The following is a 110,487-nucleotide window of genomic DNA, read 5'->3' as shown; positions in this document are numbered from 1 at the left end:
TGACATCGGCCATCGCCTGGCGCAGCCCTTCGGGGGGCGGATCGACGGGGGCGGCTTGGCTCACATTGATCAGCGGTCGGTCAGCGGTGAATGTCACGCCATCCAGCCAGCGCCGCGCCTCCATCACCGGAGGGAAGAATGTGGTGGCGGTGCGCGGAAGCGACATGGGTGTATCCGGTTAGATAAGGGGCAGGGAAGGTGGCCTAGGCTCCCTCAGTCCTTGCCGCGGTAGGGTTCGACGTATTGCAGGGCCATGTCCCATGGGAAGAAAATCCATGTGTCTTGGCTGACGCCGGTGATGAAAGTATCAACCTGCGGCTCGCCTTCGGGCTTGGCATAGACGGTGGCGAAATGGGCGTTGGGGTAAAGCTCGCGCACCAGTTCGATGGTTTTGCCGCTGTCGACCAGATCATCAACGATCAAGATGCCGGTGCCATCGCCCATCATCTCTTTGTCCGGTGATTTGAGCACCTTCGCCTCGCGGCGCTGGTCAGCAGCGCCGCCGCCCGAATGGTAGGACATGACCGAGATCGTATCGACCGTACGGATGTCCAACTCGCGCGCGACGATCATCGCGGGGGCCATGCCGCCACGGGTGATCGCCACAACGGCGCGCCATGCGCCTTTGTCCGGGCCAAGCCCATCGAGCCGCCACGCCAGCGCGCGGCTGTCGCGGTGGATTTGATCCCAAGAAATGTGAAATCCCTTTTCGTGGGGCAGGCGCGAGGCGTCCTTTTCGGTGCTCATGATGTTCCTTTGCAGCAGCTGGCGCGGGAACCCGCGCGGAATGTGGTTTGGGGCGCGTTATTCCTTGGACATGTCAGGCGCGTCAACCGCCTTCATGCCGACAACGTGATAGCCCGCGTCAACATGCAGGTTTTCACCCGTCGTACCGCTGCCCAGATCCGACAGCAAGAAGAGGGCGGCCTTGCCAACATCTTCGGTAGTGACATTGCGGCGCAGGGGCGAGTTGTACTCGTTCCACTTCATGATGTAGCGGAAATCGCCGATGCCGGAGGCGGCCAGCGTTTTGATCGGCCCGGCAGAGATCGCGTTGACACGGATGCCGTCTTTGCCAAGGTCTTCGGCCAAGTATTTCACGGAAGCCTCAAGCGCGGCCTTGGCCACACCCATCACATTATAATGCGGCATGACTTTTTCGGCGCCGTAGTAGGTCAGCGTCAAGGCGCTGGCACCGGGCGACATCATCTTTTCCGCGCGCTGCATCACAGCGGTGAAGGAATAGACCGAAATGTCCATCGACATGGTGAAGTTACCACGGCTGGTGTCGACATAGCGGCCCCGCAGCTCACCCTTGTCGGAAAATCCAATGGCGTGGACGATGAAATCAAGCCCGTTCCAGCGTTCTTTCAGCCCATCAAACAACGCATCGATCGAGGCTTCGTCGCCCACGTCGCAGGGCAGAACGATGTCGCTGCCCAATTGCTCGGCCAGCGGGCCCACGCGCTTTTTCAGCGCATCACCTTGGTAGGAAAAGGCCAGCTCGGCCCCCGCATCGGCCAGCGCTTTGGCCACGCCCCATGCGATGGATTTGTCATTCGCAAGACCCATGATGAGCCCGCGCTTGCCCCGCATCAATTCGTTTCCCATTCCGCCGCCTTGTCTATGTTCCGTTTTGGTTGTCTTGGTCTAGGCGATTGCAGCGCCACCATCAAGACTGCACGCGCGCATCTGCGCCCATGGTTTGCCGCAAGGTCGGCACCTAACTGTCGGAAATTGGGTGAGGTTGTCCTTTCAGTTGCCGATCGTTAACAAATGTCATAGCGAATAACTCGGAAACTGGCGAAGACCAGTTCAAGGCTCAAACACTCTAAAAGGGGATGCCGAATGGAGACGCGGACTGGTATCTTTGCAGGGGATGATCCCTTTGCAATTGCACAGCACTGGTTGACTGAGGCGGAGGCGAGCGAGCCGAATGATCCCAATGCCATCGCGCTGAGCACGGTAGATTCGCAAGGTCTGCCCAACGCCCGGATGGTGCTGCTGAAAGAGATCGAAGCGGATGCCTTTGTTTTTTACACCAATTATGAGAGCCAAAAGGCCGAAGAGTTGGATAGCGCGGGCAAGGCGGCCTTTGTCATGCATTGGAAATCTCTGCGCCGTCAGGTGCGGGTACGAGGGCTGATTGCCCGCGAAGACGGGCCGCAGGCTGATGCCTATTACGCGTCGCGCTCGCTTAAGAGCCGCCTGGGCGCTTGGGCCTCGCGTCAGTCGCAACCTCTATCGGGGCGGGGCGCGTTGATGGCCGAAGTGGCGAAAGTCACCGCACAGCATGGGGTGAACCCCAAGCGCCCGCCGTTTTGGGGGGGGTATCGCATCGCCCCATTAGAAATTGAATTTTGGGCCGATGGCGAGTTCCGTTTGCACGACCGCTTTCAATGGCGCCGGGCCGATGTTGCGGCACCTTGGTCGGTCACCCGGCTAAATCCATGACGGTATGGCTTGTGAAGCGATGAAAGACATGTCTGAAAACGAAGCGAAACCAGCAGAGACCCAAGGTCTCCTCGATGGCGTGGTGAAATGGTTCGATCCGGTTAAAGGGTTCGGCTTTGTCGTGGCTGATGCGGGCGGGTCAGACGTCTTGCTTCATGTTAATGTCTTGCGCAATTTCGGCCAAAGCTCGATCGCAGATGGGGCGCGCATAACGATCCGCGTGCAGCAAACAGACCGCGGCGCCCAAGCCGTTGAAGTTTTGTTTATCGAGCCTCCCGACGAATTGCCTACCGCCGTGGTCGATTTCGAAGGATTTGATCCCGAGGAGCTTGCCGCTGCCGAGTTCGAGCCGGCACGCGTGAAATGGTTCGACAAGGCCAAAGGATTCGGATTTGCAAATGTCTTTGGCCGCGCAGAGGATGTGTTTCTACATATAGATGTGCTGCGCCAATCCGGACTTTGTGATTTGCAACCGGGCGAAGCGCTTGCCATGCGTGTTATAGTTGGTGATCGGGGTCATTTGGCGGCGGAGGTAAGTTCATGGGATACGGTGATAGACGGCTGAGGGCGTTGGGACATGTGGCGGGGGCGGCGCTTGCTGGCCTGCTGCTTGCCGGTTCGGCGGTGGCAGAGGTCTGCCGCCCGGATACGGTGACGCTGCGCGGCGATTGGGGCAAGGCGCGATTCTCTGTCGAGATCGCAGATGACCCAGCCGAACGTGCACAGGGGCTGATGAATCGCCGTTCTTTGCCGCTGAGTGCGGGAATGCTCTTTCTTTATGATACGCCACAGCCGCTCAGCTTTTGGATGCGCAATACGCTGATTCCGCTGGATCTGCTGTTCATTGACGAGCGTGGTGTTGTGCAGACGATCCACCATTCCGCAAAGCCTTTGGACGAAACACCGATTCTCGGCGGCGATGATCTTTTGTCGGTGTTGGAGATTAACGGCGGTTTGGCGAAACGTATGGGCATCTTAGAGGGCAGTGAGATCCGTCATCCGGCCTTTGCAGAGAACGCTCCCGCTTGGCCCTGCTAAAGACTTCACAGATTTCGCAATTTTATCACCAATCGGGGCTTTTCAATCGTCCCGCTTATAGCTAAAGAAGCGTCAGTCGGAGCGTGGCGCAGCCTGGTAGCGCACCTGTTTTGGGTACAGGGGGTCGGAGGTTCGAATCCTCTCGCTCCGACCACTTTCTTTCAGTGTCGGGATTGAAGCGCATAAGCGCTCTCAAAGCCGCCATTGTTGGGAACTTTCCTTTCCGCACAAGATATAGTGTTCCCTGCCTGATTTCTGGCAGGTGTCGGGAATCATTGCCCATAGCGTGATGATTCTGCCTCGGTCGCGCAGAACAAGGCGCGAGGCTCGTCGCTCACGTCACTTTTTTCAGACTACGGCTGGCCACTGATGGCTAAGCGACCTTTGCGGCTTGCCGCGCTGTGGAAAAATTCATCCGATATATAAATCCCACCTGCTAACCCTGCCGCCGCAAAAGATTATTTGAAAGTCAGCTCCGGCGCGGGCCTGCGGGTATCTCTGGGGATATCCTGGGGCTGAATCGCCAAAGGTTTACTGCGCGCAAACAGACAGGCTTCGGTCAACCGACAGTGTGAGAATAATTCGTAAAAAAACCGTTGACCGATTAGTCCCATCTACGCCAGTTTGTGTAAGTCAATAAAAGCGCCACAAGATGTTGTGGTAAGCGCAGGCAGGCGCTTTGGCAGTGGGACAGGGTATAAGAACCAACCTTCCGGGAAATTTGGGGCCGCTTGCTATTTTGCATGCGGCAGACGGAGGACCTGTTCCTGCTGCCCGGAAAAAGGGGATGAGGCGGTTTGCCGGGGGGCGGATCGGCTTGCGATTTCAAATGCTGGATATGAGGCCTCGACAATGAAAATTGAACGTAATTTCACTAAAGCCGGGCAGGACGCCTACGCGGATTTGGACTTTGTCACCACGGTGTCGGAGATCCGCAATCCTGACGGTTCGGTGGTGTTCAAGCTCGACAATGTCGAAGTGCCCAAATCCTGGAGCCAAGTCGCAAGCGACGTGATCGCGCAAAAATACTTCCGCAAGGCCGGCGTCCCGAGCGAGACCCGCCGCGTGAAAGAAAAGGGGGTGCCGGAATTCCTGTGGCGCTCGGTTCCAACCGAAGACGCAACCCTGGGCGGAGAGTTCTCTTCCAAGCAAGTGTTCGACCGTTTGGCGGGCGCGTGGGCCTATTGGGGCTGGAAGGGCGGCTATTTTACCACCGAGGAAGACGCCAAAGCCTATTACGACGAAATGCGCCATATGCTGGCCAGTCAGCGTGCCGCACCCAATAGCCCACAGTGGTTCAACACTGGCCTGCACTGGGCCTACGGCATCGATGGTCCGGCGCAGGGGCACTACTATGTCGACTACAAAACCGGGAAACTGACGCGCTCCAAGTCCTCCTATGAGCATCCGCAGCCACATGCTTGCTTTATCCAGTCCGTCGCGGATGATCTGGTGGGCGACGGTGGCATCATGGACCTCTGGGTGCGCGAAGCGCGACTGTTCAAATACGGCTCAGGCACAGGCACTAACTTTTCATCGCTCCGCGGAGAGGGCGAGAAGCTGTCGGGCGGCGGCAAGTCGTCGGGTTTGATGGGGTTCCTCAAGATTGGGGACCGCGCCGCAGGCGCCATCAAATCCGGCGGCACCACCCGCCGCGCCGCCAAAATGGTGATCGTCGATGCCGACCACCCCGATATTCAGGACTTCATCAACTGGAAGGTGCTCGAGGAGCAAAAGGTCGCATCAATCGTGGCAGGCTCCAAGATGCACGAGCAGAAACTGAACCTGCTGTTTGACGCGATCAAAGCATGGGACGGCAAGGCAGAAGATGCCTATGACCCGGCCAAGAACGATCAGTTGAAGCAGGCGATACGCGAAGCCAAAAAGGTCACGATCCCTGAGACTTACGTCAAGCGCGTGTTGGACTATGCCAAGCAGGGCCACACCTCTATCGAATTCCCGACCTATGACACCGACTGGGATTCGGAAGCTTATAACTCGGTCTCCGGCCAAAACTCGAACAACTCAATCCGGGTGACCAACGCTTTCCTCACCGCCGTCGAAAAAGACGCCGATTGGGAACTGATCAGCCGCACCGAAAACCGGGTTACCAAGACGATCCGGGCCCGCGACCTCTGGGATCAGGTCGGCCACGCCGCCTGGGCCTGTGCCGATCCAGGGATCCAGTACCACGACACCGTCAACGACTGGCACACATGCCCCGAAGATGGCGCGATCCGCGGCTCGAACCCATGCTCAGAATACATGTTCCTCGACGATACGGCCTGTAACTTGGCGTCTATGAACTTGTTGACCTTCCTCAAGGACGGCGAGTTTCAGGTCGAAGACTACATGCACGCTTCGCGCCTTTGGACCGTGACCCTAGAGATCAGCGTGATGATGGCGCAGTTTCCTTCGAAGGAAATCGCGCAGCGGTCATATGACTTCCGCACGCTGGGCCTTGGCTATGCGAACATCGGCGGTCTGCTGATGAACATGGGCTATTCCTATGACAGCGACGAGGGGCGCGCCCTTGGCGGCGCGCTCACCGCGATCATGACCGGGGTGGCCTATGCAACCTCTGCCGAGATGGCGGGTGAGTTGGGGGCCTTCCCGGGCTACTCTAAAAACGCCGCGCATATGCTGCGTGTCATCCGCAATCACCGTCAAGCGGCCTATGGCGAAGCGGAGGGGTACGAGCAGCTTTCGGTCAAGCCGGTGCCGCTGGATCACGCCAATTGCCCACAGGACGGGTTGGTAGACGTGGCCAAATCCTGCTGGGACGAGGCACTGAAATTGGGCGAGACGCATGGGTATCGCAATGCGCAGACCTCGGTTATCGCGCCCACCGGCACCATCGGTCTGGTGATGGATTGCGACACCACAGGGATCGAGCCGGACTTCGCCTTGGTGAAATTCAAAAAGCTCGCGGGCGGTGGCTATTTTAAGATCATCAACCAATCGGTGCCTGCCGCGCTTGAAAAACTCGGCTACGGCTCTGCCCAGATCGAAGAGATCGTCGGCTATGCGGTGGGCCACGGCACCATCGGCAACGCGCCGAGCATTAACCATACAACATTGGCAGGCCACGGCTTTGGCGCAAACGAGTTGGCGAAGGTTGATGCCGCACTAAAGCAGGCCTTCGACATCCGTTTCGTCTTTAATCAGTGGACCTTGGGCGAAGCCTTCTGCACGCAAGTTCTGGGCATTCCAACAGAAAAGCTGAACGATCCCACCTTCGATCTGCTCCGTTCTTTGGGATTCTCTAAGGCAGACATTGAAGCCGCCAACGACCACGTTTGCGGTACTATGACGCTGGAAGGTGCGCCGCATCTGAAAGAAGAGCACTACGGTATCTTCGATTGCGCCAATCCCTGTGGCAAAAAGGGCAAGCGCTACCTGTCGGTCAATAGCCACATCTACATGATGGCGGCGGCGCAAAGCTTTATTTCGGGGGCGATCTCTAAGACGATCAACATGCCGAATGACGCGACCATCGAAGACTGCCAGAAGGCATATGAGCTTAGCTGGTCCTTAGGCATCAAAGCCAACGCGCTTTACCGTGACGGCTCAAAACTGAGCCAGCCGCTGGCCGCTGCTCTTGTCGAAGACGACGAAGACGCCGCCGAGACGCTGGAAAGCGGAACGCCCCACGAAAAGGCTGCCGTACTGGCCGAGAAGATCGTTGAAAAGGTGATCATCAAAGAGATCATCAAGTCGCACCGCGAGAAGATGCCGCAGCGCCGCAAGGGCTATACCCAAAAGGCGAATGTGGGCGGGCACAAAGTCTATCTGCGCACTGGCGAATACGAAGACGGCAAGCTGGGCGAGATCTTCATCGACATGCACAAGGAAGGTGCGGGTTTCCGCGCAATGATGAACAACTTCGCCATCGCAGTCTCCGTGGGTCTCCAATACGGCGTGCCGCTTGAAGAGTTTGTCGACGCTTTCACCTTCACCAAGTTCGAGCCCGCAGGCATGGTGCAGGGCAACGACAGCATCAAACAGGCGACCTCGATCCTTGATTATGTGTTCCGCGAGTTGGCCGTGTCCTACCTCGACCGAACCGATCTGGCGCATGTAAAGCCCGAGGGGGCCACCTTCGACGACTTGGGTCGTGGCGAGGAAGAGAACTTGGCCAACGTGAGCGAGCTAAGCGAAGGTGCGGCAAATAAATCTTTGGAGGTGCTGAAACAGATCAGTTCCTCCGGCTATTTGCGCAACCGTCTGCCGCAGGAATTGGTGGTTTTACAAGGGGGGCAAAACATCAATGCAAGCCATGGTATGCGACCCTTAGCGGAGACCGGCAGCGCCAGTGCATTAGCCGTGGCGGTGAAAGACCCGGCCTCAGACGCGCCCCGCGCAGTTGGCTTCGACGCGCGGACCAAGGCCAAAATGCAAGGCTATGAAGGCGAGGCCTGCGGCGAATGCGGCAACTACACACTGGTGCGCAACGGCACTTGCATGAAATGCAACACCTGCGGTTCCACGAACGGGTGTTCTTGATATGTCAATCTGTCTGGCAGGCGTGAAAGCGAGTTCCGGCATTCCGATCCTACGTTATTCGGCAACACATTTTTGAACTTTGTACCGTTTTGAAATGCCGGTTCGCAGGAGCGGCGTCAAACGGACCCACAGTCGGTAACAGCAGCTCAGCCGCTACCGGCCAACTGTAGCTCGGAGGGAACACGCGAAACACTTATCTGTGTAACGTTTCTGCGGAGAACGAACCGCCTTTCTGCGCAGAACGAACCGACTTCGACCCCAAAATGAGTTCGCTTAGGTTTCAGTCCAGCCCATCGCTGGAACCAAGGGTAAGTGCCGCGCGTTGATCTCCTTTGCATTACGAGGCGTCAAGTTTTTCAGGAGGTGAAGCATATGGCTAACAGAAACTCTCAGCCGGGGACTATTTCTAGGAGGGGATTGCTATCGGCCGTTTCCGCAGTCTCATTGCTTTCCCTCACGCAGATACCGACCCGAGCCTTTGCAGAAAATTTGGACGTAGAAGGGTTTTTAGCGCTGTCTCAAAAGACACTTCGCAAGGAAGACCTCTTCGAAGACGTTGCTGCGAAGATGCTTAAAGCCTTCGCTGACATTGACCGCAAAGATGATCTCACGGCTCTTGCAGAGGGTGCGGAGGATCAGGCGCTTTCGAATGAGATTGCAGCTGCGTGGTATTCTGGCGTGTCGCCGGACCCGGACGATCTGGAGGTCCTGACATATACCGACGCACTTATGTGGCAGGCGATGGATTACACCAAACCCATGGCCTATTGCGGCGGCCCGATGGGGTATTGGGCGGACCCACCAGAAAGCTAATAACCCTTTCCGTCTTATTCTGAAATTACCGACCAAAGGATTTTCCCTATGGCATCCGACATCACCGCAGACATTCTCATCATCGGTACGGGAGTCGCCGGCGCGATTGCCGGGGCTAAACTGGCGCAAAAGGGGCTGAAAGTCGCTTTTCTAGAAACTGGCAAGCGGATTGATCGTTTTGAAGCGGTCGAGACCTTCTGGAAGGCCAAAATTAAAGTGCCTGAATCGGCCTATCCCAATGATGAGACGGCGCCGCATCCTGTGTCCCATCGAATTAACGACTACTACCAGCAGATGGGTCCGGAGACGTTCAAATCGACCTATATAAAGTTGGTTGGGGGGACGACGTGGCATTGGCTCGGCACCACGCTTCGGAACGTGCCTGCTGATTTCAAACTGAAGTCGCTTTATGGCCACGCGGTAGACTGGCCGATTGACTATGATACGCTTGAGCCATTCTACCTTGCGGCAGAACAAGAGATTGGCGTGGCGGGGGACAGTTCCGAAGACCTTGGTTCGCCCCGTTCTGGTGATTTCCCAATGCCGATGATCCCGATGACCTATCTGGACAAGCAATTTGTCAAATCCCTTGAGGGTTCAAAATATAAGGTCAGCGCAACACCGCAGGGCCGTAACTCGATGTTCCACGCGGACCGCCCTGAATGCTGCGGTAACGCCTCCTGTATTCCTATTTGCCCGATCCAAGCAAAATATGATGCGACAGTTCACGTGCGTCAGGCTGAAGAAGCGGGTGCCGTGGTGCATGATCAAACCACGGCGACACGGTTGAACCTTGGCGAAGACGGAAAGATCGCCTCTGTCGATTTTCGCCGTGCGGACGGCAGCACCGGCACGGCCAGCGGGAAGGTGATCGTCGTCGCGGCGCACGCGATTGAATCTCCCCGTCTGCTGCTGAACTCGGCGCAGGAGGGCGCGAAAAACGGGATTGCAAATGGCTCTGATCAAGTTGGGCGTAACTTGATGGATCACCCCACCAAACTCAGCTGGGCGATGGCGCCAGAGCCGGTCTGGCCTTATCGGGGCCCGCTCTCGACCTCCGGCATCGAAAACCTGCGCGACGGAGAGTTCCGCAAAGATCGCGCCGCCTTTCGCATTGAGATCGGCAACGACGGCCACGGATGGCCGACCGGCGCGCCGATCTCAACAGCGGCCCGGCATGCTCAGGACGGCCTGCGTGGTGAGGAATTGGACGCGGCAATCAAGGATGAGACCTCGCGGCATATTCGTTTGGCCTCGTTGGTCGAGCAATCACCCAATGCCGAGAACCGGGTAACCTTAGACCCCGACAAAACAGACGCCAACGGAATGCCCTTGCCACGCATTCATTTCGACTATGACGACTACACCCGCGCGGGTCTGGACGCGGCGCAGGAAGCCCATGATGAAGTGTTTGCCGCCCTTGGTGCTACACAGATTAACCATTCGCCTGACATCCAAGGGGCAGGGCATGTGATCGGCACACTGCGCATGGGGATGGACGCGAAAACATCGGTCGTGGACCCTGACCTGCGCAGTTTTGAGCATAGCAATCTGTTTTTGCTGGGTTCAGGCGCGTTTCCAACCTCGGCCACCGCCAACCCCAGCTTGACGATTGCTGCGCTGTCATTGCGTGCGGTGGACGTTATCGCAGAGACTGCGAAAGAGGGGTGAGAAAGCGAAAACGGGAATTCGGGATGCCTCGGTTGCAAAGCCAATTAGCGTCTTAACTCGGAAGATTCTTGGTTCTGTTTTAGTCGCAAGAGCTGGCTCGCGCCAATCCGGATGGGCCAGCCCTAATCGCGGTGAACCCCGGCTCTCTGCTGGCCTCGAAAATGGTCAAGGAAGGCTTTGGCATCGCAGGCAACGATCTCTCCATCGGCGCCGACATCCTGCGCCGCGCAGCACTGTCCGATGACTTTGCCGCCGCCTCGGGGCGCTATTACGACAATGACGCAGGTCAGTTCGCGCCGCCGCATCAAGAGGCAGCGAACGCGGCCAAAGTTGCGGAGATCGTCACGGCGATAGAGGACATCATCTCAGTAAGGTTAAAGGAGAACGGTCATGACTGATCTGGAAATCATGAAACGCGACGTGATTGCCTTCTACGAGATGATGTTTAATGAAAGCCGCCCGCGTGAGGCAATTGAGCGATACGCGGGCGAGGAATACATCCAGCACAATCCGCATGTGGCCAACGGACGTCAGGGGTTCATTGAATATTTCGAGCGTATGGCCGCCGAATATCCGGACAAGCGGGTCGAAGTGAAACGCGCTTTTGCCGAGGGTCGTCACGTCATTTTGCATTGTCATCAAATCTGGCCAGATGGATTGGAATATGCGGGGATCGACATCTTCCGGCTGGATGACGCGGGCAAAATCGTGGAGCATTGGGACGTGCTTCAAGAGCTTCCAAAGACCAGTGCCCATGACAATGGCATGTTCTAAGCGGCAAATTCGGCTTCTTTTTGGTGAGGCCGTAGGGCTATGCTTTGGCAAATTTTGGTGGAGGAGAGAAATATGCCGGAAGTTGTGAGAACGGCCCGCGATATGATTGCAGGTATGACGCCCAAGCTTACACAGGGCGCTTTTGGGTTCATCACGGCTGCTGATCCCGCACTCATTGAGGAACTCTCGCCCCAAGCTATTTCGACGTTCAGGGAAGAAGAAGGGATCTCGCTGATCGTTCCTGTCGAAGTGGCCGAAGCAGCCGGCCTGGATGCCGCCCACTCGATGCGGTGCATAACCCTGAACGTGTATTCGTCACTGGAAGGCGTCGGGCTTACGGCCGCGGTGTCAACCGCGCTTGGAGAGGCGGGCATTCCTTGCAACATGGTCGCCGCTTATCACCATGATCACGTATTTGTTCCGACGGACAAGGCTGCGAAGGCAATGGACGTTTTGGCTCGACTTCAATCTCGGGCCAATTGACGCCACTGCATCGCTTGTTGCCGTTACCCTGCGATGGTTACTCCGATTTTACCCATGTGCGACTTTTCCAGAAATGCCTCTTGCGCCGCGCGCAGATCGCGTAATCCATAGGTTTCAGCGACCACCGGGTGGATTTCGCCCGCTTCAATGTAGCTGACCAAGTCCGTGAAGACGCGCGGATCCTGCCGGGTGCTGCCGATCAGAGTCAGGTCTTTGAGATAGAGTGTTCGCAAATCAAGTTCGACAATCGGCCCGGCAATAGCGCCCGATGTCACATAGCGCCCCCGAGGGACCAACGCATCAAGCAGTTCGGGCCAGCGCGGCCCACCTACGAGGTCGAGCACGACGTCGAAGGCGTCCTTCGCATAGGCATCGCTGCGGTCCATCACCGCATCCGCGCCGAGCGTTTTCAGCGCATCCATCTTCGCCGGGCTGGTGGACGCCGTGACATGCGCACCGCGCCGCTTTGCGAGTTGCACGGCGGCTGAACCAACGCCGCCCGACGCTCCCGTGATCAACACGCGCTCCGCGCCCAGTCCGGCCCGCTGGATCATGCCTTCAGCGGTGGAGAACGCACAAGGAAATGACGCGAGTTCGATGTCGGTGAGCGGACTGTCGATCCGCACTGCATGTTCGTCGTCCACTGTCGTGTATTCGGCAAAACCGCCGTCGCGCTCCGACCCGAAGGTCACAAGCCCATCTGGCTCCGCGCCGGTAGGGCGGTGCATAGGCCGCACCAGCACGCGCTGGCCAATCCGAGCAGTGTCGATCCCATCGCCGACCGCACCGATCTTCCCGCAGCAATCCGCGCCCTGAATGCGCGGAAAGCTGAGCGCACCGGACCAAGCGCCATCGGCATCAGAAGCACCTGCATATCCCTCCGTGGCGGCCGACCCGGTATCGCCGCGCACGGCTTTAGAATACCAGCCCGTTCGAGTGTTAACGTCGGTGTTGTTCACCGCCGACGCGCCCACACGGATCAATACCTCTCCAGCGTCCGGACGCGGAACCGGCATATCCTCCCGCCATTCGAGTTTGTCCAACCCTCCATGGCCAGTGAGGACTACAGCTTTCATGGTTTCGGGAAGTGGCATTTAGTATTGCTCCGGTGTAGAATGATTGCTCTACTTGCGTAGGTAGAGAGATCATTCTACATCGTCAAGTATGAGTGATATGATGAGCAAGATATCCGAGGGGCTTGAACGTGCGTTTGCCAGTCGTGGCTTCGCTGAACCCAGCGTCGAGGACCTGCGTGATGCCGCCGGGGTCAGCCTGCGCACGCTTTATAAATATACGCCGTCTCGGGCAGAAATGGTGCTGGCTGCGCTGGAAAACCGACACCAACGCTATCTCACCCGTGTCTTCGACGCCCTACCCAGAGGGCCTGAACAGGCGCTCGACACGATCCTGTCGCGTATCGGTATGTGGATGGAAACCGAGACATCACACGGCTGCCTCTTTCATGCAGCTGTGGCCGCTGATCCCGGCAGTCAGCCGCTCCGCGCACTTCTTGAACGCCATAAGGCCGAAGTCGCTTCTCGGGCCGCAGCAGCAACCGGGCTGGGTGGTTCTGACACCGCGCTTTTGTTGATCATCGAGGGCCTCACGCAGACATGGCCTTTGCGCGGCGAGGCCGCGGTCGAAGCGGCCAAGCAGCTGAGTCAACCGCTGCGGTCACAGAGAAAGTGATGGACGCGATGACAGATCTTATGGGTTACCGCCCTTGATAATCATGGAGGCACGGTCTTTGCCTTACATTCAACAGGGGCGAGGAAAACCGAACGGCCGTTCAATCGCACGTCAGTTATCAAATCTGCGAAGCAGCTCTGCGCTGCATCCACACTCGGTTGCAAGGTACACCCAAGGGACTTTTCATGAAGCTGCCAAGGCGATTTCCAACACCTGCAAAAACAAGATAAACCCACGCCTTATCCCAGCCCTCAGTCGGACCGGGCAGTCCCGGAGTGTTTTGGAAGCGCGGCTCGTCCCGCATGCCTGTTGGTATTAGTACAAATCAGACAGCACCAAGGCGATGGCTGGGCCTGTGGCGCGCTCCTCAGACAGCAGTCCAGGGTTTGCCATGCTCCAGTTCCGCAATTAGATAGTCGATAAACTGACGCAATTTTTGTGGCATGGGTGATACCGGCGGCCAGACTGCCACAATGGGCAGGTTGCGCGTTTGGGCGTTGGGCAAAATACGTTCCAGCTTACCCTTCCTTATTGGGGCCATTGCTAAGAAGGCAGGCAAAATGGCGACCCCCAGGCCTTCAATCGCCATGTCCCGCATCGCTTCGCCATTGTTCAAGGTAAGGCGGCTGTGAAGGGCAGGCGGCGTGGAGTTGTCGAAAGTCCAGAGCTGCGCGTTAGACATATGCTGATAGCCGATGACCTGATGATCGCCCAGGTGATCGAGTGTTTCAGGTCGGCCATATCGGTCTAGATAGGCGGGACTGGCACACGGAATGGTTTCATCCTCGCAAAGCTTACGCTGCATCAGAGCAGTGTCACGCAAGTTACCGATACGAACGGCCAGATCAAATCCATCCCGGAACAAATCCCGCGCCCGGTCATCGTAGTCGATACGCATTTCCAGCTTGGGATGTTGCGCGGCGAAGCGCGCGATGATGGGCGATAGATGCAGCGTTCCGAAACTCATCGGGGCCGCTATTGAAAGCGTTCCGCGCAAAACATCATCCCCTGCACCGCCCCAGGCGGCACTTTCTGCTGCGGCGGTAAGTTCAGCCAAGGCCGGGCGAAGCCGATCATCAAGTCTTTGTGCTGCTTCGGTTGGTGAGATGCGTCCGGCATTCCGGCGAAACAGCGCGGCACCAAGCGTGGTTTCTAGATCGGAAATGCGCTTGCTGATGACGGATTTGGAGAGGTTCAGCCGCGCGGCAACCGCTGTAATCGTTCCCAACTCCATCACGGCCAGAAAGGTCTCGATCTCATCCAACGTGTATTTCATGCCCTGACATTAACAGCCTCACTAGTGTTCTCAATAGGGGTCTTCGCCCGGTGCGGTCGTGAACAGATCGGCCCATTCCGGGTGGCGGGCATATTGTTTGCGCACATACGGACAGATCGGAATGATGCGGAAAGCGCTTTCGCGGGCATCGGCGAGCATGAAATCGAGCAATGCCCTCGCCACCCCGTGACCGGCCATGTCATCGGGAACGCCGGTATGATCGGCGCTGATGGTTTTCGGCCCGCGATGGGTGAATGTGATCTCGCCTTCGGCGTCGATGCCTTGGATGCGGGCGACGTAGCGTCCATGGCGGCCCACACGGTCTTCCTTTTCAATGGTCAAATCGGTCATGCAGGACTCCTGTCTCAATCGGCGTATCCAGCAAGGATAGCCAACTGGCAGGTGGGTCATAGCCGATGGTTGGCGAATGCCGTGTCAGTCAGAAGCGAACGCAGGGGTATTTCTCAACCAACCCTGTGCTATTTCAACGTCTTCGGATGTTAGCTCATGCCCAGCAGCGAGAGTTCGACTTTCCAATCTTGCGCCGTTTGCGCGCAGCGCCTGTTCCAGGGCGGGGGCCATTTGTCCGAACGGGTCATCAGCGCCGTTAAGCATCAGCACCCGCGTGTCGGTAGCATCGCCTTCTTCCGGTTCCTCCAGAGCCTGAACCGACCGCAGCAGCACCGCCTGACGAACCACGCCGAAATGCAATTGCATGACCGCGCCCAAAAGGTTCGCGCCGTTGGAATAGCCAAGGAAGCTCAAGCGATCGACATCTAGTCCGTAGCCCGATACCGCGCCGTCGATGAACGCGACGAAAGCCTTGGCCTCCGCGCGAATGTCACCCTGATCATAGGTCACTGCATCGAACCTGCGAAACCAGCGGTTGATGCCTTCTTCGGTCGAACGTCCGCGCACGCCCAGCAGGGTGGAACGCGGATTGATGCGGTGCGCCAGCGGCATCAGGTCGGATTCGTCGCCGCCTGTGCCATGAAGCAAGATGATGGTGCTGCCGTCTGGGTCTTCGGGTCGATGAAAGCGGTGGATAAAGGGTAGATCACGCACGGGAAACTTTTCCTCGCCCGGCAGAGCGAACTGTGGAAGCATCACTTTCAGGTCGTGCGCCCGGTCCGCATCCCGCTCAGGCACGAACAATGTCTGCCCCAGTTGAACCAGCGGTTCGTCAACTGTAACGCCGGGTGCGTCGGTGGCGTATTCGATCAACGTCCCAGCAGGCTCGCGCACATAAAGCGACAGGAAATACTTGCGATCATGGACGTTGGTGATGCCGTCGATCTCTTTCAGGTTCAGCCGCATCTGGCGCAGCACGTCCGCATCAGGCGCGCGAAACGCGACGTGATCGAGGATACCCGCACCGGGGACGCTGGGCACGAACCCCGCAGCATCGCGCACGTCGATCACATCATTGTCCGAGATCATCCGCTGGACCGCGCCTTCGGCAGGCCCGTCCTGATACCCGAAGCGGGTTAGAAATTCTGCAGTCTCGATTGGCTTTTCAGATAGGACCGCCACGCTATGAAGCCGCGTCGGCGCAATCGGATCGTGCAGCGGAGCGACAGCCGGACGGTCGGAGCCGACCAGCTTGATCGTCAGATTGTCGGGGTCTTTCAGGCGAAGCACCGTTTCACCAAACTCGCGCTTTGGTCCTTCGACCTGCACACGCGCATCCATCGCGCGGGTGATCCAGTCACCAATACTGGCGGTGGGCACGGCAAAGCCGATCTCGGCAACCTGACCATGACCGACACGTCCCCGCCCGCCATTTTCCCAAACCAAAAAACTGACAAGCGAACCGGGTGACCCAGCGGCGTCGCCGTAGAACAGGTGCAATTGCTCAGCATCTTCGTAGCCGCCTGTGCGTTTCACCAATCGCAAGCCAAGAAAGCCCGCGTAGAAATCTACGTTCGCCTGAACATTGGCCGTGATGCCTGTCACGTGGTGAATTCCGGTGGTCATTGCAAAGCCCTCGATTGATAGGAGGCCGATATCCAAAGTTGGCCGACCGTAAGACATAGATAGGGTGAACGCGCATAAGACCGTAGGCCACCGCCATGAACACCGCGTTCTGCCATGCAGAACGCATGGTGGGTTATAAGCGACATGGTAGTATCCCATATTTGATCCCAACAGACAGGAGAATACAATGAGCTGGAACCCCGCACTGACCCCCGGTTGCCCTGATGAAATCGGGGTAGACGCGATTGAAACGCTAATTATTCCCCGCGCACGCGATCTGGGTGGTTTCGAGGTCAAGCGTGCACTACCTGCACCCAAACGCCAAATGGTCGGTCCGTTCATCTTTTTCGATCAGGCGGGACCAGCCGAGTTCCTTACCGGGCAGGGGATTGATGTGCGCCCCCATCCCCATATCGGATTGGGCACCGTCACATACCTGTATCAGGGTGATTTTCACCACCGCGACAGCATCGGCACCGATCAGATCATCCGCCCCGGCGCGCTCAACTGGATGGTGGCCGGCAAGGGCGTGACCCATTCCGAGCGCACGTCGGACGAGGGCCGCAGCGGGCCGCATTCTCTTTACGGGATCCAAACCTGGATGGCCCTGCCGGAAGAAAATGAGGATATGGATCCGATCTTTGAACACCACGGCAAGGAGGCGATCCCCGAAATCGAAGCCGAGGGCATCAACGCCAAGCTAATCCTTGGAACGGCCTACGGCGAAAGCGCACCCGCGACGATGTTCTCCGAAACGTTTTATCTGGACGTCACGCTAGAGGCAGGCGCGCGTTTCCCGCTGCCCGATGACCACGAGGATCGTGGCCTTTATCTCACCCAAGGATCCGTCAGCATCGCCGGGCAGGAATTCGAGGCCGGGCAAATGATGGTGTTCCGTCCGGGCGACAAAATCACTGTCTCGGCGGGGGCGCAGGGTGCCAGATTGATGGCGCTTGGCGGGGCCACGTTAAACGGGCCGCGTCATATGTGGTGGAATTTTGTGGCCTCCAGCAAGGAGAAGATCGAGGCCGCGAAAGAAGAGTGGCGTGCGAACCGCTGGGGCGAGGGTTTGTTCGACCTGCCTGCCGATGACCGGGATGAATTCATTCCGCTTCCCGACTGATATCCGTCTACCGCGGCCAACAAACTGGCTGAAACTGACTTTGAACACCGTGCGACTGCGCGCTTGTGACCGCTATCGCGTCACCGGTCCTGAAAGGAGGACGCCATGAAAGATACAATGCAGTTGGGACATCCGACACGGCTTGGCTATATGACCGAGAAGACGCAGCGTGACTACATTGCGTCGGCCATAACCAAGGGCGTGTTGCCGAAGAACGCGTATCGCATTCCCGACATCGTGTCGTTGACTGCGCCTGAAGGCCGCTCAAAGCCGATTCAGTTCTGGCAGCTCTTTTCCGTTCTTGGCGTGGACCCTATCGTCAGTATCGTGGAAAACTTCTATGAGCGCGTTTTCAGGGATGAGAACTGGTTCACATCGGTTTTCGAGCGGGTTGGACCGCTTGGTCATCACGTCAACACACAGGCGGCCATGTGGATCGACGTTATGGGCGGGGGCCCGTATTACCACGGTGCCGAATACCGTCTGAGCTTTCACCACACCCACAACGCGATGCAATTGATGAACGACAAGGGAGCGGGGCGTTGGTCAGAACTGATGCTGGACACACTTGAAGACAGTACGGACGAGCTGACTGACGATCCGCGCGTCAGGGTCAGCGTTAACACGTTCCTCGGCCACTTCATGTCGAAGTATGCAGACGACTTCGGATTCGAGAACCGCAGCTTCTTCGGTGACACAAACCCGCCGTTCAAGCATAGGATCGATTTCATGAAGATGTCGGAAAAGGCCATCGCTTCCCTTACCGAGGGCGAAATTCGTCTTGCGTTGAAAGAACGTGGCATTGAAGCGTCAGATTATGCCGACAAGCAGTCGCTGGTGGCAAAGGCTCTTATGATCTGATCATGGACCTGAACCCTGAAAACGGCGGCCTGCGCGACATTGACAGCCGTCTGGTCATTCAAGCGGGCGGTCTGCCGATCGAGATTGGCGGTGCATTGGTTGGCGGCATCGGTGTCGGCGGCGCACCATCTGACGCCATCGCTGCCGAATAGAGCAAACATGACCCGCCTTTTGATGAGGCAGGTCACTGCAACAAAAGGGGACCCCTATGCTTCGTTCTTTGATCATCGCGGCCGCACTGTCACTGAGTGCCGCAGCTTTTGCACAAACCGCTCCGTCCGCCTCCGACATTGCGTCGTACCGCGGCTTGCATCTCGCGGCCCACGAAGGGCGGGTGGCAGAAATCGAAAGCTTGATCGCAGCAGGAGAGGATCCGAACATGCGGGATCGCTCTGGGCGTACGCCAGCGCATATCGCTGCTTTTGCCTCGCATGACGACGCTCTTACGGCGCTTGCGACAGGCGGCGCAGACATGAATGCCCTCGAAAACCGCGCCTACGATGTATTGACGATCGCGGCAGTGGCGAATGACCCCGAGCTGGTGTCTCTTGCCATGGAATTGGGCAACAAGCCGGATCTCGTCACCAGCGTTTACGACGGCACCGCTTTGATCGCTGCGGCGCATCTTGGCCACCACGAGGTCGTTGCCCGCCTCGTCGCTGGGGGCGCGCCGCTCGATCACGTCAATAACCTTGAATGGACAGCCCTGATTGAGGCGGTGGTTCTGGGGGATGGCGGGCATGATCACATCAAGACAGTGGAAATTCTCGTCAAGGCAGGGGCCGATAAGTCCATCCCCGATCGCGACGGGGTCACCCCGCTTCAACATGCACAGGCGCGTGGTTACGAAGAGATGGTTATGCTTCTTAAATAACCCTTGGGTCAAAACGAGCCGCTTTAACCCCGCCCAAAGCAGCTCGTTAAATCACGAACGACCTTTCAGTCCCTTAACCACCTCGCCTGATTGCAGGCGCATGACCACGCAGAGGATAACTCGTCGGAAAAATCTCTTTTACCGGCGGGTGAAACAACGTCCTATCAGGATATTGCGCAACCATCCGATCGAATTGCGCCTGAGCCTGCCGGCGAAATGCACCCTCATCCACACCCGGAATCGCGCCATCGCGCATAACGAAACGCCCGGCGATCATCACGTCCGACACATCCCGGCCTGAGCCGTTGAGCAATAAGGTTTGTATCGGGTCAATGCGCTGGCCAATGTCCGGGGAATCTAGTCGGATCACGTTTAAGTCTGCCGCAGAGCCCGGTGCGAGCCGACCCAGATCAGGCCGGTTCAGCGCCGCCGCGCCTCCCAAGGTCGCCGCGTCGTAGAAATCGGCGGCGCTGACGCAGGTCGGATTGCCCTCTGCAATCCGCGCGGTCATCACGCCAAGGGCCATGTTCTGGATCATATCAGCAGGGTGCGTGTCAGTCCCCATGCCGATGGTCACCCCAAGATCGCGGAAGCGCGCGAAAGAGTGCAGGACTTTGCCCCCGCGTGCCATCACCAATGGGCAATGGGCCAGTGCGGCGCCGGAGCTTATCAAAATTTCATGGTCAGGCGCCTCATGGGTGATCCCATTGATGCCTGACAGAAACAGCCCGTGCGGCAGGATCGTGGCGGGCGCAAAGAACGCGGTATCGCGGAGCAATTCCAACGGGCTTTTGCCATGCTGTTGCAGTACCAAGTCATATTCCAGCCGCGATTGGCAGCAATGCAGACGGATCGGCACATCGTGATCGCGGGCGGCTGCACCGCTGCGGCGCAGGAGGTCGGGCGTGCAGGTCTCAATCCGGTCGGGGGCCAGCATGGTGCGGATCAACCCGCCGTGGGTGTTCTCGTGCCGGGCGATAAAGGCTTCGGCCTCTGACAATCCCGCAATCCCGCGCGGCGCGTCATAGTGAAAGCCGATCTGCCGTTTCTGATCGACAACCAGATTGCCGCTGCGATAGGCGGGGCCGAGGTAGACCCGCAGACCGAGGTCCGCCGCCGCCTCTGCCGCGGCGTCAAACTCCTCCGCCGTCTCCCCCCAAGCGCGGTAGAAAAGCGAGGAAATGGGCAGGGCGGTGGTGATGCCGTTGCGGACCAACCGGGTGAAGGCATAGCGTTTTTGAAAGGCCAGTTCGTCGGGTGTATACATCTCGCGCGGCCCGGCTTGCATGTAGCTTTGCGGCCAGACCCGGCCCTTCAGCTCGGGCGGATGGTTATCATAGCCCAACACCGTGGTGTCGAGGTCGGCCAGCGCGTCAAGGTCGATAAATCCCGGCCCGATCAGCGCCTCGCCGAAGTCTATGGTTTCTGCCACCTCGCCGTCGAAGTCATGGCCGACGTGCAGTACTTTTTCGCCTTCAACGACGACTGTACCGTTGTGGTAAAGGCAGTGCTGGCCATCTGCATGGCCGACCACCCAAGCGGCGGTCAGGGCGGTGCGCTTCATGCTGTTTGCCATGCGCTTGCCGTCTCCCCATTCCGGGCCACGATCTGCCCGCCGGAAATGACCAATCGGCGCGGGGGGCGCAGGGTGATCGCCTCAGACAGCGCTTCGACATCCACCAGCACAAGATCGGCACGGCTGCCTTCGGTGAGACCATAGTCCTTAAGCCCCATCACTCGCGCTCCGTCGGTGGTGCAGGTGTCGAGCGCCCAAGCGACCTCAACATCGGCGCGGAAATTGTTGCGCAGGCCGACAAGCATCGCGCGTTCCAGCATGCAGGCGTTGCCGTAAGGTGTCCAAGTGTCGCGGATGCCGTCATTGCCCGCGCAGATCGCGATGCCGCGCGCGCGGCAGTCGGCGACCGAAGGCACCGGGCGCGACGCGGGCGCCGTGGTGGCCAGCGACACGTCCAACGCGGCGATCCGGTCCAGCAGTGAGGCGACCCGCGCCTGATCGTTCATGCCAAGGCAGAATGCATGGCTCACGGTCACTTTGCCCTGCATCGCCAGCGCCTCGGTCCGGTCGAGGATCATTTCAAGGCTGAATGCGCCCATTTCACCCGGTTCGTGCAGGTGAATGTCGATCTGCTTGCCGTGTTTCTCGGCCAGCCCAAAGACCGCATCAAGCTGCCCTTTGGGGTCACGGTCAATGCCGCAGGGGTCCAACCCTCCGACGATTTCGGCCCCGTCGCGCAGGGCTTGGTCCATCAGTTCTACCGTGCCGGGACGGATCATCATGCCCGATTGCGGGAAGGCGACGATCTCGATCTGCATCACCTCGGCATAGCGCGCTCGTGTTGCCGCGACCCCCTTAAACAGGCTCAACCCGTGGTCAGTGTCGATATCGACATGACTGCGGATCGCCGTCGTACCTTTGGACAGCGCCAGTGCCACCTGCCGCGACGATTGGCGCTCCGCGTCCATGTCCAACACGTGGCGCAGATGACGCTCGGTGTCGATCATCTGCTGTAGGCTTTTGCCCTGCTGGTGCGGATGCCATGGCATGCCCCAGAGCGTCTTGTCGAGGTGCGCGTGGGCATCGACCAGCCCGGGAAGCGCAAGTGCCTCGCCGCAGTCTTCGACGGTGACATCGCCGGTTGGCGTGAGTTCAGGGGCGATCCGGGCGATGCGCCCATCATCAATCAATACGTCTGTTTTCGCGGCACCCATCAGGCGCAGGTTTTTCAGCAGCAGTGGCTTGGTCATGGCTTGTCCAGTCTATCGTGTCAGGGGGGCGACGCGCGGCTGCGCTTCGGCGGCTTGCTTCACGCGGGGTAGGGCGTAGGCACCTGCCTTGCTGGTCAACAGCCCCGTGGCGGCCAAGCCTGCGGCCATGCGGATGGCAAAGCCCACGCCATCGATTACCGGCACCCCGGCGTCGCGGCCCAATTGCTCCAGATGTGCGCTCATGCCCGCGCAGCCCAGCACCACGGCCTCGGCGCGGTCTTCTTCGACCGACTGGCGGATCTTGCGGGCAATTAGGGGCAGTGTTTGCACGGGGGCGAACTCAAGGTCCAGCACCGGGATATCGGCGGCATGCACCGCGCAGAGCGCCCGGCCACAGCCATAGCGATCCCCAAGGTCTTCGATGATCGGCACGGCGCGGGGCAGGGTTGTGACAACCGAAAAGCGCTTGGCGATCCGGCCCGCCGCGATCAGCGCGGCTTCACACAGGCCGATCACCGGCCCCATCGCCACAGCGCGCGCGGCGTCAAGGCCAGGATCGTCGAAACAGGCGATCACATGGGCCACGGCACCCTGTGCTTCTGCGGCGATAATGGCGTCGAGCATGGCGGGCACGGCGCGGGCCTCGTCGGCGTAGCCTTCGATGCTGGGCGGGGTGCCGCGCGCTGTGACTGCCATGATCTCGATCCCCGGCCCGGCATGCGCGCGGGCGGTGCGGGCGATGGCGTCGGTCATCCCCACAGTCGAGTTTGGATTGATAAGGTGGATTTTCATGAAGCGGCTTTCCGTGTCACGCCAGCGGGAGGCTGGGCGGGGGCCTTCAGCTCAAACTGTCGGTCAGAGGTGATGTAATTGTCGGCATGCAGCCGCGCGATGGGCTGGTAGTTCTCGGGGCGCACATAGCGGCCCGCGTCATCAAGGCAGTTGTCGCGGATATGCATTTGCACGACCCGGCCCAGAATAATCTCGCGCCGCTCGTATCGGATGGTCTCGGCCACCACGCATTCCATCGCGCAGGGGCTTTCGGCGATCCACCCGCCTTCGATCTGGCTGGCAGGCGTCATGGTCAGCCCGGCGGTGGCGATCTCGTCGACGTCGGGCGCGTAGCTGATGCCGCAGGTGATCATCGCTTGCGCCAGCGCCATGTCGACCATGTTCACGCAAAAGCTCTGCCGCGCGTTGATGTTGTTCACCGTGTCCTTGACCGTGCCATCTGGCCGGGTCTGGATACCAAGGATCACGATGGGCGGCTCTTGCGAGAAGACGTTGAAAAAGCTCATGGGGGCCGCATTGGCCACCCCGTCAGGACAGAGCGTCGTGACCAGCGCAATAGGGCGTGGGGCGACGAAGCTCGACAGCAGACGGTAGCGGTCGCGCTCGGGCAGGGTGGTGAAATCAAACTCCATCTCGTTACTCCGCCGCCAGCCGCAGCCATGGCGGCAACCGGCCTTCGTCCGCTGCGTGACAGGCCGATTTCTGACCGCCCGCGCGCAGGTTTAACTCCGGTGCCACGCTGCGGCAGGTGTCATTCGCCAGCGGGCAGCGTGGGTGGAACGAACAGCCGGGCGGGGGCGAGATCGGGTTCGGCACTTCGCCCGATACCGGGGTTCGTTCGGTGCCGCCGACGGTGAGTTTAGGCACGGTTTCCATCAGCAGACGCGTGTAGGGGTGCTGCGGGTTCTCGAAGATTTGCTCCTTGGGGCCGACCTCGACGATCTTGCCCAGATACATCACCGCCAGCACATCGGCCATGTACCAGACCACCGCCAGATCGTGGCTGATGAAGATGTAGCTCATGTTGAACTCATCCTGCAGGTCTTTCATCAGGTTGAGGATCTGGCTCTGCACGCTCACATCCAGCGCCGAGGTGGGCTCATCACAGATCAGCAGTTCAGGCCGCGTCGTGAGGGCACGGGCAATCGACAGACGCTGGCGTTGGCCGCCCGAAAACTCATGGGGAAACTTCTTGGCGTCGGCGGGGTTCAGGCCCACTTGGCTCAGCAGTTTTTCCACCTCGCGGGTCACCTCAGCGCGGGTCTTGCAAATGCCGAAATTCTTCAGCGGCTCGCCAATGATGTCACGCACCCGCCAGCGCGGGTTAAGCGAGGCATAGGGGTCTTGAAAGATCATCTGCATCCGGCGGCGCAGTTCGGGGGGATTGCCGGGGGGCATGTGGGTGATGTCTGTCCCCTCAAAGCGGATTGCGCCCGCGCTTGGGGTGTGCAGCCCCATCAGCAGCCGCGCCACGGTAGATTTTCCGCAGCCGGACTCGCCCACCACGGCAAAGGTCTTGCCCCGCGGCACATCAAAGCTGATGTCGTTCACCGCCGTCAGAATGCGGCGTGGGCGGCGTTCGATCAGACGGTTCAAGAAAGGCTCGGACACGTCGAAGCGTTTGGAGATATTCTGGACGCTGAGGATGTCTTCTGGCACGATTTGCGGTGTCATTTCGTCTCTCCATAAAGGTGGCAGGCGACTTGGCCGGTGCCGGCATTTTGTGGAACGGGGCGGATGCTGTGGCAGTGGTCCATCGCACGCGGGCAGCGGGGGGCAAAGGCACAACCGGGCGCGGGATTACGCAGGCCGGGCATCGCGCCTTCGATCTGCGTGAGCCGCCGGTCGCGGTTGCCAATCTGCGGGATCGAGGCCATGAGACCGCGCGTATAGGGGTGCAGAGGGTCTTCGATCACCTGCTTCACATCGCCGATCTCAACCAGGCGGCCGGCATACATCACCGCCACACGATCGGCGGTTTCTGCGATGACGCCCATGTCGTGTGTTACCAAAACCACCGCCGTTCCATTCTCGCGGCAAAGCCGTTTGAGCAGGGCAAGGATCTGCGCCTGCACGCTCACATCAAGCGCCGTTGTCGGCTCATCCGCGATGATCAGCTTCGGCTCGGCACAAAGCGCCAGCGCGATGACAACCCGTTGGCGCATCCCGCCAGAAAACTGGTGCGGGTGCTGGTCCAGCCGGGTTTCGGGGGCGGGGATGCCCACCTCGGCCAGCCATTCAATGGCGCGTTTACGGGCGGCTTTCTGGTCAAGGCCCAGATGCACGCGCATCGTGTCGATCAGCTGATCCCCCACGGTATAGACCGGGTTAAGGCTGGTCAGCGGGTCTTGGAAAATCGCGCCGATTTCCTTGCCCCGGATGCGGCGCATTTTTTCGGGGGGCAGATTGTCAATACGCTCACCGCGTAGGCGCACCTCGCCCGAGCGGATCAGGCCGGGGGGCTCAATCAGCCCAGTGATGGCCGCGCCGGTGATCGACTTGCCTGCACCGGATTCACCGACCAGCCCAAGGATTTCACCCTCATTGAGGTCGAGGCTCAGCCCTTTGACCGCTTCCAGCGGGCCACGGCGGGTGGGGAATTCGACAACGATATTGTCCAGTTCAAGAAGTGACATTGGGGTACCTCACCGCAATTTGGGGTTAAGCGCATCGCGCAGCCAGTCGCCCAGCAGGTTCACCGCCAACACGAGGATAGCCAGTGCTGCGGCAGGAAAAACGACGACCCACCAGATGCCGGAGAACAGAAATTCATTGCCGATCTGGATCAGCGTACCGAGCGATGGTTGGGTGGGCGGCATGCCGACACCCAGAAAGCTCAGCGTCGCTTCGGTCAGCACGGCCATGCCAAGGTTGATCGTGGCGATAACAAGCACCGGGCCGAGGACATTGGGCAAGATATGCTTCATCATGATCGCCACTTTGCCGGTCCCGAGCGTACGGGCCGCTTCGATATATTCCTTGCGCCGTTCGACCATTGTCGAGCCGCGCACGGTGCGGGCGTATTGCACCCAGTTGGTCAGGCCGATGGATAGGATCAGTACGATCAATGCCGATTCGGCCTGCGCCGAACTGGGCAGGGCACCGCGTAGCACGCCGTTGATTAGCAGCGCTACGAGGATCGGCGGAAAGCTCAGCAGGACATCGGCGATCCGCATCAGGACCGCATCGACGATCCCGCCCAAGAAGCCGCCAAGCAGACCGAGGGTCACCCCCATTACTGCGGCGAGGATCACACTGGCGAAACCTACCAGCAGCGAAATCCGCATCCCGTGCATGATTGAAGAGAGCACATCGCGGGCCTGTGTGTCGGTCCCGAGCAGATAGGCGGTGCTGCCGCCTTCTACCCAAGCAGGGGGCAATTCGCTGTCGAAAAGGTCCAGCTCTGCGATGTCGAACGGGTTCTGCGGTGCGAGGCTCGGGGCGAAGATCGCTGTAAGGAACATCGCCAGCAGCACCAGCGCCGAGATGACAGCCACCCGCGATTTGCGGAAACTGTAGGTGATATCGCTGTCCCAGAAGGCGTATAGCATGGGCATGAAATTTGACATGGAAAAGCTCCTCAGACGCCGCGCGCGGGCGTTCTTTCGGCCCGCAGGCGCGGGTCGGCGACATTGTACAAAAGGTCGACCAGCGTGTTGATGACGACGAAGATGAAGGACACCAGCACGAGGTAGGCAGCCATCACCGGCACGTCGGTGAAGTTCACGGCTTGGATGAACAAAAAGCCCATGCCCGGCCATTGGAAAACCGTTTCGGTGATAATGGCAAAGGCGATCAGCCCGCCCAGTTGCAGGCCAAAGATCGTCATGACCGGGATCAGCGTGTTCTTCAGCGCATATTTGAAATGCAACATCCGGTTGGGAATGCCCCGCGCCTTAGCGAACTTGATGTAGTCGGCGCGCAGGACCTCCAGCATCTCGGCGCGCACCAGCCGCATGATCAGCGTCATCTGGAACAGCGCCAACATGATCGCGGGCAGGATGAGCGCCTTAAGGCCAGAGACGGTGAGGAAACCAGTCGTCCACCAGCCCAGATCAACCACCGTGCCCCGGCCAAAGCTGGGCAGCCAGCCCAGCGAGACGGAGAAGACGAGGATCAGCAAAATGCCGGTCACAAAGGTCGGCACTGAAATGCCCAGAAGCGAGATCACCTGCAAGCCTTGGCTCAGCCAGCCGCGCGGGTTGAGCGCGGTATAGATGCCCAAGGGGATACCAAGCGCCAGCGCAAGGCTCGCCGCGACAAGCACCAATTCAGCGGTGGCAGGGAAGCGCTCGGCCAGAAGGTCCGAGACGGGGCGGTTGTTGCGGTAGGACTGGCCGAAGTCGCCCTGTGCAGCATCGACGATGAAACGACCGTACTGAACCAAAACAGGGTCGTTCAGCCCCATTTTCTCGCGCATCTCAGTGCGGTCTTGGACGGTGGCGTCTTCGGGCAGAAGATTGGAAATCGGGTCGCCCAGAAAGCGGAACATCAAGAAGGCGATCGAGGCGACGACGAGCATCACCAACGCGGCCTGAATGATGCGGCGGATAAGAAAGGCAAACATGCTGGCCTCCGGCTGGCAAGGGAAGGGTGGCGGGCGTGGGGAGGTCGCCCGCCGGGGGAGGTTACTCGATCCGGGCGAGCCAGAGGCGCGGTTTGTCGTCCGCGGTCTGGGGGATCTTCACGGCGTCCCGTGCAGCCCAAGACAGGGGCTGCGCGTGCAATGGCAACCATGCGACTTCGTCATCGGCGATGCGGAAGGCTTCGACCATCATCTCATGGCGTTTCTCGGCGTCGAGTTCCGTGGCCACAGCTTGGGTCAGACGGTCGACTTCGGGATTGGAATAGCCGCCGGGGTTCCATGTGCCCATCTGCCCGCCGGGCGTGTGCAGCATGGCCGAGAGCACCGAGTAGCCATCGAGCATTGGCAGGGTCGCCCAGCCCAGCATGAACATATCCGTCTCATTGGCGCGGGCGCGCTCGAAGTGGATCGCCTTGGTCTCTGCCGTCAGGTCTGCCTTCACACCAACACGCGCGAACATCGCCGCCAGAGCCTGGCAGATCGCCGCGTCGTTGACGTAGCGGTCATTCGGGCAGTTCATGTTCAGGCTGAAGCCTTCGGGGTAGCCCGCATCGGCCAGCATTTTCTTGGCCAGTTCGGGATCATAGGCGGGGATCGCATCGACACTTTCGTCAAAGCCCGGCACCTGCGGGGCGACCAGCCCGCCAAGGTTGCGAGACTTACCGCGCATGATCTTGTCGCGCAGCAGGTCATAGCTGATCGCATGAACCAGCGCTTGACGCACTTCGACCTTTTGCAGCGGATTCCCTTCCTGGTTGGGATTGTTCGATTTGTCGGACATGTTGATGCCCATCATGATCGCCCGCAGTCCCGGCGCTTCGAGCACATGCATACCGTCGGTGGACTCAATCCGCTTGGCGTCCTGCAGCGGCGAGGGAAAGATCATGTCGAGTTCGCCCGAGAGCATCGCCGCCACACGGGTCGCGTCGGAGTTGATTGGGTTCAGTTCAATCCGGGTCAGGTTGTGCTGCGGCTCGTCCCACCAGTCGTTGTTGACTGTCAGCACGGTCTGCGCGTCGGGGGTGCGGGATTCAAAGCGGAAGGGGCCAGTGCCATTGGCATTCGACGTGGTGTAGCCTTCTTCGCCCTTTTGCGCATCAATCGGGTCCAGCGCATCATGCTCCTCCAGCCAGCCGCTGTCAAAGATCAGGACGTTGGTCAGGAAGTTGTTGAGCAGCGGGTTCGGCCCGTCCAGCATCAGATCGACAGTCATCTCATCGACCATCTTGGCATCGACCAGCCCGGCGATATTGCCACGAATAGGCGAATCTTCATGCGCCGCGCGCTTCACCGATGCCACCACATCCTCGGCCGAGAAGTCCTGACCGTCGTGGAACTTGATCCCTTCGCGCAACGTGTAGCGCACAGTGGTCTCGTCGATCTGTTCCCAGCTTGTCGCCAAGGCCGGCTCAATCTTGAGGTCCGCGTCATAGCGCACCAACGCCTCATAGACGTGATTGAGGAACGAGACAGTAAAGCTGTCCGTCATGGAATGCGGGTCCAATCCGTAAAGGTCGCCATTGGTGCCCAGCCGGAACGTTTCGGCCTGAGCGCCGCCGGCACAGGCCAGCGCCAGTGCGGAGGTTGCAGTGAATAAGAGGTTGCGCGGTGTCATTGTTGTCTCCCTGTTTCTGTCGCTAAGCGGGCTTGAGGGGCCTTCATGTGAGCAACTGGGGAAAAGCTGGCACAATTCGATTTTTCTGTCTACAATTATTGTTAACAATTTTTGCAAACATTAACTGCTTGCACTTTTGGCGTCGTTTCGGCGACTGTTGCACAAGGTATGAGCAGAAAAATTACGGGTGAGGAAAAGCAGTTGCCAGAAACCAAACTCACGGAAAAGCAGATCTATGAACGGATCTGGAAATCGATCGCAGAACGCCGTTTGCCGCCCGGCACCCGCCTGAAAGAAGAGCGGCTGTGTGAAATCTTTGGCGCGAGTCGTCCAAGAATCCGCCGGGCGCTGGACCAGCTGACCCATGATGGGTTGGTGAGCCACATCCCGAATCGGGGGGCCTTTGTGACCACGCCTTCGGTGGATGAGGCGCGCGATGTCTTCTTCACCCGCCGAGTAGTTGAACGGGGCGTTATCGACGCGCTTAAGAAACATGGCGCGCAAGATAAGTTGGCGGCGCTTGAGACCCATATCGCCGAGGAACGCGAAGCATTGGCCGAGGGCGATACCGCCCGCATCATCCGCCTTTCCGGTGCCTTTCACATGCTGCTGGCCGAACTCGCGGCCTCGCCCTTGCTTGCAGATATTCTGCGCGACCTTGTCTCAAAAAGCACCTTGGTCACGGCGGTTTTCCAACCGAAATGCGACACGCAATGTGGCCCGGATGAACATGCCGCCATCGTCGCCGCACTGGCTGCGGGGGACTTTGATACTGCTAAAACTGCGATGGATGAACATCTGCAGGAAGCGGAAAGAACATTGAAATTGGAAGCGTCAAGTGAAGGCAACGGCTTGCAGGACGATGTCCTCGGCACGGCCTTGAGCGAGGGATAAGAATGACTGTCCATGCGATTACCAACACCACCGCAATTACAATGGACTCCGATCGGAGGGTGATTGAAAACGCGACGATCCTTTTCGAAAAGGATCGCATCACTGCCGTTGGTTTGGCCGATGAGGTGGCCGTGCCCGCGGGGGCAGAACGGATCGAGGGCGCGGATATGATCACCCTGCCGGGGTTGATCGACAGCCATGCCCATGCCGGGCACGGTCTGACACGCAACCTTGGCGGGGGGGACGGTGACGCGTGGTTTCAGGCCTGCGAAGACATCTACACGCGCGGGTCAACCCCTGAATTCTGGCAGGCCGAAGCCCGGCTTTCCGGGTTGGAGCGGCTCAAGGCGGGGATCACCACCTGCACCATGCTGCTCGGCGGTGGGGCCGACCATTACCGCACCGATACGACAGAGGCAGGCGACCTGCATTGCGCCGCCACGCGTGAGATCGGCATCCGCACCATGCTTGCAGTCGGGCTGAACCGGCGGCCTTTTCCCAAGGCCTACCGCAGCCTTGACCTTAGCCGGGATGTCACCCTGACGTTTGAGGACCAGCTTGCAGTATGCGGGCAGTTGGCCGAGGCGCATGGCGATCTGTTGGGGGAGGGCACCGGCATCTGTTTGATCATGCCGGTCTATTCCCCTGATGAAGTCGCTCAGAACTCGGACGAAATCCGCCAGATGTGCCGCGCAGCGATGGATATGCGCGAAAAGCACGGGTTGCTGTTCACCCAGGACGGCCACCGCGAAGGTTCCATCGCGCTGGCCGAAGAGCTCGGCATTCTCGGCCCTTGGGCCTATCTGTCCCATTCTGTCGATCTTACTCTGGAAGACATGGCCGCCGCGAAACGCAGCGGCGCGTCTATCGTGCATAACCCGTCGGCGATCATGTCCGTCCTTGGCCGCTGCCCTGCGCCTGAACTGCGCGACATGGGCGTGAACGTCGCCTTGGGGTCAGACGCCGCGGCGCCGGATCGGGGCTATGACATGTTCCGCCACATGGCCCAATGTCTGCACTACCACCGCCGCCATTTCCGCGATCCTGAGGTGATGATGCCGCTCGACGTTCTGGAGATGTGTACGATCCACGCGGCAAAGGCGATTGGACTGGAGGATGATCTGGGCTCGCTTGAACCGGGCAAAAAGGCAGATATCGTCATGCTCGACCGCCGCAAGCCGCATCTCTACCCGCCGATGATGCCGCTGACGACCGTGGCGCAATTTGCCAACGCGGCAGACGTAGATACCGTGATCGTCAACGGAGACATCCGCATGCGGCACCGTAAGACCGATCTGGACGAAGACGCGATCCTCGACGCCGCAGCGCGGGAGTTACAGGAGGCTGTCGCGCGCTGTAGCCTGACGCATCTGTGGGCTGAGTAGGCTGAGCCAAACGAAGAGCTGGTCTCTCGAAGCGGGGGTTGGCAGCAACTTAACGACCTTAGAACATCGAACCGATATCCGACGTCCCCGTTGGATAAGCCGCCGGCATCGTCTTTATCTGATCAACCGAAAGCCCCAGCTTGATCGCCAGAGAAAAGATGTTGATGAGTTCCGCGTAGTCCGGACCGAACATATGCGCGCCCAAAATCTTGCCGTCTGTATCCGAGATGATCTTGGCACCAGCATGGGTCTCGCCCAAGCGTTTTTGGGAGAACCAGCCGGAAGTGTCTGTGAATGACACCTCTACATCGTCGGTCTGGCGCGCTTCTTCTTCCAGCATGCCGACCCTTGCGAGTTCGGGAATGGTGAATACCACGCTGGGCACGCCCGTGTAATCCGGCTCGGTCTGCTTGCCCTTCAGCATGTTGGATGCGGCGATCTTGCCTTCGAAGACGGCCACCGGGGTCAAAGGTTTGCCCGGGGAGGCCGCGGCGTCTCCGGCAGCGTAAACGCGGGGGTTGGAGGTGGATTGCAACCAAGGGGTAACCTTCACGCCGCCATTATCCGTATCGATGCCCGCAGCGCTTAGATTCAACTCATCGACGGCCGGCACGCGACCTGCGCCGTGAACCATGAGGTCGGCCTCTTTGACCTGAGTATTGCCGTCTTTGCCGTAGAAGATGCGCTGCGCCTTGCCGGCAGCTTCAATCTTTTCGGGGGTTGCTTCGGAAATGATCTCGATCCCCGCCGCGCGACTGCGTTCCAGCAGCATATCGACTAGATCATGATCGAACGTCTTGAGCTGCCGTGCGCCGTGATCAAGGATCGTGACCTCGGCGCCCGCTCGTGCGGCGATATGAGCAAATTCGAATGAGATGTAGCCACCCCCAACGAAGATGATGCGCTTTGGCAGTTCCGGCAGGTTCAAAAAGTCTGTGCTGTCGATGAGGCACTCGGCACCGGGAAAACCCAGCGGCCGCGGTTTGGCACCTGTAGCGATCAAAGCATGCTTGAAGAAGAACTCCCCACGGCCTTCGATCTCAATCCGATCCTCTGCGGTGAAACGCGCCGACCCGTGCAGCGTTTGCACACCGGCTTTCTTCAGCCCGTCTTCCATGTTCTCCGGCACCGGGTCCGTAAAGCTTTCCTTGTGCTTCATCAGCGCGGGCCAATCGATCCGCGTGTCACCGGCCACTCCCTTGCCGCTCAGCAGCCGCGCGGCGTCGACCGCCTCGGCCCCGGCGCGTAGCATCTTCTTTGGATCACAGCCCCGCAGGGCGCAGGTACCGCCGTAGGGCAGTTCGTCCACGATGGCGACGGACCAGCCTGCGTGCGCGGCCTTTTTCGCGGCGTTGACCCCGGCCATGCCGGCGCCGATGACGATCAGATCAAGTGTTTCGGTCATGAAATTTCCTTAAAGTCGAGAGTTCGGAAGGCGTCTGTTGCAGGCTCAACGATATCGGCCGAGCATTCGTTCACTAAGCCACCAGATTCCAGTCACGCCGAAGCCGATCGTGAGCCCAAGCCAACGCCAACCGTCGTCGCCCAACGGCAACACGCCAGCCCCATAGGCAAGCACCGGTAGTGTCATCGCCAGCAGAAACGATCCTGTGTAGCGGCAATGCACGCGGCCACAGCGCCGGTCATTGCGCAGACAGGCGATGCCCATCCAAACCAGTGCGGCGACCCAGATCGCGGTTTTTGGGCCATCGGCAAGCGGAATCGCCAGAAGCATCGCGCCGATAGGGAACCACCATGCGAGCAGGCTGCCGCGCCGGGTGCCCAGCCAATCGTGGTTAGAGTGATCTGCCATGTCTTCACCCTGCGCAGCAGGACAGGGCGGCTACGTCCTTCTCGAAAGTCTGGGCCGCAAGTTTCAGCGCTTCGACCGTGGTCAGATAGGGCATGATCGTGTCGCCAAGGTCTTCGTAGGTCAGCCCGGCTTTCAGCGCCATGGCCGCGGTCTGGATGCTGTCGGCACCCTCCGGTGCGATGATCTGCGCGCCCAGCAGCCGTTTGCTGCCGGCTTCGGCCACCAGCTTGATTAACCCGCGCGTATCGCGGGCCGCCAGCGCACGCGGCACGGCATCAAGGGGTAGGACGGAGGTCACGACCTCATGTCCAGCGTCACGGGCTTGCGCTTCACTCAGCCCGACACCGGCCACCTGCGGATCAGAGAAGACGACCCAAGGCATGGTCGCGTTGTCGTAGGTGCGTGTCTCATCCGCCACGGCATTCCGGGCGGCGATCTTAGCCCCATAGGCGGCCATATAGACGAACTGATCGCGGCCAGTAACATCACCTGCCGCCCAGATGTTGGGGTTCGTGGTGCGCATCTGTTTGTCAGTCGAGATGCCTCCGCGCGCATCTACCGTAATCCCGGCAGCCGCGAGGTTCAGCCCGTCACTGTTTGGCGCGCGGCCCGTTGCGAGCACGAGCCGTTCTGCTGTCAGCACTTGGCCATCCGAGTGATGCAATGCGATGGTGGCGTCTCGTTTCGAGATGCGATCATAGCCTTTTGCACGCACCAGTCGGATGCCCTCGTCGGCCAAGTAGCCCTCAAGCGCCGCCGAAACCTCAGGCTCCGCTTCGGGAAGCACACCACGACGGCTAACCAGCGTCACGGCAACACCGGCCCGCGCGAAAAGCTGCGCCAGTTCCACGCCGATATAGCCCGCGCCGAGAACCAGCATGGAGGCGGGCAGAGCAGACAATTCCAGCGCTGACGTGCTGTCGAGCGTGTCAACGGCCTCAATCCCCGAGATCGCCGGCACATGCGGGCGGGAGCCGGTGGCAATGATGGTCTTTGCCGCGGGGAAGAGGCCGCCATCGACCGTCAAATTGCCTTCATCATCGAATGTCGCCCGGCCTTCGACGTAATCGACATTCTCATGCCGGGGCAGCACATCCGCGTATTTCGCCCTGCGCAACTCTTCGACCAGCGCCTGTTTCTGCGCAACTGTAGCCGCCCAGTCGGTCACGCGGGCCTCGGCCTCAATCCCCTCAAATCGACCCGCCGCACGCGCGTGATGCAGGCTCTCGACCGCGCGGATCAACGCTTTGGACGGCACGCAGCCCACGTTAACGCAGGTGCCGCCAATAGTGCCTGCGCCAATCAGTGCCACGCGGGCACCAGCCTCGGCGGCGGTGATCGCGGCGGAAAAGCCAGCGGAGCCGGCTCCAATCACGGCGAGATCATAGGGGCCGCTTTGGGGTGAATTGATATCTTTCATGTGGGGTTCTCCGAATTGCGGCGCTTCCAGAGCGCGTAAATTGTGATGCCGATAAAGACGGCGAGTGCAGGCAGCAGCACGTAGTCGAGCCAGCCCAGCAACGCCGACAGTCCGACCACGCCGAACAAAATGACCAGCACAGGCGTGAAACAGCAAAGGGCGACAATGACCGTGCCGATAAGACCAACCTTGAGCAGACGGCTCTGGTTGTTGGCTGCCTTTGCCTCCTTCACGATCCGCTCTCCGCGGCCAAGGACGCGCCATAGCCAACGCCAGTCACGGCAGCGACGATGGCCTCCGGATCGGTGAGCGCATCATCGTAGCGCAGGACATAAAGGCCGTTTTCGGCATCACCTTCGGTGAACTCAAGGATTTCGACGCTTTCAACGCGCTTCATTGCGGTGGCAACAATGTAGCCACACGAAGGACAGGTGAGCCCGTCTACAGCCACGCTTGTGGTCGCCTCTGCGGCCATTGCTGCGCCGGCTGAAAAGATAAGCGCAGTGGTAGAGATAAGAAGTTTCATGGGAGACCTCATGGTCAGAATGTCAAAAGGAACGGCGAGATGGCCGGAAAGGCCAGGGCGAGAAGCACAACAAGCAAAGCGCCCCAGAGCAGCCCGCGCATCAGCCCGCGATCAATCGGGCGCGCACAGGTGCCGTCCGCGCAGGCGTCAGTAGGGACCGGGCGGTAAGCTTTCCAGAACCCATAGGCGAGCGCCGCTGCCGCGAAGCTCAAAGTCACCCACTTGTAGGCATAAAGGGCGGTGAGCTGACCAATGAAGACCCCGGTCACACCCAGACTGACCAGAACAAGCGGTAGGATGCAGCAGGAGGTCATGGCGAGCGCGCCAATCACGCCAGCGCCGGTGGCGAGCCAACCGGATCGGTCCTCGTGCTGGTTGGTGGTCGCGGTGGTGTGATCTGTCATCGCTTTGCTCTTTGTTGCCCTGTGATGACTTGCAAGATAGGGTCTGTAGCAACTACAGGATCAAGGAGAAAACGCATGTCTGTTGATCACGGTGTTGCGAGTGACCTTAAACGCTCTGACCTTGCGCGCCTGACTGGCTGCAACCTTGAGACCATCCGCTATTATGAAGGCGTCGGCCTGATGCCCGACCCACCGCGCAGCCCCGCCGGACACCGCCGCTATGGGGCGGCACATGTTGAGCGGCTTGGCTTCATCATGCGGGCGCGTGAACTGGGCTTTGCGATGGAGGAAATCAAAGGGCTGCTTAGCATGGTTGATCGCGGCAGCCATACTTGTGCAGAAGTTGAGAAGCGCGGGCGGCATCATCTCGACGTCGTACGGGCGAAGATAAGGGATCTTCAGAACATCGAGACCATCTTGGCGGAAACGATTGCGAAGTGCAGCGGATCGGACACGCCAGAGTGTCCTCTCCTCACGGTGCTGTCGGATGGGACTGTGGGCGAAGCAGATTGATCCGCACTGGACGCGACAAGAAGGAATGGTGTGTTCAGCGTTTGAAGGTACGGCAAACAAGTGGAGATTGCCCTTTGGATCCCAAAGGATCAGAACGTTCGCCGACTGCGGTGGAATGTCGGCTTTCTGCATCCTGTTGCTCAGCAAGTCGCTAATGTAGCCGCGGGCCGACCGTGAAGACGGCCCCCGCCTTCAGATTTCGATGGCTTTAGCGATAGCCAGCGGTCAAGCTCGACGCCGAGGTATCTGAAAGTGCTGTTCATCTTGGTATGGCCCAACAACAGTTGGACTGCCCGCAGGTTGCTTGTTATCAGCAAACTGTTCCCGTCGGGTCATTCGCCCTTTGGAAATAGAAGCATGGGATCAGACGCTCACTCTGACGGGATGGTGTGAAACCCGCGAAGATTTTCGTGTCTTCCGGCTGGACTTGATATCAAGCGCGCATCTTACCGAACGTGGGTTCAAACCGGACATTGGGAGACCCTTGAAAGACTATCCCGAAAGTTTGAGTGATAAAAATGAACGAACTAACCCCCGCCGAAATTCTGAATGACCTTGTGACCCGATACGAGGGAACCATCGCCGTAGACGCTTGGGGTGAAACATCCCTTTTCTACAATCCGGGCCACGTATTGCCGCGCGGTGTCTATTTCGCGACGATAAAGGAAAAGGATGGCGCAAACGACAGTGCCTCGAAGCTGGACCGGGACGGCGTGTTTCGTCTCAATGCCGGCACGAGTAAGACGCTTTTTATGGAAAGGTTCGGTCCGCCGCCGCGGCGCCCCGGCAAGGGCGGCATTGTAGATGGCCCTTGGGACTTTGCTCAGCTGAATGAGCTGACCCCCCATCCGGTTTATGGCTGGATGGGCTGGGTTGCGGTGCTCAACCCCACACCGGAAACACTGGGCGAGATCAGGCCATTGATTAACGCAGCATATGAAAAAGCGGTTTCGTCATTCCGTAAGCGGATGCCATAGAGAGGGCGTATAGCACACCCTCTCAATATCCACCGCTTGTTGAACGGTGCGCTGAACCGGACATTGGCGCCCTTGCAGCGAAGGCCTGAAAGGTCCGCATTGCGGACCTTGGCAATTCCCCCATTTTTGAGGGGGTCCAGCCGTAGAATTCACGCTGCTGTATTCAGCTTCGTTGTGAGTGTCATGCCGCCGATACCCATGTTGGGCCGCTCGTTGTTGTAAGTCCAGAGCCATTCCGTTGCTTGGTCTTGTGCCTCCTCAATGGCTTCAAGAATATATTGGCCCAACCATTCGTCCCACTGCCCGGCAGTCGAAACGAAGTTTCGATGAGAGGGGCGAACGGTGCGGCTGTAAGGTTCGGCGTAGACATTCTGCCGGGGCCTACCGGGTTGAATGTATTCGAGCCGCACGTTGTGTTTCTCAACCCATTCCATGAGCTTCCTGACCTGCTCCTTTAAAAGTCTCGTTCACGGGGTAACCTGCACCTTGAACCGCACGCTTCCTTCGGCACCTGCGCCGTGCGTTCCGCTGCAATCCCACCTTAGGGGCCCCATATACCCTGGAACGTTTGCAGTGGGGTCCGCCACGTCGCAGACCAGCGAGGGGCTTACAATCTGGGGCGTGGTTATCGCCTCTGCCAACTGTGTATAGGGTGGCGTTCGGTCATGGATGGTGATGGCGGATGCATTCCTCTGACTTGGGTTCACGAGGGTGATGCGATAGATAAGTACATCGCCAGGCGACGCTTGATTTGAGTACCCTTCGTCCGTGCCTTGAGTTTCGTTCTGAACAGTTTTCACTAAGACGAGCTGACTGCCCCCGACTTCGACGGTCACGCGGTCCGTATCTGTCAAAACATGCGAAACCGCGGTCCCGGAAAAGTCAGTAGCGGCTTGGACCTGATAGGTCACAGTGCTGCCCGGGGGAAGGCCACCGCCGGCGGATACTCTCGAAATCAGACAGAGCTCATCGCCTGCTTGAACAGAAATAGGGACGGTGAGCGGTGTGTCGGGTGCGCCGTCGCAATCGTTGTCCAAAAAGAGTGCAATTGAGAATGCGCCGACCGCTGGTTCAGAAATATTCTCAACAGTGAAGGTGACAGTTCCGGTTGAACTCGCCCGATAAAGATGGGGAAGTAGCGTGATTTGGCCAGCACCGATGCGTGCATCCCGATCCTCGCTTAGGGTTGGAAGTGGAACGATACCCAATATGAGCCCGCTGTAATCCGTATCCGGAGCGGGAGTAAAGCTGAACGAACCGTCATGTGGGTCGCTGTTGACCAGACTTGGCAATGTGCCCGGCGTCTCGGAAATTGTCCGCCAACCCTCTGGCGGCACCGTGGAAACGGTCAGAGTACCGGTGTAATCCGGCGCGAGCCGATAGGCCCATTGTCCGTCGGCACCGATCTGCGGATTGGCCAAAAGCGCGCCGCTATCGTCCAGCAGAAGAATGCTACCTGCATTGGTCCCAACCTCATTTCCAGTTGCCAACCCATCATGCGCAACGCCGCCGCGGCCATCATCTTGAATTAACCGGCCAGAGATCTGCCCCCCCGTAGTGGCAAGCGTGATCGTGACGCTGGCTTCGTCATCATCGGCGATGCCGTCCCGCAGATCGTCCTGCGCCAGCCCAACATTTGGATCACTGTCGAGATCCGGAAGGGAGCTGCTCACAATCTCGACGACGTTTGTGTAGTTGCCACCCGATGTTACACGTACCCGTATGGTGAGGGTTTCAGTCGCGCCCGACAAAATTTCATCGACGAACCAAAGGCCTGTGCTTGGATCAAAATAATCTCCGGTCGGGGGGGCAGTGTCGCTGATATAGGCAAAACCCGCTGGAATGCTTTCGATGACCTTGACCCCAGAAGGTGAGCCGGGCCCGTCATTTGTCACGCTGATCATCCAATCAATGATATCGCCTTCGACCGCGGTTGTGACGGGAGAGGTGGTCCCCGCCCGGAACGCTTGTTTGGTGATCGATAGGTCAGAAAATTGCGGGTCGAACCCGAAATCGTATGACACTGTAAACGCACCAGAATCTGCTTTGACACCAACAAGGGGGTTTGACGTTCCGATTTGCGCGCCGGGGGGGAGGTCTGCGTCGTTCACATCCACCTCTAATCGGTAAGTGGCGCCAGCCGGCAAACCAACGAAAGCATAAGTGCCATCCGGATCCGTATCGACAGTGCTGATGAAACTATCGTCACTCAGATCATTTGGCGTCGCATTGTCAGAGTACAGATCAACCCGAATGCCCCCACCCAAATTTACTTCCGACCCGTCTTTTATGTCCGAAGCGTCTTGGTCAACGTAGATATTGCCGCCAAAGCCGGACAGTGCAAAAGGGGTACCGCCCCGGCACGACGTGCCATCGCTGAAGCCACCCTCATCTGTTCCTGTTGCCAGTCTCAATCTATTGCCTGTCGAGGTGTCGATTAGGTATATTGAGTTCGATACCTCTTCATAAGCGAACATCTGGCCGTTTTCGTCGAAGAAGACCGCAGACCAAATGCCAGCGAAAACGCTGGGTCCGAACTCCACCAAAGTGGTGAAACCGGCGAGACCGTTGTTCGCGAAGGCGCGAAACAAGCTGCCCGTGTCTTCGTTGATGCCGTAGATGAAGCCATCCAACGGATTGACGGCGAAATCGGACACAGTGACAGGTTGTGAAAGGGTAAGTTGCCCGGCATCAAGAGGGTTGTTCGGGTCTGTCAGGTCCAGCAACTGCCATGTGACATCGTCAGCTTCGTACACCATGATGCCGTTGGGAAGAATATCGCCCGCATCGTCGGCTTGCGCCGCGCTGCCTGGAAATTCGGGCATCTCGACAAAGTTTCCGGTGCCATCCACGCGCCAAAGTTCGTCTTTTCCGGCCCGAACACCGTAAATATAGCCATCACTCTCATTGTACCCCCAGCCGGCTTCTACCCGGCGCGGCGCTGTCCCAACCGTTTGCGATGACATGGAATACCCTGAACCCGTGTCGGTAAATCGCAGCTTGCTTAGTCGCGTCGGATCGTCGGATAGCAGGTATAAGCCACTGTCGCATGAGACTGGAGGCACATCGTTTGATATCGACAGCACGTAGTCCTCGACCTCTCCGTCAAGTGCGACGGGAACGACGCCTTCGGTTGTTGACCATCGGAACCGGGCGAATGTCGGGGTCAGAACGGCAGTTCCGGGCACAACCACGTCAAATCGGATCTCGCCATTCAACGTGCTGTCTTTGTCGCCTGCGCTGCCATCCTGAAGATCTGATGCGATCTGTTCAGAGGCGTCGAACACGCCGTTGCCGTTAAAATCGATCCACGCTTGAAGATAAGCCACACCACCTGTCAGACTTCCGACACCGCCAGTCACCTCGTTGACGAAAACCGATATTTCGGTGGTGCCGCCCGCATAGAGTTGGGGCAACGTAACCCCATCTTCATCGTCGTTACCGTCGAGATCATCACCCGACGCATCCGGGCTTGCTTGAGAGGCCGCCTCGGGATCGGGAGAGAGCGCCCCCAAATAAGTGCCTGCAATGCCGGTTTCAGCGATGATATGCAAAGGGTCGCCATAGCTCGCCGGGGCATCACCACGATCGACCAAAGGCGCCGCGCCGATGTTGATCGGGTAATCTTCGACTTCTCCATCCAGTGAAATATCTGCCACGCCAACGACCGGGGCAGTAGACCATCGAAACCGGGCAAAGGTCTGATCCAATACCGCATCGCCCGGCACGATCGCTTCAAACTGAATTATGCCATCACCGGCGACCGCATCCCCGCCCGTACCGTCGTCTTGTAAATCGCGCGCGATTTCTTCGGCGGTGGCAAGCGCCATGACATCGTTACCGTCGTAGTCGATCCAAGCCGTCAAGAAACCGCCGTCGCCTTGTACGCGCGCTTCGATTGTTGCGGGGAAACCTTGAACAAGCAGGGGAATATCTACGCCGTCGTCATCGTCAGAACTGGCGTCACCAGCGTTCCCGGGTCCTGCGTCGCTCGTAACGGCATCGCCTAAGTAGACACGCGGCTCTTGCCCCATCGTATGCAGTGCGTCCCCATAGATTGACGGGGCATCGGTAAAGTCGGCGCAGGCCTGAATGTCCGTTAGCTGCAGCGAATCTGCGAAATTTGCACTGTTATTTTTGCGCGTCCCATGATCGATTACGATCCGATCAATCGGGGCACCAAACCCGACTTCTACGGCAAAGTTCTCAGGGAAAGCGGCGTTCGAGAATGTGCTATCACGCTCTGCCAGAACTGAACCGTCTACGTTGGCCAAACGCAACATGGGGGCTGAAAGTGAGCCATTTACAACAGCAGGCTGCACCCGGATACCGTTACGTTCGCCGTAAATCGTTACGGATTCGTCAAGATCGAGGCTTGTGACATTGAGAAGAACCGAACTCATGGGGCTATCAAAATTCACGTCCAAAGTGGCATATTGCTGGGTCAAAACGCCGACGGTTCCGGTAGAATAAACAACCTGCGCGGTTCCGATCTCTGCCGGACGAAAAACACCTGCATCTGCGTTTGCCGTCGCGGTGACCGTGCCGCTGATGCCGTACCGTGAGAAAGTAGCCGTCGCGCCAAGCGCTGTAGGGCTGTCAGATGTCCAATCGACGACAGAGAACCGCGTACCAGAACAGACTGGAAGCGTTTCGGTAGGCACTGCAGTCACGTTTACGCTGACGCTGTCTGTATCGGCGCCACCTTCGTCGTTGGAGTTGGCAGCATCCGCGGTGATGTTGCCTCCCGCCGTTGTGGAAATATAGGCGTCAAACTCGATGGCACCGGACCCAAGGCCGTTCAAATCAGGCAAGGACAGAAGCGAGAATGTGCCGTTTGTTGGTGCGGTGGCGGGGCGGATATCCTCGCCTGAGATAACTTGAAAGTTTGCTGTGCCAGAAATCTCCGGCGGCAGGGTCACGGTTGTCTGCACGTTTGTCATAGGGCTCAGAGATGTGTTCACATAGCTGATGCGGTAGGTGAGCGTAGCACCCTGCGGAATGTCGCCGCCCGAATAGGGGGTGCCATTCACCGCGGAAATCGCGATCGACACAAATAGATCGTCAGGACCCGGAGGTGAAACGGCAGATGTTCCAGCGACCCAATAGCGCCAGGGGTTATCGTTCCCGGCTGCGGCACCTTCAGCTGAATCCCCGCCGTGACCCTCTGCATTGAAATATCCGACGTTTTCGATGTCAGTGATCTTTACCTCCATCACGGCGAAGTAGGTTTCACCCTGGGCGATCCCCCCGAACGCGTAGCGCACCGCATTTGTGTCGCTTGGCAGAGTCGTCGCACTGCTGGTATTCAGGTTAAAGCCAGATGTCGTTTCGGTGCAGACTTCGAAGGAATTGACCCCCGGATCCAACGTTTCGGGAAAAACGGAACCGTCGCCCGTGGCAGGCCCATCTGGCCCCGCCAGTAACGGGTCATTCGCTTCGCAAGAACCAGGATAACTAATGCGGTTCCATGGGCCGGTGGTGCCGTAGCGGTCCCAATCCGACCCTGATTCCGGGCCGGCGACGGGGCTGCCCGCGCGAAAAGGCGTCGCACCCCGACCGCCCGTTATCGATGTTTCCTCTTGCGTAGAAAAACCGTTTGGATCGATTGTGCCACCCGAGCCAAAGGCGTTGATCTGAACCGCATCCCATTTGTTGTGAACCCGTGCCGTGCCCATGCCACCAACACTGGGCCAGGGACTGCCATTTGTGGGATTAACAAGATATCCATTTTCCAACGTTGCGATATCCGAACCGCTCGCAAACAATTGAGTATCCGAGCGCGTAGAGTAAAAAATGCCAGTGTCGCCATAGATATAGGCCAGACCCGCGTTGCAATCGGCAATTGAAAAACCTGCGGCCTGACACTGCGCAGTATCAGATGGGGACCATCCGTTGGGTGAAATATCAAACGTCTGCTGTCCTTTCGGACCCCATCCCTTTGACACGCCGGACCCTGTAGAGGCCCGGGCAGGGCGCGCGTCTAGCGGCGCGCCTGTGGCGTCCGTGATATAAGTGGAGGTTACTTCGGTGCCGGCGGGAACATATAGCGTGGCATACCCCCCCGGACCATCGAGCGTACCCTCGGCTATGACTGGGAAGTCGGCGATTACAGTGACCGTATCACCCGCCGAAAGCGGGGCCAGACCCGCCGCGACATTATCCGCAATCTGCTGCCGGCTGGCATCCGTTAATGAGATGCCGCCACCGCCCAGCCAAGCGCCGTGCGATAGGACCATTGTTGAGAAGCATAGCCAAAAGAACGCGCCCAAGACTGCTTTATAGCTATTGTAGAAAAATCTAGCCAAATCCATAACTTACTCTCAATCTATCAGCGTTAAGGCTGTCATCGGGCACCTTTTGCGTCAATCGGGGCAAGGGGAGCTTGGGCATATGCTTTCGGCTAATAGGCATAGCCTTTGGATAAATTTCTTAACCTTGCGGGGTTAACTATCAATTAATGGCAATCAGGGCGGAGGTCCGAACCTGCTTGGTTATTAGCCCAGGGAGTGCAGATTTCGCTGTAACGGCCTTGGGTGGCAAAGCTGAGCAGTGGGTTCGCGCGGCGCGCCTGAACGTTCGTCAGGGAAACCTAAAGGCTCCGGCACAAACGGGCGTTAATCAAAATTAAACCCTTGTCTCCTTATCGTTTTGAAGAAGAGGAGCATTTTATGAAATTCACTTTATTGATCGCGCTGCTTCCGCTTTTGTTAGCGGGTTGCATAGAGCCGCCGGCGTCTCCGATGGAGTTCGCCGCGCGAAAGGCGGCTGCGGCGGAATTGACCGCGAAACAATGCGCAGGGCAGGCCGGTGGCTATGATAGTGTTCGCAAACTGAGGCAAGACGCCAACCAGAGTGTTGCAACGGCACGTGGGCTGGGCGCGACTGACGCGACCATCGCCAAGGCCCGCGCGGATGTACGGACCGTATTTGACATGCAAGTCGCCTTCACCGACCAGCAGCAAGCCTGCAACGCAATGGTCGGAGAACTGGCTTGGGCAACCGGTTAAATCCGAATTGCCGGACAGGCGATCATGTTAGTGATGTGCGACGTCAAGCCAGATTGGCAGATGGTCAGACGCACGCCGTGTCTGGGGGGTTTCCACGACGCCGCCCTGTAACACGGTAAGATGTTGATCCAACGCGATCCGGTCCAGATGAGCAACAGGCATCCGCGCATGATAACTTTTGCCGGGCGCGTGAATGGTAAAGCGTTTCGCCAGCCGTCCAAGCCCCACTTTTTGCGACCATTCATTAAGGTCACCTGCAATCAGCGTGGGGCAGGCGGCGCAGGCATCCAGATGGGCGATCATCGCGCTTAGTTGCTCCTTTCGCGACGGGCGCAAAAGGCCAAGATGCGAAGCAATCACACGCAGCTGCCGTGCGCCGATATGCAAGTCGGCCACCATCGCCCCACGGGGTTCCACGCCCGGCAGAGTAAGGTGCTCGACCCGGTCAATTTTGGCCGAAGGGCGGACCAGAACGGCATTGCCATGCCAGCCAATGCTCACGTCATTCGGCGTCGGTACAGCACGCAAACCGGTCTCTTTTTCGATCCGATCTAGCGGCAGCGCCGAGGGGCGCGGCGCGCGGCGGCGGTCGGCTTCTTGGAGCACCACCACATCGGCGTGCAGGCTGCGGATGATGCGCATAATCCGCTCAGGGTCGCGCCGTCGGTCGGTGCCCATGGCCTTGCGGATGTTATAGCTGACAATGCGCAGCGATTGTGGGGCAACGGCAGGGATCATAGCACCGGGGCTCCAAGGCGAAACAGCCCTTCGGCCACCTTGCGGACCATACCGGTGGGCGGCTTTTCCATGGCACAGTGCTCTGACAGATGCTCGAACCAGTCATGTAGCTTTGCGACCGAGCCTGCATCATAGACAAACAGCGTCACTTCGAAATTCAATAACATGCTGCGCACATCGAAATTGGCTGAGCCGACCAGTCCCATATCATCGATTATCCCGGCTTTGGCGTGGATCATGCCCGGCTGATAATAAAGCACCTGGCCGCCAGCCTCATGCAGATCGCGTAAATAGGCCCCGCGGGCGAAATCGGCAAGACGCTGGTTGGATCGTTCGGGCACCAAAACACGCACATCCACCCCGCGCCGTGCGGCCGTGGTTAATGCAGCCCCGAGCGCTTCAGTCGGCACAAAGTAGGGGGTGACCAACCAGATCCGTGCCTCGGCCAGATGCAGCGCGCGGATCAAACCATCATGCAGCGGGTCTTCGGCGATATCGGGGCCAGAGGGGACCAATTGCACCGTCGCCGTACCGCCCGTGCCAGCTGCGACCGACGGCGCAGGCTCAAGCGTTTCGCCGCTGGCCACCTCCCAATCAGAGCGGAAGACATCACCAAAGCTCTGCACCGCGCGTCCCTCAAGCAGATAGGCCAGATCGGCCCAGCCATCTTCGCGCGCCACGGGGCCGAGGTAGTGTGCCCCAATATTCATGCCCCCGGAGAAGACGCGCGCGTCATCGGCAATGATCATTTTGCGGTGGTTGCGCAGGTTTAAATGGCCCGAGCCCGGCACCTGCAGCAGCGGGGAGTAAAATCTGACATCGCCCCCCGCGTTCCGCAGACGGCGCAGGGCAGACGCGGGCCCGCGCAGAGTGCCAAGACGGTCCATCAGCAAACGCACCTTTACCCCCGCCTTGGCCCGTTCGGTCAGCGCATCGACAAAAATCCGCCCGGTCTCGTCATTTGCGACGATGTAGAACAGCACGTCCAGCCGTTCCTCTGCCCCTTGGATCAGCGCTATGACGGCTTCGTGAGCCGCAGTCGGATCGCCCAAAAGCCGCAGGTCTTGCCCGTGGGCGGCGGCAGGTAAGCCGAAATACTGCATCGTCGCATCAAGTGTATGCACCGGGCGGGGCGGGGGGCCGCCAGTGTCACCCTTGAGAAAATGTACCGGAGAATAACGTGAGGATTGTTTGCGAAACCCGAGACCCAGAAACAGGGGCACCGCGACCCACGGAAGGGCGATGATGAACAAAAGCCACGCCGCGGTCGATTGTGGCGTGCGGCGCTGCTGCAAGATCACAATCGCCGCCAATAGCGTCAGAACCACGATAATAACAATTTCTAGATGTGTGGTGATCCAAGACATGAGGTCCGGCCTGCTCCTTATCGCTGCCAAGACAAGCAGATAACCCTTTCGGCCTTAACAGCAAGCCTCGTCGCTCTTCGCCTCCTTCTGAATGTTTAATCCCGCCATCAGCTGTCGTTTTCACGGCTCTGTTTACGTTTTGCTTTGGGTATGCCCGTAAACCGTGTTGGTCCGCATCGGTACGATACTGATTGCCCTGCGCGAGACCTTTATAGGCTCAAGTGCCGCGTCGGGCGCTTGATGGACACCGGTGCATTTTCGCATTTAGATTGTGCCATGGAATACACATTCGACCCGCACGCTTTGCTATCAGAACCGCTCATGGCGAACCTTTGTACGTCAGGCAACGAGGGGCCACGCAACGCGCCAGTCTGGTTCCTATGGGAAGATGAGGCGATCTGGATGTTGGGTTCGAAGAACGGCAGCTCGGTGAGCCGCCTAAAGGCAGATCCAAGATGTGCAGTTGAAATCGTGCATTTCGACAATGAGGCTGGCATCTTGCTACACCTTGGCCTGCGGGGACGGGCGTCCATTGAGCAGATGAACGCCATGCGGTTCAGGCGGCTCCTTGCAAAGTATCTCGGGCCGGACGAGGGGTGCTGGAACCCTTGGTTCATTCAGAACGTGGCAGCGATTGACGACCAAGATGGGCGCATGGTCAAGCTCACTCCTGCAACGACCTATACCAACAACGTTTCTTACTTCCGCACGGGTCCAGCTTTGGCGTGGCCGTCTGAGGAGTAGGAGACGACTTTCCAAGTATGTTGCGATCATACCGGCACGCGAAGCCGCCTCTCGCGACAATCGCGGAAAGTTTTTTCGGTCAGTTTCATTTCGGGAGTGTCAAACTGCCCAACAGGGTTTGCGGACGCCCCTCTTTTTTCGCCATGCCATGCCGGGTTATCTGCATCGTACCACTTATGGGGAAGTCACTGGCGCAGTGAGCCGCCTCACAAAGGCATCCACTCCGAGCAGCAAAAATGGAAAGTCATATTCTCGTTCGCCACCGTTTGTAGAATTGGCCATTGGTCTTTATGGGCGGCCTAAGTCGGTTCAAAGGGTTCTAACCCTCTTGCGCGGAAGGGGGCGTGATAGTCGCGCCCAAAACCGCCAAGAAACGGAGCAGGGGCAGACAAAATGTATATTGCGTTATTAACTAACTGAATTTTATAAATAATTACTGGATTTCCTCCGGGTCGCTACGCAGTTTACACATAACTTAAGCGGCGCTTGGCCGACCCTTTGTTGCAAATGTGCGACAATCAGCGCATCGCAAATCTGTGAAGTGAAAAACCTGAAACCGAATACTAGATGAGGCGTTGCGTGAGTGACCCTGCGGCGAGGATCGCAGGTCACCTGTATTTAAGGAGCAGAACATGAAACGCACGACAAAAATCGCCAGCATCGCCCTGATCGCATCCAGCGCATTCGCTGGTGCAGCTGCAGCTGGCTCGCTGGAAAACACCACTGTTGAGGCGCCGGTTTTTACACCAGCACCAATGCCGACACCTGTGGCTGTCGATGGCAACTGGACAGGCTTCTACACTGGTCTTCAAGTAGGCCAAACCGACATCGACAGTGACAGCGGTACGCTTGACGGTGACGACACATCCTACGGTTTCCACGCCGGTTACGACTATGACTTCGGCAAGTTCGTACTGGGTGGTGAACTCGATTATGACAAAACCGACATTGATCTGGGCACGGCCGGCGCAACTGCCGATTCCGTTGCCCGTGCGAAGGTGAAAGCCGGTTACGACTTCGGCAACACACTGGTTTATGCAACAGCTGGTGCGGCCCGTGCCGACACAAGTGTTGGTGACGAAACTGGCCCCTTCGCCGGTCTGGGTGTCACATACAAAGTGACCGACCGTTACACCGTCGGTGGTGAAGTGCTGCAGCACAAATTTGACGACGTTGGCGGCACAGGCGACGATCTGGACGCGACCACGATCTCCCTGCGCGGTTCCATGCGCTTCTAATCTGTCTTAGCGAGTTTTCTCGCTTGGATTGTTTGGCCGGCTTCCGAAAGGAGGCCGGTCTTTTCTTTGCGGTCATGCCTGATAGTTGCATCCGCTACTGGCAGACCGTCTAGAGCTTATCCAGCAAAGTGCTTGGCGCAGGGCGGCGGGCTTGCTACAACCCTGTCATGAACACCGCAATGCTCATTATCTGCTGCATTACCCGCTGAGACTTTCTCGCGGGCCGCTGTTCACGTCATTCCCATTCTGACAAAACTATGCCAAGCCCGCGCTACACCCGCGCAAGGACGCCTGCCCATGACCCGTGACCTGACAATCAAGCTGCACAACACCGCCACCCGGAAGAAAGAGGATTTCACGCCGATTGATGCGGACAACGTGCAGATGTATGTCTGTGGCCCCACCGTCTATGACCGGGCGCATCTGGGCAACGCGCGGCCCGTGATCGTGTTTGACGTGCTCTACCGTCTGCTGCGCCACGTCTATGGGACCGATCACGTCACCTATGTGCGCAACTTCACGGATGTCGACGACAAGATCAACGCCCGCGCCGCGACAAGCGGGCGCAGCATCGGTGAGATCACCGCCGAGACGACGCAGTGGTATCTCGACGATATGGCCGCCGTCGGCGCGCTGGAGCCTGATCACATGCCCCGCGCCACGCAATACATCCCGCAGATGGTCGCGATGATCCGCGGCTTGATCGATGAGGGATACGCCTATGAGGCCGAAGGCCATGTGCTGTTCCGGGTGCGCAAATATGCTGAATACGGCGCGCTCTCGGGCCGCTCGGTCGATGACATGATCGCAGGCGCGCGGGTTGAGGTGGCACCTTATAAAGAAGACCCAATGGATTTCGTCCTGTGGAAACCTTCGGACGAGGGCACACCGGGCTGGCCATCGCCTTGGGGGCAGGGGCGTCCGGGCTGGCACATCGAATGCTCGGCCATGGCGCATGATCTTTTGGGCGCGCAGTTCGACATCCACGGCGGCGGGATCGATCTGCAATTCCCGCACCATGAGAATGAGATCGCTCAGTCAAAATGTGCAGGCCACGGCTTTGCCAACTACTGGCTGCACAATGAGATGTTGCAGGTTGAGGGCAAGAAGATGTCCAAATCTTTGGGCAATTTCTTTACCGTGCGGGACCTGCTGGACCAAGGGGTGCAGGGCGAGGTGATCCGTTTCGTGATGCTCTCGACCCATTACCGCAAGCCGATGGACTGGACCGAGAAGAAGCGCGAAGAAGCCGAAAAGACCCTGCGCAAATGGTATCTTCAAGCCGCCGAGGCCGAGGCCGCACCGCCAAGTGCCGAACTGGTGGCGCTGCTGGCGGATGACCTCAACACCCATGGCGCGCTGACCGAATGCCACCGTCTGTCAAACGCGAACGATACGGCGGGCCTGCGCGGGGCGATGACCCTTTTGGGATTGATGGGCGACCTGATCCCCGAATGGGCAGCCGTGCAAGCGCTGGACCTCAGTGACATTGAGGCCTTCCTCAGCGACGCCCGCGCCACGGCGATGGAGACCAAGGATTTCGCCGAGGTGGACCGCATTAAAACGGCGCTGACCTCTGTGGGGATCGAAGTGCAGATGAGCAAAGACGGCGTGAAACTGACCCCGCCGCCGGGCTTTGACCGCAGCCAGTTGGAGGGAGTGTTGTGACCCGCGAACGCCTCACCCTTTACGACACCACTCTGCGCGATGGGCAACAGACACAAGGCGTGCAGTTCTCCACCGATGAAAAGCGCCAGATTGCCGAGGCGCTCGACACGCTCGGGGTAGACTATATCGAAGGCGGCTGGCCCGGTGCCAACCCCACCGACAGCGCATTTTTCGAGGCCGCTCCGCAGACGACGGCACGCCTCACCGCCTTTGGCATGACCAAACGCGCTGGCATGTCGGCCGAGAATGACGACGTGCTGGCCGCCGTGCTCAACGCCGGGACGCAATCGGTCTGTATCGTCGGCAAGACCCATGATTTTCATGTCAAAACCGCCCTTGGCATCACGCTTGAGGAAAACATCGACAACATCGCCAAATCCATCGCGCATCTGGTCGCCCAAGGGCGCGAGGCGCTGTTTGATGCGGAGCATTTCTTTGACGGCTATAAGGCCAACCGGGATTACGCGCTTGAGGCGATCCGCGCGGCCTATGATGCAGGCGCGCGCTGGATCGTGCTTTGCGACACCAATGGCGGCACACTCCCGGCAGAGATTAGCCGCATCACCCGCGATGTGATCGCCGCGGGCGTCCCCAGCGACCGGCTGGGCATCCACACCCATGACGACACCGAGAACGCCGTGGCCTGCACGCTGGCCGCCATCGACGCGGGCGCGCGGCAAATCCAAGGCACGCTGAACGGGCTGGGGGAGCGTTGCGGCAACGCCAACCTGACCACGCTGATCCCGATCTTGCTGCTGAAAGAACCCTATGCCAGCCAGTTCGAGATTGGCGTTACCCGCGCAGCGCTGAAAGGGCTGACTCGGACCAGCCGAATGCTCGACGAGATCCTCAACCGGGTGCCGATGAAACAGGCAGGGTTCGTGGGCTCCTCGGCCTTTGCGCATAAGGCGGGGCTCCATGCCAGCGCCATCGCCAAAGACCCCAGCACCTATGAACATATCGACCCGGCATTGGTCGGCAATTCCCGCATCATCCCGATGTCGAACCAAGCCGGACAGTCCAATCTGCGCAAACGTCTGAGCGATGCCGGTCTGGCCGTGGCCAAGGGCGACCCGGCGCTTGGGCAGATCCTGGAGGTGGTGAAGGACCGTGAGGCGCAGGGCTATGCCTATGACACCGCGCAGGCAAGTTTCGAGCTGCTCGCGCGGGAGGTGATGGGCCAGTTGCCGCATCTTTTCGAAGTCGAACGCTACCGCGTCACGGTCGAACGTCGCCGCAACTCCAAAGGCCGCATGGTCAGCCTGTCCGAGGCGGTCGTGGTTGTCGAAGTCGATGGCGAAAAGCGTCTGTCGGTGTCGGAATCGCTCGACGCGGATGGCTCTGACCGTGGCCCAGTCAACGCGCTGTCCAAAGCGCTGGTCAAAGACTTGGGCAAATACAGCAGTCTGCTGGATGACATGCGTCTGGTTGACTTCAAAGTGCGCATCACCCAAGGCGGCACCGAAGCCACCACCCGCGTCATCATCGACAGCGAAGACGGGCAGGGGCGGCGCTGGTCCACGGTGGGCGTCAGCGCCAACATACTCGACGCCTCCTTCGAGGCACTGCTAGATGCGATACGATGGAAATTGATCCGGGACCGCGCCCAATGACAGACGATATGACCGCCTTTTTCACCCTGCACCGCGACCTCCCGCGCGAAGGGCCGGGAGAGCCTGCCGACGTCAACTGGGCCGTGGAGCAGGTCGACCTGCCGGCGCGTGCCGAGATCGCCGATGTTGCCTGTGGCCCCGGCAGTGATATCGGCGCACTCCGCGCGGCGATTCCGCAGGGGCATGTTACAGCACTCGATAAAACCGCTCATTTCGTCGATACCGCCCGCGGGCGTTTTGTGGCGGATGGCAATGTCACCCTGCTGCGTGCCGATATGGCCGCCATCGCCAATGAATATGATCTGATCTGGTGCGCCGGCGCGGTCTATTTTCTTGGTGTGACCGAGGCGCTGACCAGCTGGCGGAAATCGCTCCGTAAGGGGGGCGTTGTGGCCTTTTCTGAGCCTTGTTGGTTGACCGATACACCGACGGAAGAGTCCCGCGCGCAATGGGCGGACTATCCTGCGATGAGCGATGCGAACGGCATTGCCGAACGGGTCCGCGCAGCGGGCTATGAGGTTGTTGCAACCCGTGTGCTGTCGGATGAGGCTTGGGAAAATTACTACACCCCGCTGGAGACCCGCATCGAAAAGCTACGGCCCGGCGCCGAGGGCGACTTGGCCCAAGTGCTCGATGCGACGGAAGCGGAAATCGCCTGTTGGCGCGCGCACCGCGAAGAATTCGGCTACCTGCTGACCGTGGCCCGCCCCGTATGACATTCGACGCCGACCTAAACGCCTGCGCCGCCATGGTAGAGCGCGCTGACCCGTGGCGGTTTCGCGCCGCCATGGCCGCGCCTGTGGAAGCGCGCAAGCTGCTGTTTCCGCTCTATGCCTTCAACGTTGAGGTCGCCCGCGCGCCATGGGTGACCCAAGAAGCGATGATCGCCGAGATGCGCCTGCAATGGTGGCGCGACGCGCTGGAGGAGATTGCCAAGGGCGGCCCGGTGCGGCGACATGAAGTCACCACGCCGCTCGCCGGTGTGATCACCCCAGAGGATGCGAAACTGCTCGACGAACTCGTCGCCGCGCGGCGGTGGGATATCTACAAAGACCCGTTTGAGGATGCAGGCCACTTCGAGCGCTACATCGACCAGACCGCTGGTCATTTGATGTGGGTCGCCGCGCGTCGCCTTGGCGCGACCGATGAGGCAGTTGTGCGCGACGCAGCCTTTGCCACTGGCATCGCAGCATGGCTCTGCGCCATACCGAATTTGGAAGAGGCAGGCCGTGTGCCGCTTCTCGATGGCACGCCAGAGGGGGTCTCGGCCCTTGCGTCGGGCGCGTTGCAGCGTTTGAAATCAGCCCGCGCTGGCCGGGGGAAAATCCCCGCGCAAGCCCGTGCGGCCCTGCTTCCTGCCGCCCATGCCGGACCGGTATTAAAGGCCGCTGTCGCAGACCCGCAGAAGGTCTCGCAGGCCGCGCTGCCTGATCCGCGCCGCCATTTCGCGCTGCGGGCCATGGTCTCGCGCTGGTAGGCGCTTAGCCCAGCTGCGTCTCTCTGCGGCTGCGCAACACCAGCCAGATCAGCGACCCACCGGCCAGCACCAAGAACGGCACCATAGCAAAGTTCACCGCGGCCCAGCCTTCCTGCGCCGTGCCGCCCGAGCAGTTCATCAAACCGCCCGACGCCAGCGAGGCGACGGTCACACCACCAAAGACCAACAGATCGTTCAGGCCCTGCATCCGCCCGCGCTCATGCGGCTCATGCGCGCCCGCGAGCATCGTGGTGGCGCCGATAAAGCCAAAGTTCCAGCCCAGCCCCAAGAGGATCAGCGCAATGTAAAAGTTGCCCAGTTCCACCCCTTGCAGCGCCACCAGACCGGCAGCGCCGAGGATCGCGATGCCGAGGCCCATGATCCGCTCAACGCCGAAACGGTTGATCAGATGGCCGGTAAAGAACGACGGTGCGAACATCGCCAACACATGGCCTGTGACCACATAGCCCGCGTTGTCTTGGCTATACCCGCAGCCAACGACGGCCAGCGGGGTTGAGGTCATCACAAGGTTCATCAGCGCATAGGACACCATGGCGCAGATCACCGCGACAGCGATGCGCGGCGTGGTCAGCAGTTCCCACCGGCTGCGGCCCTTGGGCGCGTCATGCGCCGGGATCGGCGGCTTAGGGATGTCGATGAATAGAAACAGCAACGCGCCGATGAGGTTCACCGCCACCACGGCTAGATAGGTGCCGAGGAAGGGCACCACGAGGCTGCCCGAGGTCGCCGTGGCAAGCTGTGGCCCGATGATGGCCGAGACGAGCCCGCCCGCCATGACATAGGAAATCGCCTTGGGCCGGAAATCATCCGACGCGGTATCGGCGGCGGCGAAGCGGTAAAACCCCTGCGCCGACATATAGATACCGGTGAGAAATGACCCCAAAAGGAAGACCGGGAAAGACGCCAGATAAAGCCCATAGGCCGCCACTGCGCCCCCCAAGGCCCCACCCGCAGCGCCGAGGAAAAAACCTGCCTTACGGCCATAGCGCTGCATCACGGTCGAGATTGGCGTGGCGGCAAGCATGGAGCCCAGAACGATCATCGAAATCGGCAAAGTGGCAAGACAAACATTGGTCGCAAGGGAATGCCCGGCAAGCCCGCCGACCAAAAAGATCATCGGCATCTGCGCCCCGAGAAAGGCCTGTGCCGCCACCAGCACCGCTACGTTGCGCCGGGCGCGTCTGTCGTCGATCATGTCTGAATTCCTCACTTCTCGCCAAGGCGTAGCCTTGCCGTGGGGTAAGGGCAAGTCCGGCACCGATTTTTGCGCTTCTCTCGGCACTTGCGCCTGACGCCAAGCTCGCCGATGATCGCGCGGATGACCGCCCCAAACCGTCCTTCGCTAAACCTTCTTCTGCTCGCTGGCACTGCCGAGGCGCGGCACCTTGGCATCGCCTTGGCCAAAGCCGGTCACAGGGTCACCGCGTGGCTGACGGAACCGCCGCGGGGTAATAATCCGATGCCGATGGCGTTTGAAATGCGCGACCCTGAAAACACCACCGCCCTGCGGCGCGACATGACGGGTTTTGATGCGGTGCTTGACCTCAGCCATGGGTTCGACGCGGTCTTGAGCCACGCAGGCTTTGCCGCCGCCACGGCTTTAGGCAAGCCCTTTGTCAGCTTCGCGCGCCCCGGCTGGGATTTGGATGATCCGCTGTTGCAATCGGCCAGCGATGTACCCGCCGCCGCCCGCGCGGTGCCGCCCGGAGCCCGCGTCTTCGCCGCGACCGGATTGGCCAGCCTGCCACAGTTTCTGCCCTTTAAAGGCGCGCGCCTCATGCTGCGCCAAACAAGCCGCCATGACCGGCCTGCGCCCTATGCATTCGTCGATCTGATCTTTGGCGATCCGCCCTTTACCGTCACGGCGGAGACCGCGCTGTTTCGTGACCTTGCCGTCGACTTGCTGATCTGTCGCAACCTTGGCGGAGAAGCCAGCCGCCCGAAGGTCGACGCCGCCCGCGCACTTGGCTTGCCGGTGATCCTCATCGAAAGGCCGCGCCTGCCAGAGGGGGCGCGCTGCCTGACCAACCTTGACGCGATGATGGATTGGGTGGCGCATCTGTGAGCCTCTCCGCGCCGATCACCTGTGACGCCGATGTGGCCGAGGGGGCCGCGTGGCTGGCCGAGGCCGAGCCGCGTTTTGCTATGGCGCTCACCCGAACCGGGCCGTTGCCACTGCGTCTGCGCCCGCCGGGATTTGCCGGGCTGCTGGATATCATCGTTGGGCAGCAGGTCAGCGTCGCCTCCGCCCGGGCTATCTATGCGCGGCTGGTTGAGGCGGGGCTGCACCAGCCGGAGAATGTTCTGCGCGCCGGAGACAGCGGGCTGCGCGCAGCGGGGCTCAGCCGTCCCAAAGCGCGCTATGTCTTGGCCTTGGCCGAACGGGAATTCGATTTTGACGCGCTGCACAGCCTGCACGATGACGACGCCATCGCCACGCTGGTCGACATGCCGGGGATCGGGCCATGGACCGCACAGGTCTATGTGATGTTCTGCCTTGGACGGCGCGATGTGTTTCCCAGCGGCGATCTCGCGCTTCAAGAAGCCGCGCGGGGGCTGTTTGATCTGCCCGCACGCCCCACGCCAAAAGACCTTACCGCGATGGCCGCCGCATGGTCACCTTGGCGGTCGGTTGCGGCGCGCTTGCTCTTTGCCTACTACCGGGTGTTGAAACAAAAGGAAGGATTGTCATGACACGGGTTTTGAACGCCGAGCGCCGCGAGCCGGTCTCTGGCACCACACGGTCGGTTGTGGTGTTCCTGCATGGCTACGGCGCCAATGGCGCTGACCTGCTGGGCCTCGCCGATCCGCTGAGCGAGCATCTGCCGGACACGCTGTTTATCGCTCCCGACGCGCCCGAAGCCTGCGCTGGCGCGCCGATGGGGTTCCAGTGGTTCCCGATCCCGTGGATCGACGGATCGTCCGAAGAGGAATCAATGCGCGGCATGATGAGCGCGGTCGAAGACCTTGACGCATTCCTCGATGCGCTGATGGTGGACGAAGACGTGCTGCCCGAACAGGTCGTGCTGTTTGGCTTTTCCCAAGGCACGATGATGTCGCTGCATGTGGCCCCGCGCCGCGAAGATGCGGTGGCGGGTATCGTTGCCTTCTCGGGCCGTTTGCTTAACCCCGAAGCGCTGGCCGAAGACGCGCGGGTGAAGCCGCCCGTGCTGCTGGTGCATGGAGACGCCGATGATGTGGTGCCGCCACAATCTCTGCCGCAGGCCGCCGAAGCGCTGCAAGAGGCTGGTTGGCAGGATGTCTACGCCCACGTCATGAAAGGCACCGGCCATGGCATCGCGCCGGATGGCTTGAGTGTCGCACTTGCCTTCATGCGGGACAAACTGGGGCTTTAACCCTTCATCTCATCCCAAAGCCACGGTTCGGCAAACTCAACCGAATTGCCAGCGGGGTCGCGCACATAGAGCGAGCGCGCCCCGTTGGGCCAGTCAAAGCTGGTGTCAATCTCGACCCCGGCTGCCCGAAGCCGCGCTTCCATCGCGGCGATCTCTGCCCGTTTCATCGCAAAGCACACATGCCCCGGACCCCGCGCCCCATGGGGTGGGACCGGCATCTTCGGATTGCCGGGAGGCTGACCCGTAGCGGTGGGGTTGAAGACCAACAAGACCGAGGGGCCGAGCGCAAAGAACATATGCCGCCCCGGCACTTCCTGAAAAAGCTGCAAACCCAAGATGTCGCGGTAAAACTCCCGCGCCGCATCCAGAGCATCGACATATACGGCGGCTTCGAGCAGGGCGCGCGGGGCCGGGGCATCGGGCAGGGGGCTTTTGATCATGCCACAAGGTTAACAAACTGTGCCCCTCTGTCACGCCTCTGTCGTAATCTTTAGGCAAAATCGGCGACATCTAGTGGTTCACCTTTGTCTTGCCAGAGAGAAACCGCGAGATATAGTGAAAGAAACGGGCAGAGGACGCGACCAGATGGACGGCGATTTCAGGGCCGAATTCACCCGCCACCCGGCGGCACTCAAACACCACCCCGCGCTGGTGCTCAACGCGGATTACAGACCTTTATCCTATTACCCGCTGTCGCTTTGGCCCTGGCAAGAAGCGGTAAAGGCCAAATGGCTCGACCGGGTCGAGATCGTCGCCGAATATGACGAGGTGGTGCGCAGCCCCTCTACGGTGATTAGGATCCCCTCCGTTGTCGTCCTCAAAGACTATGTCAAACCTCAAAAGCGCGTGGCCTTCACGCGCTTTAATTTATTTCTAAGGGATGAATTTCGCTGCCAATACTGCGGCGCGAAAGGGGATTTGACCTTTGACCATGTGGTGCCGCGCGCCGCCGGTGGGGTGACCAGTTGGCAAAACGTTGTGGCCGCCTGTAGCCCCTGTAACCTGCGCAAAGGGTCGCGGCCCTTGCACCGGACTGGGCTGGCCTTACGCAAACCGCCGCGACAGCCCGCCGCAGAGGAACTGCGCAACATGGGTCGCAAATTTCCGCCCGGGCATCTGCACGAAAGCTGGATGGATTTTCTCTATTGGGATGCCGAGCTTGAAGCCTGACGGACGCGCTTAGATAGCCAGTTCAACCCAGACCGGCACATGGTCCGACGGTTTGTCGCGCCCACGCACGTCGCGGTCAATCTGGCAGTCGCGTAGGCGGTCGGCAACGGTCGGTGACAGCAGGAAATGGTCAATGCGAATGCCGTTGTTTCGGTTCCACGCGCCTGCCTGATAATCCCAAAACGAATAATGCCCCGGCCCTTGGGTCCGCGCGCGGAAAGCATCCGTTAGCCCAAGGTTCACCAGCCGCCGCCAAGCCGCGCGGGACTCAGGGCGAAACAACGCGTCTTCGCGCCAGCTGTCGGGTTTGGCGGCGTCCTCGGCCTGCGGGATAATATTGTAGTCGCCCGCCATGAGGAATGGTGTTTCTTCGGCCAAGAGCGCCTCAGCACGGGCTTGAAGACGTGCCATCCAAGCCAGTTTGTAATCATATTTCGGGCCGGGCACCGGGTTGCCATTGGGCAGGTACAGCCCACAGACACGCAGCGCCATATCGTCACCGACCACAGTCGCCTCGATCCAACGCGCCTGATCGTCCTCATCGTCACCGGGCAGACCACGGGTTACGTCTTCCAACGGCAGTTTCGACAAGATCGCCACGCCGTTAAACGATTTCTGGCCGTGAGTTTCGACATTATAGCCGCGCTCTTCAAGCATCTCGCGGGGGAAAGCTTCGTCGACTGACTTGATCTCTTGCAGCACCACAACGTCCGGCTGTGCCTCATCCAACCACTCTGGAAGCGCCGCCGCGCGGGCCTTGATACCGTTGATGTTGAAACTTGCGATCTTCATGCCGGGCCCCCTTGAGACGTTGACCTGCTATCGCCCAAACGGCGCACCGGGGCAAGGGGAAGGCGTGCGCGCTTAGGGTGATTCTATCACCATGCACTCCCCTATATGTTGAACTTGCGCCTGCAGGTCACTGACTTTGTCATGAAGCGGCCCTGTGGAAGAAAGAAAATTTAAAACGCAGGCTGCGGCAAAAAACGATCAATGAGGCAGAACTGTGGCGTGCCCTTAATGTGGATAAGTATTGCAGGACAATAAGTTACCGGAAAATCCCTTGGCGAAACACTTTTAAGATGCATCAGTAGTCGAACTACACCTTCAGATTGCAAACTTAGTGAAAAGGACGCCGACATGACCGCGATTTTTAAAGCAGCCGCCGCCCCCGTAACAGCGCATGAGACCGACAACAACCTGATGAGCCTAGGTGCGGGAGTTGGTCTTTTCACCACTGGCCTCAATCGTATTGGCAGCGACATGGTGATGGGCGAGGGGACTGAAATGTTCACCACCGGACTACAGCAAGATACGGGCTGCATCGCGCAGGGCGGAGGGGTTGGCCTCTTCACGACGGGGCTTGCTCCAGCCGAGGCGCAAGTGCTGACCTTTGGTGCCTGAAACCTGATCAAGCGGGCGGTTTGGCCGCCCGCTGTTCTTAACCCGGAGGCGTACTTATGACCAACATCGTTTTTCTTAGACCTGACACCAGCGACGCATCAACGCGCACAGCGAGATTGATCCGCGCCTTCGCAAGCGAGCGCCGCGTGCGGGGCGATGTCTTTTGGCTAAAAGAGAACGCAGAATTGCTAGGGGTTCTGGCAAGCACGGGCTGCGTGTTGAACCCCGACGCGCTGGAGCCGCTCGCCGAATTCCATGCAGATTGCCGCGAGATGTTGCGCGATTTCCCACAGTATTACCGTTTTTTTCTGTCGATCTGCCTCGACCTTGAAGACCTTGGTCTGCCAATGACACAGGGTATCGCGCTATGCGAAGATGTTGCCCGCGCGGGCCTAAAGGATGCGGAACTGTCTGATCTGCAACGCGCCGAAGCGCGGCGCCTGCTGCGCCGGCGGGGGATCGGGCAGGAGGTCGGTGACGGGGCGCTTGGGGCGCGGCTGCGCGATTTCATCGCACGCAGCGCCACCTTTGCCGTGCCCAACCGCAAGGCCGCGTATGAGCTGACCCATATTGTCTATTACCTATCCGACTATGGTCGATGCGACCCTAAACTGTCGTCCGAAGCGCAATTAAGTCTACAATTCACCGGGCTGCTAGCTTTCCTAGACCAAGATATGGATCTTCTCGCCGAAGTCTGCGCCGCACTGCGGTTCGCCGGGGCGCACCCCAATCCGCTATGGGAAATATCTGTCACTGCGTGCAATCGCGGCCACCAAATCCAAGCTGATCTGAACGCCCCACTGCAAGATGACGCGCATGAATGGCTGGTCACCGGTTGGGCTGCGCACATTGCAGGCGGCCCGCTGCACGCTCAGCATATCCCCGAAGGTGGGTTGCGGTTTTATTCCCTTCCCAAGGTGCAAGGCGCGCTGCGCCCCTTGGCGGAATGTCTAAGTGATATGGGGGCCCATCGAAGTGCCGATTGGGGACATATGCGACCGCATGTTCTGTCTTATCTCGGGCCCGACAGCCACGCGATCCTTCTAGAGGCCGAACGCTCTGGCCCACATTTTGAGCAGTTCTTTGAAGGGTTTGCCCGGGCGCGCGGATAGACGTGCCCGGAAAGGCTTACATCGAAAATGACGTGCCGCAGCCGCAGGCCGCCGTAGCGTTGGGGTTTTCAATCGTGAACCGCGCGCCGATCAGCTCTTCGGTGAAATCGATCACTGCATCCGCCAGAAACGGCAGCGACACACTATCAACCACCACTTTTTGACCGCTGCCTTCAAGCACGAGGTCATCCTCGGCAGGCGCGTCCAATGCGATTTCGTACTGAAATCCCGAGCAGCCGCCGCCTTCGACAGCGATGCGCAAGGCCTTGCCTTCCTCGGCGGCCCCGATCTCGGCGAGGCGTTCAAAGGCGCGGGGGGTGACTTTGGGGGGCAGGTTCATCTGCAGGCTCCGATGCATCGGTTTTCTTTCGCGTTCCTCTAACATATAGAAACCACAAGGACAGGTCACAAGGACCGCGAGAGAGGACCAGCCGCAATGCGCGCAGAATTCGCCTCGGATCCGGACACCGCCAAGGGACGGTTGGTGCCGGAGGAGGAAAGCACGTTTCGCTCCTGCTATCAGCGGGACCGGGACCGGATCATCCACGCCTCCGCCTTCCGGCGGCTCAAACACAAGACTCAGGTATTTGTGGAGCATGAGGGCGATTATTTCCGCACCCGTCTGACCCATTCGATCGAGGTGGCCCAAGTGGCGCGCACCATCGCGGGCGCGCTGCGTTTGAACGGGGAGCTGACCGAGGCCGTGGCGCTGGCGCATGATCTGGGCCACACGCCCTTTGGCCACACCGGAGAGGACGCGCTGCATAAATTGATGGCGCCCTACGGCGGGTTTGATCACAACGCGCAGGCGATCAAGATCGTCACCACGCTGGAGCGGCACTATGCCGAATTCGATGGGCTAAACCTGACGTGGGACACGCTTGAGGGCATTGCCAAACACAATGGGCCCGTCACCGGAGAGGTGCCCCACGCGCTGGCGGATTATAACGCGCGGCATGATCTGGAACTGCACACCCACGCCAGCGCCGAGGCGCAGGTCGCTGCGCTTTCGGATGACATTGCCTATAACAACCACGACCTACACGATGGACTGCGCGCGGGGCTGTTCACCGAAGACGAGATTGCAAAACTCCCCATGGTGGGCGCGGCCTATGCGGAAGTCGACAGGCTTTACCCCGACACGGACAGCTACCGCCGCCGCCATGAGGCGCTACGTCGGGTCTTTGGCGTGATGGTCGGCGATGTAATCGAAACCTCGGCCAAGCTGCTCAAAGAATCGGGCGCGACATCCGCTGATGATATCCGTTATCTGGGCCGCCCGGTGATCCGTTTCTCCGATCCCGTTTGGCAGGATCTGCGCGAAATTCGAAAGTTCCTTTTTACGCGGATGTACCGCGCGCCATCGGTGATGGAGAACCGCGAGAAGGTGACCAAAGTGGTCGAAGACCTGTTCCCGTTGTTCTTGTCTCAGCCAAACCTTTTGCCCCGCCATTGGGCAACGGCGATTGAAGCCGCAGAAAATGAAACCACGCTGGCGCGGATGGTCTCGGACTACATCGCAGGCATGACGGACCGTTTTGCGTTGCAAGAACACGCCCGTCTTTTTGGCAGTGACTTGCGCAGCTTCCGCTAATCTTTGCGGCATGGTAGCCTGCCCAATGTGATCCATAGGTGACATGACATGATACAAACCCCCGTTCTGCCGGAAAGTTTGGCCGGTGACGCGACCTTCGCGATCCTTTCGGCAGGCCAAGCCCCCGGCCCATCGGTGGCCAAACGCGCGGCGAAGATGGGGGCTGAGGTCGTGGTGCTGGACCGCGATCCCAGCGTCTTGGCAGACCTCATGAGCCAATCGGCAGAGCGTGTCGGCGGGTTGGCCCTATCCGGCGATCTTGTCAGTCGGTTTGAGCCACTGCACCGAAACTGGGGCGCCACGCCGCTTCATATGGTGCTCAACCTAATGCCGCTTGACCCCGAGGACTGCGCCCAAGGTATTGATGCGCAGATCCGCGGGCTTTCTGCGCTGGTGCGCGCTTTGGGTCGTGGATTGGTGGCCGGGCAGGGGTCTGTTGTAACGGTCCTGTCGCGACCCAGTCAGCCATTGGCTCTCGCTGGTTACGGAATGATCGGCGCCGTTGAAGGAGCCAATGCCGCGCTTGATAAGGTCTTTGGCCCGCGGGGGCTGCATTTTCACTTGATCACTGTGCCCGAAGGGCAGGCCGGACTGGCCGCAGACACCGCGCTTTACCTTGGGTCTGAGGCTGGCCGACGGCTCCGAAGTGGGCGTTTGGACCTCGGCTGACAGCGCCGCTTCAAACGCCACCCCCTCACATGGGCTTTCGCGGCCCGCCGCTTCATTGACTGCACCCCCGCACATGATAAACGGGCGGGGAACAAGGATACCCGACATGAACCTATTTGCCGAAATTCGCCATCTCATCATTGCGACACTGGAACAGATGGTCGCGCAGGACGCCCTGCCTGCGACCCTGAACTTTGACCCGATCACCGCCGAGCCGCCGCGCGACCCTGCGCATGGCGATATGGCGACCAATGCCGCGATGGTACTGGCCAAACCCGCAGGTCTGAAACCGCGCGACATCGCCGAAGCGCTGGCCGCACAGTTGCAAAATGACCCCCGCATCACCTCTGCCGAAGTGGCCGGTCCGGGCTTTATCAACCTGCGTCTTGCGCCGTCGGTCTGGCAGAATGTGGCGCGGCAAGTGCTCAGCCAAGGCACGGACTTTGGCCGGGCAATCCTTGGCGCGGGTCAGCGGGTGAACGTGGAATATGTTTCGGCCAACCCCACCGGCCCGCTGCACGTTGGCCACACCCGCGGCGCGGTCTTTGGCGATGCACTGGCCAGCCTGCTGGATTTCGCAGGCTACGACGTGACACGCGAATACTATATCAACGACGGCGGCGCGCAGGTCGATGTGCTGGCGCGGTCCGTGTACCTGCGCTACCTCGAAGCCAATGGCAAAGAGGTGGCCTTCCCAGATGGCACATACCCCGGTGACTACCTGATCCCACTGGGGCAAGCGCTGTCTAAGATGTACGGTGACAAGCTGGTCGACCAGCCTGAGAGTGAATGGCTCGACGACATTCGCGAGTTTGCCAGCGATGCGATGATGAACCTGATCCGTGAAGATTTGGCGTCGCTGGGCGTCGAAATGGATGTCTTCTACAGCGAAAAATCCCTCTACGGCACAGGCCAAATCGAGGCGGCGATTGCGTCACTCGAAGCCAAAGGGCTGATCTACGAAGGCGTGCTGGAGCCGCCAAAGGGCAAGAAGCCCGAAGATTGGGAGCCGCGCGAACAGACCCTGTTCAAATCAACCAAGCACGGTGATGACGTGGATCGCCCCGTCAAGAAATCCGACGGGTCGTGGACCTATTTCGCCCCCGACATCGCCTATCACTACGATAAAGTCAGCCGTGACTTTGACATGCTGATCGACGTCTTCGGCGCGGATCATGGCGGCTACGTCAAGCGGATGAAGGCGGCCGTCTCGGCGCTGAGCGACGGTCATGTGCCGCTCGACATCAAGCTGACGCAGCTGGTGAAACTCTATAAGAACGGCGAGCCGTTCAAGATGTCCAAACGGGCAGGGACCTTTGTGACCCTGCGCGATGTGGTCGATCAAGTGGGCCCCGATGTGACCCGTTTCGTCATGCTCACCCGCAAGAACGACGCGATGCTGGACTTTGATTTTGACAAGGTACTGGAGCAAAGCCGCGAAAACCCGGTGTTCTATGTGCAATACGCCCATGCGCGGGTGGCTTCGATCCTGCGCAAGGCCCAAGAGGCCGGGGTTAAGGTTGCCGATGCCACGCTGAGGGATGCGGATCTGACCAAGCTGGACCATGACGCTGAGCTTGGCCTGCTGCGCAAACTGGCCGAATGGCCGCGTCTGGTCGAGACCGCCGCGCGCAGCAATGAACCGCACCGGGTGGCCTTCTACCTCTATGAATTGGCGTCCGATTTCCACAGTCTTTACCACCTTGGCCGCTCCGAAGACGGGCTGCGTGCGTTGCAAGAAGGGGACGCTGCGACATCGCAGGCAAAAATCGCCCTGTCGCGTGCCGTTGCGATTGTAATTGCGGCGGGTCTTGGTATTCTTGGGGTCACACCGGCGCAGGAGATGCGGTAACCGCACCAGCGCGCCGAAAACAGGCAACCCCATGACCAGACCCGCGTGGCGATGTATCACGCCGGGCAAAGAGGCAGAGATGGCAGATTTTACGTCTTCTTCGACGACGGCGGGCTATGCGCCCGATTCCGCGCATAGCTATGCGGTGGGCGCCACGCCCAAGACACTGACAACGCTCACCAATATCGCGGGCGCCGTGGTTTCTTTGGCGCTCGTCGCGGGGATTGGTGTTTGGGGCTATAAGCTGCTTGTACGCGATGTGACCGGCATTCCGGTGGTTCGCGCGATCGAGGGCGAAATGCGCGTCCGTCCCGAAGAACCGGGCGGCGAATTGGCCCGCCATCAGGGGCTGTCGGTGAACGTCGTCGCCGCCGAAGGCAGCGCCGGACGGCCCGCCGAACAGCTCCGCCTCGCGCCGCGTCAGATGGAATTACAAGACGAAGATCAACCCGTTCAAGTGGCAATGGTTGCTGCAAAGACACAAGACGATTTGACCCAAGCCGTCGCCCGTGACACGGACGGCGACCTGATCGACGCCTCTGCCGCGATCCGCTCCGGCAACGTCCAAGACCTTGTGGCGCAGCTGACGAATGGCGTTGCCCCGCTGACCGGCGCTTCGGCCGATCCAGTAGACGCCGCAGTCGCCATGGCGCTTGCTGATACGTCGGTTCAGCCCAAAGTGGTCAAAGCCGCCCTTAACGCCCCCGGCGTGCGCAACTCACTGCGCCCGCGCCGCCGCCCTGCCGGGGCCGCCGTGGTGACACCCGCCGCCGTGCAAAGCAATCCAGTCGCGACCGCCAGCCAAGAGATTGACCCCGCGGCCCTGCCTGCAGGCACCCGCATGGCGCAACTTGGCGCCTTTGACAGCCCCGAGGTTGCCCGCGAACAATGGGACCGCCTTCAAGGCCGTTTTGGCGCGTACCTCGAAGGTAAAAACCGCGTTGTTCAGAAAGCGACCAGCGGTGGACGGGTCTTCTATCGCCTCCGCGCCATGGGCTTTCAAGACATCGCCGACGCGCGGCGCTTCTGTTCAGCTCTCGTAGCCGAGAACGCAGACTGCATCCCGGTGGTGATGCGCTGATGCGTCCCTTTGGGGCCACGATCCTCGACGCCGCGGGCCTACGGCTTAGCGTCGAGGAAAAAGCATTCTTTCGGGACGTGCGGCCCTTCGGCTTCATCCTTTTTGGGCGCAACATCGATGGCCCAGACCAGCTCAGCGCGCTTTGCGATGAAATGCGCGAGGCGGCGGGCCACGACGCTGTGATCACAATCGATCAAGAGGGGGGCCGCGTGCAACGCATGCGCGGGCCGCACTGGCGCGATTGGATGCCGCCACTCGAAATGGCAAAGCGCGCCGGGGATCAGGCGACCACGGCCTTTTACTTGATGTACCGGATCATCGCGCATGAACTTGCCAGCGTCGGGATCGACAGCAACTGCGCGCCCCTGATTGACGTGGCCTCTGCCAAAACCCACCCGTTCTTGCGCAACCGTTGCTATGGTGACACCCCAGGGCAGGTGGCCGCGATTGGTCGCGCCGTATCTGATGCGCTGCTGGCCGGCGGCGTGCTGCCGGTGATGAAACACATGCCCGGCCATGGCCGCGCCACGCTTGACAGCCACCACAATCTGCCCCGTGTCGATGCCCGCCGGATTGATCTGGAGGCAGTTGATTTTGCCCCATTCCGCAGCCTGCGCGACCTACCGATGGGCATGACAGCGCATCTTGTCTACGACGCGCTTGCGGATACGCCTGCGACCCTGTCGCCAGAGGTGATGCGCCTCATCCGCGAAGATATCGGCTTTGATAATCTGGTCATGACCGACGACATCTCGATGAAAGCGCTGCAAATGACGCCGGCGGAGAGCACCCGCGCGGCCCTTACCGCTGGCTGTGACGTGGCCCTATTCTGCAACGGCTCGCTGGACGAACGCCGCGCCGTGGCCGCAGCTGCAGGCGAGATGACCCCGGTTGCCCAGACCCGCGCCCTGCGCGCGATGGATGCGCGGCAATCCCCCGATGACGTTGACATCGACGCCCTCAGCGCCCAGCTTGAGACGCTTCTGGGCGGGACTTTACATGGCTGATACAGCATTCGAGGAAGACAGAGGCGGGGCTGGCGGCTCCGTTGCTGACCGGCTGGCTGCCGAGGCGTTCATCATTGATGTTGAGGGCTATGAGGGGCCGCTGGATTTGCTGCTGTCGCTGAGCCGTACCCAAAAGGTCGATCTGCGCAAAGTGTCGGTGTTGCAACTCGCACGGCAGTATCTGGCCTTTGTCGAGCGTGCCAAAGAGCTGCGTCTGGAACTGGCCGCTGACTACCTCGTCATGGCGGCTTGGCTGGCGTTTCTTAAATCGCGCCTGCTGCTGCCCCCCGACCCAAGAGAAGAAGGCCCTTCGGGCGAAGAGATGGCCGCGCATCTGGCCTATCAATTGGAACGTTTGCAAGCCATGCGGGACGCCGCCGCACGGCTGATGGCGCGCGATCAACTGGGCCGGGATTTCTTTGCCCGTGGCCAGACCCATGAAATCACCCGCGTCAAAAAGGTGACCTATACCGCCACCCTGCTGGACCTCATGCAAGGCTACGCGCGCACCCGCACCCGCGATGATTTCCGCCCCTTCGTGATGGACCGCGACAAGGTATTCACTATGGAAGAGGCGCTTGAACGGATGCGCGGGCTGATCGGCTATGCAGGCGATTGGGGCGATCTGAACAGCTATCTGCCCGAAGGCTGGGAAACCGACCCAGAGCGCCGCCGCTCGGCCACAGCAGCAACCTTTGCGGCTTCACTCCAACTGGTCAAGGAGGGGCAGATGGAGATCCGCCAGAAAGAGATTTTCGCCCCCATCCAACTGCGTAAGAAGGATTGATGCGTGTCGGAAGACGTTAAAACAAAAGAGAAAAAGCTGTTCGACGCGCCATCCTTGGCCGAGCAGGAACGCATGATCGAAGCTGTGCTTTTCGCAAGCTCCGAGCCGATCACGCTGCGGGAGTTGGAAGACCGTCTGCCGCGTGGTTCTGACGTGGGTGAAGCGATGGCTTTCCTACGCCACCGCTACCAAGGGCGCGGCGTGCAGGTGATGAAGGTGGGCGATGCCTACGCTTTTCGCACCGCGCCCGATCTTGGCTTTCTCATGCACCGCGAAACGGTTGAGACCCGCAAGTTGAGCCGCGCGGCGATCGAAACACTTGCGATCATCGCTTACCACCAGCCCGTTACCCGTGCGGAAATCGAAGAGATTCGCGGCGTTGCGGTCTCGCGTGGGACGGTGGATCAATTGCTTGAGATGGAGTGGATCCGCTTTGGCCGCCGCAAAATGACGCCGGGCCGCCCGGTGACTTTTGTTGTGACGCAAGAGTTCCTCGATCACTTCGGTCTAGAGAGTGCGCGGGATCTGCCGGGTCTTAAGGAACTGCGCTCTGCCGGGCTGCTGGAAAACCGCCCGCCATCTGGGCTTCTGCCGACCGTTGGCGATGGCGAGGATGAGCCGGAAACCACCGAGGGTCAGAGTGAGCTTTTCGAGGATTAAGGGGCCGGGGGGTGACATATGCCCCGTGGCACCTACATCAGACGGGCTGATCCGAGGGAGAGGACCGATGAATTCGATCGTTAACATGGTCATGCGTCAGGTGATGCGCCGTTTGGTGTCGCGTGGTATTGGCGCGGGCACGCGGCGTGCAGGCAAGCGGGGATCGGGCAAAGGTGGTGCGTTCAACGCGCGCACTGCGCAGCAGGGTATTCGGCTGCTGCGGCGGTTCTTTCGGTCGAAGTAAGCCTCCGCGCCCTTAGGCTGAGCGGAAATGTTTCGACAGCTTCAAACCCTGGCCTTGGTAATTCGAGGCGATGTCGGCCCCGTAAAGCTGGCTGGGGATTTGGGCCATATGTTCATAGACCAAGCGGCCCACGACCTGACCATGCTCTAGCACGAAAGGTGCCTCATGGCAGCGGACTTCCAGCACCCCGCGCGAACCTGCGCCGCCCGCTTCGGCATGGCCAAAGCCGGGATCAAAAAAGCCCGCGTAATGCACGCGGAACTCACCCACCATCGCTAAATAGGGTGCCATTTCAGCAGCATAGGCGGGCGGGATCGTCACGGCTTCGCGGCTGACAAGGATGTAGAACGCACCGGGATCAAGGATGATTTGCCCATTGGTGCTGTGCACCTCTTCCCAATAGGCGGCCGGGTCGTAATGGCCAATTTTATCCAGATCAATCACCCCGGCATGCGGCTTCGCGCGGTAGCCGACAAGGCTGGTGCCAGGCAGGCGCAGATCGACTGAAAAGCCCAAGCCTTCGTCGATCACGGCGGTGCCATCTACAAGCGGCGTTTTGTCGTGCAGCGCACGCAAGGCGTCATCGTCGAGGGTGGCGTCGCCACTTCCAAAACGGATTTGATTTAACCGCATGCCCGGACGGACAAGGACGGAAAAAGAACGCGGGCAAATCTCGGCATAAAGCGGTCCAGTGTAGCCTGGTGCTATCCGGTCAAACTCGGTCCCGCCGTCGGTGATGGTACGTGTCAGCAGATCAAGCCGCCCGGTAGAGCTCTTGGCGTTGGCGACCGCAGAGACCCCTTCGGACAGGGCCAGCGTTTCCATCAGGGGCACGACATAGACGCAGCCCTTTTCCAGCACGGCACCTTCGCTCAGATCCACGCGGTGCATCTCGAACTCTTCCAACCGATCGGCGACTTTGGCCCCGTGGCCGGCAAGGAAGGACGCCCGCACGCGATACGCAACCGTGCCGAGGCGCAGGTCGAGGCTTGCAGGCTGGATTTGTGCAGTGGTCACGGCAGGATCAGCGGCAATGGCACCACTTTCGATCATCGCTGCAATCTGTTGGTTGGGGAGCACCCCGTTCATCGCAATGGGCATCAAGCGGGGCCTTTTTAAATGACAAACGCCCGCGCGTTACCGGCGCGGGCGTTTTGTTGTAGTCGGTTGGTCGGGCTAGCAGGACTCGAACCTGCGACCTTCCGTCCCCCAGACGGACGCGCTACCAGGCTGCGCCATAGCCCGACTACGTGGGCTTCATACCCGATCTCGCAGGGGGTGCAAGAGGGAATTGCCGATCTTTCCATCGCTATCAGTAATTACTTTCGAAGCCAGGTTCGGCGGCCATGCGGACGCGCATCTCAGCTAAATCAAGAAGCAATCCGGCGACACGTGGCTGCACCTCGCGCGGCAGGTAATGCACACGTGTGGCCACGCTCAACAGCCCCGGACGGGCTGGAAAATCGGCTTCGGGGGTGAAGTCCGGCAGGTCGATGATCGCGGGTCTGGGCGTGTCATCTATCTCTTCGATCTCCGGCTCGGAGGGCGCTTCATCCGCCACATTCTCAGACCCTGCGTCGTCCTGTACTTTCGGACTTGTGGCGAGGGGGCGCTTCAAGAAATCGGGCAGGCTGGCATTTGTAGCCGGCCCTGCGACTCGCTCTTCCTGAACGGCCTCAGCTTCTTCGTTGGAAGGGGGCATCTCAGGATGCGGCGCGTCGGGGGTTGTGCTGTCAGACGGGGCCAACGGATCGGGCGTGGCGCGGGGGTGATCATCCGCAGGTGGCACGGGCGCGGGGCGCGGGGGCTCGGCAGGGGTGGTCTCTGGGGTCTCTGATCCTGCGACAGGTGCCGCACTTTCCGACTGATGCTCAGGAGCATTCGCGTCTTCCGCCTGCACTTCTGCTTCGGCCATGTCTGGCGCAGTAGCGGGTTCCGCTTTCGAGCCAAAGTTCAAAACGACACCAGTTTCGGGGCGAATAATCTTAGGTTTGGGCGCGGGCCGAGGCTCAAGGAAATCTAATTCATCCAGCGGTGCCGAGAGGGACGAGACATGGGTCATCCCTTCTTCGCGCAAAATCTTCTGTACGCCTTTGATCGTGAGCCCGTCATCATGCAGCAGCTTTTTGATCCCACCCAACAGCAGCATGTCAGCCGGACGATAGTAACGCCGTCCGCCAGCCCGTTTGATGGGCTTTACCTGCGTAAACTTGCTCTCCCAGAACCGCAGAACATGGGCTTGGATGCCGAGCCAGTCAGCGACTTCGGAGATGGTGCGAAAAGCGTCCGGCGATTTGACCATGGGTCAGGACTTGTTGCCTTCGGCAACCCGGTCTTTCATCAAATGCGAGGGGCGGAACGTCAGCACGCGGCGCGGGTTGATCGGAACCTCTTCGCCAGTCTTCGGATTGCGCCCTACGCGCGCGGTCTTGTCCCGCACCGAGAAGGTCCCGAAGGAAGAGATTTTCACCTGCTCACCCTCGACCAAAGCGTCTGACATATGCTCAAGCACCGCTTCAACTAATTGGGCGCTCTCATTGCGTGAAAGACCGACTTCCCGAAATACAGCTTCGCTTAAATCCATGCGCGTCAATGTCTTATTAGGCATTATATCCCCCATGCTTTCCAACAACATATGCTGCTCAGAATTTTAGAGTCAACATCAATGCCCGGATCGAACGCGATTCGGCGGAAATTTTCTACGTTAGCTCAGGGACTTACCAGCGCAGGACAACAGAACCCCAAGCCAGACCACCGCCGATGGCTTCGGTGACGATCAGATCACCCTCTTTAATCTGGCCGCGCTCACGGCCTACAGACAGGGCCAGCGGGATCGAGGCCGCAGAGGTGTTGCCGTGATCCTGTACGGTCACAACCACGCGCTCCATCGGCAGGTTCAATTTCTTGGCGGTGCCTTGGATAATGCGGATGTTGGCCTGATGCGGTACGATCCAATCCACATCCTCGGCGCTGACACCGGCCCGCTCCATCGCGGTATTAGCAGTGGCGGCGAGTTTTTCTACCGCGTGACGGAAGACTTGGTTGCCCTGCATCCGCAGATAGCCCGTCGTGCCGGTCGAAACACCGCCGTCGACGTACAAAAGTTCACGGTAGCGCCCATCGGAATTGAGGTCGGTGGCAAGAATACCGCGGTCCTCGGGGCTGCCGTTGCTCTCTTGTGCCTCAAGCAACAGTGCGCCAGCACCGTCGCCAAAGAGTACGCAAGTAGAGCGATCGGTCCAGTCCATGATCCGGCTAAAGGTCTCGGCCCCGATGACCAGCACGCGGCGTGCTTGCCCCGAGACGATAAGCGCATTGGCGTTGGCCAGCGCATAGACAAAGCCCGCGCATACCGCTTGAACATCGAAGGCGAATCCGCTGGTCATACCCAATTCGGCCTGCACCATCGTTGCGGCAGAGGGGAATGTCAGGTCAGGGGTAGAGGTCGCGACGATAATCGCGTCCACGTCATCGGCCTCACGGCCCGCATCTTCGAGCGCTTTGCGGGCGGCAGCGCTGGCCATGGAGGAGGTGTTTTCGCCTTCAGCAGCAAAATGGCGGCGTTCAATGCCCGAGCGCGAGCGGATCCATTCGTCATTCGTGTCCAGCGTTGCTTCAAATTCAGCATTCTCGACGACACGGGCGGGCAGGTAGTGGCCACAACCAGTGACAACGGCGCGCAGGCTCATTTGGTGGACTCCTCAGCAGGCAGCGTCGCGGCGACGCGGGCGGCCAGCTTGTCATTGAATTTATTCTGCGACAACTGAGCCGCGAGTTTGATCGCAGCAGAGATGCCGGTTGCATCGGCAGAGCCGTGCGATTTTACCACCGTGCCGTTCAGGCCCAGAAAGACGCCCCCGTTCACACGGCGCGGGTCAATCTTTTTGCTGAGACGGCGCAGCGACGTATAGGCCAGCAGCGATGCCAGACGCGACAGAGGCGAATATTTAAACGCCTCACGCAGTCTGTTGCCAATCATGTTGGCAGTGCCTTCGCCAGTCTTGATCGCGACATTACCGGTGAAACCGTCAGTCACAATAACATCGGCCCGGTTGCCTGAAATATCGCCACCTTCAACGAAGCCGACGAATTCGAACCCGGTCGTATCACCCTGCGCACGAATCAGGTCGTAGGCTTCTTTGAGTTCCGTGCGGCCCTTATGCTCTTCGGTACCGACGTTGAGCAGTCCGACGCGGGGACGCTCAAGATCCATGCCGTTGCGAGCATAAGAGGTTCCCATCAAGGCAAAACGCAACAGATCATCGGCATCGGCACGCACATCGGCGCCCACGTCGAGCATCACGTTAAAGCCCTGAGGATTGGAGGAGGGATAGAGCACGGCAATCGCGGGGCGGTTCACGCCCGGCAATTTACGCAGCCGTATCATCGACATCGCCATGAGCGCGCCGGTATTGCCGCAGGAAACAGCCACAGCTGCCTCCCCGCTGCGCACGGATTCGATGGCAGACCACATGGAGCTGTCTTTGCCGGTACGCACAACCTGACTGGGCTTGTCGTTCATGGTGACGACATCCGTGGCGTGACGTATCTCGCAACGGCCCGACAGCTCGCCACGTTTGGCGACCAAAGGCTCCAGCTGATCACGAGGACCATGCAGGATAAAACCGATGTCGGGATTTGCTGTTGCGGAAAGCGCGCACCCGGCAACAACTGCTGCCGGGCCTTCGTCACCCCCCATCGCGTCGACCGAGATCAGGGTGTGTCCGGCTTTCGCGTTATGTTGATCGGGCTGGGCCGTCATCAGTGCGAATGCCTCACTGCCTTAGAGAAAACCTTGGAAACAGCGGCAGCTTAGGCTGCGTCGTCTTCCAGGTCTACTTCTTCGGTCAGGGCGACAACTTCTGCGTCGTCATAGTGACCGCAAGCGGCGCAGATGTGGTGCGGACGCTTCAGTTCACCACAGTTCGAACATTCGTTCGGGTTCGCTGCTGTGAGCGAATCGTGGGCGCGACGGTTGTTGCGACGCGATTTGGATACTTTATTCTGTTGGACAGCCATGTCTGGTGCCTTTGCCTTCGGGGTTGCTGACCTGCATAGAGCGTGCCGCAACCGTGTTTCAATTCGGACCCCGTTTCGGGCGTGACGACGCTTTAGGGCCGCAGCCGCGCAATGTCCAACCTTAATTCGGGTGAGGGCGGCAAAATAACGCGAAAGCACCGTGATGCAACCCAGTATTTCCGCAGTTTTCCGCCCGTTTTCTTAGGATTCGTCTTTCTTTAGTGCATCGCGCAATGCACCCAGCCCCGCAAAGGGTCGGGCGTCTTCGTCGGTCATCGGCTTTTGGCCGGGCTCTGCATGGACCATTTGACCCAGTTCAACTTCGCCCTTGCGGGGATATTCCGGGACTTCCAGCGCCAGCGCCTCAATCATGATCTGCGCCGGATCAATCCACTGTCCCAAAGGCTCAGTGGTGTCGTCATCGGGCATCTCAACCTCTTCCTCATCGGGAAGTTCGAAATCATGCACGAAACGGCGTTTTATATTCACGTCAATGCGTGTGGTCACCGGCTCGAGCGTGACCACGCAGGGCTGCACCACGGTGGCACCCAGCTTCCCGTCAAGCTGCCAGTCTTGCTTGCCCAGTGGCTTGATCTTGCCGACAAAGCTGAGCTTGCGAAGGGCGGACAGTTCCAGCTCCTTAGCGATCTGAGACAAATTATCCGTCTCGGGGCGCAGATCAAAGCCGTTTGGCTCCGTCTGTGACAGGTCTGCGACCCGTAGAGCGGTTGGCGTAGGTGATTTGCGCGACATGAGATCAGACTTTCGTTTCTTGTACACTTGGGGTGCGTTAGTGTATGCGAAATAAAAGCCATAATCCGTCAGGGCAAGAGGGCAGACCAAATGCGCAACACGAAACAGACCGGCAAGATAAGCCTCCGGCTCGCAGGGTTGGGCCTTGCACTGCTTCTGACGGCCTGCAGCCCGCAGTATCAAAACCACGGTTATGTGCCGCCCGAAGATCAGCTAGAACAGGTCGTCGTCGGCAGCGACACCAAGGAAAGCGTCGCCCAAAAGATTGGTGTGCCCACCGCTTCGGGTGTTTTGAGCGATGATAGTTACTATTACGTTAAGATGCGCAAACGGGCTCTTGGCTTTTTGGCGCCCAAAGAGGTTGAGCGCGAAGTGGTTACCGTCAGCTTTAACGAAGCGGGGGTCGTTTCGAATGTCGAACGGTTCGGGTTAGAGCGGGGGCAGGTGGTGCCATTGTCGCGCCGCGTGACGACATCGCCCGTCGCTGACAACACGTTCCTGCGTCAGCTGCTGGGTAACCTTGGCCGCTTTAGCCCGACTGCCTTCGGCAGCTAAGTCATTCCCAGCTTGTCACGGCGGCTGATCGTCCGGGCAGTGCTGCAGGCAACCGAAGGCGACCTCGCAAATGACCCAAGCGCCTCCGGGCCGATATCTGACGCGCGAAGCCACATCGCCCGCCGATATCACCCGTGCGCAGATCTTGCGCGCTCAGTGTTTTCAAACGGATGTTCAGCCTGACATTGATGCTTTCGATGCCAAGGCCCGCCATTTTTTGGTTGAAGAGCGCGCCAGCGGCGCTCTCGTCTGCTGCTTTCGCCTGAGCCTCTTTTACGGCGCGGCCCTTAGGCAAAGCTACGCGGCGCAATTCTACGACCTCACCAACCTCGAAACAATCGCAGGCGCATTGCTAGAGCTAGGCCGCTTTTGCGTCCATCCAAACTGGCAAGACCCCGACATTCAGCGCCTTGCGTGGGGACGGTTGGCGCAAGTGGTGGACCGCAACAAAGTGGCGCTACTATTTGGCTGCTCCTCTTTTGCAGGAACCGATCCCACAGCCTACCGCGACGCCTTCGCGCACCTGAAAGACCAGCATCTAGCCCCCACGAAGTTGCGACCTACTGTCAGGGCCCAGCACATCCACCCCTTCGCGCGCGACACGCATACCGCCGATCCTCGCCGCGCGCGGCAGCAGATCCCGCCGCTGCTGCGCAGCTACCTCAGCATGGGCGGTTGGGTGAGTGACCACGCGGTGATTGACCGGCAGATGACCACGCTGCATGTCTTTACCGGTCTTGAGATTGCCGCGATCCCGCCGAACCGCGCGCGGCTGTTGCGGGCCTTGGCCTAAAGCGCGCGAAAGCGCCTCCCCAACCCCGAGGGACATTGACCTTACCTGCGCCGAGAGATAGCTGGCGGGCATGGCACGCGCACCCCTTTTACAACTCACCGACATTTCGCTGACCTTTGGCGGCGATCCTGTTTTCGAAGACCTTTCACTGGTGGTTCAGACCGGCGACCGGCTGGCTTTGGTTGGCCGCAATGGCTCGGGCAAATCCACGCTGATGAAGGTCATGGCCGGGCTGGTAGAGCCGGACAGCGGGGCGGTTATTGCCGGGCCCGGTGTGTCGGTCGGCTATATGGAGCAGGAGCCGGATCTGTCGGGTTTCGAGACGCTGGGCGACTTCGCGGCACATGGGCTTGATCCGGGCGAGATGTATAAGGTTGAGCGCGCAGGCGAGGGGCTGAAGTTTGACCCCGCGCGCCCTGTGGCGACGGCCTCTGGCGGTGAACGGCGTCGCGCGGCGCTGGCGCGGCTGATGGCTGAAGAGCCGGAATTGATGCTGCTGGACGAGCCGACCAACCACCTAGATATCGAAGCCATCGCTTGGCTCGAAGCTGAACTGAAGGGCACCCGCACGGCCTTTGTCATCATCAGCCACGACCGTGCCTTCCTGCGCGAACTGACCCGGGCCACCCTTTGGATCGACCGCGGCGCCGTGCGCCGCCAAGAGATCGGTTTTGAGGGATTCGAAGCATGGCGCGATCAGATCTGGGAAGAAGAGGACATGCAGCGCCACAAGCTTAACCGCAAGATCAAGTCAGAGGCCCGTTGGGCGGTTGAGGGCATCTCGGCCCGGCGCAAGCGTAACCAAGGGCGCGTTCGCGCGCTGCAAGAACTGCGGGCAGAACGGTCGTCCCAGATCACCCGGCAGGGTACTGCTGCCATGGCGCTGGAAGCTGGCCCCAAGTCGGGCCGCAAGGTGATCGAGGCGACAGGTGTGGCCAAGAAGTTCGGCGACAAACAGATCCTGCGCGATTTCTCGATCACTGTGCAACGCGGCGACCGAATCGCATTGGTGGGGCCGAATGGTGTGGGCAAAACCACGCTGCTCAACATGCTGATCGGCAAGGAACATCCGGATCAGGGCGAGATCAAGCTCGGCACCAATCTGGAACTTGCGCTTTTCGATCAGGCGCGTGCGCAGCTTGATGGCAATATGACGTTGTGGGAAAGCCTGACCGGCGATCCGGACATGCGCGTCTCGGGCAAGGCCGATCAGGTGCTGGTGCGCGGCCAGCCGAAACATGTGGTGGGCTACCTTAAGGAATTCCTCTTTGATGAGGCACAGGCCCGCGCGCCAGTGCGCTCGCTTTCGGGTGGTGAAAAGGCGCGGCTGCTGCTGGCCAAGATCATGGCGCGGTCGTCGAATTTACTGGTGCTCGATGAGCCGACCAACGATCTGGATGTCGAGACGCTGGACTTGATGCAGGAGCTGTTGGGCACCTACGACGGCACCGTGCTGTTGGTAAGCCACGACCGCGACTTCCTCGACCGTGTGGCGGCCACTACCATCGCCATGGAAGGCGATGGGCGTGCCACGGTCTATGCCGGTGGCTGGACTGACTATCTGGCGCAGCGTGGGCAGGACGATTTCTCGGAAAGCGTCGTGAAGGCCAAGCCGGGCAAAGGCGAGGCTAAGGCCGAGAAAAAGCAATCTGCTTCGGGCATCAGCTTTACCGAGAAGCACCGGCTTGAAGCGTTGCCGGGGGAGATTGAGCGACTTGAAGCCGAGATCGCCAAGCTCGAAGAGCTGCTAGGCGACGCCGAATTGTTTACCCGTGAGCCTGTGAAGTTCCAAAAGGCCAGCGACGCGCTTGTCCAACGGCATGAGAAACTTTCAGATGCTGAGGAAGAGTGGATGGCGCTTGAGGAGAAGGCGCAAGGCTAGACCTGCGCACCCTCCAACGCGATTTGCGGACGGTATCCAGCGCGGAAGGCGGTGACGACACTAGGCGGCGTGAGTAAGGTCACACGTCCCTGCGGGCGCTTTTGCGCCGTCTGGTACCCCTCTGGCGCGTAAGGGTAGAACGCATCGCCGGAGAGCACGCCGCTCTTGCCCGCGTGATCTAAGATGAAACTCCCGTCAGGGAGGTCGTGCGCCTCCACATCCGCATAGCGGCGCTGCTGAAAGATACGCGGCACTGCGCGCTCGGCGTGCAGCTGGCAGTCTAAAGCGGCAGCCGGACCCGGCACATCGCAGCACCCCCGAAACCGTCGATATTCCGCGCCCCGGCATTCCGCGCAAGGTCGGTGCCCAACGGCAAAGGCCACAGCTTCATCCAGAAAGAACAGCTCGGTATAGCGGCGCGGGGCCATCAGCTGTCGCCGACGCCCTTTGAAACTCAGCACACAGCAAACCCAGTTCTGATGAGCCCAGCGTCTTTTGGGGTGCAGACCGTCTTCATCGTGCAGGATACCGCGGTTGCCCATAAACCCACCCCGTGCGGGATGGGCGTTGATCTCGCCAGTAGGCTGGACGCGGTTCTGCAGCGGCATCAGCGCATTCTGAGCGCCCCGTCGAGGCGGATTACTTCCCCGTTAAGATATCCCATCTCAACGATGAACCCGGCCAGCCGACCGTACTCCGACGGATCGCCGAGGCGGGCAGGGTTGGGCACATCCTTGGCAAGGTCGGCCTGAACCTCTTCGGGAAGGCCCGCCAACATCGGCGTTTTAAAAATGCCCGGCGCGATCGTCATCACACGAATGCCGTCCTTCGCCAGATCGCGCGCCATGGGCAGGGTCATGCCCACAATCCCGCCTTTGGAAGCGGCATAGGCGGCTTGGCCCTTTTGCCCATCGAAAGCGGCGATGGAAGCGGTGTTAATGATGACCCCGCGCGCGCCATCGTCTTCGGGGTTGTTCTTGGCCATAGCCACAGCCGCAAGCCGCGCCACGTTGAAACTACCGACAAGATTGATGTCTATAGTGCGTTGGAACGCGTCTAATGGGTGCGGCCCATCGCGGCCCGTGGTCTTGATCCCAAGGGCGATCCCGGCGCAGTTCACCGCTGCCGTGATCCAGCCCATCTTGTCTTGGGCATAATCCACCGCCGCCTGAACGGAGCTTTCATCCGTCACGTCGGTCAGAACGAAATGGCCGCCGATCTCTTTCGCGACGGATTCGCCTCGGGCCGCGTCACGATCCAGCAAGGTGACCTGCGCGCCTTGCGACGCAAAATACCGCGCCGTGGCTTCACCGAGCCCCGAGGCGCCCCCGGTGATGATGGCGGCTGTGCTGTCTAGTTTCATGGTGGATCCCCCCGATATGAACGCTTGTTCAGTTCAACACGAAGTCTCGCCCCATGCAAGCCATGCTTGCTGGGACAGGTGTTGAGAAGGAGGGGGCTGGGGGCCGTAAGGCGGCCCCCGTTAACCTTTAGCCGATCTGCACCAGCGCATGGCGCTTCTTGCCAGCGCTCAGCTTGATCGGAGACGACAGCGCGCCCGCATCAAGCATCATGCCCGCATCCGTCAGCGGCTGATCATCAATCCGCGCGCCATTTTCGGCAATCAGGCGCTTGGCCTCTTTGCCGGAGCCAGCAAGGCCAGATTTCACCAGCAATTGAACGATAGAAACCCCATCGCCCACATCCGCCGCCGAGAGGGTCAGGGTGGGCAGGTCATCGCCCACGCCGCCTTTCTCAAAGACTTCGCGCGCCGTGGCTTCGGCATTGCGCGCAGCTTCTTCGCCATGCAGCAGCCCGGTGACTTCATTTGCCAGACGTACTTTTGCTTCGTTGATCTCAGACCCGGCGAGCGCGCCCAGACGGTCGCATTCGTCGACCGGCAGCTCGGTGTAGAGCTTGAGGAAACGGCCCACATCGGCATCGGTGCAATTGCGCCAGAACTGCCAGAACTCATACGGGCTCAGCATGTCGCCATTCAACCAAACAGCACCGCCCGCCGACTTGCCCATCTTCTTGCCGTCGCTGGTGGTCAAGAGCGGCGAGGTGAGGCCGTAAACCTCCCCGTCAATCACGCGGCGCGTCAGGTCGATCCCGTTGACGATGTTCCCCCACTGATCCGAGCCGCCCATCTGAAGGACGCAGCCATAGCGGCGGTGCAGTTCCATGAAGTCATAGGCCTGCAGAATCATGTAGTTGAACTCAAGGAAAGACAGCGACTGCTCTCGGTCTAGACGCGATTTCACACTCTCGAAGCTCAGCATTCGGTTGATCGAGAAATGCCGCCCAATGTCACGCAGGAAATCGAGGTAATTTAGGTTATCTAGCCATTCAGCGTTGTTGAGCATCAGAGCATCGCTCGGCCTGTCACCGTAATCAAGGTAGCGGGCAAAGACCTGCCGGATGCCTTCGATGTTGTCGTCAATCGCCTCGGGCGTCAGCAAGGGGCGTTCGTCCGAGCGGAACGACGGGTCGCCTACTTTGGTCGTGCCGCCCCCCATCAGGGTGATCGGCTTGCCACCGAATTTCTGGAGCCAGCGCAGCATCATGATATTGACCAGATGGCCCACGTGCAGGGATTTGGCCGTGGCGTCATAGCCTACATAGGCCGGCGCCGCGCCTTTCATGAGGGCTTCGTCCAACCCTTGATAATCGGTGCAATCGGCCAGAAAGCCGCGCTGCATCATCGTGTGGATGAACTCCGATTTGGGATGGTATGTCATGGTGACTTGCCTCAAAACTGTGTTGCGCGGCAATCTATATGCGCACGAGCGGCAAAGGAAAAGGCCATGAATAGGGTCCTGCACAGGCAACATGTCGGAACCGGTGTGGTGACAGCGTTGGGAATGATGTCGGGCACCTCGTTAGATGGGGTGGACGCGGCTATCTTGCGCACCGACGGGCATGACATCACCAGCTTTGGCAAAAGCGCCTACCGCAGCTATTCGGCCGAGGATCGCCGGATCATCGCCGCCGGATTCGGCAAATGGCACGGAGCGGAGGTTGAGGCCGCAGCGCAAGCGGTAGAGACTGCGCATCTGACGCTGTTGCGCGACCTTCTGAATGACGACACACCCGTCGAGCTTGTTGGCTTTCACGGCCAAACCCTTGCCCATGCGCCGCGGATGCAAGGAACTTTGCAAGTCGGCGACGGCGCTTTGCTGGCGCGCGAGATTGGCCTGCCCGTGGTCTGGGATTTCCGCAGCGCCGATGTGGAATTGGGTGGCGAAGGCGCGCCCTTGGCACCGTTCTTTCACCATGCCTGTGCGCGCTATGCAGGAAAGACCGCACCGGTGGCCTTCCTGAACCTCGGCGGCGTCGGCAACCTGACATGGGTTGACCCGCGTATTGCGCGGCCCGAGCAAGAGGGCGCGCTCTTGGCCTTTGATACCGGTCCTGCAAATGCCCCAATCAATGATTTGATGCAGGCCCGGCTTGGCCAAGACTTCGACGAAGGCGGCAAGCTGGCGGCACGGGGCAGGGTGGAGCATGGCGCGTTAGAACTGTTCCTCGCTGAGCCTTACTTCGCACGCATGCCGCCCAAATCGCTCGACCGGAATGATTTCGCTGAGATGGTGGCGCTGGTCGGCGAACTCTCTGACGCCGATGCCTGTGCCACCCTCACCGCCATGTGCGCCGCAGGCGTCGCCGAGGCGATGCAGCATTGCCCGGCCCCGCCCGAGCGGGTCTATGTCACCGGGGGCGGGCGGCATAACCCGGTTCTGATGCGCATGTTGGATGTCAGTCTTGATTGCCCAGTGGCGGCAGTCGAAGAGATCGGTCTTGATGGCGACATGCTAGAGGCGCAGGCCTTTGCCTATCTCGCCGTCCGCGTGGCGCGCAAATTGCCGACGTCCTGCCCCGGCACGACCGGCGTGCGCGCAGCCGTAGGCGGTGGCACCGTCAGCCACACCTAGGGCAAAGCCAAGCTACTCATTTTAAAACGATGTCGAGAATTTGCCGAAGCCGTGGTCTTGGGACGACACGTCGCAAAGCCTGTGCGGAAACTTTGGCAAACTCGGCATATTTTTAACAAAGTTGCGCAAAATATACTCTTTTTGAAATTTTATGAAACAATTTGGCGGCCTCATGCGTGTTTTTGGTGTGGGGCAACAGCCAATGCCGCGGCGGTCAAATCATACTGCAAGGCGACGGCTCATTTTGAAGGAGACTAAAGATGACCATTAGTAACCATACTACTACTTTTAGGACTATGTTAGCCGCGACCGCGGCGGCAATTTTGATCGTCCCGACGGCCCAGGCAGAAATCGGCGTTGGCGTCGGTGCCAGCGTTGGTGGCCACGGGGACCGCGGCGGCATTGACGCCGGGGTTGGGGCCAGTGTCGGCGGCCATGGCGGAGTAGGCGTGGGTGCCGATGTAAGCGTCGGTGGAGGCCATGGTAGTTCCGGCGGATCGAGTGGTTCCGGCGGAAGCGGTGATTCCGGCGGAAGCGGTGGTTCCACCGGAAGTGGTGGCTCTGGCGGCGGTGTCGGCGTGGGCGTTGGGGTCGGGGGCTCCGGCTCGGGCAGTGGTACCGGCGGCTCCTCAGGCGGTAGCGGCAATGGCGGCTCCTCTGGCGGTAGCGGCAGCGGCGGTTCCTCTGGCGGTAGTGGCAGCGGCGGCTCGGGCGGGTCCTCTAACAGCGGTGGCAACGGCGGAACCGCGGCTGGCGGAACGAACGGGACGACGGCTGGTGTATCGGCCGGAGTGAGCCTCGGCGGAGGCAACGATGCAGCCAAGAGAAGCAGTGTGAACCTTGCTGCCATTGTGGGCGCGCCCGTTTGGAGCAAGGACCGCTCGCTTATTGGCATGGTCGAAAGGGTCACGCCCGGACCGGCAGGCAAGGTCGATGCGGTGGTGCGGCTCAACGCGGCGCTTCCCACTAAAATGCAAACCGTGCAGATGCGGGTGCTCCCAAGGCTTACTGACAAGGGTGCGTTGCTGCTGGGCTATTCCAAACGTCAGCTTCTTGAGCTCTTTTCGGGCTAAGCTCAGGCAAAAGGGATTGAGGGGCGGCGTGCATGCCGCCCCTTTACTTGTGTTCAGCCTGCGTCAAGAGATGCGCGGGTCAGCGGCAATTCATAAAAACAGATCGCTTCGCGCGCGAAATCGGGCATCGGCTGATAGGGTCCGCGTTCGATAAACCCAAGTGAGCGATAGAGCGCGCGGGCGGGCGCGAAGGCGATGGAGGTGTCGAGATAGACTTTTTCGAACCCATCTTCCCGCGCCTGATCAATCAACCTTTTACAGATCGCACGACCCGCCCCGGTGCCGCGTGCCGCGTCGGGAACAAAGACACGCTTGATCTCGCTCTCTGTATCGCTCAGCGCGTGCGACATACCGCAGCCCAAAGGTTCGCCATCGCGCTCGGCCAGCAGGATGATCCCGCGTGGGCGGGCGTGTTCCTCGGCCAAACGGCCCATCAACGCGCTGTATTTTTCCTGAGGGTAAAACGTCTCGACGATACGCCGCTCTGTGGGGCCAAAACTGTAGAGGAAGTCGCGGTAGGCCCAGCAAAGATCAACCACCGCCGCGAGGTCCGCAGCGGTGGTGACAGGGCGAATGGCGATCTCAGACATCAGCCGCGCAGGATCGAACGGCCAGCATATTGCGCAGTCTCGCCCAGCACTTCCTCGATACGGATCAACTGGTTGTACTTCGCCAGCCTATCAGAGCGCGCGAGCGAGCCGGTCTTGATCTGACCGCAGTTTGTCGCCACGGCGAGGTCGGCAATCGTGGCATCCTCCGTCTCGCCCGAGCGGTGGGACATCACATTGGTATAGCCCGCGCGATGCGCCATATCGACGGCTTTCAGCGTCTCGGTCAGAGTGCCAATCTGGTTGACCTTCACCAGCATGGAGTTGGCGCAGCCGCGCTTGATACCGTCAGACAGACGCGCAGGGTTGGTCACGAAAAGATCGTCGCCCACCAACTGAACCTTGTCGCCCAAAATTTCGGTCAGGGCTTTCCAGCCGTCCCAATCGTCCTCGGCCATGCCATCTTCGATGGAGATGATCGGGTAATCGTTCACGAGGGCTGCCAGATAATCGGCGTTCTCTTCGCTCGACAGGGTCTTGCCCTCACCAGAGAGGACATATTTGCCGTCTTTGTAATACTCAGTCGCCGCACAATCGAGGGCGAGGTACATGTCTTCGCCGGGCTTATAGCCTGCTTTCTCGATGGATTTCAGAATGAAATCAAGCGCATCGCGGGAAGAGCTGATGTTGGGGGCGAACCCACCTTCATCGCCGATACCGGTCGAAAGACCCGCATCGGAAAGCTCTTTCTTCAGCGTGTGAAAGACTTCGGCCCCCATGCGCACGGCCTCGCGGATATTGTCCGCAGCGACTGGCATGATCATGAATTCCTGAATGTCGATCGGGTTGTCCGCGTGTTCGCCACCGTTGATGATGTTCATCATCGGCACCGGCAGGACGCGGGCGGTTGTGCCGCCGATGTAGCGGTAGAGCGGCTGCGTGCAGTAGTCCGCGGCGGCTTTGGCGGCGGCCATCGACACGCCCAAGATCGCGTTTGCGCCAAGGCGGGATTTGTTCTCGGTCCCGTCGAGTTCGATCATCATCTCGTCAATTTCGACCTGCTCGGTCGCGTCGATCCCCACCAGTGCCTCGGCGATTTCACCGTTCACGGCGGCACAGGCTTCCAACACACCTTTGCCCATGTAGCGAGACTTGTCGCCATCGCGGCGCTCGTTCGCTTCATAGGCGCCTGTGGAGGCACCGGAAGGAACCGCTGCGCGGCCCATTGTGCCGTCTTCGAGGATAACGTCGACTTCGACCGTCGGGTTGCCCCGGCTGTCGAGGATTTCGCGGGCGTGGATGTCGATGATCGTGCTCATGGGCTTTGTCCTCATGTTCGGGTTTGGGGCGGTTTACCCCGGCAGACCCGGCTTGGAAAGACCGCGGCGGGGCCGGGGGGTGATTTTGCGTTCGCGCCAGAGGGTATAGACCCCCGAGGCGATGATGATCGCGGCGCCCACCAGCGTCAGCGTGTCGGGGGATTCGTCAAAGACCATGATCCCCACGACCAGCGCGAAGAGCATCCGCATGTAGCGAAACGGTGTGACAAAGCTGACTTCGCCCACGCGCATCGCGGCCACGATGGCGTAATAGGCCAGCACACCGATCACCATCGCCGCACCAAGATAGACCACCTCGGCCCCGCCCGGCATAGCGGCGGGGGTGCCGGCGGCAAGCATCAGGATCAGGCCCGCCGGTACCAGAACGATGAAGGCCAGAAAGCTGAGCTGCATGGAACTGATGCTGCGGGGCACCTGGCGCGTGGCAAGGTCACGCAAGGCTAGGCCGATGACACTGGCAACGGCAAAGAGCGACAGGGCGTTGAACCCTTCCAACCCGGGGCGCACGATGAGCAGAACACCAAGGAAACCAACGACAATCGCGCTCCAACGGCGCCAGCCGACAGGCTCGCCCAGAAACAGCGCAGCGCCTAAGGTCACGGCAAGCGGTGTGGCCTGCAGGATCGCAGAAGCCGAGGAGAGCGGGGTCAGCACGATGGCGGTCACGAAACAGAGCGTGCCCAGCACCTCGCCCACGGCGCGCAGCAAGATCGGTCCGGAGAGCATATCTGCAGAGAACAAACGCCGCCCCTGAATGCGCAAGATAACGGCAAAGATTGCCCCGCCGCCCGCGCCTAAAAGCGCGATGATCTGCCCCACGGGGAGCGCATCGCTCGTCAGTTTGACGAACATGTCTTCGATGGCGAAACCGGCCATAGCCAGCACCATCAGCATCGCACCGCGCAGATTGTCCATGATAACGCCCCTTCGCCCGTAGTATTGCCAGCCGCCCATGAACCTTTTGCGAAGAAAGGGCAAGGGCGCGCGATACGCGTCATGCGTGTGGCTCTGGCGCAGGTTGCAGCGGGGTGCTAGCCCTATGGCATGAGATGGCCCTCCCTTTCCTTTGCCCCGCGTGACACCGTGCTGACCCTCGGGGCTGGCACGCTCGGCGCGGTGTTGTTTTGGTGGCTTGATGCGCCCGTCTATATGCTGCTGGGGCCGGTGATCGCGGTGAGTGGTCTAGGGCTCGTCGGTGTCCGCACGGCGGTCGATCCGCGCCTGCGGGACGCCTGTTTTGTGGTCTTGGGCATCGCCGTAGGTGCAGGCTTTAACCAAGATGCGGTCAACGCCATGGTGCGCTGGCCGCTGGCCTTCGTCTTTATGACCTTGGTGATCTGGGGGATTATGGCCGCCTGTCGCTGGATGCTGGCGCGGTATTTCGGCTTTGACGCGCGTTCAGCGCTTTTGGCCTCGGCCCCGGGGCATCTGAGTTTTGTGATGGCAATTGCCAGCGACGGCGGCTCTGACGTGGCGCGGATTTCGATCACGCAATCCGTACGGCTGCTGGCGCTCACCATCGTTGTACCTTTTGCCGCCCTGCTCATGGGCGTTGATATGACCGGCAATATCGCCCCAGTAGGTGCGGGGATGGGGGTGACCTCAATCGTTGTGATGATCTTTGCGGCCGTGGTTGTGGGGCTAATTTTTGCCCGGCTTTCAGTGCCTGCACCGCTTCTGATGGGGGCGATGGTTGTCTCTGCCATCGCGCATCTTACCAAGTTGGAGACCGGGGTCTTGCCCGGCTGGCTGACCCTCATCGCCTACCTGGTCTTGGGCAGTCTGATCGGCACGCGGTTTTCGGGTATCACGCCCGCGCGGTTTGTCAGCGGACTTGGTGCGGGCCTGGCAATTACCGGCGTCGCGGTCGGGCTCGCGGGGTTGGGTGCGGTGCCGGTGGCTTGGGCGCTCGGCATGCCGCTGGGCCATGTGCTGGTGGCTTTCGCGCCTGGAGGCCTTGAGACGATGATCGCGCTCGGCGCGGTCTTGGCTGTAGTGCCGGGGTTTGTTGCCGCATGCCACATCATGCGACTGGTCGTGCTGAGCGTTCTTTTACCTGCCATGCTCGCCCGCGTGTCCCGACGTGAGAAGCGCCCCGCCGAGTGATACGCAGGCTTTAAGGTTTCAACCGCACCATCAACCGGTTGCCGGTCTTGCGCGTCTCCAATGCTTTCAGATCCGCTGCCAAGGCGCTCAGCTTGCCATGGCCGTATGTCCGGCTGTCAAAATCCGGATGCGCGGCCTGAATCGTCTGACCGATCTGGCCGAGGTTGTACCAATCATCCTCGGTGTCGATCTTGTCCATCGCCGCTTTGAACAGGGGCAGGGCGTCGGCCACCTTGGCGCTGGCGCGTGACGTTGTGTCCGGCTCAGCTCCATCGAGGTTTTCGATCAAGATGAAGCGGTTGTAGACGTTGCGCAGCGAATCGTGGGTCTTCTTTTCGCCGATGCCGATGACGGTCACCCCATCTTCGCGCAGGCGGTTCACCAGCGCAGTGAAGTCACTGTCGGACGAGACGATCACGATGATATCGAACCGACGGCTGTGCAGGATGTCCATCGCCTGAATGACCAGACCGATGTCGCTGGCGTTCTTGCCCTTGGTGTTCGCGGTTTCCTGATGGGCGACCAAACCCAGTTCGCGGATCGGGGCTTTCCAGCCCTTAAGGTGGTCGTTCGACCAATCGCCATAGACGCGGCGCAGGGCAGGCTCGCCAATCGTTGTGACCTCCCGCATGATGGCGCCGGCATGTTTGGCCGGGACATTGTCAGCGTCGATCAACACGGCCAGCAGGGGGCGGTCACGTTCGGTCATGGGTCCTCCTTTTTGATCGGCACACCATAAAGTTCCATCCGGTGGCCTTGCAATCTGTAACCCAGCTTGCGCGCGATACGTTCCTGAAGCTCTTCGATTTCTGCATCGACGAATTCGATCACCTCGCCAGAGTTCACGTCAATCAGATGGTCGTGATGTTCGCGCTGCGCATCCTCATAGCGCGCACGGCCATCGCCAAATTCCAATTTGTCGAGGATGCCTGCCTCTTCGAACAGCTTGACCGTGCGGTAGACCGTGGCGATCGAGATGCCGCTGTCGATCACAGTGGCACGGGCCAGCAGTTCTTCGGCATCTGGGTGGTCGTCGCTGTCGTGAATCACCTGTGCGATGACCCGGCGTTGACCTGTCATGCGCAGGCCCATGGCCTCGCACCGTTTGATGATCGGGTTGCGCATCGTTTCGCCCTTCGTCCGTCGGACCCCGTTCCTAGCATTCTAGCGCGACCGGACGCCACCGCAATTGAACCGCGACGGTTGACTTTTGCTTGCGGACAGCCCATGTGGGGGTCAAGCGAAGCCTTCTGCCGCGTGAGCAGTATCAGCGCCAAGTCCCACAAGGGGCCACTGGATGCTGACGACAAGGCCCGCCGATGTTCCCAAAATCACGCGTGGGGCCAAGCGCAACAGACGGGTGTGTGGCATGTGGCCAACGCCCGCGATCTGGCTTGCGCGACCCCGTGGCGCCTGAGATGGGCGCGGCGACTAAGGATGGCGCGCGCCTTGCGTGCCGGAAAGTGAACGAATGAGCGATTTTGACATGATGGGCCTGCCAAAGAAACTGGTTGCCCGGTTGAATGAAATGGGTCTGAAAGATCCAACCCCGATCCAACGCCAAGCGATCCCCCAAGCCATGAATGGCCGTGACGTGATGGGCCTTGCCCAGACCGGCACCGGTAAAACGGCGGCTTTTGGTGTGCCGCTTCTGGCGCAGATGATGGAGCTTGAAGGCCGCCCCGAGCCGCGTTCGGTGCGTGGTCTGGTACTTGCCCCAACCCGCGAATTGGCGCAGCAGATCGCCGTGAACCTGCGCGGCTATGCTGAAGGCACGCAGATTAAAGTGGCGATGGTCGTCGGCGGCCAGTCGATCAACACGCAGATCAAGCGTCTGGAACGCGGTGTCGATCTATTGATCGCCACACCGGGCCGTCTGCTCGACCTTCTGGATCGCCGTGCGGTCAAACTCGACACGACGACCTTCCTCGTGCTCGATGAGGCCGACCAGATGCTCGACATGGGCTTTATCCATGACCTGCGCAAAATCTCGAACCTGATCCCGAAAGAGCGTCAGACGATGCTGTTTTCGGCGACCATGCCCAAGCTGATGAATGAGATCGCCAACAGCTATCTCAACAGCCCGATCCGCATCGAAGTCTCGCCTCCGGGCAAGGCGGCGGACAAGGTGACCCAAGAGGTGCACTTCATCGCCAAGGCCGAGAAGACAGAGCTGCTGAAGGAACTGCTGGCTAAGCACAAGGGCGAGCGGGCGCTGGTCTTTGGGCGCACCAAACATGGCTCGGAAAAGCTGATGAAGACGCTGGTGAAAGCCGGGTTTGACGCCGCTTCGATCCATGGCAACAAAAGCCAAGGTCAGCGTGACCGGGCGATTGCGGGCTTTAAGGGCGGTGACATTACCGTGCTTGTGGCCACTGATGTGGCGGCCCGTGGTCTGGATATCCCGGATGTGAAGCACGTCTATAACTTCGAGCTGCCCAACGTGCCCGACAACTATGTGCACCGGATTGGCCGGACCGCGCGGGCGGGCAAAGACGGCGCTGCAGTGGCTTTCTGCGCACCGGATGAAATGGGCGAGTTGAAGGCGATCCAGAAGACTATGGGGATTTCGATCCCTGTCGCCTCGGGCCGTCCTTGGGAAGTGATTGATGAGCCGTCCAAACCCAAAGGCCGTGGCCGTGGGCGCGGTGGCCGTCCTGGTGGCGGCGGTGGTCGTCCCGGTGGCGGAGGCGGTGGCGGTGGCGAAGCTGCTGGCAAGCCAAGCGGCGGTCGCCGTCGGCGGCGCAGTGGTGGCGGTGGCAAGCCGGGCGGCCAGCAGGCAGCCTAAGCCGACACTTAGCAATTAAACGATCCAATGGCGCGCTGTGAAAACCACGGCGCGCCATTGACTTATCCAGACCGGGCGGCGCTCTTGGCGGGATGGAACGCAAATCTCATATCGATACGTTCGGCGCGGTGGCATTGGTGCTTTTCGCGGTGAACCTTGGGTTTAACCAAGTCGTCATCAAGGTCAGCACCGGCGGGTTCAATCCTGTCTTTCTGGCCGGATTGCGGTCTCTCGGCGCTGTGTTTTTACTGCTGATCTGGATGCGGCTTCGGGGTGTGAGCCTGTCGCTGCCGCGCTCTGCGCTGATGGGCGGGCTGGCAGCGGGGGCATTCTTCACGCTTGAGTTTGTCTGCCTCTTTCTCGCGCTGGATCTGACCACGGTTAGCCGTGCGTCGATTTTGCTTTATTCCATGCCGGTCTGGCTCGGTATCGCCGCGCATCTCTGGCTGCCCGGCGAGCGCCTGAGCGGGGCGCGTCTGTTGGGCATGGGGCTGGCCATGGGCGGTGTCGCACTGGCGCTGAGCGATGGCGGGGTTGATGGGGCAAACTGGCTGGGCGATTTGCTGGCGCTGCTTGCGGCCTTTTGCTGGGCTGGGATTGCACTTTGCGTTCGGATCACGCCCCTTTCAAAAGTACCACCCGCGCAGCAGTTGATGATGCAACTGATTATCTCAGCGCCGGTGCTTTTGCTGCTCGCGCCGCTCTTTGGCCCCTTATTGCGCGGCGTTGAACCGGTGCATTTGGCAGGATTGGCCTATCAGATCGTGGCCGTTGCCAGCTTTGGCTTTTTGGCGTGGTTCTGGCTGCTGACGGTCTATCCGGCGGCCTCGGTGGCGTCTTTTAGCTTTCTCTCGCCCGTCTTTGCGGTGCTTTTGGGCTGGCTGATCCTGTCAGAAGAGATCGGGCTTACCGTTTGGCTCGCCCTGCTGCTGGTCGCGGTAGGGATCTACCTGATCAACCGCAAACCCCGAGCGCGCTAGGCTTCAGGTGCCGCAAAAGGTCGCCGGGACGATCTCATCTTCTGTCGGGGGGCGCTGCAACTCTGGGGCGGTCTCGTCGAAGGGCGTCGACAGCGCGGTCATCAGTCGCTCGAACGGGGTCATGTCGCCCGCAACGGCGGCTACGATCATCTGCTCGATCCGGTGGTTGCGCGGGATCACGGCGGGGTTTGCCGCTTGCATGACCGCCTTCGGGTCCGGCTGATCCTTGATCCGAGCGCGCCAGCCTTCCGCCCATGTATCAAAGGCATCGCGGTTGGTGAACTGATCACGTGCTTGATCGGTTCCCAGAGCACGGAACGTGTTGGTAAAATCCGCGCCGTCCGTCTGCATCAGGCTCAGCAGTTCATTGATCAGATCGACATCCTCGGGCCGAGGGTTAGAGATGCCGACCTTGGCCGCGAAACGGCGAAGCCATGCGGCTTCGATCAATTCAGGCATTTCGTGTACGATTTCGGTAGCTTCCTCGACGGCGGTCTCTTTGTCGTCCATCTGCTGCAAGAGCGAGGTCGCCAATTGCGCCATGTTCCACACCACGATCTGAGGTTGGTTGCCGTAGGCATAGCGGCCCTGTCGGTCGATGGAACTGAACACACGGCCCTGATGAAACGCGTCCATAAAGGCGCAGGGGCCATAATCGATCGTCTCGCCCGAAATGCTGCAATTGTCGGTGTTCATCACGCCGTGGATGAAACCGAAGGACATCCACTGCGCCACCAGTTCCGCCTGTGCGGCACAGACCGCGCGCAAGAGGCCAAGTGGGCCATCCGCGTCGGGGTAATGCCGCGCGATGGCATAGTCCGTCAGGGTCTTGAGCGCCTCAACCTCGCCGCGATGGGCAAAGACCTGAAAGGTGCCGACACGCAGATGGCTGGCGGCAACGCGGGTGACAATCGCACCGGGGAGGTGGCCCGTTTCGCGCAAGATCGGCTCGCCTGTGGCGACAGCGGCCAGAGCGCGGGTGGTCGGCACGCCGAGCGCATGCATCGCCTCGCTGACCAGATATTCACGCAGCACCGGCCCCATCCACGCGCGGCCATCTCCTCTGCGTGAATAGGGCGTCGGGCCCGCGCCTTTGAGTTGAATATCCCGGCGCGTGCCATCGCTGCTGATGACTTCACCCAGCAAAATCGCGCGGCCATCGCCGAGCTGAGGGTTGAAATTTCCGAACTGATGCCCGGCATAAAGCTGTGCCAGAGGGGTCGCGCCTTCGGGCACTTCGTTGCCCCCGAAAACCTGCGCCTGCACCTGTGCGTCGTCGCCCTTGATCCCCAGTTCTGCCGCCAATTCAGCATTCCACGCCAATACCTTAGGTTCTTTCACCGGCGTCGGGTTCAGCCGGGAGAAGAACCCCTCAGGCAAGGCGGCATAGCTGTTATCAAAGGGAATACGCATCACAGTTTCCGAGACATAAGCATATGATCCTCGCGGGGGCGGAAACCAGCACGGGTGTAGACTTTGAGCGCCGCCTTATTGGTGCGGTCAACTTCGAGATGTATGGCCTTTAACCCGCCCGCAGCCAGCGCGCGTGGCAGAGCGATCAGCGTCTCCGAAGCGATCCCGCGTCCCCGCACGCCGGGACGGACATAGATTTCATCAATGATGGCATCCAGCCCGCCAAATTCAACTGACCAGCCGAAACAGATCACCACATAGCCAATGGGCGCTCGGGGCGGGCCGATCAGATAGGCCGCCCCGTGAGGGATCCCCTCTAGCAACGGCGCAAGACCGGTCCTGCGTTGGTCATCACTCATCTCAATGCCGGCTTCGGCGTGGAATGCTGTCACCAGCCCAACCAGCTTGTCGAGATGTTCAGGGATGCCAAGGGTAAGATGTGCGCTCATAGACGGGCCAGCCTTTCGGTGAGCAGGGCAAAGAAACCATCAGCGTCGAGGTCTCCCACAAAAAGCGCGTTGGGCGCGCGGTCGGTCACGCCCCACCAGTCGGCGACGGTCATGCCCATGGTCAATTCGGACTGGGTCTCAATCTCAACGTTGATGTGGCGGCCTTTGAACAGGTCGGGATTGATCAAATAGGCGGTCACGCAGGGATCATGCAGCGGTGCACCTTCTGAGCCGTATTTCTCTTTGTCGAACCGCTCAAAGAAATCGGTCATCTCGGCCACGGCGATGCCCACGGGCGTGCCAATGGCGCGGAAGGCATCGTTGCGTGGTTTCGTGACCAGCGCTTTGTGGGTCACATCAAGCGGCATCACCACAATAGGGATACCGGATTTAAACACGATATCAGCGGCCTGCGGGTCGACATAAATGTTGAATTCAGCCGTGGGGGTGATGTTCCCGCCCTCAAAATAGCCGCCCCCCATCAGTACAATCTCTTGCACCTTTTCGGCGATATCAGGCGCTTTTTGCAGGGCTGTCGCGATATTGGTGAGCGGCCCCAAGGGGCAGAGGGTCACGCTGCCTGCGGGATGGGCGCGGACCTGCTCGATGATGAAATCCACGCCATGCCCCTCGGCCAGCGGCATGGTGGGATCGGGCAGGTCTGGGCCATCAAGACCAGTTTTACCATGCACATGTTCCGCCGTTACCAACGCACGCCCCAGCGGGCGGTCGCATCCGGCAAACACCTTCACATCCCGCCGCCCCGCCAATTCGCACACGATGCGCGCGTTTTTCGAGGTCAGATCAAGCGGCACGTTGCCCGCGACACAGGTGATGCCCAGAACGTCGATCTCTTCGGGGCTGGCCAGCGCGAGGAGGATCGCGACGGCGTCGTCTTGTCCGGGGTCGGTGTCGATGATTGCTTTGCGCGGAGTCATGGGCTTACTTTCGTCAAATTGCTTGGGGCCGAGCCTTGCCGGAGGCTCATGTCTTTGTCCAGCCGCAGACCCGGCGATTAGCTGCGTTCCGCCAGTTTCACCGCATCCCAAAGCGCATCCATCTCGGCCAGATCACTATCATGTGGAGACTTGCCCATGGCCGCGAGCCGCGCTTCAATCCCTTCAAACCGGCGGGTGAATTTGGCATTTGCGGCGCGTAGGGCGGCTTCGGGGTCAAGCCCAAGGTGGCGGCCGAGATTGGCCATGACGAAGAGCAGATCACCGTATTCCTCTTCGACTTCCGTCTGCGAAAGCTCGTCCTTCGCCTCGACCAATTCGGCGGCCTCTTCGGTGATCTTATCCAACACTTGTGTCGTCTCAGGCCAATCAAACCCCACACGCGCAGCGCGTTTTTGCAGTTTCATCGCCCGCAGGAGCGCGGGCAGGCCAATCGCCACCCCATCCAACGTGCCGCCCTGCGCTTTACCCGCCCGCTCAGCGGCTTTGATTTTTTCCCAATCCACAGTCTGCTGTTCGGCGCTTTTGTCGCGAGATTCGTCGCCAAAAACATGAGGGTGACGGGCTACCATCTTGTCGCTGATATTACGCACCACCGATTGAAAGGTGAAATGCCCCGCTTCTTCGCCCATTGCCGTGTGATAGACCGATTGCAGCAGCAGATCGCCCAGTTCGCCCTCCAGATCCACCCAATCGCGCCGGGCAATGGCATCGGCGACTTCATAAGCCTCTTCAATGGTATAGGGGGCGATGCTGTCGAAATCCTGTTCGATGTCCCACGGACAACCGGTTTCAGGATCGCGCAGGCGGCGCATGATTTCCAGCAGTCGTTCGATCCCCGCATCGGAATCGTGAATGAGATCGGCTTTTGTATCGTCCGGCATTGCAGGCCCCGTATGTCTGGTGTCAGATGCACCCTGACCAAACCAACCCCAAGGAGTCCAGCCCATGCCCGTGGTTAACCGCATCAATGCCTTTGCGGAGGATATGACTGCATGGCGGCGTCATTTGCACACGATCCCTGAACTGGACTTGGAATGCCATGAAACAGCGGCTTTTGTGGCGGAACGGCTGCGGGAATTCGGCGCTGATGAAATACACGAAGGGATCGCGACGACCGGTCTGGTTGCAATCATCAACGGGCAGAGCGAAGGGCCGACAATTGGGCTTCGCGCCGATATGGATGCACTGCCCATTCATGAAGCGACGGGCAAGGACTACGCCAGCACGCGCATCGGCAAGATGCATGCCTGCGGGCATGACGGGCATACGACGATGCTGCTGGGGGCCGCGCGTTATCTGGCAGAGACGCGCAATTTCTCGGGCCGCGTGGCGCTGATCTTTCAACCCGCTGAAGAGGCCAGCGGTGGCGCTGGTATCATGGTCGAAGAAGGCATCATGGAGCGGTTCGACATCGCGCAGGTCTACGGCATCCATAACATGCCAGGTTTGGAAAAGGGCGCGTTTTTCACCACGCCGGGGCCGTTCATGGCAGCGGTGGATGAGTTTCACGTTCACATAACGGGCAAGGGCGGCCATGGCGCGATGCCCCATGATACCCGCGACCCGGTCGTCGCGGCCTGCGGCATCGCGACGGCGATCCAAACCATCGTCAGCCGCAATCATCTCGCCACGCAGGACTTGGTGGTCTCGGTCACGCAGATCCACACTGGCAGCGCCGATAACATCATCCCCGAGACCGCCTATATCAATGGTACCGTGCGCACCTTTGACCGCGAAGTGCAGGCCATGGTGATCCGCCGGATGCAGCAAATCGTTGACGGGCAGGCGGCAAGCTATGACGTCTCTGCCGAACTGGTCTATGAGGTGGGCTACCCCGCCACGGTCAATGATCCGGCAAAGACAGATACCGCCATCGCGGCCGCAGGCGAAGTGGTGGGCGAGGCCCGAGTGCACGGCGATTGTGGTCCTGAGATGGGCGCGGAAGATTTCAGCTTTATGCTCGAAAAGCGCCCCGGAGCCTATCTGTTCCTCGGCGCTGGTGAGGGCGCGGGGCTGCACCACGCGGAATATGACTTCAACGACGAGATCGCGCCCATTGGCGCATCCTTTTTCGCCCGCATCGTTGAGCGGGCACAGCCAGCAGGAGGCAAGTAATGGCACTGGAAGACGCGGCCAAACAGATGGATATGGCCTTTACCCGCGAGGACCTTAAAGGGCCAAGCTATGAGTTGACCTTCGGCGGGGCGACGTCCTTCTTGCGCCGCAAATATACCAAGGATCTGACCGGCGTCGATATCGCCGTAACCGGCGTGCCCTTTGACCAAGCGGTGACCAATCGCCCCGGCACCCGCCTCGGCCCCCGTGCCATCCGCGAGGCGAGCACTCTCCAAGCGCCCGACGCGCCCTATGGCTGGGATTTCGATGTGCTGAGCGAATTCGCCATCGCGGACTATGGCGATCTGGCGTTTGATTATGGTCATGTCAGCCAATTTCCGGCAGCCCTGACCGCGCATATCAAGACCATTCTGGATGCCGGCGCGGCCTCGGTTGTGCTGGGCGGAGATCACTATATCTCGTTCCCGATCCTTAAGGCCTATGCCGAAAAATATGGGCCGATCAGCCTGTTACAGTTCGATGCTCACACGGATACATGGGCTGACGACGACATGGATCGGATCGATCACGGCACGATGTTCTACAAGGCGGTGAAATCCGGTATCGTCGATCCCGCGACCAGTGTGCAGGTCGGCATCCGCACCACCAACGAAGACACGATGGGCGTCAATATCATTGACGCGCGTGAGGTGCATGAGAAGGGGCCGCAGGCCACCGTGGCCAAGATCAAGGAGATCCTTGGCGATCGGCCATGCTATCTGACGTTCGACATTGACGCGCTGGACCCGGCCTTTGCCCCCGGAACTGGCACGCCGGTTTGGGGCGGGCTGACCTCGGCGCAGACCTCGATCATGCTGCGCGATCTGGCGGGGATTAACATTATGGGCGGCGATGTGGTTGAGGTCTCTCCGCCCTTCGACACCACGGGGGCGACGGCGATCGCAGGTGCGCATGTCGCGACCGAGATACTGTCGCTGCTGGGCCACCGTATGAGAATGGCGTGAGCGTCAGCCGTACATTGATCAGGCGGTTCTCAGAAATGAGGGCCGCCAACCACACCGCGACACCTTCCGTCGCGCCATCCTGTCGACCTTCGAAAGGTGCTTAAAATGCTGTTCTGGATCATTGTGATCGCCCTCGTCGCTCTGGTGGCCTATGTCCGGCTTGCCCCTCTCGAACCCGCGCGTTGGCATGTGCAGGCCGAGGGGCAAAAGATGGGCAAGACCCAAGCGGCCAATAGCTACATCTGGCGCGACCCGGTCGAAGATGACGGGGCTGAAACATTGGCTAAGCTTGACCGTACAATCATGCAGACCCCGCGTACCGAAGTCGTCGCAGGCTCACTGGCCGAGGGCCAAGTCACTTACGTGACCCGGACCAAACTGATGGGCTATCCCGACTTCACCACCATCGGCGTCTATGGCGCAGATCCGCGCTATGTTGAGGTCTATGGCCGCTCGCGGTTTGGGCGGTCAGATCTGGGCGTCAACGCCAAACGGGTCAACGGTTGGCTCGCTCAGATTGAGGCGCGATGACAGGCAGCCTTGCTGCACCTCGCGCCACATCGGCACGTTGAGCGACATCTGGCATTGGGCCATGAACATGCGCCCGCCGACCTGTAGGCAAATGGTTTCGCCCAATTCCACACGGTCGCCGGTGCTGTTGGTGCAATAGCAATCAATCGTCTTGCCGCCCGGCGCTTTGACATCCGCAAGGACAGGGTGCAGGGCCGTCAGGGCCAGCAGGCAGGTGAGCGGAAAGATGTGTTTCATAGCCCATGATAGCATAAGCCGCCTCTTGACCAAAGCATTTGCATAAGCGACAGGAACCCCATGATCCCGATGCACCGCCTCGCGCAAATCTCGCAACGTTTCCAGTTTCTGGAAGCCAGCATGTCTGCGGGCTCCGATGGGGCCGATTTTGCTGCTCTCGCCAAAGAATACAGTGATTTGAAGCCCGTGGTGGATCAAATCGACCTTTACCAGCAGCTTCAGCGTGACCTTGAAGAAGCACAAGAGATGCTGAAAGACCCCGAGATGGCCGAACTTGCGCGCGAGGAATTGCCGCGTCTGCGCGCCCGACTGCCCGAGGTTGAAGGCGCGCTGCAATTGGCGCTGCTGCCGCGCGACGCGGCCGATGCGAAACCCGCGATGCTTGAGATCCGGCCCGGCACCGGCGGCGATGAAGCTGCCCTGTTCGCGGGCGACTTGCTGCGCATGTATCAGCGCTATGCCGAGGCGCGCGGTTGGGGGTTTGACCTGATCGAAAGCCAGATGACCGAGTTGGGCGGCGTCAAAGAAGTCGTGGCTCATATCACTGGCCAAAACGTTTTCGCCCGCCTGAAATTTGAAAGCGGCGTACATCGCGTGCAGCGCGTACCTTCAACCGAGAGCGGCGGGCGTATCCACACCTCGGCGGCCACCGTGGCGGTCCTGCCCGAGGCCGAGGACGTGGACATCGAGATCAACGCCAACGACCTGCGGATCGACACGATGCGCTCTTCGGGCGCAGGCGGGCAGCACGTGAACACCACCGATTCTGCCGTGCGTATCACGCATATCCCGACCGGAATCGTGGTGACTTCGTCTGAGAAATCGCAGCACCGCAACCGCGACAAGGCGATGCAGGTGCTCAAGGCGCGGCTCTATGACATGGAGCGGGGCCGGATCGACAGTGAACGTTCGGCAGACCGCGCGGCACAGGTGGGATCGGGTGACAGGTCCGAGCGGATTCGCACCTATAACTTCCCCCAAGGGCGGATGACCGACCACCGGATCAATCTCACACTTTACCGGCTTGAAGCCGTGATGCAGGGCGATTTGGATGAGATCATCGACGCGCTGACCGCCGACGCCCAAGCACGCCAACTGTCGGAGATGGAGGGGTGAGCCCGCAAACCGCCGCCCAAGCCATGGCCGCTGCCGCTGGACGGCTGCGCGCGGCAGGGGTGCCTGATCCGGCGCGGGATGCGCGGCTTTTGCTGGCCCACGCCGCCGCGGTGGACGCCGCGCGGGTGACACTGATTGCGCCCGAAGAGATCGCGCCTGACGTGGCCGAGCGGTTTGAGCAACTGATCGCGTTGCGCGCGGTTCGGGTGCCTGTTTCGCAATTGATCGGGCGGCGTGCGTTTTACGGGCGCGATTTCAGCATCAGCCGCGATGTACTTGATCCACGGCCAGAAACAGAGACGCTTGTTGATCTTGCGCTCGGCAGCCATTTCGACCGTATCTTAGACCTTGGCACTGGATCGGGCTGTATCCTCGTGACCCTGTTGGCCGAACGGGCACAGGCCACGGGGCTGGGCGTGGACCTATCGGAAGCCGCCTGCCTACAGGCCAGCGCCAATGCGGTGCAGCACGGCGTGGCTGAACGTGCTGAAATTCGTCAGTCGGATTGGTTCAGCGCGGTCGAGGGGCGGTTTGATTTGATTCTATCGAACCCGCCATATCTTGCCGCCGAGGAAATGGCCGATGTCTCGCCCGAATTGCGCCAGCATGAGCCGGAAATGGCGCTGACCGATGGGCAAGACGGGCTGAGCATTTACCGCATCATCGCCACTGAGGCGCAGGGCTATCTAACACCCGAAGGGCGCGTCATGGTCGAAATCGGCTGGCAACAGGGTGAGGCGGTACAAGATATCTTTACCAAAGCGGGCTGGGGCAGGGTGACGCTGGCGCATGATCTGGATGGCCGCCCACGTGTGGTTTGTGCAGATAAACCGGCGTGAAATCGCGAAAATTCGGGTCTTTAGCAGGTCGGATCGCAATTTCTTCTTGCTCAAGGCTGTCTGGCATGGTTAGTCAGAGGTGTTGCAGCGGTGGATGCTTTTGGCGGTCCCGCGCGGCATTATGCCCAACATATCGCTTAAGCCGGGACGATGACGTGCTTTGCACCCCCGGTAAACGACACACAGCACACAAGGCTGACATCATTCCATGAATTCTCCCAGATCACGCTCCCGGTCGAAGAACAATCGCAAACGCTCCCCACATGGTGGCGGCGGCGGCAATGTCGTCAATCGGGTGTTCGACAGCTCCGGTCCTGAGGGTAAGGTGCGCGGCACGCCGCAGCAGGTTATCGAGAAATACAACCAGCTGGCCCGCGACGCGCAGCTTAGCAATGACCGCGTGGCGGCTGAGAACTTTCAACAGCACGCCGAGCATTACTTACGTCTGCTGAGCGAAGCACAGCGCGAGGTTGACCAGCGCCGCGAGGAGCAGGAACGCCAGAACCGTGAGCGTCAGGCCGAGCGCGACCGCGAGCGTGCCGAGCGTCAGGAACGCGAAGCACAGCAGGGCGGCCAGCCGCAGGGCGATGAGCCGCAAGCGGAACAGCAGCCTGCCCACGGCAACGCGCCCGAGCAGCAGCAACCACAGCAGCAGCCAACTGAGGCAGAGACAAACAGCGATGAGAGCACGCTGGTTGAGACGCCTGAGAGCAAGCCCAAGCCGAAACGCGCCCCGCGCCGCAAGCCCAAGCCGAAAGCGGCAGAGGCGCAGCCGCAGGACAATGGCAGCGACGGCAACGGCGACACTGCCAAGGTCGCAGAATAAAAAAAAGCCCCGCAAATTGCGGGGCTTTTTCTTTGTGGGGGACGGGCCGGGATGTCTTAACCTTCCATCCCTGCCTGCACATATCTAACCCGCCCATTGCGCCGCAGCACTTCTTCGCGCGGCTCCCAATCATAGCGCGGATCGCTCATGACCGGGGACCAGAACAGCACGCCACTCTGCCGCCATGGATCAAGCACGATCCCCGCCTGCATCGGCGCCCCCGCGGCCGAGATGATGGCAGTGGAATGGTCAATCAGCAGCCGCGTGTCGCCATTGGCAATGGCGCGGTGCATGTCGAGCGTGGCAAATCCTTCGGCCAGCAGCCGTTTCTCCAGATCCTCTGCCCAATGCCAACACAGGCCGCGGGGCTTGCTGCCGTTGTTGACCTTCACGTTATGGATCAGCGGCGGATCGGTGATCTGATAGGCAATCGCCAGTTCATGCGTATGACGGTAGGTGATCTGCGCTGCACGGGCAGCCTCTGCCGGGTCCACGTTGGGAGAGAGCCCGCTAATGGCACGGGTCAGCGCCGCGATATCGGCCTCCGTTCCCGGCGGCGGCGGGCCGTTGCGGGGCAGGACACAGGCGGAAAGCCCCATCAGCAGTGCGCAGACGAGCAATAGACGGTAGAACATTTTCATCCTTTGGCAATTTCCCGGGCAAGGGCGCAAAAGCCCTCCAGCGGCACCTGCTCGGCCCGGTCAGTAGGTTTCAGCCCGGCAGCGATCAGCCGGTCTTCGATATCGGGCGCGGCCCCTTTGAGGGCCGAGCGCAGCATCTTGCGACGTTGATTAAACGCCATGGCCACCACACGGCTGAGCACGGCAGGATCAGCCGGATAGCGCGGCTCGGGCAGGGCGGTCAGATGCACCACGCTTGACGATACTTTGGGCGGCGGCGTGAAAGCCCCGGGCGGCAGCTGCATGACGATCCGCGCATCGCTGCGCCACTGTGCCAGCACGGCCAGTCGCCCATAGGCTTTGGAGCCGGGCGTCGCCACGATCCGTTCGGCCACTTCGCGTTGGAACATCAACGTAAGGCTCTGCCAGAAGGGCGGCCATTGCGGCGGGGTGAGCCAGCGCACCAACAACTCGGTCCCGACATTATAGGGCAAGTTGGCAGCCACGCGGATCGGCGGGGTCAGATGGCTCAGCGGGTCGATCTCCAGCGCATCGCCTTCGATCACCGTCAGACGGCCAGGGTAGTGTTCCGCCACTTCGGCCAACGCGGGCAGACACCGGCGGTCTTTTTCAATCGCCAGCACATGACGCGCGCCTTCGGCCAGCAGACCACGGGTCAGGCCACCGGGGCCGGGGCCAATTTCCAGCACGTCGCAATCGGCCATGTCACCGGCCTGCCGCGCGATCTTGGCCGTGAGGTTCAGGTCCAAAAGGAAGTTTTGGCCCAGCGATTTTCGCGCGGCCAGCTCGTGGGTGTTGATCACCTCACGCAACGGCGGAAGGTTGTCGATTGTACTCATGTTTTCTGGCCCATCTGCCATGCCAGTTTGATCGCTTCGATCATGCTGGTCGGATTGGCGCGCCCTTGGCCCGCGATGTCGAACGCTGTTCCGTGATCGGGTGAGGTGCGCACGAAGGGCAGTCCCAGCGTCACGTTCACGCCCCGGTCGAAGTCGAGCGTCTTGATCGGGATCAGCGCTTGGTCGTGATACATCGCCACCGCCGCATCATAGCCTTCGCGGGCGCGGGCGTGGAACATCGTATCGGCGGGGAGCGGCCCGATCAGCGCATAGCCTTCGCTCTGCATCTCTGCAATCAGCGGCGCGATCCAGTCGATCTCCTGCCGCCCCATGCTGCCGCCTTCGCCCGCATGGGGGTTCAGGCCAGCGACGGCAATGCGGGGACGTTCTATGCCAAAGCGGCTCTGTAATTCCTGCACGGTGATCTCAATCGTGCGGCGCAGGCCCGCGGAGGTTAGTGCCTGCGGCACTTGATCCAGCGCGATGTGAATGGTGGCAGGCACGACGCGCAGCTGGTCGGACGCCAGCATCATCACAACATCTTCAACGCCTGCCAGCGCGGCAAGGTATTCAGTATGGCCGGGATAGGCGAAATTCGCGCCGTCTTGCAGGGCTTTCTTGTGGATCGGTGCGGTGCAGATGGCGCAAGCGGCCCCGGTCTGCACCAGATCGACCGCGCGGGCGATCACGTCAATCACCCCCTGTGCGTGCCCGGGTTGCGGCACACCGGCGAGGGCGGCACTGTCAAAAGCATGAGACAGCACAGGCAGCGCATCGGCGTTTGGCGCGCAAACGTCGTCAGGGCTGTCGATCAAGCGGTGCGGCACATCCTCGGGCAAGTGACGCGGGTCGCCAATCCAGAACATCGGGATGTCAGCCGAAAGCGCCGCCCAAGCACGGGCGGCGATTTCGGGGCCGATCCCGGCGGGTTCACCGCAGGTGATGGCCACCGGCCGGGACGGGCGGCTCATTGGCGGGTGATGCGGGCTTCGGCGCGGGCTTGCTCTAGCAGTTGCGTCGCAAAACCCTCAAGCTTGCGCTGCCGGATCGAGCTGACCACTGCGTCGCGATCCACGTCCGCATTGGCCGCCGTCGTGCGATTGCAGAGCATCAGGAACACCAGCGTTTGCCCATTGGCGCGGGTCAGCGCGGTCGAGACTTCGCCGGGATCAAGCTTTGCCAGTTCAATGGCCACATCCTGTGGAATCTCACCCGGCGCCTTGGTGCCACGGTCGAGCACATTCGCGGGCTGACCCTTGGCAACTCCGTATAGATCATCGCATTGGTCGACCTGACCCCGCAGTTGCGCCGCGCGGGTCAAAGCCGCCTCAGAGCGGCCACCGGGGATGTAATAGGCGGCATAGTCGATTTGCGAATACTCAACGCTCGGCTTGCCGGTCTCTTCGATGCCACGCAACTGGAATAGGGCCACGGCGTTCGGGATCGGCAGGGGCGCTGTCACCTCACCCGGCGCGAGCGCCAGAAGGATGGGCCGCAGGCTGACTGGGAGGTTCTCAAGCGGTGTCCAAGGCATTTTGCCGCCGCGTTCGCGTGAGGCGGTGGCGGAATACTGGCTCGCATAGGAGGAAAACTCAGCCTCGGAACTGCTCTGCGCGATCCGCTCGGCCAGGGCGTTTACCTGATCGGCATTCTGCGGGGGGGCAGGGATGATGATCTCTGACAAAAGGACCCGCAAACCATTGTTGCCCCGGCTGCTGCCAAGGGCGCGCTCGACCTCTTCGTCGGTGATGTTCACCCGGCCATTATAGCGCGCGCGGATCAGGTCGCGCCATGCAGCGCTGATGACGATAAAATCGCGGAAAGTCTCTTCGGAGATCTGCGCTTGACCAAGCACCTTCAGAAACTCTTCGGTAGACAAGTCCGCGCGGCCAGCAAATTCAGTCATGCCTGCCCGTATGCCATCAGGGGTCACTTCAAGGCCTGCTTGCTCAAGGATCTGCCCACGCAGCCGGTCTTCGATCAGACTGTCGATCACGCTGTTGGAATCCGTCCCCGGCGCGCCGATCAGCTGCATAAAGCGCTGGCGCTGCTGAACTTCGTAGCCCGTAATCGCCTCGTCATTCACACGGGCCACTGGCGCAAAGAGGTTCTGCGCCGCTGCGGATTGCCCGATAACCAAGGCAAGGGCGAGCGCGGCAGTCCCACGCATCCCAGCACGGACTGTCTGTTTCGTTACTTCCCACATGAGCGTACGTATCTTTCTGTTCCGGTGTTGGCGGCAAAGCCCCTAAGGCCGATGTTAAAACCGATATCCGTTGAGGGCTCAACACTTGTTGAGGATGAATAACTGCGGCTGACGGAAAGGTCGACCTGCACGCATTCATTGTTATAGCTCAGGCCAAGTCCCGCCGTCGCCGCGCGTTCATCGGCAAGGTCAAAGCGCCAGTCGGCTGAGGCCTGCCATTGGTTATTGATCGAAAAACTGCCGTCAAAGGTGATCTCTGACACGTTCTCGTCGCGGTCTTCAGCTGCGTCTTCTTGCAGCCAAACATAGCTGCCTGCGATTTGGCCGCGTTTAAAATCCCAGACACCGCGCATTTCGGCTTTTGCGACCTCAAAATCATCATCCACCAATCCGCGACCAATGATCGCCAAGCCGTTATCGCTGCGCAATTGGCCAGCCAGCAGGAAATCTGAACGGGTGCCCTGCAAACCCGAGCTAAAGGTGAAAGCGTCATCTGCATTGGCCCGGATCACATGGCCGAAAGAGAAATCAGCATCGAGCCCGGTAGGGTTGAGACGTGCCCAGTTCAGACCAAAGGCCGCGACCGCGCCCCGTTCGCGTCGGTCGGGCCGGGGAAAGCGGCTGAGCGACAAGAGATTGCCTTCGTCATATTCGACCAGCGTGCTTTCTTCGTTGGGTATGTTCAATCGATCGCCACCAGTCCAGCCCAATTGAACAATAGGTTCAAGCTGTTGCACGACGCCACTCACTTCGCGGCGCTGCATGGGGTAGCGCATCGATACAGAGGTGTGCGGTACGAGGTCATAGTGCCGTTCGGTGTAAATGGCGTCTTGGGCGATGTTGAACAGACCAAGGCTCGCCCCTGCCTGCAAATCGGTTACCAGTCCGTTGTTAAAGGTAAAGCGCCGCAGCCAATCGGCCTCGACGTTGATCCGCGAAACATCGCGCCCATCAGCTTCGCCATCGCCATCGCCGTCGGTGCTTAGGTCGGAAGTCCGACGGTGGCTATGGGCCTCCAGAGACAGCTGAACTTCGCCGCCAATCGATGTCGGGAAATATCGTCGTTGATATTCGCCATCCAAAACAAGGTTGGGCAGCAAATCATTGTCCTCGCCATCTCGTAGCGATTGATAATTCAGCAAGCTCGCCCTGACATACTGGTCCCGCCGCGCGCGGCTGACGGTCAACTCACTGGTCAAACGGTCTTTGTCTGAGTAGCCATAATCGCTGAGATAGGCCGTATCGCTGGTGGTTTCGATGTCGAAATACAGCTTGTAGTCGCGTCGCAGATCAAAGGTGCCGGTGCCAAACAGATAGCCGCGCGTCTTATCTGGTTGCAGATCATCACGTGTAATTGCGCCGTTAAACTCAATCCGCCCCGCAACAAACGCCTGTCGATACCGAAATTCCATCGTGCGCGTCGCTGATGACAGATAAGGCGTGAGCGTGAGGTCGCGGTGCTCACCTATCTTGATGAAATAGGGCAGTTTTAGCCCAACATCCAACTGCGACGAAGAGCGGATGGAGGGTGTCAGAAAGCCTGTGGCGCGGTCCAATGTGGGATCAGGCAGGCGCAGCCGGGGCAGGTAGAAGATCGGGATATTCTTGATGCGGAATTGCGCTTCGTCAAAGTAAAGCTGCTGCGCCAGCTGGTCATGCACCACCCGTTTGGCGCGGATCTGCCAAAGCGGCGTTTCGCCATCTTCGCAAACTTTACAGGATGTTACGGCGGCTTTGTAAAGCTGACTATAGCGTCCTTCGACCCGATTGATCTGCACAGCGGCAAGCTGCAATTGCTGCTCAAGGATCATCCGCGCACCGCGCAGCAACCCCGATTGCAGCCCCGCATCAAGCGACGCTGCATCAGCGAGGATCGTTGTGTTCTCACCCTCTGACAGGACAATCGGCCCTTCAATGCTCAGCGCGCCGGTGGTCTGATTATAGCGAATTGCCGTGGCGCGCAGCCGCGTTTCGCCCTGAAAAGCTTCGACATTTCCCTGCGCGACCAAGACCTTATCGCGGGTGATGAACACCTGATCGGCCACAAGAACGGCGGGCCGGTCCGCGGCGGGAGCCGTTTGCCCATTTAGGGAAAGGGGCGCCACACAAAGCGCAAGTCCAACCAGAGCCGCGCGCATGTCAGCCATCCTCCGCGTGCAAAAGCAGGCCTAATGCCAGAAAGATCGCAGCCACGGGCGGTGCCCAAGCGGCGAGGGTCACGGGGATCTGGCCGTTCTCACCAAGGATCTGTGCGAAACTGCGAATGAAATACAAACCGAACCCCAGCAAAATTGAGGCCAGCACAGCAACGCCTGTCCCCCCAAAGCGGGTATGGCGCATGGTGAATGCGCTCGCAACCAGAACCATGGCGACCAGAAAGAAGGGCCGCGCCAATTCGGCCTGCAGCCAGACCTCATGCTGGCGCGTGCTGAACCCCGCCTGTTCCAACTGGCGAATGAATTCGGGCAGCTCATAAATGGAAACGGCGGCCACCCGGGCGATGCTCTCGCGGATCCGCTCTACGGTGAGGGATGAGGGGATGGTCAGTGTCTCATGCTCTTCCGCAGCACCTTCGGCGTTGACTCCGGCCTCCAGCGGCCAGATTTTTGCCCCGGTCAACTGCCAGTCGCCCCCGCTAAGTTGCGCGCTCTCGGCCTCAATCCGGCGGATCGGGCCTTTCTCGGCATCGTAGCTGATGATCGTCACGTTATAGAGGACGGATGCATCGCTGTTGGTGCGCCACGCGCGAATAACCGACTGACCTTCCTCCGTCCCTTGGCGCAACCACAACCCTTCGTCGCTTACCGAGAGAGCCGAGCTGCCGTTCGAGCGGTATTTCTGTGTCAGCTGCTCGGACCGTTCGCTGGTGGCCGCCACAATGGGGTTAAGCACGGCCACCGCCAGCGTCCCAATGATCAGCGCCACCACTACCGGCGCCACCAGCGCCCGCAGGGCAGAGCGGCCCGCCGCGCGGGTCACCACCATTTCCGAGGACCGCGCCAGCCCGATAAACAGCGCCACTGTGGCGAGGATCATGATCAGCGGCAGGATCATATTGATCGTCTGCGGCATATTCAGCAGTGTCATGCCCAGCACCTGATCCCAGCCGACATCGTCGTCAGCAAAACGCCGCGCCTGATCCACGCCATCGACCAGCATCACCAAGGCGGCAAGCACTGCCGTGATCACCATAAAGCTCGTGAAAAAGCGTCGTGCGAAGTAGAAATGCAGGATCATGCGGTCGCCCCCTTGCCACCCAGACGGCGCCTGATCCAGCGCGGGTGCGCCGCTTGCCAAAGCATTGCCAGCGTCAAGACGGCCCCAATAAGGGAGGGCAAATAGGCCAGCGGCCAAAGCGCTGCGGTCTCACGTATCTGCACCACCAAAGTCCCCCGCAGCCCGTCAATCGCGATGAGCAGACCGAAGGCGATCACCGCTTCCCGCCATACGCCAAAGCGCGAGAAGCCGCCAAGGATCAACGTGGCAAAGCCAATCATCGCGGCGACGATACAAAAGAGCGGTTGGGCGAGGCGACTGTGCAGTTCTTCGGCGATGATCCCCGGCGCGGTGTCAAGCTGAGCAGCAAGCCCGGCCCAGTCCCACAGTAGGTCAGGGGTCACCATTGAACTGACCGACTGATCAGTTGCATCGTCAGTGCTGACCAAAGGGGAAATATCAAAAGAAAAGTCGCGGAACTTGGCCGTGGCCAGCCGGTTCTGCTCGGTATCGAGCCGCTGCGCCATGCCATTGAGCATAATCAGCGTGGTATTGTCACCATTGCGCGCCAGATAGGCTTCGGCGGCGGTATAGATCACCCCCTCATCGGCCTTGCGGCGATCCGACAGGAAAACATCGCGCAGCACACCGTCGTTGTCGATGGCGCGGGTATAGAAGGTAACCTCGTCAGAGGGATGCAGAAAGGTTCCCTCGGTCAACAACTGGGCTGTGAGGTTGCGCGAGATTTCGGCCTCGCGTTGTTTTAGCTGACCCTGTGCCATGGGAACCAGAAAATGGCTTAGCGCCGTCATCATCAACCCCACGCAAAGCCCGAAAACAAACACTGGCCGCGCCAACCGCCACGGCCCAGAGCCTGCGGCCTGAAGCACGGTCAATTCAGATTCGCCCGACATGCGGTTGGTGACATAGACCGAGGCAGCAAAGGTCGCGATTGGCAGGACGGTGACGATGAGCTTGGGCAGGCCAAGGGCCGTGAACTCCAAAAACACCAGTGCAGACTGGCCATCGCCGATCAGCCTGTCAAACAGAACCACCGCGCGGTTGATCCAAAACAGCGCCACCAGCACCAGCGCGAAAAAGCCGAACATCACCAGAAGTTGCGACAGAATGTAGCGGTCAATTCGTGCCACTCTGATCCCCCAAGGTGCTCTGACGGCGTTTGGAGAGATCTTAAAGCAATTCGTGGGGCGGGAAAACTGCTATCTGGCCATGCGCGGCGCGGCGCGCTAGGTCTGGGCAAAATCAAACATGAGGCATGCCATGACCGATCTGACCCCCATCACTTTTGCTGAGACTGACATCGACCGTATCGCGGGGCATACCGGGCGGATCGCGGTGTTTCTTGAGCCAGAGGGGCGGCTTGATGCCGGGGCGCGGCGGGTGAATCGATTGACCAAGGGAGCGTTGCAACGGCTGGTGGAAAGCGATCGTTTTGCCAAACTTAAACCCGGTGATGCGCTCAGCATGGGGTTCCCCGCTGGCATGGCGGCAGAGGCGGTCGATGTGGTGCATATGCCGCGCCGCGCCGAGGTGATGACCGCGCGCAAGGCAGGTGCCGCTTTGGCCAAATACCGCGGCGACAGCGACCTGTTAATGGTCGCTGCAGGCACGCGCCGGGTGGCTGATGTGGCTTTCGGTCTGGCAATGCGGGACTATGGGTTTGAAGATCACAAATCCGCCCCGAAGCCGCGCAAGGGCAGCGTTGAGGTGATGTGCTCCAAGCCTGATGACGCGCGTGAGGAGGCAGCACCGCTGATGGCGGTTGCCGAAGGCGCTTTTATGACGCGCGATTTGACGAACGCGCCCGCCAACATCCTGACCACCACCAACTTTGCGGAGCGCCTGGCCGAGATGGAAAGCCTAGGGCTGAAAGTTGAAGTGCTGGATGAGGATGAACTTGCAAGCCTCGGAATGCGAACGCTTTTGTCGGTCGGTCAAGGCTCCGATAGCCCCTCCAAAGTTGTCGTGATGCGGTGGGACGGCGGCGCGGAGGGCAACGCTCCGCTGGCGCTGGTTGGCAAGGGCGTGGTCTTTGACACTGGCGGTATCAGCCTCAAACCCGGCGCGGGCATGGAAGACATGACCATGGACATGGGCGGTGCGGGCGTTGTCTCTGGCGTGATGCGCACGCTGGCGCTGCGAAAGGCCAAAGCGAACGTTGTGGGGCTGGTGGGCATCGTCGAAAACATGCCCTCGGGCAATGCGACCCGTCCGGGCGACGTGATTACCACTATGAAGGGCGACACGGTTGAGGTCATCAACACCGACGCTGAGGGGCGTTTGGTGCTGTGCGATGTGATGTGGTACGCGCAGGACCGCTTTAAACCTGCGGCGATGATCGATCTGGCCACGCTGACCGGTGCGGTGATTATCGGGCTGGGTCATGAAAACGCGGGCGTCTTCTCAAACGACGATGAGCTGTGCAACGCGTTCCTAAAAGCAGCCGAGAACGAAGGCGAAGGCGCATGGCGGATGCCTTTGGGCCAAGGCTATGACGATCAGTTGAAGAGCCGCGTTGCCGATATGAAAAACATTGGCGGCCGTCCCGCGGGTTCCATCACCGCGGCACAGTTCCTCAAGCGTTTCGTGAAAGACGAGACACCATGGATTCACCTGGACATCGCCGGCGTCGCCTCCATGAAGTCCGAAACCACGCTGGCACCTGCAGGCGCGACAGGCTGGGGCGTGGCGGCGCTGAACCGTCTAGTCGCCGACCGTTTCGAGAAGGGCTGAGTTGGAGATGGGGGCGGCTTATTTCTACCACCTGACCCAGCGACCTCTGGTCGAGACGCTGACGATGCTGCTGGAAAAGTCGCTCGCCAACGGCTGGCGTGTGGCTCTGCGCGGGACCGACCCTGAAGGGTTGCAAGCGCTTGACCGAGCGCTTTGGACGTTTTCCGAAGACAGTTTCCTACCGCACGCAATCGCAGGCGGCGACCGGGATGCAGACCAGCCGGTATTGCTTACACTTGAGGATGGTGCGCCGAACCGTGCAGATTGCCTGATGGCGGTTCACGGTGCGCATGTCACGGCGCAAGAGATCGCGGCGCTGCAACGGGTCTGCGTGCTGTTTGACGGTCATGACCCAATGGCGTTGGATCAGGCGCGGGGTCTGTGGAAACGGTTGAAATCCGAAGGAGCCTCGGCGCAGTATTGGTCGGAAGAAAGCGGTCGCTGGGAAAAGAAGGCCGAAACTTGAATACCAGCGAAGCAGGGGCAGGGGCCAAACGACCCCCGCCCCAAATTGCGGTTTAGGCCGCTTTGTCCAGCGCAGGTTTCGCGACGGAGGCGGCATTGCTCGCCTTGGCATTCTGCGCTTCCGGCTCAACCTTGCTAACGTAGGACTTGGCTGACTCGACGGCGCTGTTGTTCACCGGCGCGATGGTGTCGAGCAGGGCACGGGTGCGTACACTGTCGACGTTACGCTGTGCCGCTGCGCGGGCGAAGGCTTCGTTCTCAGCGTCCGAAGCTTTAGGGGCCGCCTCTGCCGGTTTTGCCTGAGCGGTGGCCTGTAGCGATTGAGACTTGGTCGTCTCTTGCGCGGCAGCGCTGTTTTGCGTGGCCTTGGGTTCGCCGGCAGGCTTTGTTTCAGCCTGCTGGGCGTCGTTTTGGTTTTCCTCGGGGGCCTGAGCAGGCTCAGATGCCGGGGGTTTGCTTTGTTGGTAGGAGGAAGACCCCCCTAAAATACCTGACAGCATAGCAACATGTTCTCCAAAATTAGATACAGTTATGCCCTGCAGATATCTGAGCAAAAGGGCGAAAACCTGTCCAATTCACGGCAAATGCGGCGTCATTTTGCGGCGAATTACATTCTTTCTTCACACTCTGGGTCTGGCCAGACCTCGATTCAGCGGCTTAGTCGCAGCTCGCCGCCGCTGATTTCAATGCGGCCCCAGCGTTGCAGATAGCCCATGCCAAGTAGGGACTGGGACATCACGCCGTCATTCACAACCGCTGGCACATTGCGATCAACTGCATGGCCAACCACCACCTGATCTAACCGAACGAATGCGGTGCGCGTCTCGCCATTGGCGGTGCCTGCCCGGCCAAGGTAGTCAAGCTCATCAGGGTCAATGCCAATCCGCGCAGCATCCGATTTGGTCAGAACGATATCGGACGCGCCGGTGTCGACGACAAAACGCACCGGTGCGCCGTTGATTTCTGCCGTGAGGTAGTAATGACCATCGCGCCCGCGCGGCAGGATGATCTCGCCCGCATTGTTGATGCTGAGTTGCTGGCGCGCGCTGTCGCGGGTGATGTCCTGCCACAGCCCCACGCCCGCAGCGGCACCGACAAAGATCAGCCCCCAGACGGCCGCCTGTTGCAGAGTCTTGTTGATG

Annotated in this window: 114 protein-coding genes, 2 tRNA genes and 1 pseudogene (2 of these 117 cut by a window edge); 57 read left to right on the top strand and 60 right to left on the bottom strand. The window is 60.0% G+C overall.

The genetic code is table 11. The annotated features are described in order from the left end of the window. The 3 genes in view from DSM14862_RS08540 to fabI are tightly spaced (at most 57 nt apart) and all read right to left on the bottom strand, a layout consistent with a single transcriptional unit that may run on beyond the window. Positions 1-166 carry the start of an aminotransferase gene (locus tag DSM14862_RS08540; protein ID WP_007119850.1) on the bottom strand. 1,016 nt of this gene lie to the left of the window's left edge, so 166 of the gene's 1,182 nt are visible here — the first part of the coding sequence; its start codon is at positions 164-166; the stop codon falls past the left edge of the window. Between the two features lie 47 nt (positions 167-213). Continuing rightward, positions 214-747: a xanthine phosphoribosyltransferase gene (gene gpt / locus DSM14862_RS08535; protein WP_007119849.1), complete on the bottom strand. Its 534-nt coding sequence runs from the start codon at positions 745-747 to the stop codon at positions 214-216. 57 nt (positions 748-804) lie between these two features. Next, entirely contained in the window at positions 805-1,611 is an 807-nt protein-coding gene (gene fabI, locus DSM14862_RS08530) for an enoyl-ACP reductase FabI (protein ID WP_007119848.1), read from the bottom strand. Between the two features lie 237 nt (positions 1,612-1,848). Here fabI and pdxH point away from each other — a divergent pair, with 237 nt between their 5' ends. From pdxH to DSM14862_RS08480, 10 genes are all read left to right on the top strand, one after another. Further along, a complete protein-coding gene (gene pdxH, locus DSM14862_RS08525; protein WP_007119847.1) occupies positions 1,849-2,454 on the top strand; it encodes a pyridoxamine 5'-phosphate oxidase in 606 nt (201 codons plus the stop codon). A 28-nt stretch (positions 2,455-2,482) separates the two neighbouring features. Continuing rightward, positions 2,483-3,019 (top strand): cold shock domain-containing protein, encoded by a 537-nt coding sequence (locus DSM14862_RS08520; protein ID WP_083804564.1) that lies wholly within the window; start codon positions 2,483-2,485, stop codon positions 3,017-3,019. Beyond that, complete coding sequence (locus DSM14862_RS08515) at positions 2,995-3,492, top strand: DUF192 domain-containing protein (protein ID WP_050770386.1); 498 nt, start codon at positions 2,995-2,997, stop codon at positions 3,490-3,492. Before DSM14862_RS08520 ends, DSM14862_RS08515 begins: the two co-directional genes overlap by 25 nt. A gap of 77 nt (positions 3,493-3,569) precedes the next feature. Further along, positions 3,570-3,646: transfer RNA gene (locus DSM14862_RS08510), tRNA-Pro, on the top strand. Positions 3,647-4,344: 698 nt separating this feature from the next. Beyond that, positions 4,345-7,998, top strand: a complete 3,654-nt coding sequence (locus DSM14862_RS08505) for a vitamin B12-dependent ribonucleotide reductase (protein WP_007119844.1) — start codon at positions 4,345-4,347, stop codon at positions 7,996-7,998. A gap of 567 nt (positions 7,999-8,565) precedes the next feature. Further along, a complete protein-coding gene (locus tag DSM14862_RS08500) occupies positions 8,566-8,811 on the top strand; it encodes a sorbitol dehydrogenase family protein (RefSeq protein WP_243254225.1) in 246 nt (81 codons plus the stop codon). Between the two features lie 48 nt (positions 8,812-8,859). Next, positions 8,860-10,482: a GMC family oxidoreductase gene (locus tag DSM14862_RS08495; RefSeq protein ID WP_007119842.1), complete on the top strand. Its 1,623-nt coding sequence runs from the start codon at positions 8,860-8,862 to the stop codon at positions 10,480-10,482. A gap of 131 nt (positions 10,483-10,613) precedes the next feature. Further along, positions 10,614-10,880, top strand: coding sequence for a hypothetical protein (locus DSM14862_RS08490; protein WP_007119841.1), 267 nt, complete (start codon positions 10,614-10,616; stop codon positions 10,878-10,880). Further along, the gene (locus tag DSM14862_RS08485; RefSeq protein WP_007119840.1) at positions 10,873-11,256 is read left to right on the top strand and encodes a nuclear transport factor 2 family protein; all 384 of its coding nucleotides are present in this window, start codon (positions 10,873-10,875) and stop codon (positions 11,254-11,256) included. The genes DSM14862_RS08490 and DSM14862_RS08485 overlap by 8 nt, the downstream gene beginning before the upstream one ends. A gap of 39 nt (positions 11,257-11,295) precedes the next feature. Further along, positions 11,296-11,739, top strand: a complete 444-nt coding sequence (locus DSM14862_RS08480) for an ACT domain-containing protein (protein WP_007119839.1) — start codon at positions 11,296-11,298, stop codon at positions 11,737-11,739. Positions 11,740-11,762: 23 nt separating this feature from the next. Here the strand turns inward: DSM14862_RS08480 and DSM14862_RS08475 are convergent, their stop codons facing one another. Beyond that, complete coding sequence (locus DSM14862_RS08475; protein ID WP_040701185.1) at positions 11,763-12,833, bottom strand: alcohol dehydrogenase family protein; 1,071 nt, start codon at positions 12,831-12,833, stop codon at positions 11,763-11,765. Between the two features lie 82 nt (positions 12,834-12,915). On the opposite strand from DSM14862_RS08475, the gene DSM14862_RS08470 reads away from it, so the two are divergent. Further along, positions 12,916-13,428 (top strand): TetR/AcrR family transcriptional regulator, encoded by a 513-nt coding sequence (locus DSM14862_RS08470; protein ID WP_243254224.1) that lies wholly within the window; start codon positions 12,916-12,918, stop codon positions 13,426-13,428. A gap of 367 nt (positions 13,429-13,795) precedes the next feature. Here the strand turns inward: DSM14862_RS08470 and DSM14862_RS08465 are convergent, their stop codons facing one another. The 3 genes from DSM14862_RS08465 to DSM14862_RS08455 all read right to left on the bottom strand — a co-directional run bounded on the left by DSM14862_RS08465 (position 13,796) and on the right by DSM14862_RS08455 (position 16,681). Next, on the bottom strand, positions 13,796-14,704 hold the full coding sequence (locus tag DSM14862_RS08465) for a LysR family transcriptional regulator (protein ID WP_007119836.1): 909 nt from the start codon (positions 14,702-14,704) through the stop codon (positions 13,796-13,798). Positions 14,705-14,734: 30 nt separating this feature from the next. Next, a complete protein-coding gene (locus DSM14862_RS08460; protein WP_007119835.1) occupies positions 14,735-15,055 on the bottom strand; it encodes a GNAT family N-acetyltransferase in 321 nt (106 codons plus the stop codon). Between the two features lie 84 nt (positions 15,056-15,139). Continuing rightward, on the bottom strand, positions 15,140-16,681 hold the full coding sequence (locus DSM14862_RS08455) for a VOC family protein (protein ID WP_007119834.1): 1,542 nt from the start codon (positions 16,679-16,681) through the stop codon (positions 15,140-15,142). A 187-nt stretch (positions 16,682-16,868) separates the two neighbouring features. Here DSM14862_RS08455 and DSM14862_RS08450 point away from each other — a divergent pair, with 187 nt between their 5' ends. The 4 genes from DSM14862_RS08450 to DSM14862_RS08435 all read left to right on the top strand — a co-directional run bounded on the left by DSM14862_RS08450 (position 16,869) and on the right by DSM14862_RS08435 (position 19,539). After that, positions 16,869-17,804 carry a pirin family protein gene (locus DSM14862_RS08450; protein WP_007119833.1) on the top strand — a complete coding sequence of 312 codons (936 nt, stop codon included), beginning with the start codon at positions 16,869-16,871 and terminating at the stop codon, positions 17,802-17,804. A 105-nt stretch (positions 17,805-17,909) separates the two neighbouring features. Beyond that, positions 17,910-18,665 carry a globin domain-containing protein gene (locus tag DSM14862_RS08445; protein ID WP_007119832.1) on the top strand — a complete coding sequence of 252 codons (756 nt, stop codon included), beginning with the start codon at positions 17,910-17,912 and terminating at the stop codon, positions 18,663-18,665. A gap of 2 nt (positions 18,666-18,667) precedes the next feature. Continuing rightward, complete coding sequence (locus DSM14862_RS08440) at positions 18,668-18,817, top strand: heme-binding protein (RefSeq protein WP_007119831.1); 150 nt, start codon at positions 18,668-18,670, stop codon at positions 18,815-18,817. A 56-nt stretch (positions 18,818-18,873) separates the two neighbouring features. Then, positions 18,874-19,539, top strand: coding sequence for an ankyrin repeat domain-containing protein (locus DSM14862_RS08435; RefSeq protein ID WP_007119830.1), 666 nt, complete (start codon positions 18,874-18,876; stop codon positions 19,537-19,539). 73 nt (positions 19,540-19,612) lie between these two features. Here DSM14862_RS08435 and DSM14862_RS08430 read toward each other — a convergent pair whose 3' ends face one another. The 9 genes from DSM14862_RS08430 to DSM14862_RS08390 all read right to left on the bottom strand — a co-directional run bounded on the left by DSM14862_RS08430 (position 19,613) and on the right by DSM14862_RS08390 (position 29,258). Then, on the bottom strand, positions 19,613-21,115 hold the full coding sequence (locus tag DSM14862_RS08430) for a chlorohydrolase family protein (protein ID WP_007119829.1): 1,503 nt from the start codon (positions 21,113-21,115) through the stop codon (positions 19,613-19,615). After that, entirely contained in the window at positions 21,100-22,305 is a 1,206-nt protein-coding gene (locus DSM14862_RS08425; RefSeq protein ID WP_007119828.1) for an amidohydrolase family protein, read from the bottom strand. The genes DSM14862_RS08430 and DSM14862_RS08425 overlap by 16 nt, the downstream gene beginning before the upstream one ends. Positions 22,306-22,317: 12 nt before the next feature. Next, on the bottom strand, positions 22,318-23,058 hold the full coding sequence (locus tag DSM14862_RS08420; protein ID WP_007119827.1) for an aspartate/glutamate racemase family protein: 741 nt from the start codon (positions 23,056-23,058) through the stop codon (positions 22,318-22,320). Next, positions 23,055-23,690, bottom strand: a complete 636-nt coding sequence (locus tag DSM14862_RS08415) for a flavin reductase family protein (protein ID WP_007119826.1) — start codon at positions 23,688-23,690, stop codon at positions 23,055-23,057. The genes DSM14862_RS08420 and DSM14862_RS08415 overlap by 4 nt, the downstream gene beginning before the upstream one ends. 4 nt (positions 23,691-23,694) lie before the next feature. Continuing rightward, complete coding sequence (locus DSM14862_RS08410; protein ID WP_007119825.1) at positions 23,695-24,732, bottom strand: ABC transporter ATP-binding protein; 1,038 nt, start codon at positions 24,730-24,732, stop codon at positions 23,695-23,697. Then, positions 24,729-25,694, bottom strand: coding sequence for an ABC transporter ATP-binding protein (locus DSM14862_RS08405; protein WP_007119824.1), 966 nt, complete (start codon positions 25,692-25,694; stop codon positions 24,729-24,731). Before DSM14862_RS08405 ends, DSM14862_RS08410 begins: the two co-directional genes overlap by 4 nt. Before the next feature lie 9 nt (positions 25,695-25,703). Then, on the bottom strand, positions 25,704-26,627 hold the full coding sequence (locus DSM14862_RS08400) for an ABC transporter permease (protein ID WP_007119823.1): 924 nt from the start codon (positions 26,625-26,627) through the stop codon (positions 25,704-25,706). Between the two features lie 11 nt (positions 26,628-26,638). Next, complete coding sequence (locus DSM14862_RS08395) at positions 26,639-27,625, bottom strand: ABC transporter permease (protein ID WP_007119822.1); 987 nt, start codon at positions 27,623-27,625, stop codon at positions 26,639-26,641. Between the two features lie 61 nt (positions 27,626-27,686). Beyond that, on the bottom strand, positions 27,687-29,258 hold the full coding sequence (locus tag DSM14862_RS08390) for an ABC transporter substrate-binding protein (RefSeq protein WP_007119821.1): 1,572 nt from the start codon (positions 29,256-29,258) through the stop codon (positions 27,687-27,689). A 168-nt stretch (positions 29,259-29,426) separates the two neighbouring features. Here DSM14862_RS08390 and DSM14862_RS08385 point away from each other — a divergent pair, with 168 nt between their 5' ends. Together DSM14862_RS08385 and DSM14862_RS08380 are read left to right on the top strand one after the other, a co-directional pair. Continuing rightward, on the top strand, positions 29,427-30,152 hold the full coding sequence (locus DSM14862_RS08385) for a GntR family transcriptional regulator (RefSeq protein ID WP_007119820.1): 726 nt from the start codon (positions 29,427-29,429) through the stop codon (positions 30,150-30,152). Positions 30,153-30,154: 2 nt separating this feature from the next. Then, a complete protein-coding gene (locus DSM14862_RS08380; RefSeq protein ID WP_007119819.1) occupies positions 30,155-31,537 on the top strand; it encodes an amidohydrolase family protein in 1,383 nt (460 codons plus the stop codon). Between the two features lie 58 nt (positions 31,538-31,595). On the opposite strand, the gene DSM14862_RS08375 is transcribed toward DSM14862_RS08380, so the two are convergent. The 6 genes from DSM14862_RS08375 to DSM14862_RS08350 are packed head-to-tail and all read right to left on the bottom strand — an operon-like array spanning position 31,596 to position 35,700. Next, positions 31,596-32,942: a dihydrolipoyl dehydrogenase family protein gene (locus DSM14862_RS08375; protein ID WP_007119818.1), complete on the bottom strand. Its 1,347-nt coding sequence runs from the start codon at positions 32,940-32,942 to the stop codon at positions 31,596-31,598. A 45-nt stretch (positions 32,943-32,987) separates the two neighbouring features. After that, positions 32,988-33,350 (bottom strand): hypothetical protein, encoded by a 363-nt coding sequence (locus DSM14862_RS08370; RefSeq protein ID WP_007119817.1) that lies wholly within the window; start codon positions 33,348-33,350, stop codon positions 32,988-32,990. 4 nt (positions 33,351-33,354) lie between these two features. Then, positions 33,355-34,770 (bottom strand): mercury(II) reductase, encoded by a 1,416-nt coding sequence (gene merA / locus DSM14862_RS08365; RefSeq protein ID WP_007119816.1) that lies wholly within the window; start codon positions 34,768-34,770, stop codon positions 33,355-33,357. Next, entirely contained in the window at positions 34,767-35,003 is a 237-nt protein-coding gene (merF, locus tag DSM14862_RS08360; protein WP_007119815.1) for a mercury resistance system transport protein MerF, read from the bottom strand. The genes merA and merF overlap by 4 nt, the downstream gene beginning before the upstream one ends. Beyond that, positions 35,000-35,296 carry a heavy-metal-associated domain-containing protein gene (locus DSM14862_RS08355; protein ID WP_007119814.1) on the bottom strand — a complete coding sequence of 99 codons (297 nt, stop codon included), beginning with the start codon at positions 35,294-35,296 and terminating at the stop codon, positions 35,000-35,002. The genes merF and DSM14862_RS08355 overlap by 4 nt, the downstream gene beginning before the upstream one ends. Positions 35,297-35,310: 14 nt before the next feature. Then, positions 35,311-35,700: a mercuric transporter MerT family protein gene (locus DSM14862_RS08350; RefSeq protein WP_007119813.1), complete on the bottom strand. Its 390-nt coding sequence runs from the start codon at positions 35,698-35,700 to the stop codon at positions 35,311-35,313. A gap of 75 nt (positions 35,701-35,775) precedes the next feature. Here DSM14862_RS08350 and DSM14862_RS08345 point away from each other — a divergent pair, with 75 nt between their 5' ends. The 3 genes from DSM14862_RS08345 (at position 35,776) to DSM14862_RS08335 (ending at position 37,190) form a co-directional block, all read left to right on the top strand. Then, positions 35,776-36,213 (top strand): MerR family transcriptional regulator, encoded by a 438-nt coding sequence (locus tag DSM14862_RS08345; protein ID WP_007119812.1) that lies wholly within the window; start codon positions 35,776-35,778, stop codon positions 36,211-36,213. A 304-nt stretch (positions 36,214-36,517) separates the two neighbouring features. Further along, entirely contained in the window at positions 36,518-36,766 is a 249-nt protein-coding gene (locus DSM14862_RS08340; RefSeq protein ID WP_322790835.1) for a WYL domain-containing protein, read from the top strand. Continuing rightward, the gene (locus tag DSM14862_RS08335; protein ID WP_007119811.1) at positions 36,732-37,190 is read left to right on the top strand and encodes a DUF6194 family protein; all 459 of its coding nucleotides are present in this window, start codon (positions 36,732-36,734) and stop codon (positions 37,188-37,190) included. Before DSM14862_RS08340 ends, DSM14862_RS08335 begins: the two co-directional genes overlap by 35 nt. A gap of 149 nt (positions 37,191-37,339) precedes the next feature. Here DSM14862_RS08335 and DSM14862_RS08330 read toward each other — a convergent pair. Both DSM14862_RS08330 and DSM14862_RS08325 read right to left on the bottom strand, forming a co-directional pair. Then, a pseudogene (locus DSM14862_RS08330) lies at positions 37,340-37,630 on the bottom strand (integrase core domain-containing protein); the annotation flags it as partial. Positions 37,631-37,657: 27 nt separating this feature from the next. Continuing rightward, the gene (locus DSM14862_RS08325) at positions 37,658-43,429 is read right to left on the bottom strand and encodes a DUF11 domain-containing protein (RefSeq protein ID WP_165481281.1); all 5,772 of its coding nucleotides are present in this window, start codon (positions 43,427-43,429) and stop codon (positions 37,658-37,660) included. A gap of 432 nt (positions 43,430-43,861) precedes the next feature. On the opposite strand from DSM14862_RS08325, the gene DSM14862_RS08320 reads away from it, so the two are divergent. Beyond that, a complete protein-coding gene (locus DSM14862_RS08320; protein ID WP_007119808.1) occupies positions 43,862-44,200 on the top strand; it encodes a hypothetical protein in 339 nt (112 codons plus the stop codon). A gap of 27 nt (positions 44,201-44,227) precedes the next feature. Here the strand turns inward: DSM14862_RS08320 and DSM14862_RS08315 are convergent, their stop codons facing one another. Further along, positions 44,228-44,938 carry an endonuclease/exonuclease/phosphatase family protein gene (locus DSM14862_RS08315; protein WP_007119807.1) on the bottom strand — a complete coding sequence of 237 codons (711 nt, stop codon included), beginning with the start codon at positions 44,936-44,938 and terminating at the stop codon, positions 44,228-44,230. Continuing rightward, entirely contained in the window at positions 44,935-46,305 is a 1,371-nt protein-coding gene (locus DSM14862_RS08310; protein WP_007119806.1) for a phospholipase D-like domain-containing protein, read from the bottom strand. The genes DSM14862_RS08315 and DSM14862_RS08310 overlap by 4 nt, the downstream gene beginning before the upstream one ends. Positions 46,306-46,581: 276 nt before the next feature. Here DSM14862_RS08310 and DSM14862_RS08305 point away from each other — a divergent pair, with 276 nt between their 5' ends. The 6 genes from DSM14862_RS08305 (at position 46,582) to DSM14862_RS08280 (ending at position 53,045) form a co-directional block, all read left to right on the top strand. Continuing rightward, complete coding sequence (locus DSM14862_RS08305; RefSeq protein WP_040701180.1) at positions 46,582-47,049, top strand: pyridoxamine 5'-phosphate oxidase family protein; 468 nt, start codon at positions 46,582-46,584, stop codon at positions 47,047-47,049. 632 nt (positions 47,050-47,681) lie between these two features. Then, positions 47,682-48,287: an outer membrane protein gene (locus DSM14862_RS08300; RefSeq protein WP_007119804.1), complete on the top strand. Its 606-nt coding sequence runs from the start codon at positions 47,682-47,684 to the stop codon at positions 48,285-48,287. Between the two features lie 297 nt (positions 48,288-48,584). Beyond that, a complete protein-coding gene (cysS, locus tag DSM14862_RS08295; RefSeq protein ID WP_007119803.1) occupies positions 48,585-49,955 on the top strand; it encodes a cysteine--tRNA ligase in 1,371 nt (456 codons plus the stop codon). Further along, positions 49,952-51,568, top strand: coding sequence for a citramalate synthase (gene cimA / locus DSM14862_RS08290; RefSeq protein ID WP_007119802.1), 1,617 nt, complete (start codon positions 49,952-49,954; stop codon positions 51,566-51,568). The genes cysS and cimA overlap by 4 nt, the downstream gene beginning before the upstream one ends. Further along, the gene (locus DSM14862_RS08285) at positions 51,565-52,284 is read left to right on the top strand and encodes a class I SAM-dependent methyltransferase (RefSeq protein WP_040701178.1); all 720 of its coding nucleotides are present in this window, start codon (positions 51,565-51,567) and stop codon (positions 52,282-52,284) included. Before cimA ends, DSM14862_RS08285 begins: the two co-directional genes overlap by 4 nt. Continuing rightward, on the top strand, positions 52,281-53,045 hold the full coding sequence (locus DSM14862_RS08280; protein ID WP_007119800.1) for a squalene/phytoene synthase family protein: 765 nt from the start codon (positions 52,281-52,283) through the stop codon (positions 53,043-53,045). The genes DSM14862_RS08285 and DSM14862_RS08280 overlap by 4 nt, the downstream gene beginning before the upstream one ends. 4 nt (positions 53,046-53,049) lie before the next feature. Here the strand turns inward: DSM14862_RS08280 and DSM14862_RS08275 are convergent, their stop codons facing one another. Further along, entirely contained in the window at positions 53,050-54,261 is a 1,212-nt protein-coding gene (locus tag DSM14862_RS08275) for an MFS transporter (protein WP_007119799.1), read from the bottom strand. A 123-nt stretch (positions 54,262-54,384) separates the two neighbouring features. Between DSM14862_RS08275 and DSM14862_RS08270 the strand changes: the two genes are divergently transcribed. Genes DSM14862_RS08270 through DSM14862_RS08260 form a run of 3 tightly spaced genes read left to right on the top strand, consistent with a single transcriptional unit; the run spans position 54,385 to position 56,422 of the window. Further along, positions 54,385-55,131 carry a precorrin-6A/cobalt-precorrin-6A reductase gene (locus DSM14862_RS08270; protein WP_050770384.1) on the top strand — a complete coding sequence of 249 codons (747 nt, stop codon included), beginning with the start codon at positions 54,385-54,387 and terminating at the stop codon, positions 55,129-55,131. Beyond that, on the top strand, positions 55,128-55,760 hold the full coding sequence (locus tag DSM14862_RS08265) for a DNA-3-methyladenine glycosylase family protein (RefSeq protein WP_040701175.1): 633 nt from the start codon (positions 55,128-55,130) through the stop codon (positions 55,758-55,760). Before DSM14862_RS08270 ends, DSM14862_RS08265 begins: the two co-directional genes overlap by 4 nt. Continuing rightward, positions 55,757-56,422, top strand: coding sequence for an alpha/beta hydrolase (locus tag DSM14862_RS08260; protein WP_007119796.1), 666 nt, complete (start codon positions 55,757-55,759; stop codon positions 56,420-56,422). Before DSM14862_RS08265 ends, DSM14862_RS08260 begins: the two co-directional genes overlap by 4 nt. Here the strand turns inward: DSM14862_RS08260 and DSM14862_RS08255 are convergent. Continuing rightward, positions 56,419-56,862 carry a VOC family protein gene (locus tag DSM14862_RS08255; protein WP_007119795.1) on the bottom strand — a complete coding sequence of 148 codons (444 nt, stop codon included), beginning with the start codon at positions 56,860-56,862 and terminating at the stop codon, positions 56,419-56,421. The two genes, DSM14862_RS08260 and DSM14862_RS08255, sit on opposite strands and share 4 nt — an antisense overlap. A gap of 145 nt (positions 56,863-57,007) precedes the next feature. On the opposite strand from DSM14862_RS08255, the gene DSM14862_RS08250 reads away from it, so the two are divergent. Continuing rightward, the gene (locus tag DSM14862_RS08250; protein ID WP_007119794.1) at positions 57,008-57,592 is read left to right on the top strand and encodes an HNH endonuclease; all 585 of its coding nucleotides are present in this window, start codon (positions 57,008-57,010) and stop codon (positions 57,590-57,592) included. 9 nt (positions 57,593-57,601) lie between these two features. Here DSM14862_RS08250 and xth read toward each other — a convergent pair whose 3' ends face one another. After that, positions 57,602-58,384, bottom strand: coding sequence for an exodeoxyribonuclease III (xth, locus tag DSM14862_RS08245; protein WP_007119793.1), 783 nt, complete (start codon positions 58,382-58,384; stop codon positions 57,602-57,604). Positions 58,385-58,732: 348 nt separating this feature from the next. Here xth and DSM14862_RS08240 point away from each other — a divergent pair, with 348 nt between their 5' ends. Both DSM14862_RS08240 and DSM14862_RS08235 read left to right on the top strand, forming a co-directional pair. Next, the gene (locus DSM14862_RS08240) at positions 58,733-58,996 is read left to right on the top strand and encodes a DUF6749 family protein (protein ID WP_007119792.1); all 264 of its coding nucleotides are present in this window, start codon (positions 58,733-58,735) and stop codon (positions 58,994-58,996) included. A 56-nt stretch (positions 58,997-59,052) separates the two neighbouring features. After that, the gene (locus DSM14862_RS08235) at positions 59,053-60,108 is read left to right on the top strand and encodes a DUF6902 family protein (protein ID WP_007119791.1); all 1,056 of its coding nucleotides are present in this window, start codon (positions 59,053-59,055) and stop codon (positions 60,106-60,108) included. A 16-nt stretch (positions 60,109-60,124) separates the two neighbouring features. On the opposite strand, the gene DSM14862_RS08230 is transcribed toward DSM14862_RS08235, so the two are convergent. Next, complete coding sequence (locus tag DSM14862_RS08230) at positions 60,125-60,448, bottom strand: HesB/IscA family protein (protein ID WP_040701245.1); 324 nt, start codon at positions 60,446-60,448, stop codon at positions 60,125-60,127. A gap of 96 nt (positions 60,449-60,544) precedes the next feature. Between DSM14862_RS08230 and DSM14862_RS08225 the strand changes: the two genes are divergently transcribed. From DSM14862_RS08225 to DSM14862_RS08190, 8 genes are all read left to right on the top strand, one after another. Further along, positions 60,545-61,702 carry a deoxyguanosinetriphosphate triphosphohydrolase gene (locus DSM14862_RS08225; protein ID WP_007119789.1) on the top strand — a complete coding sequence of 386 codons (1,158 nt, stop codon included), beginning with the start codon at positions 60,545-60,547 and terminating at the stop codon, positions 61,700-61,702. A gap of 48 nt (positions 61,703-61,750) precedes the next feature. Next, positions 61,751-62,371, top strand: coding sequence for a Rossmann-fold NAD(P)-binding domain-containing protein (locus DSM14862_RS08220; protein ID WP_007119788.1), 621 nt, complete (start codon positions 61,751-61,753; stop codon positions 62,369-62,371). Positions 62,372-62,477: 106 nt separating this feature from the next. Beyond that, positions 62,478-64,223, top strand: coding sequence for an arginine--tRNA ligase (gene argS / locus DSM14862_RS08215; protein ID WP_007119787.1), 1,746 nt, complete (start codon positions 62,478-62,480; stop codon positions 64,221-64,223). A 31-nt stretch (positions 64,224-64,254) separates the two neighbouring features. Next, positions 64,255-65,304 (top strand): SPOR domain-containing protein, encoded by a 1,050-nt coding sequence (locus tag DSM14862_RS08210; RefSeq protein ID WP_007119786.1) that lies wholly within the window; start codon positions 64,255-64,257, stop codon positions 65,302-65,304. After that, positions 65,304-66,311: a glycoside hydrolase family 3 N-terminal domain-containing protein gene (locus DSM14862_RS08205; protein WP_007119785.1), complete on the top strand. Its 1,008-nt coding sequence runs from the start codon at positions 65,304-65,306 to the stop codon at positions 66,309-66,311. Before DSM14862_RS08210 ends, DSM14862_RS08205 begins: the two co-directional genes overlap by 1 nt. Continuing rightward, entirely contained in the window at positions 66,304-67,098 is a 795-nt protein-coding gene (locus DSM14862_RS08200; protein WP_007119784.1) for a segregation and condensation protein A, read from the top strand. Before DSM14862_RS08205 ends, DSM14862_RS08200 begins: the two co-directional genes overlap by 8 nt. 3 nt (positions 67,099-67,101) lie before the next feature. Next, entirely contained in the window at positions 67,102-67,758 is a 657-nt protein-coding gene (gene scpB / locus DSM14862_RS08195; RefSeq protein ID WP_007119783.1) for an SMC-Scp complex subunit ScpB, read from the top strand. A 67-nt stretch (positions 67,759-67,825) separates the two neighbouring features. After that, positions 67,826-68,002: a hypothetical protein gene (locus DSM14862_RS08190; RefSeq protein ID WP_007119782.1), complete on the top strand. Its 177-nt coding sequence runs from the start codon at positions 67,826-67,828 to the stop codon at positions 68,000-68,002. A 12-nt stretch (positions 68,003-68,014) separates the two neighbouring features. Here the strand turns inward: DSM14862_RS08190 and DSM14862_RS08185 are convergent, their stop codons facing one another. From DSM14862_RS08185 to DSM14862_RS08150, 8 genes are all read right to left on the bottom strand, one after another. Continuing rightward, positions 68,015-69,091, bottom strand: a complete 1,077-nt coding sequence (locus tag DSM14862_RS08185; RefSeq protein ID WP_040701243.1) for a 2'-deoxycytidine 5'-triphosphate deaminase — start codon at positions 69,089-69,091, stop codon at positions 68,015-68,017. A 79-nt stretch (positions 69,092-69,170) separates the two neighbouring features. Then, a tRNA-Pro gene (locus DSM14862_RS08180) sits at positions 69,171-69,247 on the bottom strand. Between the two features lie 67 nt (positions 69,248-69,314). Next, a complete protein-coding gene (locus DSM14862_RS08175; protein WP_007119780.1) occupies positions 69,315-70,304 on the bottom strand; it encodes a MerR family transcriptional regulator in 990 nt (329 codons plus the stop codon). A gap of 3 nt (positions 70,305-70,307) precedes the next feature. Then, a complete protein-coding gene (gene ihfA, locus DSM14862_RS08170) occupies positions 70,308-70,610 on the bottom strand; it encodes an integration host factor subunit alpha (RefSeq protein WP_040701172.1) in 303 nt (100 codons plus the stop codon). A 109-nt stretch (positions 70,611-70,719) separates the two neighbouring features. Further along, on the bottom strand, positions 70,720-71,691 hold the full coding sequence (locus tag DSM14862_RS08165; protein ID WP_007119778.1) for a beta-ketoacyl-ACP synthase III: 972 nt from the start codon (positions 71,689-71,691) through the stop codon (positions 70,720-70,722). Further along, complete coding sequence (gene plsX / locus DSM14862_RS08160) at positions 71,688-72,764, bottom strand: phosphate acyltransferase PlsX (protein ID WP_007119777.1); 1,077 nt, start codon at positions 72,762-72,764, stop codon at positions 71,688-71,690. Before plsX ends, DSM14862_RS08165 begins: the two co-directional genes overlap by 4 nt. Before the next feature lie 50 nt (positions 72,765-72,814). After that, positions 72,815-73,021 (bottom strand): 50S ribosomal protein L32, encoded by a 207-nt coding sequence (gene rpmF / locus DSM14862_RS08155; protein WP_007119776.1) that lies wholly within the window; start codon positions 73,019-73,021, stop codon positions 72,815-72,817. Positions 73,022-73,222: 201 nt separating this feature from the next. After that, complete coding sequence (locus tag DSM14862_RS08150; protein WP_007119775.1) at positions 73,223-73,774, bottom strand: YceD family protein; 552 nt, start codon at positions 73,772-73,774, stop codon at positions 73,223-73,225. A 90-nt stretch (positions 73,775-73,864) separates the two neighbouring features. On the opposite strand from DSM14862_RS08150, the gene DSM14862_RS08145 reads away from it, so the two are divergent. The 3 genes from DSM14862_RS08145 (at position 73,865) to DSM14862_RS08135 (ending at position 77,004) form a co-directional block, all read left to right on the top strand. Next, positions 73,865-74,329 (top strand): outer membrane protein assembly factor BamE, encoded by a 465-nt coding sequence (locus DSM14862_RS08145; protein ID WP_007119774.1) that lies wholly within the window; start codon positions 73,865-73,867, stop codon positions 74,327-74,329. Positions 74,330-74,399: 70 nt separating this feature from the next. Then, on the top strand, positions 74,400-75,122 hold the full coding sequence (locus DSM14862_RS08140; protein WP_007119773.1) for a GNAT family N-acetyltransferase: 723 nt from the start codon (positions 74,400-74,402) through the stop codon (positions 75,120-75,122). Between the two features lie 70 nt (positions 75,123-75,192). Continuing rightward, positions 75,193-77,004, top strand: a complete 1,812-nt coding sequence (locus DSM14862_RS08135) for an ABC-F family ATP-binding cassette domain-containing protein (RefSeq protein WP_007119772.1) — start codon at positions 75,193-75,195, stop codon at positions 77,002-77,004. Here the strand turns inward: DSM14862_RS08135 and DSM14862_RS08130 are convergent. From DSM14862_RS08130 to tyrS, 3 genes are all read right to left on the bottom strand, one after another. After that, positions 77,001-77,612: a hypothetical protein gene (locus DSM14862_RS08130; protein WP_007119771.1), complete on the bottom strand. Its 612-nt coding sequence runs from the start codon at positions 77,610-77,612 to the stop codon at positions 77,001-77,003. The genes DSM14862_RS08135 and DSM14862_RS08130 overlap by 4 nt on opposite strands. Next, positions 77,612-78,367, bottom strand: a complete 756-nt coding sequence (locus tag DSM14862_RS08125; RefSeq protein WP_007119770.1) for a 3-hydroxyacyl-CoA dehydrogenase — start codon at positions 78,365-78,367, stop codon at positions 77,612-77,614. The genes DSM14862_RS08130 and DSM14862_RS08125 overlap by 1 nt, the downstream gene beginning before the upstream one ends. Before the next feature lie 127 nt (positions 78,368-78,494). After that, positions 78,495-79,745, bottom strand: a complete 1,251-nt coding sequence (gene tyrS / locus DSM14862_RS08120; RefSeq protein ID WP_007119769.1) for a tyrosine--tRNA ligase — start codon at positions 79,743-79,745, stop codon at positions 78,495-78,497. Between the two features lie 66 nt (positions 79,746-79,811). Between tyrS and DSM14862_RS08115 the strand changes: the two genes are divergently transcribed. Continuing rightward, complete coding sequence (locus DSM14862_RS08115) at positions 79,812-80,939, top strand: anhydro-N-acetylmuramic acid kinase (RefSeq protein WP_007119768.1); 1,128 nt, start codon at positions 79,812-79,814, stop codon at positions 80,937-80,939. A 260-nt stretch (positions 80,940-81,199) separates the two neighbouring features. Further along, positions 81,200-82,012 carry a hypothetical protein gene (locus DSM14862_RS08110; RefSeq protein ID WP_165481280.1) on the top strand — a complete coding sequence of 271 codons (813 nt, stop codon included), beginning with the start codon at positions 81,200-81,202 and terminating at the stop codon, positions 82,010-82,012. A 53-nt stretch (positions 82,013-82,065) separates the two neighbouring features. On the opposite strand, the gene DSM14862_RS08105 is transcribed toward DSM14862_RS08110, so the two are convergent. From DSM14862_RS08105 to DSM14862_RS08095, 3 genes are read right to left on the bottom strand one after another with little or no spacing between them, the layout of a single operon-like run. After that, a complete protein-coding gene (locus DSM14862_RS08105) occupies positions 82,066-82,602 on the bottom strand; it encodes a GNAT family N-acetyltransferase (RefSeq protein WP_007119765.1) in 537 nt (178 codons plus the stop codon). Beyond that, complete coding sequence (gene eno, locus DSM14862_RS08100; RefSeq protein WP_007119764.1) at positions 82,602-83,879, bottom strand: phosphopyruvate hydratase; 1,278 nt, start codon at positions 83,877-83,879, stop codon at positions 82,602-82,604. The genes DSM14862_RS08105 and eno overlap by 1 nt, the downstream gene beginning before the upstream one ends. A 33-nt stretch (positions 83,880-83,912) precedes the next feature. Then, positions 83,913-84,815: a DMT family transporter gene (locus tag DSM14862_RS08095; protein WP_007119763.1), complete on the bottom strand. Its 903-nt coding sequence runs from the start codon at positions 84,813-84,815 to the stop codon at positions 83,913-83,915. A gap of 129 nt (positions 84,816-84,944) precedes the next feature. On the opposite strand from DSM14862_RS08095, the gene DSM14862_RS08090 reads away from it, so the two are divergent. Then, positions 84,945-86,006 carry an AbrB family transcriptional regulator gene (locus DSM14862_RS08090; RefSeq protein ID WP_007119762.1) on the top strand — a complete coding sequence of 354 codons (1,062 nt, stop codon included), beginning with the start codon at positions 84,945-84,947 and terminating at the stop codon, positions 86,004-86,006. 10 nt (positions 86,007-86,016) lie between these two features. Here DSM14862_RS08090 and DSM14862_RS08085 read toward each other — a convergent pair whose 3' ends face one another. After that, positions 86,017-86,715 carry an NYN domain-containing protein gene (locus DSM14862_RS08085; protein WP_007119761.1) on the bottom strand — a complete coding sequence of 233 codons (699 nt, stop codon included), beginning with the start codon at positions 86,713-86,715 and terminating at the stop codon, positions 86,017-86,019. Then, positions 86,712-87,131: a Fur family transcriptional regulator gene (locus DSM14862_RS08080; protein WP_007119760.1), complete on the bottom strand. Its 420-nt coding sequence runs from the start codon at positions 87,129-87,131 to the stop codon at positions 86,712-86,714. The genes DSM14862_RS08085 and DSM14862_RS08080 overlap by 4 nt, the downstream gene beginning before the upstream one ends. 346 nt (positions 87,132-87,477) lie before the next feature. Here DSM14862_RS08080 and DSM14862_RS08075 point away from each other — a divergent pair, with 346 nt between their 5' ends. Continuing rightward, positions 87,478-88,794, top strand: a complete 1,317-nt coding sequence (locus DSM14862_RS08075) for a DEAD/DEAH box helicase (RefSeq protein ID WP_007119759.1) — start codon at positions 87,478-87,480, stop codon at positions 88,792-88,794. 92 nt (positions 88,795-88,886) lie between these two features. Further along, on the top strand, positions 88,887-89,774 hold the full coding sequence (locus tag DSM14862_RS08070) for a DMT family transporter (protein ID WP_007119758.1): 888 nt from the start codon (positions 88,887-88,889) through the stop codon (positions 89,772-89,774). A 3-nt stretch (positions 89,775-89,777) separates the two neighbouring features. Here the strand turns inward: DSM14862_RS08070 and DSM14862_RS08065 are convergent, their stop codons facing one another. The 4 genes from DSM14862_RS08065 to mazG all read right to left on the bottom strand — a co-directional run bounded on the left by DSM14862_RS08065 (position 89,778) and on the right by mazG (position 93,476). Beyond that, a complete protein-coding gene (locus tag DSM14862_RS08065; protein ID WP_007119757.1) occupies positions 89,778-91,187 on the bottom strand; it encodes a protein adenylyltransferase SelO in 1,410 nt (469 codons plus the stop codon). Then, complete coding sequence (locus DSM14862_RS08060) at positions 91,187-91,636, bottom strand: GNAT family N-acetyltransferase (protein WP_007119756.1); 450 nt, start codon at positions 91,634-91,636, stop codon at positions 91,187-91,189. The genes DSM14862_RS08065 and DSM14862_RS08060 overlap by 1 nt, the downstream gene beginning before the upstream one ends. Continuing rightward, entirely contained in the window at positions 91,633-92,574 is a 942-nt protein-coding gene (locus DSM14862_RS08055; RefSeq protein ID WP_007119755.1) for a nucleoside hydrolase, read from the bottom strand. Before DSM14862_RS08055 ends, DSM14862_RS08060 begins: the two co-directional genes overlap by 4 nt. 77 nt (positions 92,575-92,651) lie before the next feature. Further along, the gene (gene mazG / locus DSM14862_RS08050) at positions 92,652-93,476 is read right to left on the bottom strand and encodes a nucleoside triphosphate pyrophosphohydrolase (RefSeq protein WP_007119754.1); all 825 of its coding nucleotides are present in this window, start codon (positions 93,474-93,476) and stop codon (positions 92,652-92,654) included. A gap of 64 nt (positions 93,477-93,540) precedes the next feature. Between mazG and DSM14862_RS08045 the strand changes: the two genes are divergently transcribed. The 3 genes from DSM14862_RS08045 to DSM14862_RS08035 all read left to right on the top strand — a co-directional run bounded on the left by DSM14862_RS08045 (position 93,541) and on the right by DSM14862_RS08035 (position 96,206). Then, positions 93,541-94,710: a M20 aminoacylase family protein gene (locus DSM14862_RS08045; RefSeq protein WP_007119753.1), complete on the top strand. Its 1,170-nt coding sequence runs from the start codon at positions 93,541-93,543 to the stop codon at positions 94,708-94,710. Next, a complete protein-coding gene (gene speB, locus DSM14862_RS08040) occupies positions 94,710-95,675 on the top strand; it encodes an agmatinase (protein ID WP_007119752.1) in 966 nt (321 codons plus the stop codon). Before DSM14862_RS08045 ends, speB begins: the two co-directional genes overlap by 1 nt. 105 nt (positions 95,676-95,780) lie before the next feature. After that, complete coding sequence (locus DSM14862_RS08035; protein WP_007119751.1) at positions 95,781-96,206, top strand: DUF1499 domain-containing protein; 426 nt, start codon at positions 95,781-95,783, stop codon at positions 96,204-96,206. Here the strand turns inward: DSM14862_RS08035 and DSM14862_RS08030 are convergent. After that, positions 96,144-96,443 carry a hypothetical protein gene (locus DSM14862_RS08030; protein WP_007119750.1) on the bottom strand — a complete coding sequence of 100 codons (300 nt, stop codon included), beginning with the start codon at positions 96,441-96,443 and terminating at the stop codon, positions 96,144-96,146. The genes DSM14862_RS08035 and DSM14862_RS08030 overlap by 63 nt on opposite strands. 60 nt (positions 96,444-96,503) lie before the next feature. Between DSM14862_RS08030 and prfA the strand changes: the two genes are divergently transcribed. The 3 genes from prfA (at position 96,504) to DSM14862_RS08015 (ending at position 99,224) form a co-directional block, all read left to right on the top strand. After that, positions 96,504-97,559 carry a peptide chain release factor 1 gene (prfA, locus tag DSM14862_RS08025; RefSeq protein WP_007119749.1) on the top strand — a complete coding sequence of 352 codons (1,056 nt, stop codon included), beginning with the start codon at positions 96,504-96,506 and terminating at the stop codon, positions 97,557-97,559. Between the two features lie 23 nt (positions 97,560-97,582). Further along, on the top strand, positions 97,583-98,398 hold the full coding sequence (gene prmC, locus DSM14862_RS08020) for a peptide chain release factor N(5)-glutamine methyltransferase (protein ID WP_208855116.1): 816 nt from the start codon (positions 97,583-97,585) through the stop codon (positions 98,396-98,398). Between the two features lie 208 nt (positions 98,399-98,606). Further along, positions 98,607-99,224, top strand: a complete 618-nt coding sequence (locus DSM14862_RS08015; protein ID WP_007119747.1) for a DUF4167 domain-containing protein — start codon at positions 98,607-98,609, stop codon at positions 99,222-99,224. Between the two features lie 56 nt (positions 99,225-99,280). Here the strand turns inward: DSM14862_RS08015 and DSM14862_RS08010 are convergent, their stop codons facing one another. From DSM14862_RS08010 to lptF, 7 genes are read right to left on the bottom strand one after another with little or no spacing between them, the layout of a single operon-like run. Next, positions 99,281-99,859, bottom strand: a complete 579-nt coding sequence (locus DSM14862_RS08010) for a hypothetical protein (protein ID WP_007119746.1) — start codon at positions 99,857-99,859, stop codon at positions 99,281-99,283. A 2-nt stretch (positions 99,860-99,861) separates the two neighbouring features. After that, complete coding sequence (gene rsmA, locus DSM14862_RS08005) at positions 99,862-100,704, bottom strand: 16S rRNA (adenine(1518)-N(6)/adenine(1519)-N(6))-dimethyltransferase RsmA (RefSeq protein ID WP_040701168.1); 843 nt, start codon at positions 100,702-100,704, stop codon at positions 99,862-99,864. Continuing rightward, entirely contained in the window at positions 100,701-101,675 is a 975-nt protein-coding gene (gene pdxA, locus DSM14862_RS08000) for a 4-hydroxythreonine-4-phosphate dehydrogenase PdxA (RefSeq protein ID WP_007119744.1), read from the bottom strand. The genes rsmA and pdxA overlap by 4 nt, the downstream gene beginning before the upstream one ends. Then, positions 101,672-102,910 carry a peptidylprolyl isomerase gene (locus DSM14862_RS07995; RefSeq protein ID WP_007119743.1) on the bottom strand — a complete coding sequence of 413 codons (1,239 nt, stop codon included), beginning with the start codon at positions 102,908-102,910 and terminating at the stop codon, positions 101,672-101,674. Before DSM14862_RS07995 ends, pdxA begins: the two co-directional genes overlap by 4 nt. Further along, positions 102,898-105,048 carry an LPS-assembly protein LptD gene (locus DSM14862_RS07990; protein ID WP_007119742.1) on the bottom strand — a complete coding sequence of 717 codons (2,151 nt, stop codon included), beginning with the start codon at positions 105,046-105,048 and terminating at the stop codon, positions 102,898-102,900. The genes DSM14862_RS07995 and DSM14862_RS07990 overlap by 13 nt, the downstream gene beginning before the upstream one ends. Before the next feature lies 1 nt (position 105,049). Continuing rightward, complete coding sequence (lptG, locus tag DSM14862_RS07985) at positions 105,050-106,147, bottom strand: LPS export ABC transporter permease LptG (protein WP_007119741.1); 1,098 nt, start codon at positions 106,145-106,147, stop codon at positions 105,050-105,052. After that, on the bottom strand, positions 106,144-107,277 hold the full coding sequence (gene lptF, locus DSM14862_RS07980) for an LPS export ABC transporter permease LptF (RefSeq protein ID WP_007119740.1): 1,134 nt from the start codon (positions 107,275-107,277) through the stop codon (positions 106,144-106,146). The genes lptG and lptF overlap by 4 nt, the downstream gene beginning before the upstream one ends. A gap of 130 nt (positions 107,278-107,407) precedes the next feature. On the opposite strand from lptF, the gene DSM14862_RS07975 reads away from it, so the two are divergent. Both DSM14862_RS07975 and DSM14862_RS07970 read left to right on the top strand, forming a co-directional pair. Then, positions 107,408-108,880 (top strand): leucyl aminopeptidase, encoded by a 1,473-nt coding sequence (locus DSM14862_RS07975; RefSeq protein WP_007119739.1) that lies wholly within the window; start codon positions 107,408-107,410, stop codon positions 108,878-108,880. A 7-nt stretch (positions 108,881-108,887) separates the two neighbouring features. Continuing rightward, the gene (locus DSM14862_RS07970; protein WP_007119738.1) at positions 108,888-109,346 is read left to right on the top strand and encodes a DNA polymerase III subunit chi; all 459 of its coding nucleotides are present in this window, start codon (positions 108,888-108,890) and stop codon (positions 109,344-109,346) included. Positions 109,347-109,398: 52 nt separating this feature from the next. Here the strand turns inward: DSM14862_RS07970 and DSM14862_RS07965 are convergent, their stop codons facing one another. Beyond that, positions 109,399-109,845, bottom strand: coding sequence for a hypothetical protein (locus DSM14862_RS07965; RefSeq protein WP_007119737.1), 447 nt, complete (start codon positions 109,843-109,845; stop codon positions 109,399-109,401). 149 nt (positions 109,846-109,994) lie between these two features. Continuing rightward, positions 109,995-110,487: the 3' portion of a retropepsin-like aspartic protease family protein gene (locus DSM14862_RS07960; RefSeq protein ID WP_007119736.1), read on the bottom strand. It continues 89 nt past the right edge of the window; 493 of the gene's 582 nt are visible here — the last part of the coding sequence; its start codon lies beyond the right edge, outside the window; it ends in the stop codon at positions 109,995-109,997.

The organism is Sulfitobacter indolifex (assembly GCF_022788655.1).
In the GTDB taxonomy this organism is placed as follows: Bacteria; Pseudomonadota; Alphaproteobacteria; order Rhodobacterales; family Rhodobacteraceae; genus Sulfitobacter; species Sulfitobacter indolifex.
The sequence above is the reverse complement of the archived record's forward strand: the minus strand, read 5'-3'. Positions and strand labels throughout refer to the sequence as shown.

Bases quoted from the DNA above. Each gene is read 5' to 3' on its own strand.
- DSM14862_RS08305 (WP_040701180.1), top strand. From the start codon at position 46,582: ATGGAATACACATTCGACCCGCACGCTTTGCTATCAGAACCGCTCATG.
- prfA (WP_007119749.1), top strand. From the start codon at position 96,504: ATGATCCCGATGCACCGCCTCGCGCAAATCTCGCAACGTTTCCAGTTT.
- pdxH (WP_007119847.1), top strand. From the start codon at position 1,849: ATGGAGACGCGGACTGGTATCTTTGCAGGGGATGATCCCTTTGCAATT.
- DSM14862_RS08385 (WP_007119820.1), top strand. From the start codon at position 29,427: ATGAGCAGAAAAATTACGGGTGAGGAAAAGCAGTTGCCAGAAACCAAA.
- DSM14862_RS08520 (WP_083804564.1), top strand. From the start codon at position 2,483: ATGTCTGAAAACGAAGCGAAACCAGCAGAGACCCAAGGTCTCCTCGAT.
- DSM14862_RS07975 (WP_007119739.1), top strand. From the start codon at position 107,408: ATGACCGATCTGACCCCCATCACTTTTGCTGAGACTGACATCGACCGT.
- DSM14862_RS08280 (WP_007119800.1), top strand. From the start codon at position 52,281: ATGACATTCGACGCCGACCTAAACGCCTGCGCCGCCATGGTAGAGCGC.
- prmC (WP_208855116.1), top strand. From the start codon at position 97,583: ATGGCCGCTGCCGCTGGACGGCTGCGCGCGGCAGGGGTGCCTGATCCG.
- DSM14862_RS08070 (WP_007119758.1), top strand. From the start codon at position 88,887: ATGGAACGCAAATCTCATATCGATACGTTCGGCGCGGTGGCATTGGTG.
- DSM14862_RS08085 (WP_007119761.1), bottom strand. From the start codon at position 86,715: ATGACCGAACGTGACCGCCCCCTGCTGGCCGTGTTGATCGACGCTGAC.
- DSM14862_RS08135 (WP_007119772.1), top strand. From the start codon at position 75,193: ATGGCACGCGCACCCCTTTTACAACTCACCGACATTTCGCTGACCTTT.
- DSM14862_RS08335 (WP_007119811.1), top strand. From the start codon at position 36,732: ATGAACGAACTAACCCCCGCCGAAATTCTGAATGACCTTGTGACCCGA.
- DSM14862_RS08480 (WP_007119839.1), top strand. From the start codon at position 11,296: ATGCTTTGGCAAATTTTGGTGGAGGAGAGAAATATGCCGGAAGTTGTG.
- DSM14862_RS08355 (WP_007119814.1), bottom strand. From the start codon at position 35,296: ATGAAACTTCTTATCTCTACCACTGCGCTTATCTTTTCAGCCGGCGCA.
- DSM14862_RS08325 (WP_165481281.1), bottom strand. From the start codon at position 43,429: ATGGTCCTATCGCACGGCGCTTGGCTGGGCGGTGGCGGCATCTCATTA.
- DSM14862_RS07970 (WP_007119738.1), top strand. From the start codon at position 108,888: ATGGGGGCGGCTTATTTCTACCACCTGACCCAGCGACCTCTGGTCGAG.
- DSM14862_RS08220 (WP_007119788.1), top strand. From the start codon at position 61,751: ATGATACAAACCCCCGTTCTGCCGGAAAGTTTGGCCGGTGACGCGACC.
- DSM14862_RS08115 (WP_007119768.1), top strand. From the start codon at position 79,812: ATGAATAGGGTCCTGCACAGGCAACATGTCGGAACCGGTGTGGTGACA.
- DSM14862_RS08255 (WP_007119795.1), bottom strand. From the start codon at position 56,862: ATGATCAAAAGCCCCCTGCCCGATGCCCCGGCCCCGCGCGCCCTGCTC.
- DSM14862_RS08010 (WP_007119746.1), bottom strand. From the start codon at position 99,859: ATGTTCTACCGTCTATTGCTCGTCTGCGCACTGCTGATGGGGCTTTCC.
- DSM14862_RS08205 (WP_007119785.1), top strand. From the start codon at position 65,304: ATGCGTCCCTTTGGGGCCACGATCCTCGACGCCGCGGGCCTACGGCTT.
- DSM14862_RS08375 (WP_007119818.1), bottom strand. From the start codon at position 32,942: ATGACCGAAACACTTGATCTGATCGTCATCGGCGCCGGCATGGCCGGG.
- DSM14862_RS08225 (WP_007119789.1), top strand. From the start codon at position 60,545: ATGCGCGCAGAATTCGCCTCGGATCCGGACACCGCCAAGGGACGGTTG.
- DSM14862_RS08110 (WP_165481280.1), top strand. From the start codon at position 81,200: ATGACCATTAGTAACCATACTACTACTTTTAGGACTATGTTAGCCGCG.
- DSM14862_RS08465 (WP_007119836.1), bottom strand. From the start codon at position 14,704: ATGAAATACACGTTGGATGAGATCGAGACCTTTCTGGCCGTGATGGAG.
- DSM14862_RS08430 (WP_007119829.1), bottom strand. From the start codon at position 21,115: ATGGCAAACAGCATGAAGCGCACCGCCCTGACCGCCGCTTGGGTGGTC.
- DSM14862_RS08350 (WP_007119813.1), bottom strand. From the start codon at position 35,700: ATGACAGATCACACCACCGCGACCACCAACCAGCACGAGGACCGATCC.
- DSM14862_RS08065 (WP_007119757.1), bottom strand. From the start codon at position 91,187: ATGCGTATTCCCTTTGATAACAGCTATGCCGCCTTGCCTGAGGGGTTC.
- DSM14862_RS08175 (WP_007119780.1), bottom strand. From the start codon at position 70,304: ATGGTCAAATCGCCGGACGCTTTTCGCACCATCTCCGAAGTCGCTGAC.
- DSM14862_RS08230 (WP_040701245.1), bottom strand. From the start codon at position 60,448: ATGAACCTGCCCCCCAAAGTCACCCCCCGCGCCTTTGAACGCCTCGCC.
- DSM14862_RS08285 (WP_040701178.1), top strand. From the start codon at position 51,565: ATGACAGACGATATGACCGCCTTTTTCACCCTGCACCGCGACCTCCCG.
- rsmA (WP_040701168.1), bottom strand. From the start codon at position 100,704: ATGAGTACAATCGACAACCTTCCGCCGTTGCGTGAGGTGATCAACACC.
- ihfA (WP_040701172.1), bottom strand. From the start codon at position 70,610: ATGCCTAATAAGACATTGACGCGCATGGATTTAAGCGAAGCTGTATTT.
- DSM14862_RS08055 (WP_007119755.1), bottom strand. From the start codon at position 92,574: ATGACTCCGCGCAAAGCAATCATCGACACCGACCCCGGACAAGACGAC.
- DSM14862_RS08345 (WP_007119812.1), top strand. From the start codon at position 35,776: ATGTCTGTTGATCACGGTGTTGCGAGTGACCTTAAACGCTCTGACCTT.
- DSM14862_RS08380 (WP_007119819.1), top strand. From the start codon at position 30,155: ATGACTGTCCATGCGATTACCAACACCACCGCAATTACAATGGACTCC.
- DSM14862_RS08270 (WP_050770384.1), top strand. From the start codon at position 54,385: ATGACCGCCCCAAACCGTCCTTCGCTAAACCTTCTTCTGCTCGCTGGC.
- DSM14862_RS08415 (WP_007119826.1), bottom strand. From the start codon at position 23,690: ATGGAGTTTGATTTCACCACCCTGCCCGAGCGCGACCGCTACCGTCTG.
- DSM14862_RS08240 (WP_007119792.1), top strand. From the start codon at position 58,733: ATGACCGCGATTTTTAAAGCAGCCGCCGCCCCCGTAACAGCGCATGAG.
- DSM14862_RS08390 (WP_007119821.1), bottom strand. From the start codon at position 29,258: ATGACACCGCGCAACCTCTTATTCACTGCAACCTCCGCACTGGCGCTG.
- DSM14862_RS08235 (WP_007119791.1), top strand. From the start codon at position 59,053: ATGACCAACATCGTTTTTCTTAGACCTGACACCAGCGACGCATCAACG.
- DSM14862_RS08015 (WP_007119747.1), top strand. From the start codon at position 98,607: ATGAATTCTCCCAGATCACGCTCCCGGTCGAAGAACAATCGCAAACGC.
- DSM14862_RS08400 (WP_007119823.1), bottom strand. From the start codon at position 26,627: ATGTCAAATTTCATGCCCATGCTATACGCCTTCTGGGACAGCGATATC.
- DSM14862_RS08370 (WP_007119817.1), bottom strand. From the start codon at position 33,350: ATGGCAGATCACTCTAACCACGATTGGCTGGGCACCCGGCGCGGCAGC.
- merA (WP_007119816.1), bottom strand. From the start codon at position 34,770: ATGAAAGATATCAATTCACCCCAAAGCGGCCCCTATGATCTCGCCGTG.
- gpt (WP_007119849.1), bottom strand. From the start codon at position 747: ATGAGCACCGAAAAGGACGCCTCGCGCCTGCCCCACGAAAAGGGATTT.
- rpmF (WP_007119776.1), bottom strand. From the start codon at position 73,021: ATGGCTGTCCAACAGAATAAAGTATCCAAATCGCGTCGCAACAACCGT.
- cysS (WP_007119803.1), top strand. From the start codon at position 48,585: ATGACCCGTGACCTGACAATCAAGCTGCACAACACCGCCACCCGGAAG.
- DSM14862_RS07990 (WP_007119742.1), bottom strand. From the start codon at position 105,048: ATGCGCGCGGCTCTGGTTGGACTTGCGCTTTGTGTGGCGCCCCTTTCC.
- DSM14862_RS08485 (WP_007119840.1), top strand. From the start codon at position 10,873: ATGACTGATCTGGAAATCATGAAACGCGACGTGATTGCCTTCTACGAG.
- DSM14862_RS08470 (WP_243254224.1), top strand. From the start codon at position 12,916: ATGAGCAAGATATCCGAGGGGCTTGAACGTGCGTTTGCCAGTCGTGGC.
- pdxA (WP_007119744.1), bottom strand. From the start codon at position 101,675: ATGAGCCGCCCGTCCCGGCCGGTGGCCATCACCTGCGGTGAACCCGCC.
- DSM14862_RS08440 (WP_007119831.1), top strand. From the start codon at position 18,668: ATGGACCTGAACCCTGAAAACGGCGGCCTGCGCGACATTGACAGCCGT.
- DSM14862_RS08090 (WP_007119762.1), top strand. From the start codon at position 84,945: ATGAGATGGCCCTCCCTTTCCTTTGCCCCGCGTGACACCGTGCTGACC.
- DSM14862_RS08075 (WP_007119759.1), top strand. From the start codon at position 87,478: ATGAGCGATTTTGACATGATGGGCCTGCCAAAGAAACTGGTTGCCCGG.
- DSM14862_RS08145 (WP_007119774.1), top strand. From the start codon at position 73,865: ATGCGCAACACGAAACAGACCGGCAAGATAAGCCTCCGGCTCGCAGGG.
- DSM14862_RS08200 (WP_007119784.1), top strand. From the start codon at position 66,304: ATGGCTGATACAGCATTCGAGGAAGACAGAGGCGGGGCTGGCGGCTCC.
- DSM14862_RS08035 (WP_007119751.1), top strand. From the start codon at position 95,781: ATGCTGTTCTGGATCATTGTGATCGCCCTCGTCGCTCTGGTGGCCTAT.
- DSM14862_RS08435 (WP_007119830.1), top strand. From the start codon at position 18,874: ATGCTTCGTTCTTTGATCATCGCGGCCGCACTGTCACTGAGTGCCGCA.
- DSM14862_RS08210 (WP_007119786.1), top strand. From the start codon at position 64,255: ATGACCAGACCCGCGTGGCGATGTATCACGCCGGGCAAAGAGGCAGAG.
- DSM14862_RS07995 (WP_007119743.1), bottom strand. From the start codon at position 102,910: ATGTGGGAAGTAACGAAACAGACAGTCCGTGCTGGGATGCGTGGGACT.
- DSM14862_RS08190 (WP_007119782.1), top strand. From the start codon at position 67,826: ATGAATTCGATCGTTAACATGGTCATGCGTCAGGTGATGCGCCGTTTG.
- DSM14862_RS08495 (WP_007119842.1), top strand. From the start codon at position 8,860: ATGGCATCCGACATCACCGCAGACATTCTCATCATCGGTACGGGAGTC.
- DSM14862_RS08455 (WP_007119834.1), bottom strand. From the start codon at position 16,681: ATGACCACCGGAATTCACCACGTGACAGGCATCACGGCCAATGTTCAG.
- DSM14862_RS08450 (WP_007119833.1), top strand. From the start codon at position 16,869: ATGAGCTGGAACCCCGCACTGACCCCCGGTTGCCCTGATGAAATCGGG.
- DSM14862_RS08250 (WP_007119794.1), top strand. From the start codon at position 57,008: ATGGACGGCGATTTCAGGGCCGAATTCACCCGCCACCCGGCGGCACTC.
- DSM14862_RS08310 (WP_007119806.1), bottom strand. From the start codon at position 46,305: ATGTCTTGGATCACCACACATCTAGAAATTGTTATTATCGTGGTTCTG.
- DSM14862_RS08445 (WP_007119832.1), top strand. From the start codon at position 17,910: ATGAAAGATACAATGCAGTTGGGACATCCGACACGGCTTGGCTATATG.
- DSM14862_RS08060 (WP_007119756.1), bottom strand. From the start codon at position 91,636: ATGAGCGCACATCTTACCCTTGGCATCCCTGAACATCTCGACAAGCTG.
- tyrS (WP_007119769.1), bottom strand. From the start codon at position 79,745: ATGACATACCATCCCAAATCGGAGTTCATCCACACGATGATGCAGCGC.
- DSM14862_RS08315 (WP_007119807.1), bottom strand. From the start codon at position 44,938: ATGATCCCTGCCGTTGCCCCACAATCGCTGCGCATTGTCAGCTATAAC.
- eno (WP_007119764.1), bottom strand. From the start codon at position 83,879: ATGAGCACGATCATCGACATCCACGCCCGCGAAATCCTCGACAGCCGG.
- DSM14862_RS08150 (WP_007119775.1), bottom strand. From the start codon at position 73,774: ATGTCGCGCAAATCACCTACGCCAACCGCTCTACGGGTCGCAGACCTG.
- DSM14862_RS08515 (WP_050770386.1), top strand. From the start codon at position 2,995: ATGGGATACGGTGATAGACGGCTGAGGGCGTTGGGACATGTGGCGGGG.
- DSM14862_RS08140 (WP_007119773.1), top strand. From the start codon at position 74,400: ATGACCCAAGCGCCTCCGGGCCGATATCTGACGCGCGAAGCCACATCG.
- DSM14862_RS08405 (WP_007119824.1), bottom strand. From the start codon at position 25,694: ATGTCACTTCTTGAACTGGACAATATCGTTGTCGAATTCCCCACCCGC.
- DSM14862_RS08425 (WP_007119828.1), bottom strand. From the start codon at position 22,305: ATGACCAAGCCACTGCTGCTGAAAAACCTGCGCCTGATGGGTGCCGCG.
- DSM14862_RS08500 (WP_243254225.1), top strand. From the start codon at position 8,566: ATGCTTAAAGCCTTCGCTGACATTGACCGCAAAGATGATCTCACGGCT.
- DSM14862_RS08030 (WP_007119750.1), bottom strand. From the start codon at position 96,443: ATGAAACACATCTTTCCGCTCACCTGCCTGCTGGCCCTGACGGCCCTG.
- DSM14862_RS07965 (WP_007119737.1), bottom strand. From the start codon at position 109,845: ATGCTGTCAGGTATTTTAGGGGGGTCTTCCTCCTACCAACAAAGCAAA.
- DSM14862_RS08105 (WP_007119765.1), bottom strand. From the start codon at position 82,602: ATGTCTGAGATCGCCATTCGCCCTGTCACCACCGCTGCGGACCTCGCG.
- DSM14862_RS08125 (WP_007119770.1), bottom strand. From the start codon at position 78,367: ATGAAACTAGACAGCACAGCCGCCATCATCACCGGGGGCGCCTCGGGG.
- DSM14862_RS08095 (WP_007119763.1), bottom strand. From the start codon at position 84,815: ATGGACAATCTGCGCGGTGCGATGCTGATGGTGCTGGCTATGGCCGGT.
- speB (WP_007119752.1), top strand. From the start codon at position 94,710: ATGGCACTGGAAGACGCGGCCAAACAGATGGATATGGCCTTTACCCGC.
- DSM14862_RS08080 (WP_007119760.1), bottom strand. From the start codon at position 87,131: ATGCGCAACCCGATCATCAAACGGTGCGAGGCCATGGGCCTGCGCATG.
- DSM14862_RS08260 (WP_007119796.1), top strand. From the start codon at position 55,757: ATGACACGGGTTTTGAACGCCGAGCGCCGCGAGCCGGTCTCTGGCACC.
- DSM14862_RS08410 (WP_007119825.1), bottom strand. From the start codon at position 24,732: ATGACACCGCAAATCGTGCCAGAAGACATCCTCAGCGTCCAGAATATC.
- DSM14862_RS08460 (WP_007119835.1), bottom strand. From the start codon at position 15,055: ATGACCGATTTGACCATTGAAAAGGAAGACCGTGTGGGCCGCCATGGA.
- mazG (WP_007119754.1), bottom strand. From the start codon at position 93,476: ATGCCGGACGATACAAAAGCCGATCTCATTCACGATTCCGATGCGGGG.
- plsX (WP_007119777.1), bottom strand. From the start codon at position 72,764: ATGACGGCCCAGCCCGATCAACATAACGCGAAAGCCGGACACACCCTG.
- DSM14862_RS08045 (WP_007119753.1), top strand. From the start codon at position 93,541: ATGCCCGTGGTTAACCGCATCAATGCCTTTGCGGAGGATATGACTGCA.
- DSM14862_RS08185 (WP_040701243.1), bottom strand. From the start codon at position 69,091: ATGAACGGGGTGCTCCCCAACCAACAGATTGCAGCGATGATCGAAAGT.
- DSM14862_RS08395 (WP_007119822.1), bottom strand. From the start codon at position 27,625: ATGTTTGCCTTTCTTATCCGCCGCATCATTCAGGCCGCGTTGGTGATG.
- lptG (WP_007119741.1), bottom strand. From the start codon at position 106,147: ATGATCCTGCATTTCTACTTCGCACGACGCTTTTTCACGAGCTTTATG.
- DSM14862_RS08505 (WP_007119844.1), top strand. From the start codon at position 4,345: ATGAAAATTGAACGTAATTTCACTAAAGCCGGGCAGGACGCCTACGCG.
- fabI (WP_007119848.1), bottom strand. From the start codon at position 1,611: ATGGGAAACGAATTGATGCGGGGCAAGCGCGGGCTCATCATGGGTCTT.
- DSM14862_RS08165 (WP_007119778.1), bottom strand. From the start codon at position 71,691: ATGAGCCTGCGCGCCGTTGTCACTGGTTGTGGCCACTACCTGCCCGCC.
- DSM14862_RS08475 (WP_040701185.1), bottom strand. From the start codon at position 12,833: ATGCCACTTCCCGAAACCATGAAAGCTGTAGTCCTCACTGGCCATGGA.
- DSM14862_RS08275 (WP_007119799.1), bottom strand. From the start codon at position 54,261: ATGATCGACGACAGACGCGCCCGGCGCAACGTAGCGGTGCTGGTGGCG.
- DSM14862_RS08300 (WP_007119804.1), top strand. From the start codon at position 47,682: ATGAAACGCACGACAAAAATCGCCAGCATCGCCCTGATCGCATCCAGC.
- DSM14862_RS08420 (WP_007119827.1), bottom strand. From the start codon at position 23,058: ATGAAAATCCACCTTATCAATCCAAACTCGACTGTGGGGATGACCGAC.
- xth (WP_007119793.1), bottom strand. From the start codon at position 58,384: ATGAAGATCGCAAGTTTCAACATCAACGGTATCAAGGCCCGCGCGGCG.
- DSM14862_RS08320 (WP_007119808.1), top strand. From the start codon at position 43,862: ATGAAATTCACTTTATTGATCGCGCTGCTTCCGCTTTTGTTAGCGGGT.
- DSM14862_RS08130 (WP_007119771.1), bottom strand. From the start codon at position 77,612: ATGCCGCTGCAGAACCGCGTCCAGCCTACTGGCGAGATCAACGCCCAT.
- argS (WP_007119787.1), top strand. From the start codon at position 62,478: ATGAACCTATTTGCCGAAATTCGCCATCTCATCATTGCGACACTGGAA.